Below are 115,343 nucleotides of genomic sequence, written 5' to 3' on the forward strand. Positions count from 1 at the left end.
CTGCCTGGACATCAACCCGTTCCTGCCGATGGGCATCGACCTTGCCGAGTCGCGCTTCCTCGATGCGTTCCTGCTGTACTGCGCGCTCAATGACAGCCCGCTGCTGACCAACACCAGTTGCGGCAACGCGACCTCGAACTTCCTCAGCGTGGTCAAGGAAGGTCGTCGTCCGGGCCTGCAACTGCAACGGGATGGCCAGCCGGTTGACCTGAAGGAATGGGCCGGCGAGCTACTGGAAAAAATCGCGCCTCTGGCGGCGATGCTCGACCAGAGCCATGGCGGTGATGCCCACAGCAAGGCGCTGGACGCCCAGATGGCCAAGGTCCAGGACCCGTCCCTGACGCCGTCGGCCCAGGTATTGGCAGCGATGGCCGAACACAAGGAAAGCTTCGCCCGGTTCTCCCTGCGCCAGAGCCAGGCCCATGCCGAGTTCTTCCGCAGCGAGCCGTTGGCGCCGGAGGAACAAGTGAAGTTTGAAGAGCGGGCGCGTTCGTCGCTGGCTGAGCAGGCTGAGCTGGAGCAGAACGAAGTCGGTGATTTCGATGTGTTCGTCGGGGCGTACCAGGCGAGCATTCTGGCTATCAGCAACTAAGCGTCAAATACAGGTTCCTGTGTGGGAGCGGGCTTGCTCGCGAATGCAGAGTGTCAGGCGACTTTACTGTGACTGACATACCGCTTTCGCGAGCAAGCCCGCTCCCACAAAGGGAATGATCGGCTGCGCTCCCCCAGAGTTTTCCTCTCATAAGCTAATTCTAAAAAGTTATTTATTTTCGAATTCTTAGATCATTTAGTCTCTTTCTCACGCCGACACTCGGTCGCCTGACAAGGAGCTTTCTGATGAAACTGACTTTCCCTCTACGCTTGCTGGCGGCCGCGTCCTTGGCTACCGCGAGCTTTTTTGCCCAGGCGGCCGACTTCACCGTCGCCTACCAGACCACCGTTGACCCGGCGAAAGTCGCCCAGGCTGACGGCGCTTACGAAAAGGCCACCAAGGCCGATATCAGCTGGCGTAAATTCGACAACGGTGCCGATATCATCGCCGCCATCGCCTCCGGCGACGTGCAGATCGGCTATCTCGGCTCCAGCCCCCTGACCGCCGCGATCACCCGCAAAGTCCCAGTGGAAACTTTCCTCATCGCCACCCAGATCGGTGCCGCCGAAGCCTTGGTCGCCCGGGACGGTTCCGGGATCAAGACCCCGCAAGACCTGATCGGCAAGAAAATCGCCGTGCCGTTTGTATCCACCGGCCACTACAGCCTGCTGGCCGCGCTGAAGCACTGGAACATCGATCCATCGAAAGTGACCGTCCTCAACCTGGCTCCGCCCGCGATCATTGCCGCCTGGAAGCGCGGTGACATCGACGCCACGTACGTGTGGGATCCGGCCCTGGGGGTCGCCAAGGAAAACGGCAAGGTACTGATCACCTCCGGCGAGCTGGCCAAGTTCGGCGCACCGACATTCGATGCCTGGATCGTGCGCAAGGATTTCGCCGAGAAGCACCCGGGGATCGTCACCGCGTTCGCCAAAGTGACCCTGGACGCCTACGCCGATTACCGCAAAGACCCGCAAGCCTGGCTCGCCAACCAGGGCAACGTCGACAAGCTTGTAAAACTGTCTGGCGCCAAGGCCGGCGACATTCCATTGCTGCTGCAAGGCAACGTCTACCCGCTGGCGGCTGACCAGGTGCTCACCCTCGGCGCGCCGACCACCAAAGCCATCACCGACACCGCGGCGTTCCTCAAGGAACAAGGCAAGGTCGAGGCGGTACTGCCGGACTACGCGCCGTACGTCAGCGCCAAGTTCATCACCAACTGATCGGGAGTCAATGCGATGGCTTTGCTTGAGCTGGAGCGCATCAGCGCACAGTACCCCGGCAACCCGGAATCGGTGTTGGCGGATATCTCCCTGAGCCTGGGGCCCCGGCAATTGCTGGTCGCCCTCGGCCCGTCCGGCAGTGGCAAGACTTCGCTGTTGAACCTGATTGCCGGTTTCGTCGAGCCCAGCGCCGGACGCATCACCCTCGACGGCGTGACCGTCAAAGGCCCGAGTGCCGAGCGCGGCGTGGTGTTCCAGGACGACGCGCTGCTGCCATGGCAAGACGTGCTGGCCAATGTCGGCTTCGGCCTTGAACTGGCCGGTATCGCCCGGAACAAGCGCGAAGCTCGCGCCCGGGAAATGCTTGCCCTGGTCGACCTTTCAGGCTTTGAACAACGCCGCATCTGGCAGCTTTCGGGCGGCCAGAAGCAGCGTGTCGGCCTGGCCCGCGCCCTCGCCGCCGATCCACGCGTGTTGCTAATGGACGAACCTTTCGGCGCCCTCGACGCCTTTACTCGCGAGCAGATGCAGGAACTGTTGCTGCAAGTCTGGCAACGCACCGCCAAACCGGTATTCCTGATTACCCACGACATCGAAGAAGCCGTGTTCCTCGCCACCGACCTGATTCTGTTGGCGCCCAACCCAGGGCAAATCGTCGAGCGTCTGAGCCTCGATTTCGGTCAGCGTTATGCCGCCGGCGAGTCGGCCCGCTCGATCAAGTCCGACCCGGGTTTTATCGAAACCCGCGAACACGTACTCGCCAAAGTGTTCTCCCAACGCAGCGCCGCCCAGCGGCAGGAGCGCGCATGAGCAGCTACGAAATTCCCGTCACAGCGATAACACCAGGCTCAGTCGTGATTCCGGCAAGTCGCCGTTTGAGCACTCGATGGATCAGTGTGCTGACACTGGTCGTTCTCGTTGCTGTTTGGTGGGCCGTGACGGCGACCGGCTTGATCGAGCCGCTGTTCCTGCCACCACCGTCCGCCGTGCTGCAAAAAGGCTGGCTGTTGGCGACCTCGGGTTACATGGATTCAACCCTGTGGCAGCACCTCGGCGCGAGCCTGAGCCGCATCGGCCTGGGCCTCGGCTTTGCGATTCTCACCGCCGTGCCGGTGGGAATCGCCATCGGCGCCAACCGTATCGCCCGTGGTGTGCTCGATCCGCTGATCGAGTTCTACCGGCCGATTCCGCCGTTGGCTTATCTGCCGCTGATCGTGATCTGGTGCGGCATCGGTGAGTTGTCAAAAGTGCTGCTGATCTACCTCGCGATCTTCGCTCCGATTGCCATCGCCACCGCCACCGGTGTGCGCACGGTCGACCCGGCCAAATTGCGCGCCGCGCAGTCGCTGGGCGCAACGCGCGTGCAGTTGATTCGCCACGTGATCTTGCCCAGTGCCTTGCCGGACATTCTGACCGGTGTGCGCATTGGCCTCGGCGTGGGTTGGTCGACGCTGGTCGCCGCCGAATTGATCGCCGCCACCAGCGGCCTGGGCTTCATGGTGCAATCGGCCGCGCAGTTTCTGGTCACCGATGTGGTGGTACTGGGGATTCTGGTGATTGCACTGATCGCTTTCGCGATGGAAATGGGCCTGCGCAAATTGCAGCGCAAACTGGTGCCGTGGCACGGCCAGGCCCACTGAAATCATAAATGTGGGAGCGGGCTTGCTCGCGAATGCAGAGTGTCAGGCGACTTTATTGAGACTGACACACCGCTTTCGCGAGCAAGCCCGCTCCCACAAAAAGCGCACCCGAATTGAAGAGAACAACCATGAGCGAGTTGACCATCACCCCTTTAAGCTCGGCCCTCGGTGCACAGATCAGCGGCATCGACATCAGCCAGCCGCTGAACCTGGAACAACGCGATGCCATCGAGCAGGCCCTGCTTCAGTATCAGGTCCTGTTCTTTCGCGACCAGCCGATCACACCACAGCAACAGGCGCGATTCGCCGCCAATTTCGGCGACCTGCACATTCACCCGATCTACCCGAATGTGCCGGAGCAACCCGAAGTGCTGATCCTCGACACCGCCGTCACCGACGTGCGCGACAACGCGATCTGGCACACCGACGTGACCTTCCTGCCGACCCCGGCCATGGGTGCGGTGCTCAGCGCCAAGTTGCTGCCGGAGTTTGGCGGCGACACGTTATGGGCCAGCGGGATTGCCGCGTACGAGGCCCTGTCTGCGCCGCTGAAAACCTTGCTCGAAGGCCTGACCGCCACCCACGATTTCACCCGTTCGTTTCCGCTGGAACGCTACGGCAACACGCCAGAGGCGCTGGCCCAATGGGAAGAAGCACGGCGCAAGAATCCGCCGCTGTCGCACCCGGTGATCCGCACGCACCCGGTCAGCGGGCGCCGCTCGCTGTTCGTCAACGAAGGCTTCACCTCGAAGATCAACGAACTGTCGGAAACCGAGAACGAGGCGATTCTGAAGTTCCTGTTTGCCCATTCGACGCGGCCGGAATTCACCATTCGTTGGCGTTGGCAGCAGGATGACATTGCATTCTGGGACAACCGCGTGACCCAGCATTACGCGGTGGACGATTACCGGCCGGCGCGGCGGGTGATGCAGCGGGCGACGGTGTTGGGGGATGTGCCGTTTTTTTCGGTGAGTCCCTGACATCTTCATTGCCTGTTCTGGCCTCTTCGCGGGCAAGCCCGCTCCCACAGGTTCAGCGGTGTTCACAGGATTTGTGTACGACACGGGTACTGTGGGAGCGGCGGTGCGGCGATCCGACTTGCCCGCGAAGAGACCAGAACAGGCATCAAAAATCCCGTGCCGATCACTTACTCCGCAGTCGAAGGCTTCTCCCAAAGATTGATCCCGCCCTCCTGGGCAAACCGGTCAATTTCCGCCAGCTCCTGCGCACTGAAGCTCAGGTTCTTCAACGCCCCGACATTCTCGATGATCTGCTCCGGCCGGCTCGCGCCAATCAATGCCGAAGTGACCCGAGGATCGCGCAGGGTCCACGCCAGCGCCAGTTGCGCCAGGCTCTGGCCACGACGCCTGGCGATTTCGTTGAGTGCCCGCACCTGGGCAATGTTGGCCTCGGACAAATGCGATGCCTGCAACGAACCACCGCCCGGACGGTTGACCCGTGCATCCGCCGGTACGCCGTTGAGGTATTTGTCGGTCAGCAAGCCCTGGGCCAGCGGGGTGAAGGCGATCACACCGGTGCCGAGTTCGTCGGTGGTGTCCAGCAGGTCTTTTTCCACCCAGCGATTGAGCAGGTTGTAGGCCGGCTGGTGAATCAGCAGAGGCACTTTCCACTCTTTGAGCAACGCCGCCATTTCGCGGGTTTTCACCCCGGAGTACGAAGAGATGCCGATGTACAACGCCTTGCCCTGCTGCACCGCAGTCGCGAGTGCGCTGGCGGTTTCTTCCAGCGGGGTATCCGGATCAAAACGGTGGGAGTAAAAGATGTCGACGTAGTCCACGCCCAGGCGTTGCAGGCTCTGGTCGAGGCTGGCCAGCACGTACTTGCGCGAACCGCCGCCCTGTCCGTAAGGGCCGGGCCACATGTCCCAACCGGCCTTGCTGGAAATGATCAGTTCGTCGCGGTACTGCTTGAAGTCTTCACGCAGTAAACGGCCGAAGTTGATCTCCGCGCTGCCGTACGGCGGGCCGTAGTTGTTGGCCAGGTCGAAGTGGTTGATGCCCAGGTCGAATGCCGTGCGCAACAACGCGCGCTGGGTATCGATCGGCGTGCTGTCGCCGAAGTTGTGCCACAGGCCCAGCGACAGTGCCGGCAGCACCAGGCCGCTGCGGCCCACGCGGCGGTAGGGTATGGAGTCGTAGCGGTTTTCCGCAGCGGTGTAAGTCATCGAATCCTCTCTTGTCGGTCTTGAATCTGGTATCGACTGCTTCGCCAGTCGCCCAGCATACGCCCGGACAAACGCCAGAAAACCCCGGATTCGACTAATGGCTGAAACGTTTCAGATATTTCCCTGCCAACAATCTACCGTGCCCCCGAAAACACCTCCCCCAACCAGTCCACAAACACCCGGACCCTGGGCGACATGTGTCGGTTGTGCGGGTACAGCACCGAAACCGGCATCGATGGCGGTGGTGTGTCGACGAGGACTTCCTGCACCAGGCCTTGGGAAATCTGCGTTTCCATCCGGTAGTGCGGGCACTGGATCAGGCCCAGCCCGGCAATCGCCGAGGCGGCGTAGATTTCTGCGCCGAACACCGAGACCGCACCGTCGATGGCCACCTCCTTGACTTCACCGTCCACCATGAATTCAAACGGGAACAACCTGGCCGTCGTGCGCGAAACGTAGTTCACCGCACGGTGCCGGCTCAGGTCGGCAAGGCTTTTCGGTTCGCCGTATTTGCGCAAATAGGCGGGGCTGGCGCAGGTGATCTGACGCAGGTTGGCAATACGCTTGCCGATCAGCGTGGAGTCGCCCAATGTTCCTGCGCGCAACACGCAATCGATACCTTCAGTGATCAGGTCGACCTGGCGGTCAGCCTCGCTGATCGACAGGTCGATGTCGGGATAACGCGCCATGAATTGCGGCAATGCCGGGATCACGAAGTGCTTGGCCAATGTCCCGTGCAAGTCCACCCGCAGCCGCCCCTTCGGTGCCACACCGCGAAACGCCAATTCCGCTTCTTCCAGCTCTGCCAGCAGTTGCACGCAACGCAGGTAGTAGGCCTCGCCATCCAGCGTCGGACGCACTTTACGCGTGCTGCGCTCCAACAAACGCGTACCGAGCCAGGCCTCGAACTGATTCAAGGTGTGGGTCAGTGTTGCGCGTGGCAGGTTCAGGTCATCGGCAGCCTGCGTGAAGCTGCTGCGCTCGTAGATCCGCACAAAAATCTTCATCGCTTTGACTTGGTCCACAGCTCACTCCAGGCACTCGATTGTTGGCGATTATTGAACAGTCAAGGCAACTCTCGTGCATTTATCGGCCTGAGTAAACATGTGAAATTGGCTTCACACCCCATCGACAGGAACACCAACATGACTCATCAAACTCCGAAAGTTGCCATAGTGACCGGCGCCTCCCGCGGCATCGGCGCGGTCATCGCCAAACAATTGGCCAGCGAAGGTTTCGCCGTTGCCATCAACTACGCCAGCAGCGCCACCGAAGCCTCCAGACTGGTGGTGGAGCTGCGTCAGGCCGGCCACCAGGCCATAGCGATCAAGGCCGATGTGGCCAATGCCGACGACGTGCGCCGGATGTTCGACGAGACAGAAACCCAACTGGGCAATGTCGATGTGTTGGTGAACAACGCCGGCATCCTCAAAGTGCTGCCACTGGCGCAACACAGCGACGAGCTGTTCGAGCAGAACTTCAACATCCACGCTCGCGGTACCTTCAATACCCTGCGTGAAGCGGCGACCCGCCTGAACAGCGGTGGCCGGATCATCAACTTCTCCAGCAGCACTGTCGGCATGAACCTGCCGGGCTATGCGGTGTACATCGCCAGCAAAGCGGCAGTGGAATCCCTGACCCGGGTATTCGCCAAGGAAATGCGCGGGCGCAACATCACCGTCAATGCGGTGGCACCCGGGCCGGTGGCGACTGAGTTGTTTTTGCACGGCAAGAGTGAGGAGCAGATTCAGAATTTCGCGAAGATGGCGCCGCTGGAGCGTCTCGGTCAGCCGCAGGATATTGCCCGAGTCGTGTCCTTCCTCGTCGGACCGGATTCGGCGTGGGTCAACGGGCAGGTTTTGCGGGTCAATGGTGGATTGGTTTAACTATGCTCAGACAGACACCGCGATAGCGGTTTGTCAGGCAAAAAAATCCAGCGGAAGCACACACCATGCACACCACCATCATCATCACCTTCGGCCTGATCCTCCTGGCGCTGATGCTCTACATCGGCGAGAAAATCGGCTTCACCCGCCAGACCCTGGCCTACGGTTTTATCCTGCTGTGGCTGGCGCTGACGCTGATCAACGGCGCAGTCGGCATTGTGCATGCCGGCCAGCCATTGAGCACCGAACTGGTGGTCGGCAGCGCCGTGTTCGGTGTCCCGGTGGCGGCGCTGGTGTTGTTCATGGTGCTGACCACCGAGACATGAAGGCCTTGATCAACGCACCAGATGCAGGAACTGCATGTGCCGTTCGTACTGGTCGAGGATGTCGTTGATGATCTGCTCCTTGGTGTAGCCGACCAGATCGTAGTCCTGACTGCCCTCGCTCAAATGCACTTCGGCCCGGTAATAGCGGCGATTGTTGAGTTGCTTGGAACCCATGCCGCCACGGGCAAACGATGGCGTGAAATAGCCGCGCATCTGCACCTGATAAACGAACGGATGCTGGTCGCCATGACCGATTTCCAGGCTGACGCTGTCATGGGCCGGGTCCGGGTGCATGACCACGTGCAAACCCTTTTCCCGGAACACCGCGGACACCTCTTCAATCGCCGGACGCACCGTGGTGTCGAGGAAGCGATAGACCTCATCCCGCGACGGGAAATGCACCGCCTGACTCAGGCGCTGACGCCAACCGCCCCGCCGTGAACCGGACACCGGTGCCAGTGAATGCATCTGCGCGATCTGCTTCTGCGACTCCAGATAAAACGCCTTGTGCAGCCCCCACATCATCAACAGCAGGATCAGCGAGAACGGCAGCGAGGTCAGGACCACCGCCGACTTCAGCGCATCGATGCTGCCGGAAAACAGCAGCGCACTGGTTACCAATGCGGTCATCGCACCCCAGAACACCCGCAGCCATTTCGGCCCGTCTTCATCCGGGTTGCCGCCCTTGGCGGACAGCGTCGACAGCACCACGGTGCCGGAGTCGGCGGAGGTGACGAAGAACACGAAGCTGATGAACACCGTCACCGCGATGACGGTTTTGCTCCACGGGTAGGTTTCCAGCAGCAGGTAGAGCGTCATCGACGGATTGTCGATGGCCGACATGCCGAGCGCACTCATGCCGTGGTTGAGCACTTGATCGATGGCGCTGTTGCCGAAAATCGACATCCACGCCAGGGTAAAGCCGAGCGGAATCAACAGCACGCCGAAGACGAACTCGCGAATGGTGCGGCCACGGGAAATCCGTGCGATGAACAAGCCCACGAACGGCGACCATGCAATCCACCAGGCCCAGTAGAACACAGTCCAGCCGCCCAGCCATTCGCTGGGTTTGTCGTAGGCGTAGAGGTCGAAACTCTTCATCGGCAAGGCGCCGAGGTAGTCGCCGAGGTTCTGGATCAGGGTGTTGAGCAAGTGCTGCGTGGGGCCGGCGAACAACACGAACAGCAACAGCGCACAGGCCAGCAGCATGTTGATGTCGGACATGACCCGCACGCCCTTGTCGACGCCGGAGACCGCAACGATGATCGCCGCGCCCATCATCAAGGTGATCAGGCCAACCTGAATCCATTGGGTGTGGGCGATGCCGAACAGGTAGTCCAGGCCCGAGTTGAGGTGCAACACACCGAAGCCCATATCGGCACCCAGGCCGAACACCGTGGCGATGATGCCGAAGCCATCCACCGCGTAGCCGATGGGGCCATTGATGCGCTTGCCGATCAGCGGATACAGCGCCGAGCGCAGGGCCAGTGGCAGGTTATGCCGGTAGGCGAAGTAGGCCAGCGCCATGCCGACAAAGGCGAACACGCCCCAGCCATGCAGACCCCAGTGCAGAAACAGAATCTGCATCGCCTGGCGCGCCGCATCCGCCGTACCGGCCTCGCCTTGGGGCGGTTGCAGCATGTGGGTCAGCGGCTCAGACACGCAGAAGAAAAACAGGGTGATGCTGATCCCGGCGGCGAACAGCATGCCAGCCCAGGACAAATAACTGAATTCGGGTTCGTCGTGGTCGGCACCGAGCTTGATCTTGCCGTAGCCGGACAAGGCGGTGACCACCACGAAGACCAGATACAGGGTCATCGCCAGCAGGTAATACCAGCCGACCGTGTTGGCCGCCCAGTTTTGCGCCGCCAGCAACCAGGCACCGGCCTGCTCGGGCATGGCGATGACAACGACACCAAACAACAGGATGAAACTCGCCGAGAACCAGAACACCGGCGGATTCATGCGGATCAGGCCGCTTGGAGGGATGGACGATGCACTCATGTTCGGTGCACCTCGAGGGGGTAAAACGTGGCTGTAGAAATCAGACTCAGCAAAGGCAAGCCTCCTGTTGTGAGCGGGCAGCGAACCGCCGGTTTAACTTGAATGAACGTTCAAGTTAAACATGGATAGGGGGCTAAGGACTAATCGCAGGGCTCGGCGGTAGTGTTAATACGCTAGCTCAAGGGAGGGTATTACGCGGGATTTACGGGGTTCTGTAGGAGCTGTCGAGTGCAACGAGGCTGCGATCTTTTGATCTTGATTTTGCGGTGCATTGGAAAAGATCGCAGCCTCGTTGCACTCGACAGCTCCTACAAGTCATACAGGTCCTACGACAGGGATCTTATTTTTGCGCCCCATCATCATGCTGCAGATTCGCCTGGGTCAGGTTGCTGCCCGCCGGTACGCTGCGGGTCAGCCAGACGTTACCGCCAATGGTTGAGCCCTGGCCGATGGTGATCCGCCCCAGAATCGTCGCCCCGGCATAAATCACCACGTCATCCTCGACAATCGGGTGCCGTGGCTGGCCTTTCTGCAGCTGACCGTCTTCGTCCGCCGGGAAGCGCTTGGCGCCCAAGGTCACCGCCTGATAGATCCGCACGCGCTCGCCGATGATTGCCGTCTCGCCAATCACCACGCCCGTCCCGTGGTCGATGAAGAAACTGCGGCCGATCTGCGCACCTGGGTGAATGTCGATGCCGGTGGCCGAATGAGCGATTTCCGCGCTGATCCGCGCCAGCAGCGGCAACCCGGCGCGATACAAATGGTGGGCCAGACGATGGTGAATCACCGCCAGAATCCCCGGGTAGCACAACAACACTTCATCGACGCTGCGCGCCGCCGGGTCACCGTGATAGGCCGCGAGCACGTCGCTGTCCAACAGGCTGCGCAACCCGGGCAAAGCGAGGGCGAAGTCCTGAATGATCTGGATGGTTTTGGCTTCGACTTCAGTCTCGGCCTGGGCACTGTGGCGCGCGGCGTAGCGCAATTCGAGTCGCGCCTGGGCCAACAGCGCATTCAGCGCCACATCGAGGGTGTGGCCGACGTAGAAATCTTCGCTCTCTTCGCGCAGGTCAACCGGCCCCAGTCGCATCGGGAACAGCGCACCGCACAGGGCTTCGAGAATGTCCGCCATGGCTGCGCGGGACGGCAATTCGCGACCGCCCTGCTCGCCGCTGGCCCGGCCGTTTTGTGCACGCCACTGTTCACGTGCCGTGCGCAGCTGGCTGACGATGGTCTGCAATTGCCAATGGCTGGAACGCTCACTCACGGTAAAAACTCCTCATGGGCGGGCGGCCGGACTGTCTGGCCGCACTGACGGGGATTACTTTACGGCAAGGGTCGCGAGGCAAATTAAGAACCAATAATGCTGTGCTCAGTTCGATTGGCTATAAGCGATTGGCGGTTGCCCCAACTTTTTGGCGTGCCTATAGTCCTGAGATCTTCAACCGCCAGTACGGACTCATGATCAAACAACAGCTCGCCCGCTTTAACCGCCTCGACCTGCTCGGTCAGCCCACCGCCCTGGAAAAACTCGAACGCCTGTCGACCTGGCTGGGCCGCGACCTGTACGTCAAGCGCGATGACCTGACGCCGCTGGCAATGGGCGGCAACAAGCTGCGCAAACTCGAATACCTGGCCGCCGATGCCTTGGCCCAGGGTGCCGACACCTTGATCACGGCGGGCGCGCTGCAATCGAACCACGTGCGCCAGACAGCCGCCATTGCCGCCAAGTTGGGACTGGGCTGCGTAGCCCTTCTGGAAAATCCTCTGGGTACTGACGACATCAATTACACCGGCAACGGCAACCGCCTGCTGCTCGACCTGTTCGATGCCAAAGTCGAACTGGTGGAAAACCTCGACAACGCCGACGAGCAACTGCAAGCCCTGGCCAACCGACTGCGCAGCAACGGCAAGAAGCCGTACCTGGTGCCGATCGGTGGCTCCAATGCGCTGGGCGCCCTGGGTTACGTGCGCGCCGGGCTGGAACTGGCCGGGCAGATCAAGGACACCGGTCTGAAGTTCGCCGCCGTGGTCCTGGCCTCGGGCAGCGCCGGTACCCACAGCGGCCTGGCATTGGCCCTGAGTGAAGCATTGCCGGATCTGCCAGTGATCGGCGTGACGGTTTCGCGCAGCGATGAAGATCAGCGGCCAAAGGTTCAAGGCCTGGCCGAACGCACCGCCGAGTTGCTGGGCGTGAATCTGCCGGAGGCTTTCAAGGTCGAGTTGTGGGATGAATATTTCGCCCCGCGTTATGGCGAACCGAATGCCGGCACACTGGCGGCGGTGAAGCTGCTGGCGAGTCAGGAAGGCTTGCTGCTGGACCCGGTCTACACTGGCAAGGCCATGGCGGGCTTGCTGGACGGGATCGGGCGTCAGCGTTTCGACGAAGGTCCGATTATCTTCCTGCACACCGGCGGGGCACCGGCGTTGTTTGCCTACAAAGACTTTCTCTGACTGATCGTTCCCGCGTTCGCGTGGGAACGTATTTGAATTAATATTCAAATAAAGAATAATAAATAGAATATTTATTATTTTCCTATCTAACGGCGTCACCTTATAGTCACGCCGCAGGCGAATTTGCAGCGAGACGCATAAGCTGCTTTAGGGCAGGATATCGCAGTCGTCCGAATCCCGAATTTGCCAACTTTCCTAAAGCGTCTTCCATAAGAAAACACAGGGGCTTGTCATGAATTTTTCCGCACTACGTCGCAATCTGCTGGTGGGTTCGCTGGGCCTGGCACTGAGCGCCGGCCTGATTGGCCAGGCGGTTGCCGGTGAGCAACTGCAACAAATCAAGGACAAAGGCGTGATCAACGTCGGCCTGGAAGGCACTTACCCACCGTTCAGTTTCGTCGATGCCGACGGCAAACTGACCGGCTTCGAAGTCGAGTTCTCCGAAGCCCTGGCCAAAGAGCTGGGCGTCAAGGTCAAACTGCAACCGACCAAATGGGACGGCATCCTCGCGGCCCTGGAATCCAAGCGCCTGGACGCAGTGATCAACCAGGTGACCATCTCCGAAGAACGCAAGAAGAAGTACGACTTCTCCGAGCCTTACACCGTTTCCGGTATCCAGGCGCTGGTGCTGACCAAGAAGGCCGCCGAGCTGAACATCAAGACCGCTGCCGACCTGGGTGGCAAGAAAGTCGGCGTAGGCCTGGGCACCAACTACGAAGAGTGGGTGAAAACCAATGTGCCGACCGCTGACGTCCGCACCTACGAAGATGATCCGACCAAGTTCCAGGACCTGCGTGTCGGCCGTATCGACGCCATTCTGATCGACCGTCTGGCTGCACTGGAATACGCCAAGAAAGCCAAGGACACCACCGCCGCCGGTGACGCGTTCTCCCGTCAGGAAGCCGGCATTGCCCTGCGCAAAGGCGAGCCTGAACTGCTGGCCGCGGTGAACAAGGCGATCGACAAGCTGCGCGCCGATGGCACCCTGAAAAAGCTCTCGGAAAAATACTTCAACGCTGACGTCACTCAATAATGGAAGAAGCTTTTCAACTCGCACTGGACTCCGTGCCCTTTCTGCTCAAGGGCGCGTACTACACAGTGATCTTGAGCCTGGGCGGGATGTTCTTCGGCCTGGTGATGGGGTTCGGCCTGGCGCTGATGCGTCTGTCGCGCTTCAAACTGGTGAGCTGGATCGCCCGCATCTACGTGTCGTTCTTTCGCGGCACGCCGTTGCTGGTGCAACTGTTCGTGATCTATTACGGCTTGCCGCAATTGGGTCTGGAACTTGATCCACTGCCGGCAGCCCTGATCGGCTTCTCGCTGAACATGGCCGCCTATGCCTGTGAAATCCTGCGTGCCGCGATCAGCTCCATCGAGCGCGGCCAGTGGGAAGCCGCTGCCAGTATCGGCATGACCCGCGCGCAGACCCTGCGCCGGGCCATCCTGCCGCAAGCGATGCGCACGGCTTTGCCGCCGCTGGGCAACAGCTTCATTTCGCTGGTCAAGGACACCGCGCTGGCCGCTACCATCCAGGTGCCGGAGCTGTTCCGCCAGGCACAACTGATCACTGCCCGTACCTTCGAAATCTTCACCATGTATCTTGCCGCTGCACTGATCTACTGGGTCCTGGCCACGGTGCTGTCGCACCTGCAGAACCAGTTGGAAGCGCGGGTCAATCGGCACGACCAGGAGTCCTGACCCAATGATTGTCGTGGAAAAACTGACAAAGCAGTTCAAGGGTCAAGTCGTGCTCAATGGCATCGATCTTGAGGTCAAGGAAGGCGAGGTGGTCGCGATCATCGGCCCCAGCGGTTCAGGCAAGACCACCTTCCTGCGCTGCCTGAATTTCCTGGAAGAACCCACCAGCGGCCGGATCAAGGTCGGCGATATCGAAGTCGATACCAGCCGCCCCCTGAACCAGCAGCAGAGCCTGGTGCGACGTTTGCGCCAGCATGTGGGCTTCGTGTTCCAGAACTTCAACCTGTTCCCCCATCGCACCGCCCTGGAAAACGTCATCGAAGGCCCGATCGTGGTCAAGAAGACACCGCGCGACGACGCTGTTGCCCTGGGTAAAAAACTGTTGGCCAAGGTCGGTCTGGCGGGCAAGGAGGACGCTTACCCGCGTCGCCTCTCCGGTGGCCAGCAACAGCGCGTGGCGATTGCCCGGGCACTGGCGATGGAGCCCGAAGTGATCCTGTTCGATGAGCCGACCTCGGCCCTCGACCCGGAACTGGTGGGCGAGGTGCTGGCGACCATCCGCGGTCTGGCCGAAGAGAAGCGCACCATGGTGATCGTTACCCACGAAATGGGCTTTGCCCGGGACGTGGCCAACCGAGTGGTGTTTTTCGACAAGGGTGTGATCGTCGAGCAAGGCGAAGCTAAGGCATTGTTTGCCAACCCGAAAGAAGAGCGGACGAAACAGTTCCTGAGCAAGTTCCTGAATAACGCTCACAACTAAAAAACCCGCTCAACAACAGTCACCTTCCATGGATGGAAGTGACACCCCACAAAAAATTCCTCATCAATACCAAACTAACCACCCTCTATTCGATATACATATTTTGTACGCGCGCGCGGTACATATATATGTACCGCAACAATTAAACGCCCTCTCCCCACCAAACTCCTTTCCCGGCACTTGGCCGACCACGAGCAAAAAGTCGCCATGATCTGGCCACTTTCAGCGGACAAATTCGACACACCAGCATGGTTTACTTACTTGGCTCCGTAGGAACTTTCTGAATAACACCACGCACCCTCCCACAACTAACAAATCTCATTGACACCAGTTCCCCGTGACTCTTATCTAGTCTCCGAACAACGTCACCCTTCCCGCCAGACTCATTATTTCAATTAAAAGTAATGAATGGTTTTGCTGTTCGATATTTAGTTTTTGATTTCCCAGAAACGGACTTCGTTGCAAGACTTCAAGGAGACTTCATGAAAAGCACCTCGAACAAATCCGGGCTTGCGGCCCCGACCCTGGCGCAATCCAACAAGACCGGCATTAACGTCACTTGCGCGGCGCACCTGCTGATCGATGTGGCGCCCTACCCCGCCATGGACGCAGGAGACCTGATCGAACTGTTCTGGGACAACTGCTACGTGGCCTCCCGCGTGCTGACGGCCAGCGATGTCGGCCGACCGGTGCAGTTGCGGGTGCCTGAGAGTTTTGTCACCAACGGTACCTCGCGCATTCACTACCGGGTCATGCAGATTGGCCGGGGCCCGGCGGTATCGGCCAGTCAACACGTGCAGATCAAACTCGACTGTCCAGGCGGCCAGCCCTCGGCGCTGTGCGGCGATGAAAACCAGTGCCTGGCACCGGTGAGCATTCCCGAGGCGATTCGCCGTCAGGGGGTCAATCCAAGCCAAGTCAAACGCGGTGTTCCCTTGACCATCGAGCCGTACCTGAACATGGCCGTCGACGACGAAATCACCCTGCGCTGGGGCGATGTGCGCATGGATCTGCCACGGCTCAAGTCCACCGATGTAGGTCAGCCGATCCAGGTGTGGATACCGCCGGCCATCATCCTCGAAGCCGGCGAAGATCTGCGGCTGGAAGTGACGTACTGCATTCTCGATCGGGTGGGCAACAACTCCCGTTGGGCGCCGGCCCGCACGCTGAAGATCGGTTGCGCCAATCCTTATCTGAAAGTCCCGAAGAAACAGCCCCTCAAGGCTGCTGAACCCCGTAGACGATAAAGAGACGTCTGCGACGGAATCATCCTTCTATCTATATTCCTAAAAGTTAGTTCATAAATTATTTATACGCGTTTAGGGTATATACACCGGACCACCGGACATCCTTGATTTCATGCGCTGCCACAAGCGGCGCTTCCATAAGATGTGAGGTAGATATGGTCCGGAACACAATCACCCCAGTGCAGATCGCCAGGGCATTGCGTGCAGCCAAGGAGCGGCACTGATGTCCAGTCTGGCAGATGCAAACGTCCAGAGTGACCTGGACATCGCCCCGCTGTTGTTGCCCGCAAAAGTCCTGCGCAACGATGCTCAAGCCATCAAGGCCGCCCACGAACTGGCGCAAGTCGCCCGCCTGCAAGCAGCCAAGCGTGACCAGTTGCGCAAGCTCCCATGGTCTGAAATAGAACAGTTCACCCGCAGCGGCCTGGGCAGTATTTCCGTCCCCCGCGAGTACGGTGGCCCGCAGGTTTCGTTCGTCACCCTGGCCGAGGTCTTCGCAATCATTTCCGCCGCCGACCCGGCGCTTGGGCAGATCCCGCAAAACCAGTTCGGCATTCTTAACCTGATCCTCGGCAGCGCCACCGAAGCGCAGAAAAGACAACTGTTCAAAAGCGTCCTGGATGGCTGGCGTATCGGCAATGCGGGGCCGGAACGCGGCACCAAAAATACCCTGGAACTGAAGGCGCGCATCACCGCTGACGGAGTCCTCAACGGCCAGAAGTTCTATTCCACTGGTGCGCTGTTCGCCCATTGGGTTGCGGTCAAGGCATTGAACGACGATGGCAAACAAGTGCTGGCGTTCATCCGGCGCGGTACACCGGGGTTGCGCATCGTCGATGACTGGTCCGGGTTTGGTCAGCGCACCACCGCCAGTGGCACGATTTTGCTCAACAACGTGCAGGCCGATCCCGAACTGGTTGTGGATAACTGGCGGATCAACGACACGCCGAACATCCAGGGCGCCGTCTCCCAACTGATTCAAGCGGCCATCGACGCCGGTATCGCCCGGGGCGCCATCGACGACGCCATCGATTTCGTGAAAACCCGCGCACGGCCGTGGATCGACGCCAAGGTCGAGCGCGCCAGTGATGACCTGTACGTGATCGCCGATATCGGCAGGTTGAAAATCGAATTGCACGCTGCCGAAGCGCTGCTGCGCAAGGCCGGGCAAGTGCTCGATGACGTCAGCGCCGCCCCCCTCACTGCCGAGTCTGCCGCCCGCGCCTCGATTGCCGTGGCCGAAGCCAAGGTGCTGACCACCGAGATTTCGTTGCTGACCAGCGAAAAGCTGCTCGAACTGGCCGGCAGCCGCGCGACCCTCGCCGAATTCAACCTCGACCGACACTGGCGCAACGCCCGGGTGCACACCCTGCACGATCCGGTGCGCTGGAAGTATCACGCGATCGGCGCCTATCGCCTCAACGGCACGCTGCCTAATCGCCATTCCTGGATCTGACGACCAGAACACTTTTTGCCAGAGCTCTGGAGAAACACATGACAAGTTCTCACCACGTCGCGGTCATCACCAGCGATGAACAAGCCCTGATCGTCGCCAGCGACCTTGCCGAAGACTTCAAACGCGACAGCGCCACACGCGATCGCGAGCGCCGCTTGCCACACCCGGAACTGGAAGTGTTTTCCCGCTCGGGCCTGTGGGGCATCAGCGTGCCAAAGGAATACGGCGGCGCCGGTGTTTCCAATGTCACCCTGGCCAAGGTCATCGCCTTGATCGCCCGGGCCGACGGCTCCCTGGGGCAGATTCCGCAGAACCATTTCTATGCCCTCGAAGTACTGCGGGTGAACGGCAACCACGAGCGGAAGCAACGCCTGTACGCCGAGGTTCTGGCCGGCCAGCGCTTCGGCAATGCGTTGGCCGAACTCGGCACCAAAACCGCCCACGATCGCATCACCAGCCTGACCCGCGATGGCAGCGGCTATCGCATCAATGGTCGCAAGTTCTACGCCACAGGCGCGATCTATGCCCAGCGCATTCCCACCTCGGTGGTGGATGAAAACGGCGTGCAGCAACTGGCGTTCGTCCCGCGCAACAGCAAGGGCCTCACCGTAATTGACGACTGGAGCGGCTTCGGTCAGCGCACCACCGGCAGCGGTTCGGTGGTGTTCGAAGATGTCTACGTCGCGGCCGAAGATGTCATCCCCTTTCAAAGCGCCTTCGAACGCCCGACCCCGGTCGGCCCGCTGGCGCAGATTCTCCATGCCGCCATCGACACCGGCATCGCCCGCGCCGCGTATGAAGATGCGCTGCACTTCGTGCGCACCAAAACCCGGCCGTGGATCGACGCCACCCACGAAAAAGCCACGGACGATCCACTGACCCTCAAGAGCTTCGGCCACCTGAGCATTCGCCTGCACGCCGCCGAGGCACTGCTGGAGCGGGCCGGTGAATACCTCGACCAGGCCCAGGCCGATGCGAACGCCGAGACCGTCGCGGCCGCGTCGATTGCCGTCGCCGAAGCCCGCGCCCTGAGCACCGAAATCTCCCTGGCCGCCGGCAGCACGCTGTTCGAATTGGCCGGCAGCCAGGCGACCCTGATCGAACACGGCCTCGACCGCCACTGGCGCAACGCCCGGGTGCACACCCTGCACGACCCGGTGCGCTGGAAGTACCACGCCGTCGGCAATTACTACCTCAACGATGAAAACCCGCCACTGCGGGGGACCATCTGAATGGCCAAGAAGAAGATCCTGCTCAACGCGTTCAACATGAACTGCATCGGGCACATCAACCATGGCTTGTGGACGCACCCGCGCGACACGTCCACCCGCTACAACACAATCGAATACTGGATCGAACTGGCGCAACTGCTGGAGCGCGGGTTGTTTGACGGCCTGTTCATCGCCGACATCGTCGGGGTCTACGACGTCTACCAGAACTCGGTGGACGTGCCGCTCAAAGAGTCGATCCAGTTGCCGGTCAACGACCCGTTGCTGCTGGTGTCGGCCATGGCCGCGGTGACGAAAAACCTCGGTTTCGGCCTGACTGCCAACCTCACCTACGAAGCGCCGTATCTGTTCGCCCGCCGCCTGTCGACACTGGATCACCTGAGCCGTGGGCGAGTCGGCTGGAACATCGTCACCGGCTATCTCGACAGCGCCGCCAAGGCCATGGGCCTGAGCGAACAGGTCGAGCATGACCGTCGTTATGACCAGGCCGACGAGTACCTGGAGGTGCTCTACAAACTCCTGGAAGGCAGTTGGGAAAACGGCGCTGTGCTCAACGATCCACGGCAGCGGATCTACGCGCAACCGGACAAAGTGCACAAGGTCGAGCACAAGGGCGAGTTCTATCAGGTCGAGGGTTATCACCTGTGCGAACCCTCGCCCCAGCGCACACCGGTGCTGTTCCAGGCCGGCAGTTCGGATCGCGGCTTGTTGTTCGCCGGGCGACATGCCGAGTGCGTGTTCATCAGTGGCCAGAACAAACCATCGACCAAGGCCCAGGTGGACAAGGTGCGCGCCAGCGCCGTCGAAGCCGGGCGCAATCCCGAGGACATCAAAGTGTTCATGGGCCTGAACGTGATCGTCGGCGCCACCGAAGAGCTGGCCTGGGTCAAGCACGCCGAGTACCTGAGCTACGCCAGTGCCGAGGCTGGCGTGGCGCACTTTTCGGCGTCCACCGGGATCGATTTTTCCCAATATGAAATCGACGAGCCGATCCAGTACGTGAAGAGCAACGCGATCCAGTCCGCCACCAAGCACCTGCAAAACAACGACTGGACCCGGCGCAAACTGCTGGAGCAACACGCCCTCGGCGGGCGTTACATCACCGTGGTCGGCTCACCGCAACAAGTGGCGGATGAACTGGAATCCTGGATCGCCGAAACCGGGCTGGATGGCTTCAACCTGACCCGCATCGTCACGCCGGAAAGCTATGAGGATTTCATCGAACTGGTGATCCCCGAGTTGCAGTGGCGGGGCTCGTACAAGACCGCTTATGACAGCGGGACCTTGCGTCAAAAGCTGTTTCGCGAAGGGGCGTTTTTGCCTGAGCAACACATCGGTTCGACTTTCCGACGCTAAAAGCTTCGCGAGCAAGCCCGCTCCCACAGGGGAATGCATTCCAAATGTGGGAGCGGGCTTGCTCGCGAAGAGGCCCCACCAGACACCAAAAAATTAATGCACTGACTGGATTACTCATCATGAAAAAGCACTACCTCTCTCACCCAGTCAAAGCACTGGCCCTGGCCCTCGGCCTGTTCAGCTCTGCGGTTTTCGCCGCCGACGCGCCGCTGAAAATCGGTACCACCGCTGCCTTCGCCATTCCCCTTGAAGCGGCCGTCGAAGAGGCCTCCAAACAAGGCCTGAAAGTCGAGCTGGTGGAGTTCACCGACTGGATCGCGCCGAACGTCAGCCTCGCCGCCGGCGACATCGACGTGAACTACTTCCAGCACATCCCCTTCCTGGAAAACGCCAAGGCCGCCTCGGGTTTCGACCTGGTACCGTTCGCGCCGGGGATCATCAACAACGTCGGCCTCTACTCGAAGAAATACAAAAGCTTCGACGAACTGCCGCAAGGCGCCAGCGTGGCCATCGCCAACGACCCGATCAACAGCGGTAGAGGCTTGCAGCTGCTGGCCAAGGCCGGACTGATCACCCTCAAGCCCGGCGTCGGCTACAAGGCCACCGAAGAAGACATCATCGCCAACCCGAAGCACATCAAGATCCTCCAGGTCGAAGCCGTGCAACTGGTACGCGCCTATGACGATGCCGATCTGGTGCAGGGCTACCCAGCCTACATTCGCTTGTCGAAAACCTTCGATGCGGGCTCAGCGCTGCTGTTCGACGGCCTCGATCACAAGGAGTACGTGATTCAGTTCGTGATCCAGCCCAAGAGCAAAACCGACCCGCGCCTGATCAAGTTCGTCGACATCTATCAGCACTCACCGGCTGTGCGCGCCGCGCTGGATAAGGCTCACGGCAAGCTCTATCAAGCCGGCTGGGAAAGCTGAACATGACCGCCGCCATCCAACGGCGACTGGAGCTTCCAGAGCCTCGACGCGCTGAACAAACCGAGCTGCATCCCGAGCTCAATCGTGCTCATGTGCGCTTCATCAACCTGGGTAAAACCTACAACGGCCAGCAAGGTCCGGTGGCCGCGTTGCACGGCATCGACCTGGCGATCCAGCGCAGCGAAGTGTTCGGCATCATCGGTCGCAGCGGCGCCGGCAAGTCGTCGCTGATCCGCACCATCAATCGCCTGGAACAGCCGAGCAGTGGTCGGGTACTGATCGATCAAGTGGACATCGGCGAGTTCGACGAAGACCGCCTGGTGGCGCTGCGTCGGCGCATCGGCATGATCTTCCAGCACTTCAACCTGATGTCGGCCAAGACCGTTTGGCAGAACGTCGAGCTACCGCTGAAAGTCGCCGGCGTGCCCAGGGAACAACGGGAGCAGAAGGTCCGTGAACTGCTGGAACTGGTGGGCTTGCAGGCCAAGCACAAGGCTTACCCGGCGCAGTTGTCCGGCGGGCAGAAACAGCGCGTGGGCATCGCCCGGGCGCTGGTGCATGACCCGGAAATTCTGCTGTGCGACGAAGCCACCTCGGCGCTCGACCCGGAAACCACGCAATCGATCCTCGGCCTGCTGCGCGAAATCAATCAGCGCCTGGGCCTGACCATTGTGCTGATCACCCACGAGATGGCGGTGATCCGTGAGATCTGTGATCGCGTGGTCGTGCTCGAACACGGGCGCATCGCCGAGCAAGGGCCGGTGTGGGAAGTGTTCGGCAATCCGCAACATGAGGTCAGCAAGACATTGCTGGCGCCGTTACAACACGCATTGCCGAAAGAGCTGCAGAGCCGTTTGCAGGCGCAGCCAGAATCCTTGGCCGATGCCGTGGTCCTGCGCCTGCAGTTCACCGGCAGCCAACGCGACGAACCGGATCTGGCGGCACTGTTCAGCGCCCTCGGAGGCCGTGTGCGATTGCTGCAAGGCGGCGTGGAACGAATTCAGGGCCATGCCCTCGGGCAACTGCTGCTGGCGGTGACCGGCTCGACTCTCGGTGCCGAGCAATTGCGTCAACGCGCCGGCCAATGGGCGCAACAGGTGGAGGTGCTGGGCTATGTGGTTTGATCGCTTGCTGCAGGGTTTCATCGACACGTTCCTGATGGTCGGCGTGTCGTCGTTGATCGCGCTGTTGGCGGGCATCCCGCTGGCGGTGATCCTGGTCACCAGCTCCAGGGGCGGCATCTACGAAGCCCCGGCGTTGAACCGCGCACTGGGCGCGTTCGTGAATTTGTTCCGCTCGATTCCGTTTCTGATTTTGATGGTGGCGCTGATTCCGTTCACCCGGCTCATCGTCGGCACCACCTACGGCGTGTGGGCGGCCGTGGTGCCGCTGACCATCGCGGCCACGCCGTTCTTTGCACGCATTGCCGAAGTCAGCTTGCGCGAGGTCGATCATGGATTGATCGAAGCGGCGCAAGCCATGGGCTGCCGGCGCTGGCACATCGTTTGGCATGTGTTGTTGCCTGAGGCGCTGCCGGGGATTGTGGGCGGGTTCACCATCACCTTGGTCACCATGATCAATTCGTCGGCCATGGCCGGGGCGATTGGCGCCGGTGGACTGGGGGACATTGCCTATCGGTATGGGTATCAGCGCTTTGATAGCCAGATCATGTTGACGGTGATTGTGTTGCTGGTGGCGGTGGTGGCTGTGATTCAGTTGGGTGGGGATCGGTTGGCGCGGGGGTTGAACAAGCGGTAAGTGAAGATCCCGGCGATATTTCGCACAGGAAAATCAGCGATTCCGAAGGCCCGTTCCCTTTCCTTTGCAGGACGTTTCCTAGATCATTTCGCTCGCTTGCGCCTGCCAAATCCGGTGGCTAGTCTCGGTCCGTCACTGCTCATCAGTGATCGGGTTTAGTAGCCCGGAACAATAGGCGCATAGCGATTCCATGCTCATGTCCGGCAAGTTTTGCCGCATGCAGAATATGGTGGCTGTGCGTGGGGCACCTTCGGGTGCACCGGTTTTCCTATTGACCGGCCTACTAACCTGCGTACAGCCGCCACCCAATCGTTTAGTGGGCGATAAGTGATGGCTCCCATGCAGCAATAGGAGCAACACTCATGAAAAAATCCGTTCCCGATCCACCTCCCGAAAATCCCGCCAACGAAACCGTCACCGACGATTCACTCAGGGATCGTTCCGCGCTGTACCGCGCCATTGATTTCTATCTCACCGGCAAGCAACCCGCACCACCCGATGAAATGCGCTTCTACAACGTCAGCAAGGACGTGAGCTTCGAAGACACCCAACTCTATGTCGCCGATCTGCTGCGTTGTGCCTCGGTCACGGCGTATCAATGTGGCGATCGGCTCAAGGGGGCCGACCGGGCGATGGTGTTTTCGATCTGGCATTTGCTGGAGATTGCCAAGGCGATGGTGGATCACTCCATTGAATGTTTGGGGATGAAAAAAAGTTGAGCCAGGCTTTAGTAATCCGTTGTCAGTGATGCAGCTTTCGCGAGCAAGCCCGCTCCCACACTTGGTCTCTGGCGAACACAAACCATTTGTTCGACGCGGTTAAGTGTGGGAGCGGGCTTGCTCGCGAATGGCTCGGGCCGCGGTCGGACGAAGCAGCCCCCAACTTGATGGCGTATATTGGCCAAATCTCAATTGCCCGCGCAGCCCGACGATGAAACAGACGCCCGACGACCTCGAACAGATCACCGCTACCACCCTGGGCCATTACAACGCAGTGGCCGAAGACTTCCGCGAAGGCACCCGCGATCACGACGTCAGCCAGAACATTGATGCCCTGTTGCGGCATATTCAGGGCGATGCGCCTTTCGACATTCTCGATTTCGGCTGCGGGCCGGGGCGTGATTTGCAGGCGTTCACCCGTATGGGCCACAAGGCTGTCGGCCTCGACGGTTCGGAAAAATTCGCGCAGATGGCCCGTGAGGACAGTGGTTGCGAGGTATGGCAGCAGGACTTCCTGAAGCTTGATCTGCCGGCCGAGCGCTTCGACGGAATCTTTGCCAACGCGGTGCTGTTTCATGTTCCGCGTCAGGAATTACCGCGGGTGTTGAAGCAGTTGTGGGGGGCGCTGAAACCGGGTGGAGTGTTGTTCAGTTCCAACCCCCGTGGCGAGAATCAGGAAGGCTGGAACGGGCCGCGTTATGGGTCGTATCACGACCTGGCGGCCTGGCAGCATTTGTTGATCGAGGCAGGGTTTGTGGAGCTGGAACATTACTACCGGCCGGCCGGGCTGCCGCGGGAGCAACAGCCTTGGTTGGCGAGTGTGTGGCGTAAGGTGTAATGCCGACAAATTTGCAGCGTTTGTTCTGACGCCTTCGCGGGCAAGCCCGCTCCCACAGGAGTACGCGGTCAACTGTGGGAGCGGGCTTGCCCGCGAATAGAGCGCGCAGCGCTCGCTTTCTAAACAGCCTCTTTCTTCGGCTCGCGAATCTTGTACCAGGCCACATACAGCGCCGGCAAAAACAGCAGCGTCAGCAAGGTGGCGATGACGATCCCGCCGATCATTGCGTAGGCCATCGGCCCCCAGAACACTTCCCGGGCAATCGGGATCATCCCCATGCTCGCCGCCGCAGCGGTCAGCAGGATCGGCCGACGTCGATGTTCGGTGGCCTGTACCACCGCATCCCACGGCGCGTAGCCCTTCTGCTCGTACTCTTCGATCTGGGTCACCAGGATCACCGAGTTACGGATGATGATACCGATCAGCGCCAGAATCCCGAGGATCGCCACGAAGCCCATCGGCGTGCCCGTCGGCACCAGCGCGATCACCACGCCGATCAGCCCCAGCGGCGCGACACTGGCCACCAGGAACAGCTTCTGCACGCTGTGCAGCTGGATCATCAGGAAGGTCGCCATCAGGAACAGCATCAGCGGCACAACCTTGGCAATCGGGCCCTGGGCCTTGCCGCTTTCCTCCACCGTACCACCGGTGGCGACCTTGTAGCCCGCCGGCAGTTTGGCAGCGAAAGCGTCGATGGACGGCTTGAGGATTTTCACCAGGTCCGTCGGCTGGATCTCGTCGCGTATCGCCGCCTTGATGGTGATGGTCGGCAGGCGATCGCGACGCCACACCAGCGGTTGCTCCAGTTCGTAGCGCACGGTGGCAAACGCCAGCAACGGAATCGACGTGCCGCTCGGCGTGACGATTTGCAGGTTCTGCAGGGTTTCCGGCGTACCGCGTTCGGAATCCACCGCGCGACCGACCACGTTGATCAGGTAGATATCGTCATCGACCTGAGTCACCGTCTGGCCGCTGACGATGCCGTTCATCAGGGCGGCAACGTCTTCGGAGGACAGCCCCAACTGCCGCGCCTTGTCCTGGGCGATGTCGATGCGCAGCACTTTGCCCGGCTCGTTCCAGTCGTAGATGATCTCGCCAATGTGCGGGTTCTTGTCCAGCTCCGTGGCCAGGTCAATGGCATGTCGGCGCACCTGGTCGATGTCCTTGCCGCTGACCCGGTACTGGATCGGACGCCCTACCGGCGGGCCCATTTCCAGTGCCTGGACATAACCGCCGATGCCGACGAAGTCGTTGCGCAAGCGATCGCGAAGCTTCTGCATCATGGCTTCACGGGTATGGCCTTTGCTGACGATCACCAACTGCGCGTAGAACGGGTTTTGCAGTTGCTGGTCCAGTGGCAGGTAGAAACGGATCGCGCCCTGGCCGACGTAGGTGCTCCAGCGCACGATGTCCGGATCGTCCTTGAGCGTGGCCTCAAGGCGATCGACCGCCCGGCGGGTTTCGTCGAGCGAGGCGTTTTGCGGCAGGTTCAGGTCCACCAGGATTTCCGGGCGATCCGACGACGGGAAGAACTGGTTCTGCACGTAGCGCATGCTGAACACCGCCAGTACAAAGCACAGCACGGTGATGCCGATGGCCCACCAGCGATTGCGCATGCACCACAGCAGCCCGCCGTTGAACGCCTTGCCGATGCGCCCCGGTTCGCCTTCATGGGGTTTCACGTTGGTACTGAGAATGTGCACGCCGATCACCGGCGCAAACAACACCGCCACTACCCATGACACCAGCATCGCGCAGGCGATCACCGCAAACAGGGTGTAGGTGTACTCACCGGCGGAGCTGGCGTTCAAGCCGATCGGCACGAAGCCCGCCACCGTCACCAGCGTACCGGTGAGCATCGGGAACGCCGTGGAGGTGTAGGCGAAGGTTGCCGCCTGCTCCTTGGTCTCGCCCATTTCCAGGCGCGTGACCATCATTTCCACGGTGATCATCGCATCGTCCACCAGCAGGCCGAGGGCGATGATCAGTGCACCGAGGGAAATCCGCTGCATGGTGATGCCGCTGTATTCCATGAACACGAACACCATCGCCAACACCAACGGGATCGAGCACGCCACCACCAGCCCGGCGCGCACGCCAAGGCTGACGAAGCTGACCAGCAGCACGATCACCACCGCCTCGAACAAGGCACTGGTAAAGCCGCCGACGGCCTCTTCCACCACCACGGCCTGGTCGGAGACGTTGTAAATGCCGACACCCACCGGCAGGTCGGCGGTCAACTGGTCCATACGAGCGTGCAAGGCCTTGCCGAATGCCTGGACGTTGCCACCCTTCTGCATGGCAATCGCCAGGCCGATGGCCTGTTTGCCGTTGTAGCGAAATTCCGGCGAGGCCGGATCGACATAACCGCGGCTGATTTCGGCAATGTCGGCCAGACGATAGTAGCGGTCGTTGAGCTTGAGGTTGACCTCGGCCAGGTCTTTCTCCGAAGCGAACTTCCCAGAAGTGCGCACCGAAATCCGCTCCGGCCCGGCCTCGATGACACCCGCCGGGGTCACGGCGTTCTGAGATTGCAGGCTCTGCACCACCTGTCGCTCATCGATGCCCAGCGCTGCGAGTTTGCGTGTGGAGAAGTTCAGGTACAGCACCTCGTCCTGCTGGCCGACCATTTCGATCTTGCCCAGCCCCGGCACGCCACGAATTTCCATGCGCGCCTGTTCCACGTAGTCGCGCAGCTGACGCAGGGTCAGGCCGTCGGCGGTGAAGGCGTAGATCGACCCGAAGACGTCACCGAATTCGTCGTTGAACGACGGCCCCTGGATGCCTTGCGGAAACTGGTACTTGATGTCGTTGATCTTCTTGCGCACCTGGTACCAGATTTCCGGGATGTCCTTGGCACTGGTGGTGTCGCGCAGGTACACATACACCGTGGACTCACCGGGGCGCGTGTAGCTTTTCACGTAGTCGAGGGAGTCGAGCTCTTCGAGCTTTTTCTCGATCCGGTCGGTGATCTGCTTGAGGGTTTCCTCCTGGGTCGCCCCCGGCCATTTGCTCTGGATCACCATGGTCTTGATGGTGAACGAAGGGTCTTCTTCGCGCCCCAGGTTGAAGTACGAGAACACACCCATCAACAACGCGACGAACATCAGATACCAGATGAACGACTGATGCTTGAGGGCCCATTCCGAGAGGTTGAAAGGCCCTTTCATTGACTGTCCTCGTCGAATTTCACTTTCTGCCCCGGCTTGAGGCTGTTCACACCGGCACTGACCACCCGCTCGCCGTTCTTCACGCCACCGGCCAGCACCACGGTGCTGTCGGTACGGCTGATCACGGTGATGTCACGGGGAGAGACGGTTTTACTCTGTGCATCGATCACCCAGATCCGTGGCTTGCCATCGACCTCCTGCAGCGCGGTGACAGGCAACTCGATGCGCGGCTTGATCGCCGTGCTCAGGGTGACGCTGATGGCCGTCCCCAGGCGAAAGCCATCTGGCGTTTCGGCCAGCGTCAGGCGGGCGCGACGGGTGCGTGTGGCGCTTTGAGCCTGAGGTTCGATCTCGCGGATGATGGCGGTGGTGTTGATGCTCGGATCCAGCTGCGCAGCGACCAGAAACACCACATCGCTGGGCAGTTGATCGACCAGGGTATCGGGCAGGTCGATCACCGCTTCCTTGATGTCCGGTTGCGCCAGGGTCACCACTTGCTGACCGGCCGACACCACTTGCCCGGCCTCGGCGCTCCACTGGGTGACCACGGCTTTATGGTCGGCACGCAGCTCGGTGTAGCCCAACTGGTCTTTGCTCTGGTTGACGGCTGCGCGAGCCTGATCGAGAGAGGCCTGGGTGGTTTTCAGGTCCGTGTTGGCCGCGTCGAGTTGCGCTTGGGCGCCAACCCCGCGGTCAAACAGGGCTTGCTGGCGCTGGGCAGTGGCCTTGGCGTTGATCAGTTGCGCCTGGATTTTCGCCAGGTCGCCCTGGGCCGAGCGTAATTGGTTCTGCTGATCCGAAGGATCGAGGGTGGCGAGCAATGTGCCCTTCTGCACTTCGGTGCCGACATCGACGTTACGGCTGGCGATTCGCCCGCCCACGCGGAACCCGGTATCGGTTTCATAGCGCGCCTGGATGCTGCCGGCGAAGCGGCCCAGGTCCTCTTCGTTCAAGGTCTGGACCTTGATCGACAGCACCGGCCGTACCGGCGCCGGCGGCGGTTCGTTTTTGGAACAGGCGCTCAGCACCAGCCCGATGGACAACGCCCATAAAGGCTTCATGGCTTGGCTCCCCACGTCAGATCCTTGTAAGTGTTTTCGGCAATTTCGACGTCCATGTCGGGGTGCAAGAGTTGTCCGCCCGCGATGATGACTTTGTCGCCGTCTTTCAACCCGCCGCTGATGATGACCTTGCCGGTCAGGTAGCGGCCGACAGTGACCGAATGCAACTGGGCCTTGCCCTTGTCATCGACAATCCAGACAGCGGGTTCACTGATGTTTTTGGTCAGCGCCGACCACGGCAACTCAACGACCGACTTGCCCGATCCCCTGGCCGTGGCACTCACCACCGAGCCCAATTGCATGCCGTCGGGCAGACTGTTGAGGCCGACCTTGACCTGCACGGTACCGGATTGCGCCGACACCGCCGGGGTGATTTCGCGCACGGTGCCGGTGGTTTTGATCGCCGGGTTGTCGAGCAGGCTCAGGACAATGGTTTCATCGCTCGGCTTCTCGGCCAGCAAGGATTCATAAACGTTGAACACCGCATCGCGGTCGCCGTCACGGGCCAGGCTGAAGATCGGCATCGTCGCCTGAACCACCTGGCCGACTTCCGCCTGACGCGCGGTAATGATCCCCGGCGCGTCGGCGATCAGCGCCGTATAACTCAACTGATCCCTGGCATTGGCCAACTGCGCCTGGGCGGCGCTCAAGGCGCTCTGGCTGCTGCGCAAGGCTGCCTGGGCCGAGTCGAATTCGCTCTGGCTGGTGTAGCCCTTGGGCAAGAGTTTTTGCTGGCGCACGAACGCCGCCGCGCTCTGCGTCACTCGCGCCTGTTCAGCCAACACTTGTGCCTGGGCCGAGTCGACGTTGGTCTGCAAATCCTTGGGGTCGAGCCGGGCCAGCACTTGCTTGGCTGTCACGCGATCACCGACGTCCACCGAGCGCTGGATGATCTTGCCGCCCACGCGAAAAGACAGCTCTGTCTGTACCCGTGCCTGGATATCTCCGGTGAGGGTAACCGGGGCCGCGTAATCCGCTGGCTTGACGACTTGCACGAACACCCGTGGCAGGTATTCCTGCACGGGCTTTTTCTCGTCGCATGCGGTCAGCAGGGTGACGACACTCAAGGCCATGACTACTTTGAATCCGGGAACCGCCATGCACACTCCTTGGCCTTTTTTATGGACAACTCGACAGAGAGCTTAGAACAGGATCCAGACCTTGCACGAGCGTCTTATGAAGAAAAAATTCACCCTTCCTTACGTCCAAAACACTTGCGCTAGACACCTGCCCGTACTGGACAATGGGCCTCGCTCGACCCCGCCACAGGAACCCACATGCTCAACACGCTCGCGGTAGCCAATTACCGCTCGATCAACAAGCTGGTAATCCCGCTGGGCCGACTGAATCTGATCACCGGCCCCAACGGCAGCGGCAAGTCCAATCTGTACCGTGCGCTGCGCCTGCTGGCGGAAACCGCCCACGGCGGCGTGGTCAATGCCCTGGCCCGTGAAGGCGGGCTGGATTCGACCTTCTGGGCCGGCCCGGAAACCCTCTCCCGGCGCATGCGCACCGGCGAAGTCGCCATCGAGCCCACCGTGCGCCAGGGCGTCAAACGCCTGCGCCTGGGGTTTGCGGGAGAGGATTTCGGCTACTCGATCAGCCTCGGCCTGCCCGATTCCAACGGCCATTTCATGCTGCCCGGGCGCAGCACGCCGATACCGTCTTACTTCAGTCTCGACCCGCAGATCAAACGCGAATGCCTGTGGGCCGGGGCGTTCTATCGCCCAGCCAGTCTGCTGGTCGATCGTGACGGCCCGATGATCCGCGCCCGCGCCGGTCGCAAGTGGGATGTATTGGCGCAGCACACGCCGACGTTCGACAGCCTGTTCGATCAGGTCGGCAGCCTGCGCGGTTCGCCGCAAGTGCTGGAGATGCGCGAGTTCATCCGCCGCTGGCGCTTTTACGATCATTTTCGCAGCGATGCCGACGCCCCGGCGCGCCAACCGCAACTGGGCACTCGCACGCCGGTGCTGCATCACGACGGACGCGACTTGGCGGCGGCCTTGCAGACGATCATCGAAATCGGCGATCCCGACGCCTTGCGGGCGGCGATCGGCGACGCCTTCCCCGGCGCACGACTGAACATCGACCCTCTGCCCGGTGGACGCTTCGCCATCGAATTCTTTCAGGAAGGTCTGTTGCGGCCGCTGTCTGCCGCCGAGCTGTCGGACGGAACCTTGCGTTACCTGCTGCTGGTCGCCGCGCTGCTGACGCCACGGCCGCCGACACTGATGGTGCTGAACGAGCCGGAAACCAGCCTGCATCCGGACCTGCTGCCGGCGTTGGCACGTTTGATCATCCGTGCCTCGGCGCAGTGCCAGGTGTGGGTGGTGTCCCATGCCCGGCGCTTGATTTCGGCGTTGCAGGAGGACCCGGGCTGCAACTGCATCGTGCTGGAGAAAAATCTTGGCCAGACCGGGATCGTGGGCCAGCGCATGCTGGATGAGCCGGCATGGTATTGGCCGGATTGAACGGCGCGTGATTTGCCGGGTTGAAGGCCAGGCCGGCCTGATCCATAAAACCAAAAAAGATCGCAGCCTTCGGCAGCTCCTACAGGGCCCATGCAAACCTTTGTGGGAGCTGCCGAAGGCTGCGATCATTTGATCTTCAGTCGTAAAAAAACGCCGACGCTAAATCAGCCGTCGGCGTTTGAAACCTTGAAGGGGTTTGCTTCGCGAATCAGAACGCTGGCAGTACCGCGCCGCTGTACTTCTTCTCGATGAAGGCTTTCACTTCCGGGCTGGTCAGGGCCTTGGCCAGTTTCTGGATGGCTACGCTGTCCTTGTTGTCCGGACGGGCCACCAGGTAGTTCACGTAAGGCGAATCGGCACCTTCAATGATCAGCGCGTCTTTCGCCGGGTTCAGGCCCGCTTCCAGCGCGTAGTTGGTGTTGATCATGTCCAGGTCGACCTGATCCAGCACACGCGGCAACATGGCTGATTCGAGTTCCTTGAACTTGAAGTTGTGCGGGTTCTTGGCAATGTCTTTCGGGGTCGACACGGCGTTTTTCGGGTCTTTCAACTCGATCAGGCCAGCCTTCTGCAGCAGGATCAGGGCACGACCGCTGTTGCTGCCTTCGTTCGGGATGGCAATGGTCGCGCCGTCTTTCAGTTCAGCCAGGGTTTTGACTTTCTTCGAGTAGCCACCGAAGGGTTCAACGTGAACACCGATCACGGTTTCCAGGTGAGTGCCTTTGCCTTCGTTGAAGCTCTTCAGGTACGGCAGGGTCTGGAAGTAGTTGGCGTCCAGACGCTTCTGGTCGACCTGCACGTTCGGCTGCACGTAGTCGGTGAAGACTTTGATTTCCAGGTCCACGCCTTCTTTGGCCAGGGTTGGCTTGATCAGCTCGAGAATCTCGGCGTGCGGCACCGGGGTCGCGGCAACCACCAGTTTTTCGCCTGCCTGGGCCAGGCCCGTGGTCAGGGCAGCCGCCAGTGCGGTGAACAACAGAACCTTTTTCATGCAGTGTCCTTATCGAAAATCACAGTCGCTTGTGGCGACGGCTTGAATATGAGAGTGCCAGTGAAGTGCTATCGCTGGCGTGAAGCGGACAATACCGGGATTTTTTATTCCCGAACAATAACGTTTATTCAGCTTCATATTCCATTTTGTTCATACAGAGCGTTAAAGCGTCTGCGTCAGGCTTTCCAGCAAGCGCTTGAGTGTCGAACGCTCGCCAGCAGTGCCGTTTTTGCTTGTATAAACAATGTGTTGCTCGATTTTTTCGAGTGAAATCGAGGGCTCCGCCAGGTTCAAATGTTCCGGCAAGATCTCGTCGCCCGTACTCACCAGCAGCGCAAAGTGAATGATGTTTTCCAGCTCCCGGGTATTGCCCGGCCAACTGTGGCGTTCCAGCACAAGCTGCGCCGCTTCGCTGATCAGCGGCACTGGCAAGTCGAGACGCTGGCTGTAGATGCCGAGGAAGTATTCGGCCAGCGACAGGATGTCCCCCGTGCGTTCGCGCAGTGCCGGCAGTTCGAGCTGGCCTTCGCTGAGGTAGTGATAGAGCCGTTCATGGAATTTTCCAGCGGCAACCGCCTGGGCCAGATCGATGCTGGTGGCCGCCACCAGCCGCACATCCACCGGGCTCGGCTGATGGGCACCGACACGGGTGACTTCGTGGTTTTCCAGCGCGGCGAGCAATTTGGTCTGGATCGGCAGCGGCAGGTCGCCGATCTCGTCCAGATACAGCGTGCCGCCGTTGGCCGAACCGAACCAACCGGCGCGGCTGCTCGCCGAGCCGCTGTAGCTGCCCGCCGCATAACCGAATAACTCGGCGTCGGCGTACGTCGGGCTGATAGCGCCGCAATTGACCGACACGAACAACCCGCCGCGATCACTGGCGCGGTGGATATGGCGGGCCAGCAATTCCTTGCCGGTGCCGGTTTCGCCACGGATCAGCACTGACACTGAACGCGTGGCCAGTTGCTCGAGGTCTTCACGTAATTGTCGTGAACGTGGATCGACAAACACCAGCGCCTTGGCGCGGATGCTCAGGGGACTTTTTTCAGCATCGGGAAAGGTCAGCAGTGGCTGGCCGAAGGTTTCAAAGCTCATGGCAGACTCCCGCCCAAAACCGCCGGGAGACGGGGGCGTTAAATAAGGAAAGTGTTCAAGCGCGGCGCAGGGCGTGGTGTTCCATGCGGTTTTGCAGGCGATAGAGGTAGGCAAAACCCTGCTCCCAACGCTGGTGACCGGACTTCACGTTGATATGCCCTGCCCCCGCCAGGATCCCCGCCTCGGCGCCCCAGTTACGCGCCAGCTCCAGGGCCCGCGGTGCACTGACGGCGCTGTCGTTGTCGGAGCTGACAACCTGGCTGGGGAATGGCAGCAGATCCGTCGGGATCGGCGCGAAGTTGCGCAGGGCCGGTGCGCAAGCAGGGCGCTCGACATCGGCCGGCGCGACGAGCAAGGCGCCACGCACTTGACGCAAAAACTGCACGGGGGCGCTCGCGGCCCAATGGGCGACGGTGATGCATCCCAGGCTGTGGGCAATGAGAATTACCGGCGTGCTGTCGGCGGCAATCGCCTCGGCCAGTGCCGCAACCCAGTCTTCACGACGCGGCGTCAGCCAGTCGGCCTGCTCCACCCGTGCGCTGTTCGGCAGGCTGTTCTGCCAGTGGCTTTGCCAATGATCTTCTGGCGATCCTTGCCAGCCCGGCACAATCAGGTAGCGAATTGATTCGTTGCGCATGGGGAGCTCTCCTGCTGTGTGTCTGTTCCCGGTCGAGTATAGGGAGATGATTTATATTCGTTAAGGAATAAGAAGCTATTTATTAAGACTAATATAGAATATACAACATCGATCTGATGTGGGAGCGGGCTTGCTCGCGAAGGGGCCATCAGATCCAGCATCCTTGCCGCCTGACACTCTGCATTCGCGAGCAAGCCCGCTCCCACAGGGGTTTGTGGTGTTACTGAAATCGAGGCAAAAAAAAGGGCCGCACCCTGCCAAGGAGACGGCCCCGGAAAACGAAAATCTGTTAACGCGCAGTGATCACCGACAGCTTGGTGATCCCTGCCCGTTCAATCGATGCCATGGCCCGCGCCACCTCGCCGTAATTCACACCGTCGTCCGCCTGCAACTGCACGCGCACCTCGGGGTCCTTGGCTTTCGCCGACTTGAGGTTGAACTCCAGCAAGTCCGGCTGTATTTCGTCCTTGTTGATAAACAGTTTGCCGGCACCGTCGATGCTCACCACCAAGGGGTCTTTCTGCTCCACCGGCGCCACCGCCTCGGTCTTGGGCAGGTTGATCGGTATCGCGTTGGTCAGCAGCGGTGCGGTGACGATGAACACCACCAGCAGCACCAGCATCACATCCACCAGCGGCGTCACGTTGATCTCGCTGAGCACCTCATCGGTGTCTTGCGTGGAGAAGGCCATATCAGGACGCCTCCTTCACTTTCTGCGCATTGCCCTGGGCTGCCGCCTTGTGCGCCGTCGGGTGGATCAGCACGCGGAACGAACTCTTCTGCGCCAGGCTGTAGAAGTCGTGGGCGAAGTCATCCAGGTCCGCCGCCGTCAGTTTCAAACGACGCAAAAAATAGTTGTAAACCAGCACCGCCGGCACCGCGACGGCGATCCCCACGCCAGTGGCGACCAGTGCCGCGCCAATCGGTCCGGCGACCGTTTCAAGGCTCGCCGAACCCGCAGCGCTGATGCCTTTCAACGCTTCCATGATTCCCCATACCGTGCCGAACAAACCAATGAACGGCGAGGTGCTGCCAATACTCGCGAGCACGGCCAACCCGGTTTCCAGCGACCGGCGCTCGCGCACGATCTGCTGGCGCAAGGCTCGCTCCAGACGATCCTGATGGTTGATCGCCTGGCTCAAGTCCGCCGCCTGCGGCGCCTCACCCACCTGGATTGCCGCATAACCGGCCTGCGCCACCCGGGCGGCCGCGCCGGGCCGGGTTTCGCTCAGTTCGGCCGCCGAGTCGAGACTCGAAGCGGCCCAGAACTGTCGGTGAAACTTTCGATCCTGTGCCTTGAGGCGACCGAACTGCAGGCCCTTGAGCAATGCCAGCCCCCAGGTCGCGATGGAGAAAACCACCAGCAGCCAGATCACCGCGCTTTCGATGGATTCAAGTGGAGATGCCAGTAACGTCATGGTGTATCCCTCGTGTAAACGTTTCGCGCGAAATTGGTTTCTGTTTAATGAATCTTGAAATCGATGGGCACGCTGACCCAGCCGTCCCGGGCGACATCGCCTTGCTTGGCCGGCACGAAACTCCAGCGTTTCACCGCGTTCAGCGCTGCTTCGTCCAGTGCATCGCGACCGCTGCTTTTCTGGATCTGGATTTCGCCTGGCTTACCGCTGGTCAGCACATGCACGCGCAACAACACCGTGCCCTCCCAGCCGCGACGCTGGGCGAGGGACGGGTATTGCGGCGCCGGGTTTTTCAAGTAGCCAGCAGTGGCCGAGGCCGGTGTCACAGGCGCGGGTGCCGGGGGTGCAGGTGGTGCCGGGGCCGCGACAGGCGCTGCCGGTTGTGGCGGCGCAGGTGGTTGTTCAACGGCTTTTGGCGCCGGTTTCGGTACTGGTTTGGCCACCGGCCTGGGTTTGGGAATCGGCTTCGGTGGAGGTGGCTTCACCGCCAGTTGGTCTTCCACGGGCGCAGGCGGCTCCACCACAGGCTGCACCGGTTGCGGTGGCGGCGGCTCGACCACCGGTGGCGCCGGACGCGAGAACTCGATGGTCATCGGCGGAATCTGCGGTGGCACGACGGGCAGCACGGTGGTCGGTTGCTGATTGACCCAATAGATCACCGCGCCATGCACCAGCAGCGCCAGCACGCCCAGCACGATCGCTTCCCGTCGGCGAAGGACGCCTTTGGGCGCGCGCTGCAAACGTAACTGGCCCAAGGGCACCCGGTGCGGTCGGCCGAGGTCGACCAACTCACCACCGGGTGCCTGGCGCCACAGCACTTCATGTGCACCGGCGGCGGTCTGGACATTGCCCATTGTTTAACTCCCTACGGTCTCTTTGCGGATCACCGGAACGTCGTACTGAACATCCCCCGACGACGTCCTGGTAGAGCAATCATTGGCTTGAACGCTTAGTTCTGAAAGCAATGTTTGAACTTATATTTAGACTTAAATAGAATATGTAAAACCTTCAACCCACCGCCAGAGCCCGCCGTTCAAGGGCTCCGGCGTAGTGGAAATAAACCGATGCCTTGCCCGCATTGAAAGTATTCATCCAAGGCATGGTTTTTCGCCGTCAGAAGTCGTATCGACCGGTCACGCCCAGCGTTCGCGGTGTGCCGAGCAGGCCTTCGTAGCCGCCATTGGCGGCCGTCCACAGCGTCGTGTAATAGGTTTTGTCGAAGGCGTTTTTCAGCCACAACGAAACGTCCCACTGCCCCTGGTTGAAGTCGCCACGAAGGCCGGTGGACAGGTTGACCAGCGCATAACTCGGGATCTGCCCGAAGTCGGAATCTTCCACCGTGCCCACCGCTTTGGAGCGGAACGCATAGCTGGCGGTGACGTACTCTTCGAAGCCGTTGCTCAGGTTCCATTTGTATTCGCCGTTGGCGTTGCCGATCCATTTCGAAGCACCCACCACTTGATGGCCGCTGAGGTCGCAGGATGCTGGAGCACCCGGCGCCAGGCTGACTTCCGGCGGGCACGGCGCATCCTTGTAGGAGAGGTAGCTGACGTCGTTGTACGAGCCGTTGATGTTCAGCGTCAGGCCACGCAGCGGGATCAGGGTGCTTTCGAACTCCACGCCGCGGGAGCGCACGGAGCCGGCGTTGGTCAGATATTGCACGCGATTGACGTCGTCGTAGGCGTTGGTCTGGTAGCCGTTGACCTGGGTCCAGAACAGGTTGGCGTTGAGTTGCAGGCGACGGTCCCACAGGGTGCTCTTGAAACCGAGCTCGGCGTTGTTGGCGCGCTCGGTGCCGATCAGCAGCGAATCGGCGCCGGCAACCGGTGCGGTGCCCACCGCCAAATTGACCCCGCCGGATTTTTCGCCATGGGACAAGGTGGCATAAGTGAGCAGGTCGTCGGTGAGGCGGTAACTGAGGTTCAACAAACCCGAGGGACTGGAGCTGTACTGATTCAAATCGCCGGAGTCGAAGACGCCGGCGCGAGCACGTCGTGCCGCAGCCGCCGCACCGGTGACCGCGGCACCACCGACCGGTGCATCACGGGTCACCCTGGCGTTTTTCTCTTCATAGGTGCCGCGCAGGCCGGCGGTGAAATCCAGGCGCTCGGTCAGGTGCCAGGTGCCTTGGGCGAACAACGCGAAGCTGTTGGTTTCGATATGACCATTGCCGACACTGTCGACGTTGTTCAGCGCACCGTTGGGTGTGCCGTTCCAGATGTCCGCTTGCGGGCCGTAAAAGGTGAACGACTTGTTGTCCAGGTTGGAGCCGAAGTAATAGGCGCCGAGCACGTAATCGAAGAATCCGCCGGAGGGCGATGCCAGGCGAAACTCCTGGGAGTACTGCTTATCCTCCACCGAAACGCCGGCATTGAAGAAGGTGGAGACGTTCAGGCCGTCATCATTGCGCGGGGTGAAATTCCACCAGCGATAGGAGCTGATAGAAGTCAGGGTGAAGTCACTCGGCAGCGTCCAGTTGGCTTCGACCGAAGTACCGCCCTGATGCACGGTGACGTGCTGTTCGTTGTTCAGGTTGACCTTGCGGTGCGTGCCGTCGACCAGGGTCGCGCCCGCCGCATTGGCCCGGCGCTGGTAAAGGTTAGTGCCATTGATGGTCGGCCCGGTGTTGAACAATACACGGGTGCCGGCGCTGGAATCTTCTTCGTTATAGTCGCCGATCCAGCGCAGGCTGAATGACTCGTTCGGCTTGAAGAGCAGCTGCCCGCGAAAGCCGTCGCGGGAGCCACCGTTCAAATCGTGGCCGTCGAATTCGTTCTTGATGTCACCGTCGCTGCGGGTGCGGTACGCGGAAAAACGTCCGGCCAGTTCGTCATTCAACGGGCCGGAAATCGTGCCCTTGGTCTGGAAATAACCGTCCTCGCCCACCGAAGATTCGATGCTGCGCTCCGGGGTGAAGGTGGGCGCGCGAGTGCTGATGTTGATCACGCCCGCCGTGGTGTTTTTGCCGAACAAGGTGCCTTGTGGGCCGCGCAGCACTTCGAGCTGCTCGATGTCCATCAGGTCGAATACGGCCATGCCGGGGCGGCCAAGGTAAACGTTGTCGAGGTACAGGCCGACACTGCCTTCCAGGCCATCGCTGGCCGGGTTGTTGCCCAGGCCACGGATCGACACACTGGACTGACGCGCATGCATGTAGGCGACGTTGACGCTGGGCACCAGCTGCTGCAGATCCTGGATGCGATAGACCCGCTGGGTTTCCAGGGTCTGGCCGCTGACCACACTCATCGGCGTCGGTACGTCCTGCGAGCTTTCTTCGCGGCGGCGAGTGGTGACCGTCACGGTTTCCAGTTGCGCGCTGTCGGCCGTGGCGGATTTTTTTGGGGCGGTTTCAGGGGTGGCGCTATCGGCCGCATAGCCTTGGGTCCAGCTGGCACTGCCTGCCAGTAGCAGAGCCAGGGGCAGGCGTTTGAGCCGTTGGGGTGAGGAGGTTTGAGCAAAGTGCAACGGACTCATAAGGCGGGGTTCCCGATCAAAAAAAGTTCTTTGTTGCTTGCCAGGCCGCCTTCGCGAGCAAGCCCGCTCCCACAGGGATCGTGGAGACATTGAGATCCCTGTGGGAGCGGGCTTGCCCGCGAAGGCGTCAGTTCAGACGCCTTCGATATCCGGCCCTTTCACCGTCTGGCTGACCAGCCCGTTCACACCCACCGGCACTTCGCCCTTGAGCGTCACTCGCCGCACGATGCGGTCCTGGGTCCCGTAGTCATCCACCGCGTAATGCTGGGTGGAGCGGTTGTCCCAGATCGCCACATCACCGGCCTTCCAGCGCCAGCGCACGATGTTTTCCTGGCGGATCACATGGCTTTGCAGCAAGCCGAACAGGTGCGCGGAATCGGCTTGGGAATAGCCCTTGATGCGTTTGACGAAATGCCCCAGCAACAGGCTCTTCTCACCGCTGACCGGGTGCACGCGGACCACCGGGTGCTCGGTCTCGTAGACCGTCGAGGTGAAGACCTTGCGATAGCGCTCCAGCTTCTCCGCCGAGACGTCCGGCCGGGTGCCGGCGTAGTCGTATTCGTTGCTGTGCACGGCGACCAGTTTGTCGGCCAGTTCACGCAGCTCCTCCGACAACCCGGTGTAGGCAGTGGCGGTGTTGGCCCACAGGGTGTCGCCACCGAAAGCCGGGGCCACCACCGAGCGCAGGATCGAGGCTTTGGGATAGGCCTCGACGAAGGTCACGTCGGTGTGCCATGAGCTGGCTCGCTGGCCCTCGGCACCATCCAGCTCCAGCAGAAAACGCGTGCCTTCGCGCACCGGTACCGTGGGGTGCGCCACAGGTTCACCGAGCAGGTGGGCGAACGCCTCCTGGCGCTGATCGTCGAGCTGGGCCTGCTCGCGGAAGAAGATCACTTTGTATTGCAGCAGCGCCTGTTGAATGGCTTCAACAGTGGCGGCATCCAACTCGCCGGAAAGCTCTACGCCACGGATTTCGGCACCGATGCGACCGGCCACCGGATGGATTTCAAGCGCGTGAACAGCGGGTTGTACTGCGAGTGCGGCATTGCTCATGGGTAGACCCTCTTCAGACTGCTTGCGGTTGAACCGGCCGCGAAACACTGCTCTATCTATATGCTATTTAGGTCTAATAGATATCAACATGCTTCGTTGACGGAATAAGAGGTTGCATTTAAAACCTCAGTCAACCTTCGTCGCAAATGCCTTCGAGCTATTTTTAGGATGCCGGAAAAGCATATGGATCTTCGCCAGTTGCGTTACTTCATCGCCCTCGACGAACACCGCAGTTTCGTGCGCGCGGCCGAGGCCATGGGCATTACCCAGCCTGCCTTCAGCCGCAGCATTCAGGGGCTCGAACATGAGTTCGGCTGCGTCCTGGTGGACCGTGGCAACAAGGATTTGCGCCCCACTCCCGAAGGCCTGGTGGTGCTGCAACATGCCCGCAGCCTGGTGCAGGGTGCGGCGTTGCTCAGCTCGGAAGTGACGCAGATGACCAAGCTCGATGCCGGTGAACTGCGCTTCGGTTGCGGCCCGGCACCGGCGGTGAAACTGGTGCCGGATGCTGTGGCGCAATTCATCAACGCGCACCCGAAAGTGCGCACCTGCTTCGAGGTGGATAATTGGGAAAAACTCAGCCGCGCCCTGAGCCGTGAGGAGATCGAATTCTTCATTGCCGACATCCGTCATTTCGAGTCCGACCCTAACTTCCAGACCCAGGCCCTGACGCCCAAGCGCGGTGTATTTTTCTGCCGCCCCGGGCACCCGCTGTTGGCCAAGGAGAGCCTGTCGACCAACGACATGTTCGATTACCCGCTGGCGACCACTATGATCCCGCCGGGCATTCGCAAACTGCTGGCGAACCTCAGTGGGCGCGTGGATTTTTCACCGACCATCGAAACCGAGCATTTTCCGGCGCTGGTGAAAGTGGTGCTGCAATCGAATGCGATTGGTGTAGGGACTGAAGAAGCGTTTGTCGAAGACATCGCCCAGGGTTCACTGGTGTTGCTGCACTGGCGCAATCTGCCGCAGAACATCGAGAGCATGAATGCACGGTGCGGGATCGTCAGTCGCACCGGGTTCCGCTTGTCGCCAGCGGCGCGGGCGATGATCGAGACACTGGTGGCGGTGGACAGGCAGCAAGTCAGCGTCGCGGTTTAGGGCCTCTTCGCGAGCAAGCCCGCTCCCACAGGTTTTTCTGGTGTTCACAAGATCTGTGTTCACTGGAGACCCCTGTGGGAGCTGGCTTGCCAGCGAAAGCGCCCTCAAGAACGCAAAAGATTCAAAGTTTTGCCGCAGCCAACTCCGGCGCCACCCAATCCGTCACCTTGAACGACTTGCGAATCAGCTTCTGCTGCGAAGCCAGGTCCACCGCATCCTGCAATTTGCCAAGGAACACCGGATCAAGTGTCGACGGGAACACCTCGCTCAGTTTCTGATCCTTCAGATCCTGCGTGAGGATCACCGCCGGATAATTCGCCAGCCCCGACACCAACTGAATGTAGGCGTCCTTGTTGCTGTCCTGGGTCAGCCACGCCACGGCTTGCTGTTGAGCCTTGAGCAGTGTGGCGACTGCCTCGGGGTGCTCGTCGACGAACTTCCCGGTCCCCACCAACACGGCCTGCACACTGCCGGCGCCGCCCAGGTCCTTGGTGGTCAGAGGCAACTCCGCCAGCCCCTTGGCCTGTAATGCGGTAAGCCCGGAACCACCCCACGAAGCATCGATCTGCTTCGCCGCCAGTGCCGCGACCGCCGCGTTGAAGTCGAGGTTGATGACTTTCACGTCTTTCTCGCTCAACCCCTGGCTAGCCAGCGCCGCATCGAAAGACAGCTGGCTGGCGGTGCCACGGAAGATCGCCACGCGTTTGCCCTTGAGGTCCTGCAGGGTCTTGATCCCCGAACCCGGCACCACGCCCAGGTAATGCTTCACCCCGCGCGCCGAGGCGCTGAGCAGTCGCGTATCCAGACCATTGGACTTGCCGATGATGGCCGCCAGATCGCCGAGGTAGGCCAGGTCCACCTGACCGTTGGCGAACGCCTCGTTGATCACCGGGCCTGCGCCCTTGAAGAAGCTCCACTGAATCTTGATGCCTTGATCGGCGAAAGCCTTTTCGAAGATCTGTTGATCGCGCAGTACGTCCACGACACCGCCACCACTGTGCTGGGTACCGGCACTCAGGTCCGGCACCGCGATGCGGATTTCCTTGAGCTCACCGGCGTTGGCCGTGAAGGCCAGCAGGCCCGCCAGGGCCGGTGCGGCGAACAGACTGATGACACGTTTGAAGGGAAGGTTCATGGGTGCGGCTCCTTGGGGCAACGGGCGTTGATGAGCCGAAAGTAGGCCGAAGTGGAACCAACACTTAAATACTATAAATTCACATTTTTAGATCATGTAGTTCTATACCAACACCGGCGGAGCTCTCCGCCAGCTATGCCTTGGCAGCATCGAAAATATTCTTCGAATGCATTGGATGCGTGCGCGCTCTCAAGCCTTAAATGGCCTTGCTTATCCCTAAATAGAATTAATTTTTATTTTTATAGATCAATTTTGCATACACCTTAAACCCTGTGGGAGCGGGCTTGCTCGCGAAAGCGGTGTGTCAGACAACAATGGAGTGACTGACACACCGCTTTCGCGAGCAAACCCGCTCCCACAGGAAGACAACGGAGGTCACCCATGGCCCGTGTTTCCCTTCTCAGCCTGCCACTGCCCGCCCCATCGCTTGAACACAAGCGAACATGGCCAAGCCTGGGCCAACGCTTGTTGCCGTGGTTGTTGCCCACTGCCCTTTTCGCCCTCTGGTGGCTCGCCAGCCGCAATCACTGGATGAGTGAGCAAATCCTGCCAGCGCCGACCCTGGTCTGGAGCAGCGCCGTTGAATTGTCCCAAGGCGAGCTGTGGAGCCATTTGTGGATCAGCCTGCAACGCTTGTTCTGGGGCTTGCTGGCCGGGGTCAGCGCTGGTGCTGTTTTAGGTGCGGCATTGGGTTTCAGTCGTCGACTGGAGCGTCTGGTATTTCCAACCTTCGCCGGCTTGGCCCAAGTCCCGACTCTGGCCTGGATTCCATTGTTCATGGTGTTTTTCGGCATTGGCGAAATGCTGAAACTGGTGGTGCTGATCAAGGCCATCGTGGTGCCGGTAACCCTGCATACGCTGGTCGGTGTGCGCGATGCTCAACCAAAGCTGCGCGAGGCCGCCGCCGTGTTGCGCCTGCCCAGGCACCTGTTGATCCGGCGCCTGGTGCTGCCGGCAGCGCTGCCGGCATTCATGGCCGGTGTGCGCCTCGCGCTGGCCGCCGGCTGGACTTCACTGCTCGCTGTCGAACTGCTCGCCTCCAGTGAAGGCATCGGATACCTGATGGTCTGGGCGCGGCAGTTGTTCATGCTCGACATCGTGTTCGTGTGCATCGTCGTGATCGGCCTGATCGGCGTGGCGATGGATCGCGGCATCGGCCTGCTGGACAGGAAGCTGGTGCACTGGCCGCACCCGGCCACCGCCGAAATCCGTCGCGGGCCGCGTTATCAAGGCTGGCAGCGATTGCAACCGTGGCTGCTGCCGCTGACGCTCCTGGCGTTGTGGCAACTGACCTCGGATCAGCAGTGGATTGACGCGAACATTCTGGTCAGCCCGCTGGCCGTCTTGCAGACCACAAAAAACGGGTTGCTCGACGGCACACTGCTTGGCGGCATGGCCCTGAGCCTGGGCCGAACCCTTGGCGGATTGCTGCTCGGTGGGGGGCTCGGGTTTGCCTTGGGGTTGCTGCTGGGGTTGTCGCGCACCAGTGAACGCCTGCTCGGCCCAGCCCTCGCCGCCATCCGCCAGATCGCCATTTTCGCCTGGGTGCCGCTGCTCACCGCGTGGTTCGGTCTGGGGGAATTGGCCAAGTGGGTGTTCGTTGCCCTCGCCGCCTTTTTCCCGCTGTTCATCGCCACCCAACGCAGCGTCGCCCACCTGTCGCCGCAACTGAACGAGGCCGCGCAGGTGTTGCGCCTGAATCTGCGCCAGCGCCTCGGTCGGCTGGTACTGCCTGGCGCGGCGCCGGGGATTTTTGCAGGGCTTCGGCTGAGCCTGATCTACGCCTGGCTCGGCACCATCGGCGCCGAATATTTCATGCCGTCCAACGGCGGCATCGGCAGCCAGATGATCGGCGCCCAGCAACTGCTGCGCATGGACCTGATCATGGCCGGCATGCTGCTGGTGGGCCTGACCGGTGCCCTGCTCAACCTCATAGGCCAACGCCTGGAAATCCGCGCCACTCGCTGGAGACACGCATGAACGCACCGATTGTCAGCTTCAATCACGTGGGCAAAACCTTCGACGTCGACGGCTTCACACTTGAGGCCATTCGCGAGTTCAACCTGGACATCGCCGAGGGTGAGTTCGTCGCCATCGTCGGCTCCAGCGGTTGCGGCAAATCCACCTTGCTGCGGCTGCTGGTGGGCCTCGATACGCAGTTTCGCGGGCAGATCAGCGTGGACGGAAAAGCCGTCACCGGCATCGGTGGCGAGCGCGGCATCGTCTTTCAGGAACACCGCTTGTTCCCGTGGCTGAGCGTGGCCGACAACATCGGCCTGGGACTGGTCAACGAACCACTCAGCGTTGCGCAAAAGCACAAGCGCATCCATGACTTCATCGAATTGGTGGGCCTGGGCGACTTCGCTCGCGCCTATCCACACCAGCTCTCTGGCGGCATGGCGCAGCGCGTGGCCATCGCTCGTGGCCTGGTGGCCAGCCCGCGGATTCTGCTGCTGGACGAGCCCTTCGGCGCCCTCGATGCGCTGACCCGCCAGCAGATGCAGGACGAACTGTTGGCGATCCGCTCCCGGGCAAAAATCACCACCGTGCTGGTCACCCACGATGTCGAGGAAGCGATCTTCCTCGCCGACCGCGTGGTGGTGATGGAGCCGCGTCCTGGGCGAATCAAGCAAGTGGTCGAGATTGCCCTGCCCCATCCGCGCCAGCGCAGCAGTTTCGACTTCCACCAATTGCGCGAAGAACTGCTTCACGAACTCACCAGCGACGATCACTACCAGCCCCCCGTGCCGGTGCAGGTCCGCGATCTGCCGCTGTCCTTCATTGCCTACTGAAAAAGGAAATGCTTGATGCCGCAACGTCCCAACTTTCTAGTGATCCTGGCCGATGACCTGGGCTTTTCCGACCTCGGCGCCTTCGGTGGCGAAATCAACACGCCGAACCTCGATACATTGGCCAACAATGGCCTGCGCCTGACCGATTTTCACACCGCACCGACCTGCTCGCCGACCCGTTCGATGCTGCTCACCGGCACTGATCACCACATCGCCGGCATCGGCACCATGGCCGAAGCATTGACCCCGGACCTGATCGGTAAACCGGGTTACGAAGGACACCTGAACGACCGCGTGGTCGCCCTGCCCGAGTTGCTGCGCGAGGCGGGTTACCAGACCTTGATGAGCGGCAAATGGCACCTGGGCCTGACCGCAGAACTGGCGCCCCACGCCCGGGGTTTCGAGCGTTCGTTTTCGCTGCTGCCCGGCGCGGCCAACCATTATGGCTTCGAGCCGACCTACGATGAAACGACGCCACGGCTGCTGAAATCCACCCCGGCGCTGTACATCGAAGACGACCAATTCATCGATGAACTGCCCAAGGATTTCTATTCCTCCGATGCCTTTGGCGACAAGCTGCTGCAATACCTCAAGGAGCGCGACCAGACCCGGCCGTTCTTCGCCTACCTGCCGTTTTCCGCGCCACACTGGCCGTTGCAGGCACCGGCCGAGGTGGTGGAAAAATACCGCGGGCGCTATGACGCCGGCCCTGAAGTACTGCGACTTGAGCGCCTGGAAAAACTCAAGAAACTGGGGCTGATCGAGACCGATGTCGAGCCGCATCCGTTGATCCGGTTGACTGCACAATGGGATGCCCTGAGCGACGAGCAACGACAGATCTCCGCGCGGGCCATGGAGGTTTATGCCGCGATGGTCGAGCGCATGGACTGGAACATCGGGCGGGTCGTCGATTACTTGCGCCAGCAAGGGCAACTGGACAACACCTTCATCCTGTTCATGTCCGATAACGGTGCCGAAGGGGCGTTGCTGGAGGCCTTTCCGAAATTCGGCCCGCAGTTGCTGACCTATCTCAACCAGCATTACGACAACAGCCTGGACAACATCGGCCGCGCCAACTCCTACGTCTGGTACGGGCCGAACTGGGCGCAAGTGGCGACCGCGCCGTCGCGGCTGTTCAAGGCCTTCACCACCGAAGGCGGGATCCGCGTTCCGGCGCTGGTGCACTACCCGCAGCTGCCGCTCAAGGGCCAGATCAGCCACGGTTTCGGCACGGTGATGGACATCACGCCGACCATTCTGGATCTCGCCGGCGTGCGCCACCCGGGCAAGCAATGGCACGGCAAACCCGTGGCGCAAGTTCGCGGGAAGTCGTGGCTTGGGTTCCTGTCGGGCGAGACGGCACAAGTGCATGACGAACACACCGTCACCGGGTGGGAATTGTTCGGACGACGGGCAATTCGGCAAGGACAATGGAAGGCGGTGTACATCCCGGGACCGGTAGGGCCGGCGACCTGGCAGTTGTATGACCTGGGCAATGATCCGGGGGAGATTCATGACCTGGCGTCGAGCCAGCCACACAAGCTCGGTGCCTTGATCGAGCATTGGCAGCGGTATGTGGATGAGACTGGGGTGATATTGAGTGAGTCGCCGTTTCAGCCTGATTGATGCTGCCTGAACCGGCCCCTTCGCGGGCAAGCCCGCTCCCACATTTGATCTTCAGTGAACACATTACTGGTGAACACCCGAGATCCCTTGTGGAGCGGGCTTGCCCGCGAAGGGGCCCTTTCAAACGACGACTAGACTTGAGCCGTACGCACCTTTTCCACAGCCACTTCTTCTCTGCGCTCAAACCGGTTAGCCCGAGCAAACGTGCCGAGATCATTGAACCGCACACCCATCTCGCGCATTACCTTGTGCCCCACCGGCACGGTCAACTGGCGGATGTAGAAGGGTTCCTTCACCACAAAGTGATGGATCCCGTGGCTGCTGCCGAAGTTGAAGCAGAACGCCTGCAGCGGCCACAACCACCAGGCATTCAGTACCTGACACTGCTGCATCACGTTGCCCGGTTCCACGTCACCGTAGTAGTGCATGTTCGAGCTGATGAAGTGCAGGCAGAACGTGCGCAACACGTTCGGGCCGATGATTACGACTGCCGCGATGTCGATCACCTGCATCACCGACAACGTGGTCGCCGACCACTCGATAGGTGCGCCCATCAGATACGCAACGCCATTCGCTGCATGGAAACCGAGAAACACGTACCAGGCGCCCCAATGCATCAATGCCAATGGTGCGTAGACCTTCAGCGTGCGCTGGACGATGCTGATCTTTTGCGCCCAGGTCTTGGCCCGCAGCATGCGGATGAACGACGACATCATGTTGTCGCCAATCATCAAGAATCGCGCGATACCCCATGGTTCTCCGTTGGTAATGGCGCGTTCTTCCATATCGGTTTCAGAGCCCGAGACCTTATGGTGATTGAGATGCAGATGGCGGCGAATCCAGGGATTGATGGTGCTCGGCCGCGCCAGCCACACCAACCCCATCATCAGGTTGTGCGGCACCTTCTGCTTGCGAAAGTACATGCTGTGGATCAGGTCGTGTTCCAGCTCATGGGTCAACGAGGCAAAAAATGCGTTGAGCAACAGGCACGCCCACCAAGCCATATGCCCGGTCATATAGAGCGCAGCAGAACCGACCATACCGGCGATGGCGAAGGTCAGAATGCCCGCGCCGAGGGCGTCCTGATGCTTGAGAATCGGGTATTGCTCGCGCAGCTCGACGCCTCTGGCCAGCACCACTTCGCGGATATGGGCCGATCGTTGAGCTGCATTCAGTCGTTGGGGGCTTGCAGAAGTACGGTCCATGCTTCCATCCTCTGGTTATTGATGGTTGCATCCTGCCTTGCGATCCTTCGCAACGCGGTAGCCGAGAACGCCAACCTGTTGACCGGAAGCGCCAATCAGCATGACTGAACCGACCTCCCTCGCCAGCTGGACCCGCGCCCTGCGCAAGCAACTCGATGCCCTGGGCATCGACAGCACCGCCCTGTGCCAGCAATCGGGGCTCGATCCACAGCTGATGGACGACCCGAACGCGCGCTATCCACTGTCGGGCACCACACACCTGTGGAATCTGGCGGTGCAGGCCAGCGGCGACCCGGCGATCGGATTGCGGGTTTCGCGTTTCGTCAGCCCGACCACCTTCCATGCGCTGGGTTATGCACTGGTCGCCAGCGGCAGCCTGCGGGAAGTGTTCGAGCGCATCGTGCGCTATCACCAGGTGGTCAGCGATGCCCTGGAACTGGAGCTGACCCGCGCCGAGGATCGCTACCGCTTCAGTCTTAAAATCCCTTCCGGCAACCCGGCCCCGGCCTTCGAAGCCATCGATGCGTTCATGGCGATCTACGTGCGCACCTGCCGCAATCGCCTGGGCCGCGACTACGCGCCGCTGGCGACCTACCTGCGCCGCCCGGAACCGGCAGACGCGCATCAATGGCATAAAGTCTTTCGCTCGCCCTTGCACTTCGGCGCCGATGAGGATCGGCTTGAATTCGCCCTCATTGACTTCGACAGCCACCTGGACGACGCCAACCCGGAACTGGCCGAACACAATGAAACCGTACTCAAGCGAACCCTGGCGCAACTCAAGCCAATGACGTGGGAGCGCAAAGTCCGCGACGCGATTGAAGAACAACTGCCCGAAGGCGAACCCAGCGCCGAACACATCGCCAAGGCCCTGCACCTGAGCCTGCGCAGCCTGCAACGGCACCTGGCCGACGAAGGCTGCCGGTTCGACACGCTGCTCAACGAAAGCCGCGAAAATCTCGCCCTGCTGCACCTGCGCGACCCGCAAGTGTCATTGAGCGAGATCAGTTATCTGCTCGGGTTTGCCGACACCAGCAGCTTCAGCCGCGCCTTCAAGCGCTGGACGGGAATGACGCCTGGGCAGTTTCGGGATGGGTTGCGCTGATCCAGCCTGAAAATGGGTTGCCTGGGCTGGCCTCTTCGCGGGCAAGCCCGCTCCCACAGTTTTTTCGGTGACCACAAATTTCTGATTCACCCAGATCCCCTGTGGGAGCGGGCTTGCTCGCGAAAGCGGTGTGTCAGGTGAAATTGATGTACCTGACCTGACGCTTTCGCGAGCAAGCCCGCTCCCACAATGGTTCGGTGTTCGCCGTCAGATCGTGGCCAGCTCCCGCAACCGCTCGGCATCGAGGATTTCGATTTCGCCGTAACTCAGTCCGATAACCCCCTGCCCCTGCAATTCCTTGAGAATCTGGTTGGTGGTCTGGCGCGACAGCGACAACATGGCGGCAAGCTGCTCCTGGGGCAGTTGCAGGACGCGGCGCGGTGGTGTGGTCTCGCCATAGCCTTCGGCGATCATCAACAAGCGGTGCGCCAACCGTGCCGGGGCCGGCAACAGGCTCAGTTGTTCGAGGTTGATGAAGGTCATGCGCAGTTTCTGGCTCATCAGCAAGGCCAGTTGCCGCCAGTGCTGCGGATGCTCGTCGAGCAGCGCCAGCAAGGTGTTCTGGGGAATGTGCAGCAGCGTGCACTGGCCCACGCCGTAGGCATCGTGGGTGCGTGGCTGGCCATCGAACAGGCAGATTTCGCCGAACCAGTGCGGCGGCTCCACCAGGCTCAGCAATGCTTCCTTGCCCTGCTCGCTGACGGCACCGACGCGCACCGCGCCTTCAAGCACCGCGTACAGGCCACAGGGCGGATCGCCACGCTTGAACAGCCGCTGGCCCGACGACAGGCGCCGCGGCCTGGCCGCCGACAGCAGGCTATCCTGTAGGGAAACAGGCAAATGGCTGAACCACTGACCGCTCATCAGGCGTGGACGCCAGACCTGCATATCCATGAAAACTCCTAGAGATTGTCGCCTGGCTGACAGAGCGGGAAGTGGCCCCGGGGCATGATCAATCACCCCCACAGGAGAACAACAATGAAAAGCCTCGTCGACCACCTCAGTCAATACGCCGCCTACCACCGTGACCCGCGCAACATCGCCTCGCACTTTATCGGCATTCCGTTGATCGTGGTGGCCGTCGCGGTGTTGCTGTCGCGGCCGGAATGGTCGCTGGTCGGCGTGTGGCTGTCACCGGCAGTGCTCGTCTCGCTGGCATCAGCGTGGTTTTACCTGCGCCTGGAGTTGCGCCTGGGCATGTTGATGACCGTGTTGCTCGGGCTGTCGGTGTGGGCAGGTCATGCGCTGGCGCAGCAAAGCACGCTGGTCTGGCTGGGCAGCGGCGTGGCGATGTTCGTGATCGGCTGGGCGATCCAGTTTGTCGGCCATCACTACGAAGGGCGCAAACCGGCATTTGTCGATGACGTGACCGGCTTGATTGTCGGGCCGCTGTTTGTGGTGGCTGAATTGGCGTTCATGCTGGGGATGCGGCGTGAACTCAAAGAGCAGGTCGAGGCGCGGGCGGGTGTTGTGCGGGTCAATCCGAAGCGTGCTGCTGTCTAGATCGCATTCGCGGGCAAGCCCGCTCCCACAGGGTTTCGGGTTAACCACAGGTTTTGTGGTCAACACCGATTCAATGTGGGAGCGGGCTTGCTCCGGGCGGCGATCCGACGAAGCTTTTGATTTTAAATGTTCGCGACCTTCTGCCAGACCTTCGGCTTGAAGAACAACGTCTCGCCTTTTGCCAAACCAACCAGGCTGTCATGATCCTTGACCACTTCGGCCTCGATCAGATCGCTCTGCCCTTCGACCTTCAACGTCACCCGCGTCGTCGCGCCCAGCGGACGAATATCGCGCACCTCCGCTGCGTGGTGATCTTCCAGCTCATGGCGCGACAGCGACACCTCGTGCGGGCGGAACAGCACGTGCCTGTCTTCGCCCAGGTGCAGACGGTTCGAATCACCGAGGAAGTGATAGACGAAATCGCTGGCCGGGTTTTCGTAGACGTCGCCCGGTGAGCCGATCTGCTCGATCACACCCTTGTTCATCACCACGATGCGGTCGGCCACTTCCATGGCTTCTTCCTGATCGTGGGTCACGAACACCGAGGTCAGGTTGATGTCTTCGTGCAGACGCGCCAGCCAGCGGCGCAGCTCTTTGCGGACCTTGGCGTCGAGGGCGCCGAAAGGCTCGTCGAGCAGCAGCACTTTCGGTTCCACCGCCAGTGCCCGGGCCAGGGCAATGCGCTGGCGCTGACCGCCGGAGAGTTGTTCCGGGTAGCGATCCGACAACCAGTCCAGTTGCACCATGTTCAGCAGTTCGTGGACCTTGGTTGCGATCTGGCTTTCGTTCGGGCGCTGGTTTTTCGGCTTCATGCGCAGGCCGAACGCGACGTTGTCGAACACCGTCATGTGGCGGAACAAGGCGTAGTGCTGGAACACGAAACCGACGTTGCGATCTCGCACGTCGTGACCGGAAACGTCTTCACCGTGGAACACGATGTTGCCCTGGTCCGGAGTTTCCAGGCCGGCGATGATCCGCAGCAGCGTGGTCTTGCCGCAGCCCGACGGACCGAGCAACGCGACGAGTTCGCCGCTCTGGATGTCCAGGCTGATGTTGTCCAGCGCCTTGAAGGCATGGAAGTTCTTGCTGACGTTACGCACTTCGATCGACATGAATTATTCCTCCGCGGCGCTGGCGCGCAGGCGGTTAATACGGTTTTCGCTCCACTGCTTGAGCAGCAGGATGAAGAGCGCCAGGATCAGCAACAGGCTCGCCACGGCGAACGCGGCCACGTGGTTGTATTCGTTGTAGAGGATCTCGACGTGCAACGGCAGGGTGTTGGTCACCCCGCGAATGTGCCCGGACACCACCGACACCGCACCGAACTCCCCCATGGCCCGCGCGGTACACAACACCACGCCGTAGATCAGGCCCCATTTGATGTTGGGCACGGTGACGTGCCAGAACATCTGCCAGCCGTTGGCCCCGAGCAGGCGCGCGGCCTCCTCTTCCTGGGTACCTTGTTCCTGCATCAGCGGGATCAGTTCACGGGCCACGAACGGCACGGTGACAAAAATCGTCGCCAGCACGATGCCCGGCAGGGCAAAGACGATCTGGATGTCGTGGTCCTGCAGCCATGGGCCGAACAGGCCCTGGGCGCCGAACATCAGCACGTAGACCAGACCGGCGATCACCGGCGATACCGAGAACGGCAGGTCGATCAGTGTCACCAGCATGCTCTTGCCGCGAAACGAGTACTTGCTCACGCACCAGGCGGCGCTGACACCGAACACCAGGTTCAGCGGCACTGAAATAAGTACGGCGATGACCGTGAGTTTCAGTGCCGACAGCGCGTCCGGCTCAAAGATCGCGGTGAAAAACGCCCCGAGGCCGAGCTTCAGGCCCTGGGACACCACGATGAACAGCGGCAGCAACAGGAACAGCGCAAAAATCAGCCAGCCAAGGCCGATCAGGATTCGCCGCGAAGTCGCACTGCCACGGCGGGCAGCGTTCGAGGAAGCGGCAGCAATAGACGATTGAGACATGGGTGCGCCTCCTTATGGGGTTTCGATGCGCCGCTGCAACAAGTTGATCAGCAGCAACAGGACAAAGGAAACCACCAGCATCAGTACACCAATGGAGGTAGCGCCGGTGTAATCGTATTGGTCGAGCTTGACCATGATCAGCAGCGGCAGGATCTCGGTTTTCATCGGCATGTTACCGGCAATGAAAATCACCGAACCGTACTCGCCGACCCCACGGGCAAAGGCCAACGCGAACCCGGTCAGCCATGCAGGCAAGAGTGCCGGCAGCAGGATATGGCGGAAAACCTGCAACGGTTTTGCACCCAGGCACGCTGCCGCTTCTTCCACTTCGCGGGGAATATCCGCCAATACTGGCTGTACGGTACGTACTACGAATGGAAGTGTCACAAAAGTGAGGGCAAGGGTGATGCCCAGAGGGGTGTAGGCGATCTTGAAACCCAGATCCGCCGCAAATTGACCCACCAGGCCGGTAGGTGTGTACAACGCCGTGAGCGCAATACCAGCCACCGCCGTGGGCAATGCGAACGGCAAGTCGATCATTGCATCGATCACTTTTCGTCCAGGGAAGGTATAGCGCACTAATACCCAGGCCAGCAGCGTGCCGATAATGCCGTTGATGATCGCGGCACACAGGGCTGTGCCGAAGCTGAGCTTCAACGCAGCCAGCACCCGTGGCGCCGAGATGATTGCCCAGAACTGATCCCAGGTAAGTTGAGCGGCATGCACAAACATCGCCGCCAGTGGTATGAGCACAATCAGGCTGAGGTACACCAAGGTGTAGCCCAGCGTCAGCCCGAAGCCGGGTATGACGGGGGAGATACGACGCGACATAAAAGTCCTTGGTTAAAAAGCGATCAACTAAACCCATCCTTGTGGGAGCGGGCTTGCTCGCGAAGAGGGAGCATCAGTCAACAATGATGTCGTCTGATACACCGCCTTCGCGAGCAAGCCCGCTCCCACATGTTATGCAGCTTAAGCCAGGTTATTGCGCCTGGTAGATCTGGTCGAACACGCCCCCGTCATTGAAGAATTTCGGCTGTGCGGTTTTCCACCCGCCGAAGTCCTTGTCGATGCTCACCAGTTCCAGTTTCGGGAACTGCTGGGCGTACTTGGCGGCCACGTCCTTGTCACGTGGACGATAGAAGTTCTTCGCCGCGATTTCCTGGCCGGCCGGGCTGTACAGGTGCTTGAGGTAGGCTTCGGCGATCTGCTCGTTGCCCTTTTTCTCGGCGTTCTTGTCGACCACCGCCACCGGCGGCTCGGCGAGAATCGACAGCGAAGGCACGACGATGTCGAACTTGTCGGCGCCGCCCTCTTCTTTCAGGGCCAGGAAGGCTTCGTTTTCCCAGGCCAGCAATACGTCACCCTGACCGTTGTTGACGAAAGTAATGGTCGAGCCGCGGGCGCCGGTGTCCAGCACTGGCACGTGCTTGAACAGGGTTTGTACGTATTCCTTGGCCTTGGCTTCGTCGCCACCATTGGCTTTCAGGCCATAAGCCCACGCCGCGAGGAAGTTCCAGCGCGCACCGCCAGAGGTTTTCGGGTTCGGCGTGATCACCGAGACGTCATTCTTGACCAGGTCGCCCCAGTCCTTGATGCCTTTAGGGTTGCCCTTGCGCACCAGGAACACGATGGTCGAGGTGTAAGGGGTGCTGGCGTCCGGCAGGCGTTTTTGCCAGTCAGCCGGCAGGGATTTGCCGAGCTTGGCGATTTCGTCGATATCACCGGCCAGGGCCAGGGTCACGACGTCGGCACGCAGGCCATCGATCACCGCCCGCCCCTGCTTGCCCGAGCCGCCGTGGGATTGCTGGACCTTCACGGTGTCGCCCGCGTGTTCTTTCTGCCAGAACTTGATGAATTCGGCGTTGTAGTCCTGGTACAGCTCGCGGGTCGGGTCATACGACACGTTGAGCAGCTCGTAGTCCTTGGCAACGGCGGAACCGGCAAAAAGGGCACTGGCCAGGGCGGCCAAAGCAAAATGACGAATCGACGACATGGTGAAAGCTCCTGGAATTCTTGGTTTGTTGGCTTTTTCTTATGGGATATCGCGTTGCCTGATTCACCTCAGCCCGGCTTGTTGCCCGGCTGCTGCAAACGGAATTTTTCTTTGCGCTCGATCTGCACCACCTGGGCGTTGTGCACGGTGATTTCCACGGCACCAAAGCGCAAATCGCGCAGGGCACTCTGGATTTCACGCAAGATGGTGGCTTCGTCTTGACCGTCGACGCTACGCAGGGATGCGCTCATATTGCTGCTCCTTCAACTGAGAGGTTGCCTCGCAGTGTCGGCACTGCTTGCGGCTTGAGAGCAATAGTAGAGAGGCACAGATATTCTTAAAAAGACTATTTAAGAATGTTTATATAACCAGAAAACATTATCTGACGGGACAAGGCTTTGCGAGGGATTGCACCCTTCAGACGCACGCAACCCCCCTGTAGGAGCGAGCTTGCTCGCGATGGTGGCAGGAGGCACTGCGTTCATTCAGGCAGCCCTTGTCATCGTTGACGTTCATCGCGAGCAAGCTCGCTCCTACGCGATCACCGGCGCATGTGCCCAGTTCAACTGCCCTGCCGGCACCGGTCGCCCAAACCAGTAGCCCTGCCCCAGATCACAGCCTTGCTCGAGGAGGAAAGTCGCCTGTTCGACCTGCTCGATCCCTTCGGCATGCACCTGCATGCCCATGCTTTGGGCCAAGGCAATGATCACCCGCGAAATCGCCGCATCGTCCTCATCCCACGGCAATCCGGCCACGAAGCCCTGGTCGATTTTCAACTTTTGCACCGGCAAACGCTTGAGCCGCAACAGCGATGAATAACCCGTGCCGAAGTCGTCGATGGCCAGGCGCACTCCCAACTCGCGCAGGCGATGCATCTGCTCCAGCGCGACTTCCGGATCGTCCATCACCGCGCTTTCGGTCACTTCCAGCTCCAGACAGGCCGGCTCCAGCCCGGTTTGGCGCAGTACCTGCGCTACCTGCTGATACAACTCACGACGGGCGAACAGTCGCGAAGAAACGTTGACCGCGACGAACGACAGCACCACCCCGCCCTGCTGCCACTGGCACATCTGGCGACATGCCTGCGCCATGACCCAGGCATCGATGTCAGCAATCAGGCCGGTTCGTTCGGCGACCGGAATGAATTCCGCAGGCGACACCAGTCCCCGTTGCGGATGCTGCCAACGCACCAACGCCTCGACGCCAATCAGGCGACAGGTCTCGAGGTCGTGAACCGGCTGGTAATGGACCCGCAGCTCCTGCTGGTCCAGGGCGCGGCGCAATTCGAAGGCGATCTCCACCCGTTGCTGGGCGTGGGCCGTCAGCTCTTCGGTGTACAGGGCATAATCATTACGCCCCGTGCTCTTGGCCTTGAACAGCGCAGAGTCGGCATTGCGCAGCAGTTGCTCGACGCTCAACGCATCGCTGGGGAACAGGCTGATGCCGATGCTGGTGTTGATGGACATCTGGTGTCCATCGATAAGGAACGGCTCTTTAAGGCCATCGATGATCCGCTGGGCCAACGCAGCAGCCTGAACCAGTTGCGGACAACTTTCGGCGAGTACGGCGAATTCATCTCCGCCCAGCCTGGCCAGGGTGATGCCCGGGCCGAACATGGCACCCAGGCGCTCGGCCACAGCCTTGAGCAACTGGTCGCCAATGGTATGCCCGAGGCTGTCGTTGATCATCTTGAAGTGATCGAGATCGATCATCAGCAGCGCGCAGCCACGCTTGTGGACTTGTGCAGAGGCCAGGGCCTGTTCGGCGCGATCGGTGAACAACAGGCGGTTCGGCAGGTCGGTCAGCGGATCGTGGTGCGCCAGGTGCATCAGCTCGTGTTCGGAGTTCTTGATTGCACTGATGTCGGAAAACACCGCCACATATTGGCTCGGCCGGCCGTAGTCGTCATGGATCAGGCGGATCGTCTGCCATTGCGGGTAAATCTCGCCGCTTTTGCGCCGGTTCCAGATTTCCCCACTCCACTCCCCGACACTGGCGAGCGCGGCAAACATCACCTGATAGAACTCAGGGGAATGTCGCCCGGACTTGAACAGATTGGGCCGCTGCCCCAGCACGTCCTCATACCCGTAACCGGTGATTTCCATGAACGCCCGGTTCACATGGACGATCACGCCTTCCCGATTGGTGACCAGCACGCCTTCGCGGGTGCAGTCGAACACGGCTGCCGCCTGACACAAGCGCATGCGGTCGGCATCGCGCTCACGCAGTTTGGCGCCGATACCCAGACACCGCAGCAACCGCGCCCGGGCAATGAAGATCAACCCGGCGCTGAACAGCACCCAGACATAACCGTTGATCAGTTGCCATCGCAGTCGCTCGGCGGAGCTATCGAAGAAACTGTTTAATAAATAGCCACTGATCTGCAGCCAAACCACAGAAAGCAACAGATAGAGCAGCGCTGCGCGCAAGGCATCGCGATAGGTGGCAGACATCCGGCAATCCATGTCCCTACAAAAAGGTTGGAATTATAGTTTAAAGACACATCCAGCCACTCTTATCTGAAAGGGCGACTGGTTTTCTGTGTGGGCTTAGTGATAATGCAACGGCTGTTTTTTCTTTATCGAGGGCCCTACAGCCTATGTGGTACGAAGGTTTTCTTGGCTTGTCGCCCTGGTCGCTGGTAGCAGTCACCCTGCTGATGACCCACGTCACGATCATTGCCGTCACGGTCTATCTGCATCGTTACTCGGCCCATCGCTCCCTGGAGCTCAATGGGGGCCTTAAACATTTCTTCCGTTTCTGGCTGTGGCTGACCACGGCGCAGAACACCCGCGAGTGGACCGCCATCCACCGCAAGCATCACGCCAAATGCGAAACCGTCGATGATCCGCACAGCCCGGTTATCAAGGGTTTGTCCACAGTGCTGCGCAAAGGCGCCGAGCTGTACCGCGCCGAAGCGGAAAACCCCGAGACGCTGCGCATCTATGGCAAGAACTGCCCCGAAGACTGGATCGAGCGCAATCTCTACAGCCGCTTCCCGCTGCTGGGCATTGCGATCATGGGTGTTATCGACCTGTTGCTGTTCGGCACCATCGGCATCACCATCTGGGCCATCCAGATGATGTGGATCCCGGTGTGGGCCGCCGGCGTGGTCAATGGCCTGGGCCATGCCGTTGGCTATCGCAACTTCGAATGCCGCGACGCCGCGACCAACCTGGTGCCTTGGGGCATCCTGATTGGCGGTGAAGAACTGCATAACAACCATCACACCTACCCTAACTCGGCAAAACTGTCGGTGAAGAAGTGGGAATTCGACCTGGGCTGGGCGTGGATTCAAGTCTTCAGCTTCCTGCGCCTGGCCAAGGTTCAGCGGGTTGCGCCGATTGCCCATCGCGTCGAAGGCAAGGGCAACCTGGACATGGACACCGCCATGGCGATCCTCAACAACCGCTTCCAGATCATGGCCCAGTACCGCAAACTCGTGATCGGCCCGCTGGTCAAGCAAGAGCTGGAAAAGGTCGATCACTCGGTACGTCACCAGTTCCACCGGGCCAAACGCCTGCTTTCGCGGGAGACCAGCCTGCTGGATGACAAACACCATGTACGCATCCAGAACATGCTCGAGCACAGTCAGGCGCTGAAGGTAATTTACGAGAAACGCCTGGCCCTGCAGCAGATCTGGGTCAAGACCAGCTCAAATGGTCACGACATGCTGGCAGCCATCAAGGACTGGGTACACGAAGCCGAAGCCAGCGGGATTCAATCCCTGCGCGAATTCGCCGATCAGTTGAAAACCTACTCCCTGCGCCCTGCCGCCGTTTGAGCCACAAAACCTGTGGGAGCGGGCTTGCTCGCGAAAGCGGTGCGTCAGTCGACATCTTCATTGACTGACCCACTGCATTCGCGAGCAAGTCGGATCGCCGCACCGCCGCTCCCACATTGTTATGTGGCGTGACTGCAATATCGCGCCATCAGTACCGCCCGGCGGGAGCCAGCTCCCTCGCCACAAAAGGCGGGAACTTCATCTAAAAAGCCCTATCTCAAAGACACTTCGCCATCCCCGGCGGGCTTGATGTTGGCCGCATGCCCTTTGAGATTTGTGTCGATGGCCCAGAAAAACCTGCAAGACTCATCTTCGCCCCATTGGCCCGAGGCCGCGCAGACCCTGATGGCGCTGATGCGCGCCCAAGGCGAAGTGGCACGCCTGAGCGAACGCGAACAGTTGTTCAGCACCTTGCTGGGGAGCGTCAACGCGGTGCTGTGGGCATTCGATTGGGAATCCCGCCGGGTGCTTTACGTCAGCCCCGCCTATGAACGGATCTTCGGCCGCTCGGCCGATCTGCTGCTGGCCGACTGCAATCAATGGCGCGACAGCATCTACCCCGACGACCTGGACTATGCCGAACGCAGCCTGGCCGAAGTGCTGGACAAGGGCGCCGTCGAAGACCGCGAGTATCGAATCATTGCCGCCGACGGGCAGGTGCGCTGGCTCAGCGACAAATGCTACGTAAACCGCCAGGCCGAACCGGGGCAACCGGTGATCATCGTCGGTATCGCAGAAGACATCACCGACAAGAAGCGGATGGAAAGTGAACTGCACCGCCTGGCCACCACCGACGCCCTGACCCAGAGCAGCAACCGCCGGCATTTCTTCGAATGCGCCCACCGCGAGTTCACACACGCCCGGCAAAAGGGCGAACCGCTGTCGTTTCTGATGCTGGACATCGATGACTTCAAAATCATCAACGACACCTACGGTCACCAGGAAGGCGACAATGTGTTGCAACGTATCGCCGATAGCGGCCGCGCAGCGTTGCGCCGTGGCGACCTGTTCGGGCGCATTGGCGGTGAGGAATTCGCAGCGGTGTTTCCCGGCTGCACGCCGAAGATGGCCCTGCAAGTGGCTGAGCGCTTGCAACAGCAGATTCAGCAATTGCGTTTCACCCATGAAGGCCAGACGTTCGGCATCACCGTCAGCCAGGGCCTGACCAGCCTGACCGCCGCGGACGGAAACGTGGAAAACCTGTTTTCCCGCGCGGATGCCGCGATGTACCAGGCCAAGCGCGAGGGCAAGAACCGGATTGTCACGGCCTGACCGGCCTTGCACTCAAACCTGTGGGAGCGGGCTTGCCCGCGAAGGGGCCGCGTCAGTCACCTTTTATGTCGACTGACACTCCGCTTTCGCGGGCAAGCCCGCTCCCACAGGGGTAAGTGGCGAGCTTACTTCTTGCGCAAGCGCATCAACTCCGGCAAGCCGATCTTGAGCAACCGCGCCGTCCGGCTCTTCGCCAGCTCTTCGATGCCCTCATGCTCGGTCAGGCGGGCCATCTGCGCGGCCATGTTCATTACCAGCGCTTCGCGGGAGTAAACCCCGCCACCGAGCTGGTAGGCCGCCGCAATCAACTCCCGCAACTCCAGCGGTAGACGCCAGCGCGTGCGCAGGGCTGAACCATAGGCCGCACCAAATTCAACCAGCGCTTCGCCCACTTCCTCCTGCTCGTCCAGTTCGCCTCCGGCCTGTTGCCATTCCTGCAAACAGCGCAGCAACGCCAGATCGCCGAGACGATGCAACATGCCGGCGCAATAGCAGCGCTCCTGATCCAGATCGAGCAGCCGCGCCAGGGTTCGCGCGTATTCGGCGGTGTGCAGCGACAGATCCCAGTAGCGCTCGGCATAGTCGGCCAATTGCGGATCGCTGAGCCGGGCACTGCGCTTGAGCGCCAGGCCGAGAATCAGGTTCATGCTTTGCCCCGTGCCCAGCCGATGCAGCGCCTGGGACAGGGTTTGCACACCGGCACCGTGGTGCTGGGCCGCGCTGTTGGCAGCGGCGATCAGCACGGCCGTGACCTGCGGATCGGTGCGGATTTCGTCTTCCAGCACCGTCAGGTCGAGGCCATTGGGATTGAGGCTGCGCTTGACCGCCACTTGCACGTCGGTCATCAGTGGCGCGCCGTCGGCCAATTCCCGTCGACGCTCCAGAAACACCGACAACGTCATGCCCGGTGCCAGCGCCGGCACCTCGCACGAGACTTCTTCGCCAGCGTTCAGCAGCAGCCCCTGCAACCGCTGAGTCAGGCTTTCCATATTCAGGGGTTTGGTCAGGTACGCAGCCGGCACCAACGGCAAGGCCTCGCGCACACTGGCACTGTCGTTGCGACTGCTCATCAGAATGAAGGGCAGCGGCGGATTGCGTTTGCGCTGACGGACATTGCGCAGGACATTCAGGCCATCGACGCCCGGCAACTCCCAGTCGGCGATCACCAGGTCATAAGGGTTGGCAGCCAATAGCTCCAGCGCTTGCTGACCATCGGCACACAAATCCAGCCGCGCATCGCAGCGTACGTTCAACAACACTTCCTTGAGCAAATCCCGGGACCAGGGGTCGGCCTCGGCGATCAGGACTCTTGGAACGGCGGGTAAAATGACAGTTGTCATACAGCTCTCCCTGGCAATGCAGGAACCTTAGCCAATGCTGGCCACTCGATACAGCGCTAATGCGCGGGATGTGTTTCCAGGGGCATGAAAAAACCCGCCGAAGCGGGTTTTTTGTGGATCAGGTCACACTGGGGATCAGAGCTCGGAGAAGCACTCTTCGATGATCGCCAGGCCTTTGTCCAGTTGCTCGTCCGGCGAGGTCAGCGGTACCAGGACGCGCAGAACGTTGCCGTAGGTGCCGCAGGACAGCAGGATCAGACCCTTGTCGCGAGCCTTGGCCACAACGGACGCCACGGCTGCGGCGTTCGGCTTGTGGCTGTCGCCGTTTTCGAACAGCTCGACAGCGATCATCGCGCCCAGGGCACGGACTTCGCCGATCACCGGGTACTTGGCCTGGATGGCCTTCAGGCCGGTTACCAGACGCTCGCCAACAGCCTTGCAACGATCCAGCAGGTGCTCTTCTTCGAACACTTCCATCACGGCCAGGGCCGCGGCGCAAGCGATCGGGCTACCGGCGTAGGTGCCGCCTAGGCCGCCTGGAGCAATGGCGTCCATGTATTCGGCCTTGCCGCACACACCGGCCAACGGGAAGCCGCCAGCGATGGATTTGGCGAAGGTGGTCAGGTCGGCGGCAACGCCCATCTGTTCCATGGCAAAGAAAGTACCGGTACGGCCAGCGCCAGTCTGTACTTCGTCAGCGATCAGCAGGATGCCGTGCTGGTCGCACAGGGCACGCAGACGCTTCATGAACTCTTTAGGCGCGACGTAGAAACCACCTTCGCCCTGAACTGGCTCGATGATGATCGCGGCGATGTCTTTCGGCTCGGCGTCGTTCTTGAAGATGCGTTCGATGGAAGCGATCGAGTCGTCGATGCTCACGCCGTGCAGTTCGTTCGGGTACAGCGCGCGGAAGATGCCGCCTGGCATCAGGCCCATGCCGGCCGAGTAAGGCACGACTTTACCGGTCAGGCCCAGGGTCATCATGGTGCGACCGTGGTAAGCGCCGGTGAAGGCGATCACGCCGGCACGGCCAGTGGCGGCACGGGCGATCTTGATGGAGTTTTCCACGGCTTCGGAGCCGGTGGTCACCAGCAGGGTTTTCTTGTCGAAATCACCTGGCACCTTGGCGTTGATTTTTTCGCACACTTCTACGTACGGCTCGTAGGCCAGCACCTGGAAGCAAGTGTGGGTCAGCTTGTTCAGCTGCTCGGTCACGGCGGCAATGACTTTCGGGTGCACGTGGCCGGTGTTCAGTACGGCGATACCGCCGGCGAAGTCGATGAACTCACGACCTTCAACGTCGGTTACGGTCGCGTTCTTCGCGGAATCGGCGAAGATCGGGTGAATCTGGCCAACACCACGTGGTACAGCAGCGGTACGGCGGGCCATCAAAGAAGCGTTAGTCTTGCTCATACATTCCTCATTCACCGCTCATCGGGCGGCGTGGTTCAAGGATAAAGCGACGGGGAGCAACGGCGGCAGCATGCGATGATCGACTGCCACGGCGTTCCCGGTCACCGAGAATATTCCGGTTTGAAGCGGCGCAAAGGGACAGCGCTCTCGTGCCCTTTGCGCTTGAAGCAATGCTCTTGCGAGGTTAGATGCCCAGGCAGAGGTATTTGATTTCCAGGTAATCTTCGATGCCGTACTTGGAGCCTTCACGGCCCAGGCCCGAAGCCTTGATGCCGCCGAACGGCGCGACTTCGTTGGAGATCAACCCGGTGTTGACGCCGACCATGCCGTATTCCAGGGCCTCAGCCACACGGAACACACGACCCAGGTCGCGGGCATAGAAGTACGAGGCCAGACCGAACTCGGTGTCGTTGGACATCGCGATCACGTCGGCTTCGTCTTTGAAGCGGAACAGTGGCGCCAATGGACCGAAGGTTTCTTCCTTGGCCACGGCCGCATTGTTCGGCACGTTGGTCAGGATGGTCGGCTCGAAGAAGTTGCCTTCCATCGGCTTGCCGCCGGACAGCACGGTGGCGCCTTTGGAAACGGCGTCGGCAATGTGCTCTTGCACCTTGGCCACGGCTTTTTCGTCGATCAGCGGGCCAGTGGTGGTGCCGGCTTCCAGACCGTTACCGATCTTGAGCTTGGCCACAGCCACTTTCAGCTTCTCGGCGAACGCGTCGTAAACCGAATCCTGAATGTACAGGCGGTTGGCACAGACGCAGGTCTGGCCGTTGTTGCGATACTTGGAAATGATCGCGCCTTCGACGGCCTTATCCAGGTCCGCATCGTCGAACACGATGAACGGCGCGTTGCCGCCCAGTTCCAGAGACACTTTCTTGATGTCCTTGGCGCATTCCGACATCAGTTGACGGCCGATTTCGGTCGAACCGGTGAAGGACAGCTTGCGCACGATCGGGTTGCTGGTCAGCTCGCTGCCGATGTCGCCGGCGCTGCCGGAAACAACGCTGAACACGCCAGCCGGGATGCCGGCACGCTGGGCCAGTTCGGCCAGGGCGAAGGCGGAGAAAGGGGTTTGCGAAGCAGGCTTGAGCACCATGGTGCAACCGGCGGCCAGGGCCGGACCAGCTTTACGGGTGATCATTGCAGCCGGGAAGTTCCACGGGGTGATTGCAGCGGTCACGCCGATTGGCTGCTTGATCACGATCAGGCGCTTGTCTGGCTGGTGACCCGGAATCACGTCACCGTAGATGCGCTTGGCTTCTTCGGCGAACCATTCGATGAAGGAAGCGGCGTAAACGATCTCGCCCTTGGCTTCGGCCAATGGTTTGCCTTGCTCCAGGGTCATCAGGTGAGCCAGGTCTTCCTGGTTCTCGATGATCAGCTCGAACCAGCGACGCAGCTTGGTCGCACGTTCTTTGGCGGTCAGTGCACGCCAGGCCGGCAGCGCTTTGTCAGCGGCTTCGATCGCACGGCGGGTTTCGGCAGCGCCCATTTTCGGCACGGTGCCCAGAATTTCGCCCGTTGCCGGGTTGTTGACCTTGATCGTCTGACCATTGTCCGCATCAACCCACGCGCCATCAATGAAGGCTTGCTGGCGGAACAACTGGGTGTCTTTAAGCTGCATGTCGGCTTTCCTTAACAGCACCGCGCACGCGCGGAGCAAATTATGATTGTAGAAAGGCGCCTCGATAGGCTGCCGTCAGGGAAATCATTCACCGGGCTGAAGCACATAAATAGCGCACTGATTCAAATCGTGCGGTTCAGCACCCAGACAAGAGCGTTTGAAATCTCAAACGAATCCTAGGATCAAAGGGGGTAAAGGACAATAGGCTGTTCGAAAAAAAGAACGAAAACGACGCTTTTGCCTATTTTTTCTGATCAACGTAGCAAACGCGCGTTACAGCTTTAAAAAAACGCAGGCGATTCAGCAGCATGGACGCCCGCAGTGCATATGAGTATCATGGCGCCCGCTGCACCAGTAGCTCAGCTGGATAGAGTACTGCCCTCCGAAGGCAGGGGTCGTGGGTTCGAATCCCGCCTGGTGCACCATACGTTGTAACGAGAAAGCCTCAGGCCTTATGGGTCTGGGGCTTTTTTTGTTTCTGCGTTGCCCCCTTCGCTGACAACGACCCTGTCCTCCGGCCTGATCGGACGGCATACGGTCTTAACAAGCCGCCATTAACTGTGGCGTACCGCACGCCGAGATGGGTACCACCATCTAGCGAAGGGGGAGACTCTTAGGGGCTCAATTCGTGGAACAATTTCTCCGCCGCCTCGTCGAGAGCATCAATCTCTGAACGACTGAAATGGACCCAGTTTTCTTCCCGTGACAGTCGGTTCTCGACAATCACATAGGAGCCTGGGTCCCTCTCCAGCACCCGCATTATGTCTTGCCTGTGAAACCACCGCATATTTGCGACAAGAACGCTCTCCAGCGTCCTACGCCACCCAACAACCTCGTAAAAGCGCGGGTGCTCCGTAAGTCGCGTAAAACCACACCATAGTTCGATATTTTCACACTGCAGGTCAGATGACCTCACGTCGAAGCGACACGCCCATCGTCCAAGCAGTCCCGAAAGAACTGGTACTGCTGCGGAAGACGAAATTCGCTTTACTAAGTTGCACAGGCACTCAAAAAAGGTATCGTCGCCGAGCAAGAGGTAGCGGTGAAGAATCGGTGTTAGTCGCTCGTCGAGAAGTTGATCTGTTGCCTTAAGCCCCTCGTATCTTCCGAGAAAGGGCAACAAGAGGTCACCGTCAGACTCAAGCGCTTGGTAGAGGCGTTCCGCATCCCCCTGCGCGCCGAGACTAGCGATGAATTGAGCCCCATAGGTGCTAATCCAGGGCCATCGAAGCCGTTCGCTATGCCAGTTCATCGGCAATTCAAATCGGTTGGCAGCGGCAATGGCGGGGCGGAGCCGCTCGTGAATGGACGTGCCGCAGTTCAATGTCGAACTCTCTCTACCCACAACGTGCCCTTCGAGGGTAAACGTCATTGTTGGTGTAAAGCGGACGACGGCTGTCCGAGGGTCGTTGGCCGGATCCGCTAGAGAGATGAGTCTTTGCACCTCCTCCCGATCCAACCGCGAAAGCGCGACAGGCTGGCTTGCCTCGATCCCCACGTTGGAGGCACCGCGAAGAGCGCGCACCACCGTAGAATAGTCGAGCAGCGAGTTAGGCGCGGGCACCGAAGGCTTGCAGTCCGGCGATGCGATCACCATGCTCCCGGATTGCCGACGGCCCGCTTCGAATTCGTCGACAATCCGACCTAGTAGCGCTGCACCGCCGCAGAATGAACTGGCTAGGATGCGGCGCAGTCGCGGGCACAGATCGAGATCATTGTCCCCAACCCTGCGTCGTTCCTGCAGGCATTTGACCGCCAGCCAAGTAGAAGTCGTACTAGCCAGCACGTCTTCGATATCCTGGGCACGACCACAATGGCGAAACGCTTTAACGACTGCCGCTTGCAGAAGGGGCGTGTGAACCCTATTCAGCAATCGCTGAATACCTGCTGGCGATGGATCACTCACCAAACTCGTGTGGAGCCATTGGGCCACCTCGGATGGCGACGGCAAGTCACCGTTTTTCAGCTGTTGGCTCCACTGCTGCTCGAGAACCGAAGCGATGAACGCAATAAAGTTCGCTGTCCCGTCGGACAGTAACCCTGACACCCCAACCTGTAGCAGATGACTGATAGAAGCGTGGACTTGCAAGCTTTCGTTATGGTCGATTGTCAGGGGCGTGCTCTCCGCCAAAACCGATGGGGCGATCATTTGGAGAGCGGCGCTGAAGGGTAAGCGTCCCGCCGCCCAAATAGCCGCGCGGCGAATTACCCAATGAACCGATGAGTCCGTTGCAAGCTTAACGAGTTGCGGCGCGAAGCCTTCGTCCCTTGTCCGCATCGCGACAATGCATTGCCATAGAGCGAGTTCTGACGAGACTGACCCGCTCGCCAGATCGCTGGCTGAAGACGGGCCGCAAGCGGTGAGCGCCTGCGCGAGAAGCGCAACGTCTTTGGGGTTCTGTTCGATGACAATCTGGCGTCGGAGAATCTCCACAGCGCGCAGGGAACGTCGGCGAGCAAGCCCAAAAATCGAGACACTCCGAACCGAAGAATCTCGGTGCTCAACGCCTTGCATGAGAAGATCAGTGACAGCGGGCCATGCGGTTTCGCTAACCGCGTCTAGGCAAGACGCCAAGAACTGAGGCGGCAGCGGATCCGCCGCCGGCGACACAAGCTCGGCTTGCAGTATCGGGACACCGGCAGCAAAGGGCTGTTTTACAAATAGCAGTACAAAAAGCCTGTCCCAAAGGCTGGCCAGCGGATCTTTCGGCAAAGCTGCCAGTCGGCTCCGTAGCCCCCCAAGATCCACGTCCAAGAAAGAAAGGACTGCAAGAGCGGCGTGACGACGAGAGGGTGGCGCCAATGGGTCGAACAGAGTCCCTTCATATCGCTGAGCATCATAAGCTGTGGGCGCGAAGGCTGGCCCCAGGAGAGCGTAATCGTGAGAGACCGGACCTGGCACGAGGGGATCCACCAAAGTCTCAAACGCCGGGTGACCGATAAAGAGCAGGATCCGCCAGGCATTAGCCTTTATTTCCGATTCATCGCCAACGCTCCCGAGAATTTCGACACAAAACGGGCGCAACTGTTGACGCGCCGACCAGATGAGTGATCCCTCTGGGCCAAATGAAAGCGATCGGGTTGCGATCATCGCCGATGCCGACACTTTTCTGGGTAAAGCGGCCAGAATTTCCACCACGTCCTCGCGTCGCTCGACCGCCAACTCCACACTGTTCCAGTGAGCGTCACGACGAGTTTCGTCGTCCGTAGGACGAGCGAAGATTTCAAAGGCCAGCGCAAGCGCAGCGCGCCCACCATCGCGTAGCAAGAACGGCAACAATAGACGCTGAACGTCCGCTGGTTGCGACTTCGCGAAGCCGACAATTTCGGTTGAGGGAGATCGGCATCCTTGGCGAGAGGCGATCAAAAGCCATGTCAGGCCTTCCCGACGCTCCTTAACATTTCTCGCTTTGGCAACTGTAAACACAATAAGGTCTTTAAAACGCGAGGGGTTGAGCGTGAGTATTGCTTCAACCATCGGTCGCGCCCAATCATGGTCGCTAAAATAGCGAGAACGCTGCTGGGCCAGCAGGTCAATGAGAAGACCATCCACAGTATCTGAGGCAAGTTCCAGCAGGATAGATCGGAGGAGATAGAAATTATCGATTCGCTCGGTTCGCGCAGCGACAGCGACTACCTCTTGCGCGCTGACCAGCGCCCAGCGGGTCACATAGCTGGCAAGACTACTCCATGCTTCTCCTCGCAGGAAAGTCTCTCGGCCAAGGGAATGTGCTTCAGCAGAACGACCTGCCTTGCCGAGATGGAATATCTGCGCGGGGATATCGCCCAATCGCCCATACCAGTCTGCCAAAGCGCCGTGGGAGCTCAGGCGCACGGCTGACGCAATGCCAGACTCCAGCCCCGCACGAACGGTTTCGTGCATCTCCAGAAAGCCTTCGGCATCAGTTCGAAGGAGGCCAATTGCGACAAGCGCCTTAATGGCAGCACCGACATTTTCATCCGAAAAGGCAGCCTCCGCATCATGTCGTCGAAATGGCAGAGCGAAGCAAACAAGGCATTCCGCCGCAGACCTGACACCGGATGCGAGCTGATTAAAACGGCTCTGCTCAGCAGCTGAAACCATATCCTCAGGCGGTCTACTCGCGATGGAGAGCATTGCCTCCAAAGAGGGCTGGCGGGCCAAGGACTCAGCAAGTTGAGCATAAAGTCCGGTTGGCCGGCCAACGGTGATGCGATTGAAGATATCCCACAGCACACTGCGGTCGGCGTCGAGGTGGTAACGAACCACGAGGCTTGCGAACTCCTCCCAACGGAAGCCACGCATATTCATCACGAGGATGCCTGAACTGTCGGTCTCAACGGGGCTTAGCGCACTGAAGATACTTTGCTGACCAAACACGACGAGGCGGCAAGAGCCCGGTGTCAAGGCGCGAACAAATCGCCCCAGGTCGCGCCCGAATTGCGCATTACACGCTCCCTCGACCAGATCGAACAACAACTGTACCGGGCGGGAGAGGCCACTGCAGACCTCTGCCAAGCGGGCGATCACCGTCTCGTCGGCGGATTTGCTCTCAACAGCGAGACTGAACAGATCAGGTATTCCCCGCCGCAGAAGATGGAAGGCGACTCCGGACATCACGTCGCGAAATGCCACGTCAGCACGCACTCGGACATAAATCGGAAGGCGGCCTGGATCGTGGTCCTCCAGCGCGGCAGCCGCCTGAGCAGCTAGCGTCGTCTTGCCTGACCCGGATATCCCAATGACCTCGACCACCGTGCCTGCTCCAGGCTTGACTAGGCCATCTGTCAGATCCGGTCTCAAAATTCCAGCTACTGGAGGAATAGGTGGCTCTGTCGCAGCACTCATCTGCGGCCAAGCGCTGCGGAGCTGGACCTCGAAACCCTGCCGATCGATCGTCTCTCCCGGTCGTTTGGCAACATCGTTGATGAATGAGCGGAAATTTCCAAACAGGTTGTGTTCCACCGTCTCCGCTGATAGCCGGTATTCACGTTGTAACCGGATTTTGAAGCGCTGACCTACCTCAGCCTCAGACCCGTAGTCATCCAGAATTTCGATCCGTGTGAGAGCCTCTGGAAGATGCTGGTGAATCCAGGAAACCCGTTCTTGATAGCGACTTACGACCTCGGCGTCGGCATTTGCCGCGCTCAACCTCTGGCCGTACTCGGTAAGCAGAAGATCGCGCGCATCATTGGCGATGCTGGGCGGGTTTTTGAAACGCCATCTGAGAAGGGATTGACGCTGCTGGCGGGGAAGATCGCCCAATACCGCGGCGCGAGCCATTAGGTGGACTACCAACCAATATAATTCCGCCTCCCTATCCGCCGCCGCGCTTCCTGCTGCGACTAGACGCCGAACCTGCGGCTGCACAGCATCCCCCAAAATCCAAGCCTGCTGACTGTCCAAGGTCTTGAGTTGATTCAGGGTGTTTGGGAGGAGTTCATCCGCAACTTCAGAAAGCCGCCAAGGCTGATTTTTGGGAACACCTTGATCCGTCTCGCGCGGCTTTTTAACTTGAACGTGACGGTGACGGTCACGACCGTTCTCGATCCAAATTAAATCTAAATCGTCAGAACCTTCCGGTCGCGCCTTGGCGCCGAAGCCATGAAAGTCAAAATGATCAAACAATTGATCTAAAATGACGATCGCTTGGTAATCGAAGCCGCTAATTGCGATCCGTCCGCCTGACACGTGCTTCTCCTTTAAGTTCCGCGCGAACTATTCAGAACGTATCTTATAGCTAATCCGTTTGAGCGCGAAGAGAGTACCTAATTCTTGAGGTCCCGACCCTGCCACTTGCCCTCTTCCCTACCGGACCACGCGTCTAAAAAAATTGCTTGGGAAGTGGACTGAGTCGACAAAAAACTTAAGCGAATTCAGGGCAACTACTGGTTAGTCCGTTGCAACCGTAAAGGAAAATTTGGCGTTTCGATTTGAGTGCGCGCGCCAGCGTTAGACACTTGCTAGCTGGCCGTCGTAGATTTCTTGGATAGATCTTAAGTCTCTCTTGGCTAGTTTCTCGGATAGCAAACGACAGTGAGGGCTCTGACAATCGCTGGAACCAATCACCCAATATCCAAGGTTGCAGGAGATCAGCCTGCACGATACCCTTCCGCCGTCGCTGCCAATTCAGCGACCGGGCTTGGTAACCCGAGAGTTAAGCGCAACAGCGCCCCATTCGAATTGCAGGCGTTTTTTTTCGCCCGTAATTTTGAGTTATGGCGGCTGTGCGTGGGACGTCTTCGGGCGTGCCGGATTCCTTGACTCCCGGTTTACCAACCTGCGCACAGCTGCCACCCATTCGCTTGGTAACGAAAAAGTGGCAGTTCCTCGTCAAGGAGCAAGACCATGCGCAAGATAAATCCATACGAAAATCGGCTGATCCCTCAACGCAATTTCGAATCGCCGTTCCCCCGCACCTCCATCAGTGGAGGTGGCAAATGACTGTTTATACAGAAGCAAAAACCATCGGTTTGACTCCCTGCATCTATTGCCCGGACGAGCCGCTGTTCCATGTCAGCGGTGGCGTGCCTATTAGTAAAGCACTTGCACAAGCATCCGACCTGCTGTTCTTGGCCAAGTCGTTCGCCGAGGATGCGGCCTACTCAAAAGACACCGACCGCCACGCGTGGGCCGCACACTATCTGACTGCGATGAGTAAGGCTGTGATCGATGATGTGGTGAAAGTGCTGACGCGACCGACACAGGTTCGCCAGCAACAAGCTGCAGAATAGTGGCAACCCACCCTTGAAATGTGCCCCGAATTTTCGGGGCCTCCAAAACTGCCCGAATTAAACTGAAAGTGATTGATCGATTCGTACGTACATGGGAGATGCTGCAAATCACTTTTTTCACGCACAACCTTATGGTGTGAATGCAAATCGGGTGTTTTCCCAAGTCAGTACACATCAATGCCGGTAGCAAAGCTTGGCAAGTATTAGAACTGGCGACATTGCACGAGGCCCCCCGAAAACTGGAAAAAGCACCAGTGACCCAATTCCCACCCCACATCGATTACCCGTGCTCACCCGGATTCGTTTGATCCTGACGCATGCAGATGTCTCCCCACCACACCTGCGGTCTAAATAGTCTGGTATCCCTGCACTCCCTGCAGATGCTAAAGCGAAACGCCACAAGCGTTGCGCTGCCCCTATGATTCATTGCCTACCCTGCAAATCCCTGCCCCCCCCCCCCCCCCAGTAGGCTAGGCAGTCGATTGCGTAGGAAGACAGATGGTAAACCTGCCAGAGGTTTGTCTTTGCCGTTCTTACTGGGTCTATACGAGTCTTTTTCCGTTCCATCCATCCTACTGGGCTGCTGGGAAACTCTATGCCACTATTAGGCCACTCACTTTCCAAAGCAGCAACCTGATGGATTGAGATCAAGCGCTGTCACGCGAAAAATCCAGTTCCCCAAGGGCTAGGAGGCCAAATGTACGATCAGAGTTTCAATGCAAACTCTCTTGATCGAGAGATTCGTAAATCGGATTTTCGAAAGTATCGAGCGCTACATAATGATAGCGAGCGACAAAAGCACGTCCTCGATGCTTGCGGAAGGGGGACAACAGGATTCACCGACTTGAGCGCTTTTGCAATCAGCTCTATCCGAGGAAAAAATGTAGTTAAGATCCCAAAGTTTTCAGACGAGCTCACATTAAGAAAAATCAACGAAAACATTACAAAAATAGCAAAAATCAGGAAGGCTGATAGAGACTCAATAATTGCAAATATCGAAGTCTTACTCACCGAAGGCGTTCAATATCGTATTTATCGTTTGGACATAAAAAGCTTTTATGAGTCAGTTTCATTTTCGGAGGTTTCAAAACGAATTGAATCTGTAAAACTACTATCACTTCCAACAAAACGACACGTACTAGATATATTGCGCTGCTACCAAGCCGCCGGAAACCCTGGAATACCTCGAGGCCTATCTGTAAGTGCGACTATATCAGAACTAGTATTATCGGACTTTGATAAAAGCGTATCGAGCCATACCGAGGTATTTTTCTTTTCTCGGTATGTAGACGATATGATTTTGATCACTAGTGGGGAGGAAAATAAGCGGAAATTTGTAAAATGGATAAAATCGATCCTTCCTCAAGGACTAATCCTGAATGATAAAAAGCAATTAATTCGGGAGAGAGCTCGAGTTAAATCAGAAAAAGGGGCCGCTCCACCCGCAATTACAACTGCTGAGCCATCGATTGACTTTGAATTTCTTGGGTATCATTTTAAAGTAACCGACCACGCTCAGAATGATGGAAAAAAGCCTAGAGTGGTCGACTTGGACATTGCGCCAACAAAGGTCACAAAAATTAAAACCAGGATAATCAAAAGCCTCCTTTCATACGCCAAAAATAAAGACTTTGAACTGCTTGAGGATAGAATTTCTTTTCTATGCTCTAACTTTAGTGTAATTGACGCTGATCGAGATAGGAAAAGGCTTTCGGGCATATATCACAACTACCATCGTGTTACATTCGAAAAATCTGAGGCATTACCGCTTCTTGATAAGTACCTTACAAAAGTAATTACCTCCGGGCAAGGTAGAGCGTGTCATATATTTTTTTGCAACACGCGGGAATCACAGAGGCGAAAACTATTGCAGTGGAGTTTTCGTCGCGGGCATGAGAAAAAAATCTACGTTCACTTCTCAGACAAACGTCTCTCTGAAATCCAGCGGTGTTGGAAATATGTCTAACGCAATTACAAGGGAAAAAATCAGGAAGGATGACTTTCTCCGAATTTTGGCGACAGAAACCCTACCTTATGAAACTCCACTTATTCATTCGAATGATGGATTCCATAAAATTCTAAAAAACGATGACAAAAATGAAATACTCGTTTTTTTGGTAACCAGTATAATAAAACAGCAAAACTTAAAACCAACAATACCTTACAAATATAAAATTAGAAAAAGCACCACGGAATTACGCACTCTCGCAATAATACACCCTGCATCACAGCTAAAGTTTGTTGAGTTTTATAAAAAATATGGAAAACTAATATGCCACTTTTGCAGCGAAAGTGCGTTCTCCATCCGAGCTCCTTACAAAGTAGCCAGTACTTTTTTCTATAAAAACTCTTGGGAAAACATCAGTGAATTCAAACGCGGCGACGTCAGCACTTTAAAAACCGATCAAGTGGCCAAACACAGCAGCTCATACTTTGCATATAGAGGACATGACCGCCTATTTAAATTTTACAACTCCAGGGATTTTCTAAATATAGAAAAAGATTATGGGATATTTCTAAGCCTGGACGTCTCGAAATGCTTTGATAGCATCTACACGCACTCAATAGGATGGGCGACAAAATCCAAGGAAAACGCAAAGGAAAATTTACGCATAACAAGTACATTTGGCCAGATTTTCGACTCCCTAATGCAACAGGCCAATCATAATGAAACTAATGGAATACTGATCGGCCCAGAGGTTAGCCGGATTTTTTCAGAGATTATTTTTCAGCGCATTGACTCAACAGTTGAACAGCGACTCACAAAGCTGAAGCCACCGGCGCACAATAAAAAAGACTACACAATTAGAAGATACGTAGACGACATATTTATATTCGCAAAAACAAATGAACATGCACGACTAATAGCCGAGATTTATACAGAAGAGCTCAACAATTACAACTTACATGTTAACCGCAACAAAGTCATTCAATACTCTCGCCCGTTCTTCTCTACGAAGTCCAGGGTGATAACAGAAGCTAACGCTGCAATAAATACATTCAGCGACAACTTTCTAGATTCGCGAGACAACAATGAAAAGCTTATTCCAAAGCGAATATTTAACCCTCGCAAACTAACAAAAAGCTTCATTGACAGTATAAAAGCAATTTGCTCTAGCAATCAGGTGGACTACGATGCCGTCTCGTCTTACCTCATCTCCGCTATTACAAACCGTATTAAAAAAATAATCAACATAAAAAGCCCCGAAGAAATTGAAAACATAAGCCACTACTCAAACGCTTTAGATACATTAATTGAAGTACTATTTTTTTTCTATACAACCGCGCCATCCGTCAGTGCTTCTTACAAACTATCGACGTCGATAATATTAATTTCTCGCTTTACAAAAAAATACCTACCCACACACAACACAACTATAAACCAGCGAATCTACGAGTTAACCCTTCAACTTCTGACCGGTGATTTAATTTACTTCAAGTCCACTACGAAAAATTTCGTTTATTTGGAAGCCCTCAACATTGTTCTAGCCAGCTCAGAACTCGGTGCAGACTACATGCTGCCGCCTGCTGTTCTTAATGAATTACTTGCAAATCAGAGCTCATACTACGACCTCATGAGCTGCTTGTATTATATAAAGAGCCTCGAAATTTACGCCGAAACAAAAACCATCATAGAAAGAAAAATAGATTTCGCACTCCGTGACCTTTCAGACATATCAATCAATGCCGAAAAAGCGTGCATTTTGTTAGACTCACTTTCTTGCCCTCACTTAGATGACGAAAGAAAAGCTAAGTATATAAAACGCTTTTATAGAACCTTAGAAAAAAACGCACCTACAGACCAGCAGATTGCCGGTTTTCTAAAGAAATCCTCGTCCATGCATTGGTTTATCAACTGGACAGAAATTGATCTACTCAACATGCTTGAGAAAAAAGAGTTGAAAGAAGTTTACTAGTACCGCTTAATGGCTGCCGTGGGAGATGGTCGATATACCCTCCGCGTTCGATTTTTGAACGATTACTCGGATAAGAGGTGCTGAACACCTCCATGCTAGGTGCCTGTCCGGGAGCTCCAGTCAACACGATGGGGCACACACTAAGGGGTGAGGCCATCTTTCACTATTTCACCCGGATGCTGAAGACCACGTCTCAGTGCCCTACTCAGCAGACCATCGCCTGTATCCCTTCTTGTATCCCCCAAAAGCAAAAATATCCTTAAAAAAATACATATGAGCATGGTTAGAAGCTCGTCTGGCCAAACGTTGTAGCGAGAAAGCCTCAGGCCTTATGGGCCTGGTGCTTTTTTTGTGGGCGTATGTTCGCCGTCATGGCTGCGGTCACCCCTCTGCCCCCCGAACGTTGCACATAACGACGCGCTACCCGGCTCCTGCCTGGTACCCCCGATCCTCCCTCGCTCCAAAGTTTTCTTGGCCTTACCTTCTTGAGTTTGATTAGAATGATGGCACATTGCCTCAAATCACAATGGATTGTCCCATTCGGGATTTCTTACGCTCATAGAGATATTGGAAATGATGATGTTAAAACGCTGCCTGGTGCTTTCGATTGCTGCTGTTCTTGCTGGCTGCCAAACGTCCGGTGAGGAGTATCAAGCAGATGTATTCGACGCCAGTCAGGTAAACAGCCAGCAGGAAGCTAAAACCGTCAAAATCCTTACGATCTCGCCGAGCAAGATTAAAGTCAGCAACGAAAAGAACAAAAAAGCCGCCATGATGGCGGGCGGGGTACTGGGTCTGATCGGTGGTGCCGCACTGGGCAACACTAAAAACACTGACACGGCCATTGTTGGCGGTGTAGCCGGTGGCGCTGCAGGCGCCATGGCGGGTTCGTTGGTCAATGACACCACCCTGGTACCGGGCGTGCTGATCGGTTATTCCGAAAGCGGCAAGATCTACACGTCCGCCCAGGTGGGTCGCCCTTGTGAGTTCAAGGTTGGCGAAATCTCCCTGATGGTGATGACCACCTCCAACGAAACACGCATTCAGCCGAATGCGACCTGTCCAGAACCCAAGAAAAGCTAAGGGGTCGGACATGAAACATATAGTTCTGGGCTCCGTCCTCGCACTGCTCGCCATGCCGACATTGGCAGGCCAATTCGACAATCTGTATCAAATCGAACAGCAAACCAAACAGGCTCAAGCAAACGCTGAGGCCGAACGCCTCCGCCAGGCTGCAGCCGACCGGGCACGCGAGGAAGCTCGTAGCGCTGCTGATCGTCGGCAACGGGCAGTGGCACAGCAAGCTGCGCAGCAAAGGGCCCTTGAGCAGCGCAAGACACAAGAACTTGAACATAAGCGTGTTCAAACCCGTGAAGAAGGCTTCGAAGACGAGTTGCGCGCACTGGAGCTGGAAGAGCGCCGCCTGGCACTACAGGCCAAGCGCGCGCGCACCGCACGCGCCAACGACTACATTGATGCGGAGTTGCGTGATAGCGCGGCACGCACCGATGTGATCCAGTCTGAAGCCGACTCCGCGCGCAATGTGACCTCCGGTGCCAAGTCTCTGCTGGAAGATACCGGCAAGGCTGACGTCAACCGCTCCAGCCGCTTGTTCGGCGAGTAATCTTCCTATCGATCTTCCCCGGACCCTGGTCCGGGGCATCAGTTATCAGAGATGAATTCATATGCTGCGTTTATGCACGCTGATTGCTGCGGGACTGCTCCTGAGCGCCTGCTCCAAAGAAGACCCCAAAACCCAGGTTCCAGCTGTCGACCTGCACGGACGCCTGGTGGTGGATCAGGAGATGACGACCAGTCGTCAAGCCCAAGGCATCAATGGTGAGTATTACAAGCGCGTGCTCACCGTTAATGGCCAAGAGATGGTCTTTACCGATTTCATCAAGCAGTTTTGCACTGACGCCAACACCCGCGACGAAACCTGTCTGAAAGCCTTTCGCATCAAGAAAATCGACGATGTCAGCGGCGCAACCAAATTTCTCCCCAATGGGCTCTGATACTGGTAAGTACGGCTGACACAGCACATCAGGACTGTTGTCTGGCCCCACAAAAAAACCGCCGAAGCGGTTTTTTTCATTCTGTCGTCCAGTCGAACTCGTCGTACTCATCGTCGTCCTCGTCGTCCTCGAAAAGTTCCTCTTCAAGGTCGTCTTCAACAACGTCTTCTTCCGGCTGGTTCAGCAGAAAATCCTTGCGACTCTCGGTAATCGCTCGCCGCAGTTCTTCACCCTTTTGCGGGCAGTTGAGCATTTGGGCGATGCGGTCGATTTTTTTTGCCACGGCATCCTCCAACGCATCGGCTATGGCACTGATAGTGCGCGCTTTCGGGGGTGGATGCCAAATCCCCGGAATGCCGCGCACCTCAGTTTTCTGCAAATCCGCCGGGGCGATCAGCCTTCAGCGGTGATAGCGCCGCACCACGCTGCTGTTTTTCAGGACGTGGCCTTTGATTTTTTCCAGCAGTTGCGCACGGGTCAGGCCGGCGGGCAAGGCGTCCGGGGCGAGGTCCAGGGCGTAGATCTGGATGATGTAGTGGTGCGCGCTGTCGCCGACGGGCGGGCAAGGGCCGATGTAGCCGGTGGTTGCCTTGCTGTTGGTACCGCCGACGCCCTCGAGGCCTGGTTTGCTCCCGGCGCCGGCTGGAATCTGGTGGGTGCCGGCCTTGATGCCGTAATGCACCCAGTTATCGACGCCCTGGCCTTTCTGGCCGTCAGGGTCGTGCATGACGATGGCGTAGCTTTGGGTGGCTGCCGGGCCGGCGTTCCAGTTCAATGCCGGGGAAATGTTATGTCCGCCACAGCCCGCGGAATCGCCGGCGGCGGCGGACGTGAACAAACGGTCATCGGAGACACCCGGAATGTTCAGGGTGAAGCGCTCCTGGGCCTGCGCCGGGAACTGCACGCAAAGGGCGACTGCCAAGGACGCGAGCCAAGGGTTAATTGAGGTCAATCGGGGCATACCGGAGCACCTTGTGCGTGTTGGGCCGTCGTCGGCGTGCAAACTATAGCCGGACCGTTCACGCCGTGGCAGGGGCAATTGGCTGAACCTCGCGATAAGTACCAGACTCATAAGTGAAACGTCTGACTGGAGAGCGATCATGACTCTGCATCGCGTTGCGCGTGTCGCCAATGTGCCCGAAGACCGGGGTCTGGAAGTGCAGGTCCAGGACAGCAAGATTCTGCTGTTGCGGGCCGGCGAACAACTGCGCGCTTATCAGGCCGAATGCCCGCACGCCGGAGCCCCGCTGGCGGATGGGGCGATTTGTCATGGACGCCTGACCTGTCCGTGGCACAAGGCGCAGTTTCGAGTCGAGGATGGCGGGCTGTGTGAACCGCCGGCCCTGGACAGTCTCAAGCGCTATCCCCTTGAAGTCCGTGACGGCGATATCTGGGTCGGCGATCTGCCGATGCCGGGTGCCCACCCGCCACCGGCCGACGATCCACGAACCTTCATTATTGTCGGCGCTGGCGCGGCAGGCACGGCGGCAGCGGCGTGTTTGCGCGAGAAAGGTTTCGGCGGCCGGTTACTGTTGATCGACCGCGAAGCCGATGCCGGATACGACCGCACCGCGCTGAGCAAATACGTGATCGCCGGGGAGATGCCACTGGACGAGATCCCGCCGTTGCGTGACGAGGATTTTTACCGCGAGCAGCGGATCGAGCGCCTGCAAGGCGAAGTGGCAAGCCTGGATGCACCAAACCGGACGCTGCGCCTGACTGACGGCCAATCACTGACATACGACGCCGCGCTGCTGGCCACCGGCGGCGTGCCCAACCCGCTGACGCTGCCCGGCGCCGATCTGCCGCAAGTATTCGTCCTGCGCTCCAAAGCCCATGCGCAACAGATTCTGGACAGCGCCAGCGCCGGTCAGCGGGTGGTGATCATCGGCGACAGTTTCATTGCCATGGAGTCCGCCTCGTCCCTGCGCCAGCTTGGCCTGCACGTGACCGTGCTGGCCCGCCATGAGGTGCCGTTTGCCAAACAGTTCGGCGACACGGTCGGCAAGGCCATTCGCGCGCGGCATGAAGCCAATGGCGTCGTGTTTCATACCCGGGGCAATGCGGTACAGATCGAAGGGACGGACAAGGTCGAAGCCGTGCGCCTGGACAACGGCCAACGCTTGCCGGCCGATCTGGTGCTGGTCGGCATCGGCGTCATGCCAGCCACTGCGGCCTTTACCGGGTTGCCGAAGGAGCAGGATCACTCGCTGCGTGTCGACGGCGCAATGCGCGTGGCCGACGGCCTCTGGGCGGCTGGCGATATCGCAACGTTCCCGCTGAACAGCCAACACCTGCGCATCGAACACTGGCGGCTGGCCCAACAGCAGGCGCGGATCGCAGCGGCCAATATGCTGGGTGGTGACGAACATTACCTCGACGTGCCGTTTTTCTGGACCTGGCATTTCGGTAAAACCTACGACTACCTCGGGCACGCCGAGGCCTGGGACGAAGTGGAGTTCAAGGGCGACCCTTACGATCCGCCGTTCATCGGCCTGTTCGGAAAAAACGGCGTGGTATCGGCGGCGGTAGCCTGCGAGATGGACCGGGCCATGGCGATGCTCGCCGAGCGGATGAAACAACCCTTACCCTGGGAAGAGGCATGGCGCCTGATCCGTGACGTTCTTTAGCGATGCCGTACAGCAAAACGCCCGGCGCCTGCGCGATGCAGAGGCCGGGCGTTACCGGGTAAACGGCCGCCGTTATTCGGTGGCGCCAGTTTCCGCAAACTTGCTCATGACAAAACCGGCAAACTCTTCGACGGTCATTTTCTGGCCGTTGAAGTCCACCTGATTGTTGGCGTAATGCAAGTTGGTGACGATGTTGTTGCCGTCCAGTTTTGCCAGTTGGCTGCCGACCGCCATGCTGCTGAACATGTCCGCGGTGGCGGTGGCCTGGTCGGCAATCAGCTTGGCGTCGGTCTGACCGTCGATTTGCGACTGCACGGTGAGCACATCGACCAGCATGGGTTTGGACACTTTCAGTTTGAAGTCCAGCAACGCGATCAACTGCCTGACCAACTGATCGGTCGGCAGATCGATGGCTTGTGGCTTGGTCAGGTCGAGCACCATGTTGGCACGGCTCTCGCCGTTGGCGGTGTTGAACGACAGGTTTTCCAGGGCCACCTGCGGACCGGCCGCCAGCAGTTTTTCCAGGCTGGATTTGAGCAATGCCTCTTCGGCTTCGGTCAGTTTCAGCTCCGGTGCCGGCAGGCCCGCTGCTGTCGCTTCGGCCGCCGCACGCTCATACGGCTGCAGTTTGCTCTGGTAGACCTGCATCAACGACATCGTGGCCGGAATGTCGAGGTTCTTCACGCTCATGGCCAGCGCACCGGAACCGATGGTCTTGCCGTTCAGGGACACTTCGCCGACTTTGTAATCGGCACGCCCGGAGGCGTTGCTGCCCTTTTCTTCCGTCAGGTTTTTCATCTCGAATTTCTTGAAGTCCAGCACCGACTGCTTGACGCCAAAAGTCGATTTGCCGCTGGCCAGCTCAAGGACGTTCTCGCCGATATAGAAACCGTAGGTACTTTTGGTCAGGTTGCTGGCCAGGGTCAGGCCGTTCAGCTCAACCTGCACCGGTGCCTGGTCTTCAGAAACGGTGGTCACTTTCAGGCTGTCCATGTAGCCGCTGGCCTTGACCTTCTGCGCCTTGGCGCTGGCGTCGACGTCCATGCTCAAGCCGGAGAACTTCATGCTCGACTTGTCATCCAGCGCCATTTCCAGTGGCTGCAACTCGAAGGTGCCATTGGTAGCGTTGTCATAGCCGATGTTGACCACGCCGGTCAGTGGGGATTTGTCCTTGGCGGCGGCAAACCACTTCTCGGTAAACGGGGTCTTTTCCAGTTCGTAGTGACTGGTCGCCAGGACCGGCAGCCATTTGAGCGACATCAAGCGCGAGAACGGCAACGGACCGTGTTCGATGTGATCGACAAACAGCAACTCGACCGGCGCTTCGCCAAACATTTCGCCTTCGCCCTTGAGGCGGTAGTGCGCGGTGCTGCTGAATACATGACGCTCCAGCGACACCAGTTCCAGCGACGCGGTGCCGTTGGAACCGACCATGGCCGCTTGCAGCTCCTTGTTGGCATCGGCAATCGAGGAGTTCAACACACCTTCAAGCCTGGTGCCGGTGAACCAGGCACCGCCTGCGCTGATGGCACCGATTGCGACAACAATTCCCAGTAGCACGCCTGCTGATTTATTCATGTATGACCCGTTCAATGTCCGTTGTTGAAAGTGAGGTCGTCTTCCCTGAACCCATGGCGGGTTGCGGCTCGACTGTGCTGAAAGTGGAATGCAGATTAGCACCGGGCGCGACGAACGGCCCAATGATTAAAGGTGAAAGAGTGTCTTGGGGGGCGCAGGGTTCGAAATTTTCGCTGTGCATTCAATCGCCTTCGCGAGCAAGCCCGCTCCCACATTGGAATGCGTACTCCTGTGGGAGCGGGCTTGCCCGCGAAGGCGGCATAACAGCCACCACAAAATCAGGAATACTGGACCTCGATCTCATCCAGCTGATGATCAAAGCTTTTGAGCCGCGCAGTCCAGGTGTACACCAGCACTTCGAAGTCGCGGTTGATCACCGCTCCGCCCGTCACCTCCGCGCGCGGGTCGCAGACGTCCAGTTGATAACGTTCGCGGGCCATGGCCGTGGCGACATCGGCCAGCTCCCGGGCATTGCTGAGCCAGTGCCGACCGTCGTCAGCCACTTGTCGGTCAAGCGCCAGGCATTGTTTTTTCAGGTTTTCGAGGCTTTTTTCCAGCGGCGTGCCGGTCAATTCGCCCATGACTTCCTGAAAGGTGCGCCCCGGTTGCCAGTAACTGCCCCAGAAATAACGGTCGAACACCGTTTCGACACGACGCAGCGCCACCTTGGTGTCCCAGATCAGGACCAGGGTCTTGCCTTGTTCGAGTTGTCTTTTCTTGATGCGTTGGTTCTGGACCGAGGCCCAGGCCACCACTGCAATGGACATCACGGCAATCAGCGCGGCGGCACTGTCGAGGAACGCCAGAGCCTTGTCGATCTGGTGGGCCAGCATGATGCCGTAGAAATAGGTAGCCGACAGCAGCACCAACGCCACGATGGCGCACCAGAAGCCAAGAGCATAAGGGTTTTTCATTATTGGTTTCCCCCTGAACTGCGCGAGCCTTGTGCGAAGAAAAGGCGCTTTGCACGAGGCGCCCCTCCAACACTTCAAAGCATAGCAACGGCCTCAGGGTTTGCCGGAGTTCGACGCTTGCGTTCGTCCGCTTTCCCATCCGCCGCCCAAAGCGAGGAACAAATCGATCTGACTGGCGGCAACCTGGGTGTTCGCGGCGGCCAGTTGCGCCGTGACGTCGATGTAGGTGCGGGTGGCTTGCAGGTCGGCCAGGAACGAGGCGCGGCCGGCCTGGAAGAAGCGATGGGTCTGGTCGGCCGCCAGTTTTGCCGATTGTTCGGCATCGGCCAGTGCGTCGCGCCGCTGCAGCAATGCCGTGTACTGGGCCAGGCCGGTCTGGGTCTCGCGAATGGCGTTGAGCACCACCCCATCGAAATGCGCCAGGGTCGCCTGGGTCACCGCTTCGGCTTCGCGGATGCGCGCCCGGGCGCCGTTGGTCGGCACCTTCCAGGTCAGCGACGGGCCGAAGCCCCAGCGGTTGGTAGACGGATCGCCCAGATCATCCAGGATACCGACTGTACCGATGGTCGCGCCGATGCTGATGTTCGGGTACAGCTCACCCGTGGCGACGCCAATGCCGGCCGTCGCGGCCGCCAGCCGACGCTCGGCCTGCCGTACATCGGGACGACGCTTGAGCAACGCGGCGCCATCGCCCACCGGGACCAATTGCGCGATTTTTGGCAGCTCGTCGCAGGTGGCGGTGCCGGCCGGCAGTTGGTCCACCGGCTTGGCCAGCAACATCGACAAGCGATACAGCCCGGCCTGACGTGCGGCCTCATAGCGCGGCATGTCGGCGCGCAGGGATTTGAATTGGGTCTGCGAGCGGGTGACCTGGGTTTCGTCGCCACGCCCGGCATCGCGCAGACGCTGGATCAGCGTAGTGCTCTGGGCTTGCAGGTCGAGGGAATGCTGGGCGATTTCCCGCTCTTCATTGGCCGCGCACACCTGGGTGTAGGCCCGAACCACGTCGGCCACCACGGTGATGCGTGCCGTATCGGCGGCGGCCTGCGTCGCATCGGCATTGGCCTTGGCCGCTTCGATACCGCGTTGCAAGGTACCGAACAGGTCGAACTGGTAGGACGCGCTGATGCCGATGTCGCCAATGTTGGCCACCGGTACTTTTTCCGGTATCAGGAACGCCTGGCCGGACTCCTGCAAACGCTGGGCGCCCATCTGCACGCCGCCGCTCCAGCCGCCCGCCGCTTCCGCCTCGTCGACCTGAGCGCGAGACCGCGACAGGCTGGCCGCCGCCACGCGCAAATCGGTGTTGGAGGCCATGGCCTGCTGCACCAATTGGTCGAGTCGCGGATCCTTGTACAGGCGCCACCAATCGGCCGGCACTGGCGCGGAGACCACCGTTTTACCGTCGACCGCCAGATCGCCCTGCAAGTCTGGACGATGGACAGCCGCCTCTTCAGGCAAGTGATAATCCGGCCCGACCATTTGACACGCCGACAGCAGCAAGCCTAACCCGGCGACCGCCAAACCCGAGGCCTTGCTCATTGCGCCGGCTCCCGTTGCTGATCGTCGATGATCGATACCGTGGCGGTGCGCCCGGCGATCATGCGGAAATCTTCCGGCACGTCATCGAAGGCGATGCGCACCGGAATCCGTTGGGCCAGCCGCACCCAGCTGAAGGCCGGGTTGACGTTGGGCAGCAGGTTGTTGCCGCTGGTGCGGTCGCGGTCTTCGATACCGGCGACGATGCTTTCCACATGCCCGCGCAGACGCGCATTGTCGCCGATCACCCGGATGTCGACGCTCTGGCCGATATGAATGCCGTTCAGTTTGGTTTCTTCAAAATAGCCATCGATATGAAACGAGTTGCTGTCGACCACCGACAACACCGGACGCCCGGCGCTGACGAACTCCTGGGCCCGTGGTGCGCGGTCGTTGATGTAGCCGTCCACCGGGCTGCGGATCACCGAGCGGTCGAGGTTGAGCTGCGCGCTGTCCACCGCTACCTGGGCTTCCATCAAGGCCACTTGGGCGCGGGCCACTTTCGACTGGCTTTCTTCCAGTTGCTCACCCGGCACCAGGTTGCCCAGGCCCTTGTTCCGCTTGGCTTCACGCTGGGCCTGGGCCAGGGTTTCTTCGCGGTCGGCGACTGCCGCTTTCGCCTGGCGCAGGGCCAGCCTGAAGCGGTCAGGATCGATGCTGAACAGCACCTGGCCGCGCTTGACCAACTGGTTGTCGCGCACTTCCACTTGCTGGATCAGCCCGGACACGTCCGGCGCGATTTGCACGATGTCGGCACGGATGTGCCCATCGCGGGTCCAGGGCGCGAACATGTAATACATCACCATGCGCCAGACCACGACAACGGCGAAGCTCACGATCAGCAGGGTCAACACCACGCGACCCAGGGTTAGAAACGGTTTTTTCATGTCATCAGGTATCGACTGAGTGAGTCCACGGCGCCAAGCAACAAGGCGTAGAGGGCCACGTTGAACAATGCCCGGTGCCAGACCAGACGGTAAAAGTGCAGGCGCGTCAGCACCCCGTGCACCAACAGGTACAACACATACGTAATGCCCATCAGCACCAGCAGCGTGGGCAGGAACACCCCGCTCAGATCCAGGTCACCGATCATAAAGGCGCTCCATCAATGCCATGGGGAATCGGTTCTTCGGGCTCGGCAGCACCGACGAACTCTACGCCGGGCAAGAGTGCCAGGCGCAGGCCGCTCAGGGCGTGCAGCAGATGCCGACGGGTTTCATCATCGCCGGCACCGCTGAGGGCGCGACGCGTGCGGTCGAGGGTCATCAGCAACGGGCTCGGTGCCTGTAAGCGCTCACCGGCCTTGAGACAGGCCGTGAAGTACTCGCCAACCTCGGCCACCACCTGGCGCAGCAGCACCTGCGGCACCCCAAGGACCCGCGGCGTATAGGCGAGCAGGTCCAACAGATTCAGCGCTACCCGCACTTCCCGCAGCGCCACGCCGGAGTCCTGGCCGGTCATGGCCAGGCGCGGCAGATGCTGCATCAGCCGATCGAGCATCCGTATGCCCAGAAGCCGATGCTCAGACAACGTGGCCGGCTCGGAGAGGCCGACAATGTCACGCCAGCTGAAACGGGTCAGGCGCTTGGCTGCCAGTTCGGCACCGAACGGCCGGGCGATCAGGGTCCAGATGAACGCGAACAGCAGCCCCATGGGACCGGCCAGGTTGGAGTTGGCGAAACTGAGGAAGTCCGCGTCGTAAGCACCCTGAATGCTGATGAAGGACGAGGTGTTGACCAGGGTCAGCAGCATGCCCAGGTAAAACTGCGGTTTGACCGTCAGAGTGCCGACGCAAATGAACGGCACGGCAAACGCCAGCACCAGCATCGGGAAGTCATGCAAGTTGGGCAGCACCAGAAACAGATAAAGGCTGGCGAACACCACCGACATCGCCGTCCAGAAAAAGAACCGGTAAATCTGCGGCGCCGGATCATCCATCGAGGCGAAGAAACTGCACGCCACCGCTGCCAGGATCACGGCGCTGCCGCCATCGGTCCAGCCCAGCAGAATCCACAGCACCGAAGCAACGATTATCGCGGTGACGGTAGAGGCCGCGGAGTAAAACATCAGGCCGCGATCCAGGAACGGCGATAGCCGCCCCAGCCGCCAGTGCCGATACACCGCGCGCCAACTGTCCTGGCTCTCGCACTGGATGGCGTATTGCAGGCTGCGGCAGTCCTGCCACAAATCGATCCACTCGCCGAGACGGTAAATGGCGTTGGAGAACAGCAGTTGCTTGCGGTCATCCAGCGCTTCGGGGGTGGGTTGCAGGGCTTCCAGTTGATCCTTCAGTGCTTGCCAGCGGTCGAGGTCGGCATCCTTGTGCCCCAGCCATTCGGTGGTGGCCGTCAGCAACGGCGCGAACTTATCCACAAGCTCGGGCGTACGTCGTTCCAATGCGTAAAGCGCGTCGTCGAGGGCATCGATCACTGGCAACAGGTGAATCATCCGTCCGCGCAATTCCTTGGTGTTGCGCACTGTCTGCGGACGCGAGCCTTCGTGGGGCAACTGACCGATCATCAACTCCAGGGAATTGAACGTGGCGACCATTGACGCGCGCAACCCGCTGACTTCTTCAGGCTGCACGTTGCGGCTGAGGAAGCGCAGGCTGTAGGTCGATGCATCGGTAAACCATTTGCTCACCGAATCATTGAACACCGGCGCCAGGCGCCGGGGCCAGAACATGGCACCGACCACCGCCGCCACGGCGATGCCAAGAAAGATTTCTTCGGTCCGCGCTTCGGCCACGTCCCACACCCCCAGCGGGTTGTTCACCACCGGCAGGGCGATCAACGGCAAGGTGTATCCGGCGAGCATCAAGGCGTAGTTGTTCGCGGTGCGCAAATGCAGGGACAGAAACAGCAGCGTCCCGGTCCACAGCGCAATCACCACCACCAGCACGTAGGGGCTCTGCACGAACATCGGCACGAACAGAACCGCCGCCGCAGCGCCGACAAAGGTGCCGACCGCCCGGTACAGCGCCTTGGAACTGGTAGGGCCGAGAAACGGGCTGGAAACGATGTACACCGTGGCCATCGCCCAGTACGGACGCGGCATTTGCATGAGCAGGGCGATGTACAGCGCGATCATCGATGCGGCGAAGGTACGGACCCCGTAGAACCAGTCCCGCGCCGGGGGCATGCCTGCGAAAAATCCGTTCAAGAGTTGGCCACCGATGGCGGCGTGGCCGCTTCAAAAGCTCTCAGTACCCGCAGCGTAGCTTCCAGATCACTCTGGTCAATGCCTTCCAGGACTTCATGGCGCAAGCGCACCAGCTCCACTTCGACCGCCTGCACCAGCTCCCGGCCGGTTTCGGTCAGGCTCAGGCATTTGGCGCGACGATCCTGTGCATCTTCGGTGCGGCAGACGTAGCCGCCATGGCACAACTGATCGAGCAGGCGCACCAGCGACGGGCTCTCCATCCCTGCTGCCTGGGCCACTGTCACCTGACGCACACCCTCGCCCAGACGCCCGATCATCAACAGCGGAACGGCGCAGGCTTCGGAGATTCCATAGTTGGCCAGCGTGGTCTGGCAGATTTTGCGCCAATGCCTGGCGGCCACCACCATGGCGCTGCTGATGTTCATCTGGAGAACGTCGAGATTGTTCGGCACGAGGGACAATACACACAGTTAGTTTGCTAACTATCAATATTGCATTGGAGGGGATTTTCCGTCAAGTTTTGAAACAAATACGTAACAGCGACCTGCCGAGAGCCCTCAACGTTTCCTGGCGCGCTCATACACCACACTGCGTTCGCGCTTTCCTACTGCAACGACAGAAACAACGATGCGCTCATCTATCAACTCGTAGACGAGTCGATATCCCGATGACCTCAGCTTGATCTTGTAGCAGTCAGGCATGCCATGCAGCGCGTCAGACTGGATTCGAGGCACCTCAAGCCGCTCTGACAGTTTCTTTTTGAATTGCTCACGTACTGTGTGCCCCAGCTTGTCCCATTCTTTGCGTGCAGACGGGAGAAATTCGAGCTTATAAGTCATCCAGCGTTACCGGGATCGGCGTTTCATGACGACGAGAACGCACGAGTTCCGCCAACTCCAAATCATCCAGGCGCTCCATCATGGCTTCGAACACATCGGCAGGAACCATGTAGCCCATGACGCGATTGTGATTGAGCACCGCGACGGGCCCTCCATGGGCGCCATTCAAAACGGCAGAGGGGTTTTTCTTTAGTTCAGACACGCTGACAGCCATATCGGCCAAAACATTTTGCATAATTAAGACCTCAAATAAGGTCTTAATTTTGGTCAATTAGTTCGATCAGAGCAACCTCTGTGAACCGCCGCCTATCCGTTATTTACACCCCCCGCCCCTTCCTCAACATCACATCCAGTTGATCCACCACCTCCGCCCAATCCGCGTCATCGAGAATCTCGTCCCGCAGGAAGTCCGCCTGGCACTTACTCCAGAAGAACGCATCGGCCAGTTGCAGATCCGGCTTTAGTGGTGAATGGGTAGCAATGAATTTATCGATGCTTTCGGCGTCGTCCGGCAGGCCGAGTTGTTTGAACAGGGATGGCAGGTTGTGGGTCGGGCTTTCCATGTTGAACTCCGGTGAATTTATCGAGGGACCGCTGCGCGGTCATTCGCGGGCAAGCCCGCTCCCACAGGTTGATCGCAGCCCATGTGGGAGCGGGCTTGCCCGCGAATGACGTCAGTATTGACGAAACAAAACTCAATGACTCAACTCCCGCACCTCGGCATGCGGCACCATTTTCAGAAACTCGAGCATGTCCATGCGCACCAGGTTGACGTGGTTGCCGGCCTCCAGATAGATGTCTTTCTGCCGGGTCAGCAGCGGATCGATCACCACCTCCAACCCATAGGACTCACCCAGCGCCGGTACGGCACCGCGTTCGCAATCGTCGAACAGGTGCGCCAGGTTGCTTTCGCGGGAAACCTGCCACTCACCGCTGCTGCGAACTTTGCTCAGGTCCAGGTGACGGCTGGCGGGCAGCACGGCCATCAGGTAATGCCCATGGTGATCGTCGAGGATCACCGATTTGGCCACCCGTTCGGCAGGAATACCTGCGACCCGCGCCGTTTCAAGGCTACTGGCCGAGTGTGGGTGGCTGACGATGTCATATTCGCATTGAGCCTTTTCCAGGCTTCGCTGCACGGTTCTTGCCATACGCATGATGCACCTCGGTGTCCGCCGTGATTGCTGGCAGACGATGGTTAAAGCTTTGCTTGCGTAGTAAAAGTCTAGGCCCGCTGGCGCGATCCGGCGGGAAATCCGCCCATCGGATATCGACGGGAATTGAGCAAAAATCATACAGGCCAAGGCTCAACTAAACTGTATGCAGAGCCACTCCACGACTCTCCCGGAGGGTCAAGTGAACACGCGTTGTTGTGCAGTTGCATTGCTGTTGGCGTTGAGCGGATCGGCCTGCGCCGCCGACACGGTTGTGGTGCTGGTGCCCAACCCCATCGGGATCTGGCTGATCACCTTCGGCATCGCGTTTCTGATCGCCGAGGCGGCCCTGCCCAATTACGGTGTGATCGGCCTGGGCGGCATCGTGATGTTCGTGATCGGTGCGGTGATCCTGTCCAATACCGAAGTGCCCGTGCCGCTGATGATCGGCCTGGGACTGATCAGCGCGCTGTTGCTGACCTACCTGGTGTTTCACGCCCTGAAGACCCGACCGCGCCACATTGTCAGCGGTGATGCCGGGCTGGTCGGCAGCGTGACGGCGGTGACGTCATTGCAGGCCGGCAACGCCTGTGGCGGCTGGGTGCATCTGCAAGGAGAACGATGGCAAGTGCTCAGCGCAACGCCGCTGCAACCCGGGCAACAGGTGCGGGTGGTGGGGCGCAAGGGTTTGCTGCTGCAAGTGGCCGCGGCTGACGCGGCGCCGGGCGGAGAATAGTCATGGGTTTGCAATTGGGTCTTGTCGCGCTGCTATTGTTGCTCATCGCACTGGCGGGGGCGACGTTTCGCATCCTGCGCGAGTACGAGCGCGGGGTGGTGTTCCAGCTCGGGCGCTTCTGGCAGGTCAAGGGGCCCGGCCTGATCCTGCTGATTCCGGTGGTCCAGCAAATGGTTCGCGTCGATTTGCGCACGGTGGTCCTCGACGTACCGGCGCAAGACGTGATCACCCGCGACAACGTTTCTGTGAAGGTCAATGCGGTGCTGTATTTCCGCGTCCTCGATCCGCAAAAGGCGATCATCCAGGTCGAAGACTTTCTGATGGCCACCAGCCAATTGGCTCAAACCACCTTGCGGGCGGTGCTCGGCAAACATGAACTGGATGAACTGCTCGCCGAGCGTGAACGGTTGAACATCGACATCCAGCAAGTACTCGACGCCCAGACAGACGCCTGGGGCATCAAGGTCGCCAACGTCGAGATCAAGCACGTGGACCTCAACGAATCGATGATCCGCGCCATCGCCAAGCAGGCCGAAGCCGAACGGGAGCGGCGAGCCAAGGTGATCCACGCCGAAGGCGAATTGCAAGCCTCGGAAAAACTCATGCAGGCCGCCGAAATGCTTGGCCGCCAACCGGGGGCCATGCAGTTGCGCTACATGCAGACCCTGAGTTCGATTGCCGGCGACAAGAGCTCGACCATCGTCTTTCCGCTGCCGATCGAGTTGCTCAAGGGCATGGCGGACTTGTCATCAAAACCCTGAGCGCCGACCGGTTCAAGGCCTGGGCAGCACCGCGGACTCACCGAGTCAGGTCAACAGACGATCAAGGCAGGCCTCCACCGTTTGTATCCTCACATCAACGTGCCGGGGCATGGGCCACCGGGACCGTAATATCACCAGCCGCCCAAGCCGCTTCGCGGTTGGCCAGGGCCGTGGCGATGGACTGGACTTGCGTCGACTGCAACTGATCCGGCAGCGGATCGAGGCCGGCGCTGGCGAAAATTTGCCCATAGGCATTGCGCAGGTCGGCGTAGGACAGGTCACGACGCAGATCGGCCTGCAAGGTGTTGAGTTCGCCCTGGATCAGATCCAGCTCGCCGATGCCGTCCGCCTGGTGACGATTACGCAACTGACCGACGATTTGCCCGTCGATGTCCGACAATTGCTGATTGGTCTTGAACTGGCGCAAAGCCTCGCGGTAGTTGGCATTGGCCACATACAGCTGCGCCAGCACCGCAATCGACATCGCCTGACGGCGCGCGGTGGCGACTTCTTCACCGGCCTTGGCCACGTCGATCGCCGCAGGAGCCGAGATCACGTTGAACAGGTTCCAGGTGACTTTGACGCCGTAATCGGCCCAGCCTTGCTCTACCAGGAACGAGTTGCTGTCGTAATGTCCGCCAGCGGAGAACTCCAGGCCCGGCAGCAGGCGCAACATGGCTTTGCGGGTCTCGGCAGCGCTGATGCGGGTCTGATAATCCTGTTCGCGCAGTTCCGGGCGGCTGGTCAGGGCTTCCTGTTCGAGGCTGGCCAGATCGACCTTGAGCTCGGGAATCTCATAACCGTTATCGGTCGCCAGGGTCAGCTCAGTCCCCATCGGCAGGTTGATCAGGGTCGCCAGTTCGGTCTTCGCCAGAGACAACGCACGACGCTGCTCTTCCAGTTGGCGTGTCGCTTCGATCAGCGAACGCTGATAACCGAGGGCCTGCACCGGATCGCCAATGCGTTGCTGGCTCATGCTCTGGCTGTCGTTGCGCGCGGTTTCAACCCGCGCCATCAGGCTGTCGATCTGCGTGAGCAGGCGTTCAGCGGCCATCGCCCGCCAATACGCCGAGCGCACGTCCTGGACGATGGTGTTGATCACCTTGCGCCGACGCTCCTGAACGATCAGGCGCTGGTCGCCTTGCTGCTTGGCGCTGATGTAACTGACACCAAAATCGAGCACGTTCCAGACCATGGTCAGGTCCGCTACATCACGGTCGCGGTCCTGGGAAGTCGAAGGCTCCAGGGACTGTGTGCCGGTGCGCACACTCTGGCTGCTGGAGGCGTTGACGTTGTTTCGGCCCACGTATCCGGCGTCCAGCGCCATGCGCGGCAGCATGTCGAAACTGGCGAGGTCGAGCTGACGCTTGGCCAGGGCCTCCTCCATGATTTTCAACCGGCCTTCGAGGTTGTACTTCACCGCGCGGGCCATGGCCTGGTGCAGGGTCAACGGGCCGCCAAGAGGCTCCTGCCCCTTGTACATGTTTTGCAGGTCACTTTTGGCCCGCTGCTCACTGACACTGCGTTCGATCGGTTCACTGGTGACCGCGCATCCGCTGATTGCCAGTGCCAGAAGACTGGCTCCAAACAACTTATGACTTCTATTCATCCTTGCATCGCCCCTGGGTGCCGCATCAAAAGTGAAAGTTCTCTTCAGGCCTGCATTTCGCTGATGCCGGCCAGTTTCAAAGCGGCGGCCAGGTTGACGACCTGCTGCTGCTCGTTGTCTTTGAGCTGTTGCAATTGCTGACCCAGGGTCGGTGCGCCAAACACCCCGCGCAGGCCCTGGGAAACATCGCCGGACTTGATCGACTGACTGCCGAAGGCGTTCAACGAATCGCGCTCGCTACTGCTGTCCTGATTGAACAGGCTCGATAGCGTGCTGGTGCTGAACACACCGCCATCGCCGCCGCCGAAACCGAGGAAACCATTCCCCGAGCCATCGCCTCCGCTGTCATTGCTGGTGAAAACCTGTGCAATGAAACTCGGGGTCAATGCGCCGTGGTTCATGAAAATGTCGCCCAACGGCCGGATACCGTTGCCGATCACTCGTTGTTCGAACAACGGCTGGAAGGTCAATGGTGAAGTGAGGTTGCCCGTCGGAGGCGTGAAAATGGTCGGTTGCAGCGGCACGTCAGGCACATCGGACAGCGTCACCGGGGTGCTGCTTTGGAACTCGGGGTCTACCGTTACGACGACAACCGATGAGGTCGGCACCGTGTTGATGACAATGTTGTCGGACTGGCTCACGCCGCTGCCACTGTTGCCGGCCATGTCACTGATACCGGCGCGGTTGATGCTGATCGCATTGCTGGCGATATTGACGTTGGCGGTCGGCGTCAGCATCGCGGTCCAGGTCTTGCCGCCATCGCTGCTGCGCAGGTCAGACAAGGTGCCGTTGGCAATACTGATGTCGGACAAATCAAAACCGCTGACCGCTTCGCTGAAGGTGATGGTCACCTGCGAGGTCTGGCCCACGCCCAGGTTCGGATTGGCAACCACGACGGTGGCGGTCGGCAGTTCGCTGTCGAGGGTGTAATTGTTCGACACCGCCACGGTGTTGCCCGTGTTGCCCACCAGATCGGTGACGTTGCGGGTGTCCAAGGCGATGAAGTTGCTTGGGTCGGTGACATTGGCTGTCGGCGTGAACGTCGCCGTCCAGGTCTTGCCGCCATCGCTGCTGCCGAGGTTGCTCAGGTCGCCGTTGGTCACGCTCAGGTCGGACAGATCGAAGTTGCTGACGGCCTCGCTGAAGGTGAAGGTCACCGTAGTGGTCTGACCGATGCCCAGGTTCGGGTTGGCAACCACGATGTTCACCGTCGGCCGGGTCGCATCGAGCGCGTAGTTGTTGGAGATGGCGATACTTGCGCCGAGGTTGCCGGCGGCGTCCTGCACGCGACCGGTGTCGAGCACGATCAGGTTGGTTGTATCGCTGACATTGGCAGTCGGCGTCAGGGTCGCGGTCCATGTCACGCCGCCATCGCTGCTGCTCAGGTTCGACAGCACGCCATTGGCAACACTGATATCCGACAGATCGAAACCGCTCACCGCTTCGCTGAAGGTGATGGTCACGGTGCTGGTTTCGCCGATGCCCAGTTGCGTGTCGGCAACCACGATGGTGGCGGTCGGGCGCTGGGTGTCGATGGCGTAGGTGTTGGAATCGGTGGTGCCCGACCCGATGTTGCCCGACCCATTGGCCACGCCGCTATTGTCGAGCGTAATCAGGTTGCTGGCGTCGGTAACGTTCGAGGTTGGCGTAAAGACCGCTGTCCAGGTGATGCCGCCGTCGCTGCTGCTGACGTTGCTCAATGTACCGTTGACGATGGCCAGGTCGGCGTTGCTGAAACCGCTCACCGCCTCGCTGAAGGTGATGGTCACCATGGTTGTTTCGCCAGCCTTGAGCGCCGTGTCGGCGATCACGATGCTGGCGGTCGGCACACTGGTTTGCACCAGGTAATTCGCCGAGTTTGTCACCCCGCTCCCGGCGTTGCCTGCCGCGTCGGTGACACCGGTGTTGTCCAGAGTGATGAGGTTGGTGGTGTCGGTGATGCTGGCGGTCGGCGTGAAAGTCGCCGTCCAGGTGACGCCGCCGTCGCTGCTGCTCAACCCGCTCAAGCTGCCGTTGGCGACGCTCAGATCGGAACTGTCCAGACCACTGACCGCTTCGCTGAAGGTGATGGTCACCAGGGTCGTTTCGCCGGGACGCAGGTCGGTGTCGGCCATGACAATGGTCGCGGTCGGGCGTTGGCTGTCGATCGTGTAGTTGTTCGAGTCCGTGGTGCCGCTGCCGGCGTTGCCCGCCGCATCCTGAACACCGCTGTTATCGAGCTGAAGGAGGTTGCTGGTGTCGGCGATACCCATCAACGGTGTCAGGATGGCCGTCCAGGTGATACCACCGTCGCTGCTGCTCACCGCGCTCAGGGTGCCATTGTCGATGGTCAGGTCGGCGTTACTGAAACCACTCACCGCTTCGCTGAAGGTGATGGTCACCAGCGAGGTTTCGCCGATGCTCAACGCCGTGTCGGCGACCACGATGGTGGCGGTCGGGCGCTGGGTGTCGATGGCGTAGGTGTTGGAATCGGTGCTGCCGCTGCCGGCGTTGCCGGAGGCGTTTTGCACACCGCTGTTGTCCAGGGTGATGACGTTGCTGGTGTCAGTGATGGCGCTGGTCGGGGTGAAGGTCGCGGTCCAGGTGATGCCGCCGTCGCTGCTGCTGACGGAGGTCAAGGTGCCGTTGGCGATGGTCAGGTCGGCATTGGAGAAGCCGCTGACGGCTTCGCTGAAAGTGATGGTCACCAACGACGTTTCACCGATTTTCAACGCATTGTCGGCCACCACGATGGTCGCCGTCGGCAGCACGGTGTCGATGGTGAAATTGGCGGAGTTGGTCGTACTGGTACCCGTGTTGCCCGCCAGATCGGTGACGCCGCTGTTGTCCAGGATGATCAGGTTGGTCGTGTCGTTGATCGCAACGTTCGGCGTGAACGTCGCCGTCCAGGTAATGCCGCCGTCGCTGCTGCTCACCGCGCTCAACGTGCCGTTGGGAACCGACAGGTCGGCGTTGTCGAAACCGCTCACCGCCTCGGAGAAGGTGATGGTGACCAACGAGGTTTCACCGGCACTCAGCGTCGGGTCGGCCAGCACAATCGTGGCGGTCGGGCGGACCAAGTCGATGGCATAGTTGTTGGAGTCGGTAGTGCCGCTGCCGGCGTTGCCCGACAGGTCGCTGACCCCGGTATTGTCCAGGGTGATCAGGTTGGTCGTGTCGTTGATGCTCGCCGAAGGCGTGAAGGTTGCAGTCCAGGTAATGCCGCCGTCGCTGCTGCTCACCGAGGTCAAGGTGCCGTTGGCAATGGTCAGGTCGGCGTTGGTGAAACCGCTGACCGCCTCACTGAAGGTGATCGTCACCAATGAGGTTTCGCCGATGCTCAACGCCGTGTCCGTCACCACGATGGTCGCCGTCGGGCGCACGGTGTCGATGGCATAGTTGTTGGAATCGGTGGTGCCGCTGCCGGCGTTGCCGGAGGCGTTTTGCACGCCACTGTTGTCCAGGGTGATGACGTTGCTGGTGTCGGTGATGGCGCTGCTCGGGGTGAAGGTCGCGGTCCAGGTGATGCCGCCGTCGCTGCTGCTGACGGAGGTCAAGGTGCCGTTGGCGATGGTCAGGTCGGCGTTGGAGAAACCGCTGACGGCTTCGCTGAAGGTGATGGTCACCAGCGACGTTTCACCGATTTTCAGGGCAGTGTCGGCGACCACGATGGTGGCGGTCGGCAACACGGTGTCGATGGTGAAATTGGCGGAGTTGGTCGTACTGGTACCCGTGTTGCCCGCCAGATCGGTGACGCCGCTGTTGTCCAGGATGATCAGGTTGGTCGTGTCGTTGATCGCAACGTTCGGCGTGAACGTCGCCGTCCAGGTAATGCCGCCGTCGCTGCTGCTCACCGCGCTCAACGTGCCGTTGGGAACCGACAGGTCGGCGTTGTCGAAACCGCTCACCGCCTCGGAGAAGGTGATGGTTACCAACGAGGTTTCACCGGCACTCAGCGTCGGGTCGGCCAGCACAATCGTGGCGGTCGGGCGGACCAAGTCGATGGCATAGTTGTTGGAGTCGGTAGTGCCGCTGCCGGCGTTGCCCGACAGGTCGCTGACCCCGGTATTGTCCAGGGTGATCAGGTTGGTCGTGTCGTTGATGCTCGCCGAAGGCGTGAAGGTTGCAGTCCAGGTAATGCCTCCGTCGCTGCTGCTCACCGAGGTCAAGGTGCCGTTGGCAATGGTCAGGTCGGCGTTGGTGAAACCGCTGACCGCCTCACTGAAGGTGATCGTCACCAATGAGGTTTCGCCGATGCTCAACGCCGTGTCCGTCACCACGATGGTCGCCGTCGGGCGCACGGTGTCGATGGCGTAGTTGTTGGAATCGGTGCTGCCGCTGCCAGCATTGCCCGAGGCGTTTTGCACACCGCTGTTGTCCAGGGTGATGACGTTGCTGGTGTCGGTGATGGCGCTGGTCGGGGTGAAGATCGCGGTCCAGGTGATGCCGCCGTCGCTGCTGCTGACGGAGGTCAAGGTGCCGTTGGCGATGGTCAGGTCGGCATTGGAGAAACCGCTGACGGCTTCGCTGAAAGTGATGGTCACCAACGACGTTTCACCGATTTTCAACGCATTGTCGGCCACCACGATGGTCGCCGTCGGCAGCACGGTATCGATGGTGTAGTTGCCGGAACTGGTGGTGCCGCTGCCGGTGTTGCCAGCTATGTCGGTCACGCCGGTATTGGCCAGGGTGATGATATTGCTGGCGTCACTTATGCCTGCTGTCGGGGTAAACGTCGCGGTCCAGGTAATCCCGCCGTCGCTGCTGCTGACTGCGCTGAGCGTGCCGTTGGCGATGCTCAAGTCACTGTTGTCAAAACCGGTCACCGCCTCGCTGAAGGTGATCGTCACCAGTGAAGTTTCGCCGGCACTCAGGGTCGCGTCCGCCAGGACGATAGTGGCCGTCGGGCGCTGGCTGTCGATGGCGTAGTTGTTGGAGTCGGTGGTGCCGCTGCCGGTGTTACCCGCTGCATCCTGCACACCGCTGTTGTCCAGTGTGACCAGGTTGGTTGCATCAGTGATGCCCGCCGTCGGCGTCAGGGTCGCGGTATAAGTGATGTTATCGCTGGTGCTGAGACTGCTCAGAGTACCGTTGCTCACCGTCAGATCGGCCGTGGTAAAGCCAGCCACCGCCTCGGAGAAGGTGATGGTCACCACCGATGTCTGACCCACCGCCAGTGCCGAGTCAGTCACCACGATGGTCGCCGTCGGGCGCTGGGTGTCGATGGCGTAGTTGTTGGAATCGGTGGTGCCGCTGCCGGCATTGCCCGAGGCGTTTTGCACACCGCTGTTGTCCAGGGTGATGACGTTGCTGGTGTCAGTGATGGCGCTGGTCGGGGTGAAGGTCGCGGTCCAGGTGATGCCGCCGTCGCTGCTGCTGACGGAGGTCAAGGTGCCGTTGGCGATGGTCAGGTCGGCATTGGAAAAACCGCTGACGGCTTCGCTGAAAGTGATGGTCACCAACGACGTTTCACCGATTTTCAACGCATTGTCGGCGACCACGATGGTGGCTGTCGGCAGCACCGTATCGATGGTGTAGTTGCCGGAACTGGTGGTGCCGCTGCCGGTGTTGCCGGCGATGTCGGCCACACCGGTATTGGCCAGGGTGATGACATTGCTGGCGTCACTTATGCCTGCGGTTGGCGTAAACGTCGCGGTCCAGGTGATGCCGCCGTCACTGCTGCTCACCGCAGTCAGGGTGCCGTTGGCAATGGTCAGGTCGGCGTTGGTGAATCCGCTCACCGCCTCGGAGAACGTGATGGTCACCAGCGAGGTTTCGCCCGCTGCCAGTGTTGTATCCGCCAGCACAATCGTGGCGGTCGGGCGCACGGTGTCGATGGCGTAGTTGTTGGAATCAGTGGTGCCGCTGCCGGCGTTGCCCGCCAGATCCGCGATGCCGGTGTTGTCCAGGGTGATCAGGTTGGTCGTGTCATTGATACTCGCGGAAGGTGTGAAGGTCGCCGTCCAGGTGATGCCGCCGTCGCTGCTGCTCACCGCAGTCAACGTGCCGTTGGCGATGGTCAGGTCGGCGTTGGTGAAACCGCTGACCGCTTCACTGAAGGTGATCGTCACCAGCGAGGTTTCGCCGATTCTCAGCGAGGTGTCCGTCACTACGATGGTGGCCGTTGGCCGCACGGTGTCGATCGCATAGTTGTTGGAATCGGTGGTGCCGCTGCCTACGTTACCGGTGCCGGCAGCCTGCACACCGGTGTTGTCCAATGTGATCAGGTTGGTAGCGTCGGTAATGCTGACGGTCGGGGTGAAGGTGGCAGTCCAGGTGATGCCGCCATCGCTGCTGCTCACCGCGCTCAACGTGCCGTTGGCGATGGTCAGGTCGGCATTGGAGAAACCGCTGACGGCTTCGCTGAAAGTGATGGTCACCAGTGACGTTTCACCGATTTTCAACGCATTGTCGGCGACCACGATGGTGGCTGTCGGCAGCACCGTATCGATGGTGTAGTTGCCGGAACTGGTGGTGCCGCTCCCGGTGTTGCCGGCGATGTCGGCCACACCGGTATTGTTCAGGGTGATGACGTTGCTCGGGTCACTCACGCCGACGGTTGGCGTGAAGGTCGCGGTCCAGGTGATACCGCCGTCACTGCTGCTCACCGCAGTCAGGGTGCCGTTGGCAATGCTCAGGTCGGCGTTGGTGAATCCGCTCACCGCCTCGGAGAACGTGATGGTCACCAGCGAGGTTTCGCCCGCTGTCAGTGTTGTATCCGCCAGCACAATCGTGGCGGTCGGGCGCACGGTGTCGATGGCGTAGTTGTTGGAATCAGTGGTGCCGCTGCCGGCGTTGCCCGCCAGATCCGCGATGCCGGTGTTGTCCAGGGTGATCAGGTTGGTCGTGTCATTGATACTCGCGGAAGGTGTGAAGGTCGCCGTCCAGGTGATGCCGCCGTCGCTGCTGCTCACCGCAGTCAGGGTGCCGTTGGCGATGGTCAGGTCGGCGTTGGTGAAACCGCTGACCGCTTCACTGAAGGTGATGGTCACCAGCGAGGTTTCGCCGATTCTCAGCGCCGTGTCGGTAAACACGATGCTGGCGGTCGGGCGTACGGTGTCGATCGCATAGTTGTTCGAATCAGTGGTGCCGCTGCCGGCGTTGCCCGCCAGGTCGCTGACCCCGGTGTTGTCCAGGGTGATCAGGTTGGTCGTGTCGGTGATGCTCGCAGTCGGGGTAAACGTCGCCGTCCAAGTGATACCGCCATCGCTGCTGCTCACCGCGCTCAAGGTGCCGTTGGCAATCGTCAGGTCGGCGTTGGTGAAACCGCTGACCGCTTCACTGAAGGTGATCGTCACCAGCGAGGTTTCGCCGATTTTCAGCGCATTGTCCGTCACCACGATGGTTGCCGTTGGCCGCACGGTATCGATGGCGTAATTGTTCGAATCGGTGGTGCCGCTGCCAGCGTTACCCGCCAGATCGCTGACCCCGGTGTTGTTCAGGGTGATCAGGTTAGTCGCGTCGTTGGTGCTCGCGGAAGGTGTGAAGGTCGCAGTCCAGGTGATGCCGCCGTCGCTGCTGCTGACCGCGCTCAAGGTGCCGTTGGCGATGGTCAGGTCGGCGTTGGTGAAACCGCTGACCGCTTCACTGAAGGTAATGGTCACCAGCGAGGTTTCGCCGATTTTCAGCGCATTGTCTGTCACCACGAGGGTGGCCGTTGGCCGAACGGTATCGATGGCGTAATTGTTCGAATCGGTGGTGCCACTGCCGGCGTTGCCCGCCAGGTCACTGACCCCGGTGTTGTCCAGGGTGATCAGGTTGGTCGTGTCGGTGATGCTCGCGCTTGGCGTGAAAGTCCCCGTCCAGGTGATGCCGCCATCGCCGCTGCTCACCGAGGTCAAGGTGCCGTTGGCAATGGTCAGGTCGGCATTGGTGAGACCGGTGACGGCCCCGTCGAACGTGATAGTCACCAGCGACGTTTCGCCAATTTTGAGGGCCGTATCGGTGAACACGATGCTGGCGGTCGGGCGTACGGTGTCGACGATGTAGTTGTTGGAGTTGGTGACACCGACGCCGGCGGTGCCCAGAAGGTTAGTCACTCCGGTATTGTTCAGGGTGATGACGTTGGTCGTATCGGAAATACTGGCGGACGGCGAAAACGTTCCCGTCCAGGTGAGGCCGCCATCGCCGCTGCTCACCGCAGTCAAGGTGCCGTTGGCGATGGTCAGATCCGCATTGGTGAAACCGGTCACGAACTCGGAGAAGGTGATCGTCACCAGGGACGTTTCGCCGATGCTCAGTGTGGTGTCAGCGACCACAATGGTCGCGGTCGGTGGCGGTGCATACGCGGTGTTGAGTATGCCGCCGTCGTTGTAGATGGTCGCGACAGAGGTCGGCGAGGTACCGGTTGTACCTCCGCCCTGCGCGGTACCGCCTGTACCACTGGCCGCAGCATTACCGGCCAGGGCGGCGAAGTTGGCGGCCGTGATCAGCAGCGTACCTTTGTTCCAGACCGCACCGACGCCCCGGCCACCAATGCCGCCATTGCTGGCATTGCTGCCTTGGCCACCACCGCCGCCGCCACCGCCGCCGGCACCAATGTTGTTGCTGATGGTCGACGTGCCGACGATGGTGATGGTGCCGCTGCTGGCGTTGTAGATCCCACCCACTGCGTTCCCGCCGGCGCCACCGACCTTGTCCCAACCGGCGCCGCCGCCACCGCCGCCAATGGAAATCGTGCCATTGGTGGCCGTCGAACCGTTACCGCCGTTGCTGTAATAGGAAACGCCTACGCCACCAGCCCCGCCAGTGGTGGTACCGCCGCGACCGCCCATGTGGGTGGCGTCATAACCGCCGCCGTAACCACCAACACCGCCGCCGCCCGCCTGGCCGCCCAATGTGCCGGTGCCCGGCCCTGCCGAACCGCCATGCCCGCCGCCCTGGCCGCCCAAACCGCCGCCGCCACCACCGCCACCGCCGTAAAAAGCGCCGGTGACACCGCCGCCACCACCGCCACCGGAAGCGGCGTTGGAGGTCACGGTAACGTTGTTCAGGGTCAGAATCCCTGCGTTGAAAATCCCCCCGGCCATCGAACCCGTGGCACCATAGCCACCATTGCCGCCCGTGCCCGACACCAGGCCACGGGTGATCACCAGGCCATCGAGTTTCACGGTACTGCCAGCCGTCACTTCAATCACTCGGGTCCTGTACTGACCGTCGAGAATCACGTCAGCCGCGCCGTCGTTGTTCAAGTCGCCATCAACGGTGATGTTCTTGTTGATCAACAGTTCGGAGGTCAGCTGCACCGTCATGCTGCCGTTAAAGGTAACGATATCGCCGTTCTGCGCCGAGGCGATCGCCGCGCGCAACGAACCGACGCCGGTGTTGGCGTTGGTGGTGGCGGTCCAGGTGGCCAGGCCCCACTGATAGTCGCTCATGGCCGTGGTCGAGAGGGCATTGGCGCTCTCGATGTTGCCGGTGGCAATTTCCAGATCCCAGTCACCGCCAATACCCGTGCGGTTGTTCGAAGCCGCTACATCGCGGCCGGTCATTTGCGCCAGCGAATCGACGAAGCTCAGGCCACGCTCGCCATCGGCGGTGTAGCAACCGTAGATCAGGATGTCGCCGCCGGCGTTGATGTCCTTGCCGATTTCCGCCAGCACCGCGCTGCGGGCGGCGACGTTGTCGGCCGACAGATAGCTGTCGCCCAGCCACAGGTCGCCGGCGTTGCCGTGGGCGATGATCTGCACCGAGCTGATGCCCTGATGCTGATCCAGGTATTGGGCAATCTGTTGTAGCCCATCCGTGCCTGCGTCCAGTTTCACGACCTGGGTCCCGGGGGCGACGCCTGTGAGCAGGCTGTCGGCATCTTTCACCCGGGAGTCGACGAACACCACGCTCTGCCCGGGCACCGCAACGGGGCTGGCTGTCGGTGTGGCATCGGCCTGGCCATGGGTATCCTTGCTCGCCGTCGGGTGATCGGCAGTCGGCGCCTTGGCGGCATCGGCTGTGGAATGGCTGTCCGCCTGGGCGGCGGTATCGGCCACCGTGGCGGCGACGGCGCCGTCGAACAGCATGCGTGGTTCAAGGGACATAATCATGGGCGCCGCTGGCGTCCGTTGGCCTTCGGTTGCCCGTGATTTTGCCTTTGCCCCGCCAGAAATGGTCCACCACATGCTGCTCACCCGAACTCGAACGAATATACGTAAGGCATCAATGAAAAACGCCGCGATCAAATGTTCGCGGCGTCGGACTTCATACGAATGACATTGGCGGCGCTGGCAGAGCCATCGAGCCAAAAGGACAAGTCTGAGTATTGCTTGAACAGATCCGGCGGCAGAATGGTTCGCCGGGCCTGTACCGCAATCTTGGGTCTGACCTTGTGCAGGCCGGTCACCCCGAGGGCTTGATCGAATTCCGGGGCGTCGTAAGCCAGATGTTCGAAGTCGTGCTCGAACCAAGGCTCGCCGATAAAGTCATAGACCAGCCGCAGCACCCGCTCCGGAGCCTGGGTCAGCAAGTCATAGTCGATGATCAGCAAGGAGTCGGCATGTTCGCCGTAATAGGCTTCCTTGAGCGCCGCCCAGGCAAAACCCACCAGGCGATTGCGCTGGGCCAGGGTTTCGCAACGGCTGTAGACGGTGTTGCGTTCGACGGCATCGCCGAAAAGCTTGGTGTTTTCATAGGGATTGGCGCGGTAAAGCCGCTCGATGCTGTCCATGATCCAGGCGACGTTGCGCACACAGGCAATCACCCTGGCCTTGGGAAACAGGTCGTTGATGGCCGGCAGCCGGGCGCTCCAAAGGCGGTTGGTGTCGAACACCACCGATTTGTCGGCTTTGTCGGCATAGAAGGAATCAAACAGGCCGTGCAAGAGGCGGCGGCGCATGTCGGTGTCGATCACCGCGCCGAACTCGCTGCCAGCGCTGCACTGCTCCAGAACACCGGAAAACAGGGAACCCACAGGGCTGGTCATTCCGGCATGGAAACGCGGGTTCTGCAACAGGATTGCAGAAAGCAGGGTCGAGCCCGAGCGCGGCAAACCGGAAATGAAATGAAAATGGTGCAAGTCCCTTCACCGTTTTTGATAGTCCTTTGTAGGACAAAGCGTAGTCGATCGATAACGCCTCGACTAGTGGTGTTTTGATATCAAATTGAAGCTAAACCGACTTGATACCAAGCTTTCCGCAACCAGTGGAGGACTTTAACGACGACAGCCTTGGGGAGCGCGTCCATCGGACAAACACCGCCTCGCCACAACTCCCAAAATCTACGTCTACGCTGTGGCGTGGCGTGACCAAGCCACGTAAAGGAACAGGAGTCGACACCCCCAGGTGTCTGGCAGCCGCGTGGCGCGCCAACCACCAACCTGAAGGATGAGGATTCATGGAAGTATTTATCGGCACTATCCAGCCTTTCGCCTTTAATTTCGCCCCCCAGAACTGGGCCCTTTGCAATGGCCAGACGTTAAGCATTTCGCAATGGAGTGCATTGTTCTCGCTGCTTGGCGTGAACTACGGCGGCAATGGCCAGACCACCTTCATGCTACCTGACCTGCAGGGTCGATTACCGATGGCCCAAGGCACCGGTGCCAATCTCAGCACGCGCACCATTGGCGAGATTTCCGGTACCGAAAACGTCACCGCGACCATCGGCAACATGCCCAACCACACCCACCAGATGTCCGGACTGACCGCCACCACTACCCTGCAACTGGCCAATCCCTCGAGCAATCCCGTAAACGTGCCAACGGCAACCAACTCCTTCATCGGCGCTTCGAGCGGCGGACCGGGGACGGCGAATATCTACTCCGATCAACAAGGGGCAACGGCGGTGGCGCTCCAGGGCGTAACCACCACCGTCACCGGAGAGATTGCCTCCACTGGCGGGACCCAGCCCATGAGCGTGATGAACCCGTTCCTGGTCATCAACTTCAGCATCGCCCTGCAAGGGTATTTTCCATCGCGCGGCTGAAGGTTCGCCGGGGGCCGCGCGCCCCCGGCACTGTTCACTTTTCGGAGCCTGATCATGTTGCAAGCGGTTCAAAGCCATCATTTCCAGCCCCTGCTGGGCCAGACCGTCGCCCTTCGTCTGCCCGACGGCAGCGAATTGCCGGTGCAGATCGAACACCTTGAGGACTCACCCCGCGCCCGCATGCGCAACAGTGAGCGCATGCCATTCAGCGTAGAGCTCAACAGCCTGGTCCCGACCGATTTTGTCGACGGGTTATGCATGCTGCAATTGCCGGAACTGGGCGAAGTGGAAAACATTTTCGTTTCCCGGGTACCGTCGATGGGACGTGATCCGCAGCGAGGCTACTTCTACATCGCCTTCAACTGACCCTTTTCTGGCTCGCAGTGCCTTCAGCCTTGCGGATACCACACCAGCCGTTGTGCCGCGACGTTGAATTCCTGCACTGCAAAGCCCAGGGCCAGGTAATGCCCAAGCGCATGAGGATTGCTGGCCCAGACCACCGTCGCCACCGGGCAACGAATCTGTTGGGCGGCTTTCTGCACCCCCTGCAGTACCGCCCGCCCATACCCCTGCCCCCGCGCCGCCGGGATAAAGGCCAGATACAGCACGCGGATCTCGTTCGCCCCGAAATCAGTGCTCAACGCGCCGATCGCAGTGCCAAGCTTCTCAACCACGTAATGCATGGCATTGGGGAAGTTTTCACCCAGACCTTGCTCCTGCACCTGGAACTGCTGGGCCACAACCTGCTCGACCACCTCCACGCTGTCGTCGATCCATTGCAGGTCCGGTCGGGCCGATTGATACAGGCGCTGCAAAAAAGGCCCGTCACTGGCGAGCGAAGGCCGTACCACCAAACCTTCGGCTGCCACAGCATTGTTGTTCGCCATCGTCGCTCTCCTTAAAAACCGCTTTCCCTGACCCCCAGCGCCGCCATGCGCCGCCAGGCGACCCCCAATAACGACTCGCCGCTGCCCTGCAACACTGCCACGCCACGCAATGGCTGCACCGGCGTCGGCGCCGGTTCGAGGGTCATCAACCGCGCACCGTACTGCGCCTGTACCGGCTCGGCCCGCTGAGACTGATCGCGGCGCACGGCAATCGGCCCGTGGTGATCGGAAGTCAGCGCCTCCTGATCGACAAACGCCGCACCATTGGTATCGATTTCGCTCAGTTGCACGGCAATCGCCGGGTGCATCGGATCGTCCGCGATAAACCGTCCGGTGGCGCCCGGTGCCACGCGCCAGAGCTCCGCCTCGGCCAGATAGCCGCGCAAGCGCACACCCCGCTCGACAACCCGGGCCAGCGGCTCCCGGGTCGACAGCCAGCGCCCCACCGCCCATTGCGGCAGCAGATCGCGCACGGTGCCGGCATGGGGGGCGCGCAATAGCAAACGCTCGCGCTGAGCCGCCAGCCCCCGGTATTCCGCGACCGCTTCGGCCAGGCGCTGCTCGACGATCCCGGCATCGGAAGCCGTTTCGCTGCGGCTGGCCTGACGACGCATCTGCAACTGCTGAATCTCGATCTCCCGGCGCGCGATGGTCTGGCGCGAATCGAGATCCGGGGACTCCAGTTCGATCAGGACATCGCCCTGCGCCACCGCCTGCCCGTCCTGCACATTCACCGCTTTGATCCGTGCCGCCACTGGCGCATGCAAGGTACTGACCCGGCCCGCTTCGAGCATGGCCGGCACCTCGACGGCACTGCGCCACGGCAGGATGAGCAGCAGCAACAGCCCGAACAACGCCAGGCTGCTGAGCAGCACCCGTGGCCCATGCGCCTGCTCGCGACGGCCCCACCACTGGCGCCATTCACTCATGATGGGCAGAAAGATGAACCACACCAGTTCCACCAGCATCAGGAAGATCCCCAACACCTTGAAGAACAGGTGGTAGACCGCCAGAGCGATCCCGAAAAACAATGCCGCGCGCCATAACCACGAGCCATACCCCCAGATCAGCAAACGCCGTTGCATTGTCGGCGACCAAGGCTCCGGCGCCGCGGCACCGTAACCGAACAAAAACTCGCGCAGGCGCCAGCGGCACAAGGCAAACGCCCGACCTTGCAGGTTATCGACCTGCCAGAAATCGCTGAGCAAAAAATAACCGTCAAAGCGCATGAACGGGTTGAGGTTGACCACCAACGTCGTAATCCACGTAGCACTGGCGAGCATGAACGCCGCGGTGCGAGCGGGCCCGTCGGGCAGTAACGACCACGCCAGCAAGGCCATGCACGCCAACAGCAACTCGGCCAGCACACCGCCCGCGCCAATCAGCAGCCGGGCCTTGCGATCATTGACCCGCCAGGCATCGCTGACATCGGTATAGAACATCGGCAGCAGCACCATGAACGCCACGCCCATGCTCTGTACCCGGCATCCGGCGCGCTTGGCCATGAACGCATGACCGAATTCGTGGCAGAGCTTGGCGAAGAACAGGGCCACACCAAACGCCAATGCACCGCCAAGGCTGAACAAATGCGGAAAGGTCGCGATAAACCGCTGCCAGTCCCGCGACACCAGAAACACCCCCAACCCCAGCACAGCTGGCAATCCGTAGCGCAGCGCCCGCGGGCCAAAGCGCTCCAGCCATGGCCAGGCACGGTTTAGAAAACGCTCGGGACGCCACAGCGGAATACGAAAAAACAGGTATTGATGCAGCAGCTGCTGCCACAGGCTCTGGCGCTGCGCAGCCGCTTTAAGGCTGTAACTGGCCCGCTGCTGGGGATCGAGGGCGGTAATCAGGTCGTGGCTGCGCAAGAACACCAGCAACTGCTCAAGATCCGCAGCGTCCAGTGCCAGTCCCGGCTCACGATTGGCCGCTTGCAGGACTTGCTCGGGCTCACCCAGCGACCAGTGGCGCAACAATCGCATGGCCGTGGTACCGAGCTTGAAGTAACGTCCCCGCACCGGGTCGGCCAGCGTCCAGCAGGGCGCACCGTCCAGTGCCGGCGCTGCCGGGGACAATTGCAGGTCGGCACGCAGACCAGGCAGGCTCACTTACAAGCCCACGCTCTGACGCAAACCGGCCAGCGGTCGACGCAGCAGGTACAACGCCAGCGGCGCCCGGTCACCGAAGATTTTCGCCGTGCCGCGCAAACCGATGCGCGGGGGTGCCGCGTCGAAATTCGCATCCAGGCGATAGGCCAACTGCCCGCCCGCCGTGGGCTGCGCTTCATAAGCCGAACGTTCGAGCCTGGCCAGATGCCGTTGCAGCGGGTCACTGTCGAGGAACAAGGCGACCTCGGCGCCGGGCTCCAGGGAAATTGCATCGCCCACGGCCAGTTCGATACGCAATTGCGCCTGCGCCGGATCGGCGATTTCCATCAGCCGTTCGCCCGTCTGCACGGGCTTGCCGGTCCAGCGGTCGGCATCGGCAAATACCGCAATGCCATCGCGCTCGGCGCGCACTTCGCTGCGCTTGAGCAGTTCACGGGCGTAGTCGCGCTCGGCGCGTTTCTGTTCGACCCGGGCGGCCAGCAAATCCAGTTTCGAGCTGGACTCGGCATCGGCGAACGAGCGCTGAGAGTTGGCCTTGAGTTCCGCCTCGGCAACCCCGAGGGCGCGTTCGGCGACATCGGCCTGAGCCTTGAGCGTGGTGCTTTCGAAGCGCAGCAGCAGATCGCCGGTCTTCACCGTCTGGTTGGGTTTGACCAGGAATTCGGCAATCACACCGTCCAGCGGTGCCGCCACCACCCGACCGCCCAGCGGCACCACTTCGGCCGGCGCCAAAACGGATTGGCGCACCGGGATCAACAGCCCGAGCACCAGCATTGCCACCAGCAATGCCTGGCGTTTGCGCGTCCAGCGCAGGCGCCATGGCTTGCGCGGTTGCAACGCCTGCCAGGCGTGGCTGTAGGTATCGCCCAGTTGCGACAGCAGTACTTGTTCGGCAGGGTTCCACGAAACATCCCGGGCCAGCCACAACCCGCCGAACACTTCGCCCTGGCGATCGATCAGCGGCAACCAGAACACCTGCGCAGCCGACAGGCTTTGCCATTCATCCTGCAGCGATTCGCTTAAGACATCAGCGGCAACCACCCGCGCCTGCTGCAACTGTTCGCGCTTGAACAACTGCGCCACCGCCTGCTCGACGAACGCTACAAAGGGTGAATTCGGCTCCACCACGCTGACACCGGTCACGGCCTGCACCTTCCCGGTGATCAACAGTGCCGCATGGCGAAAGCCAAACAGCGCCTGGCCATCATTGACCAGGCTGTAGGCCAATTGGGCGGGTGTTTGGGCTGCGCGGGTCTGGCGCTCCAGATCAAGAAAACGTGCGAACACCTGCTCGGCACCGCCGCTCACCGGCGCGTTCACTTGAACTCCGCGAAATGCGCCGTGCCGCTCATGCCCGCCAGCAACCCGCTGGCATCGGGCACGCTGGCCACCAGCAGCAAGGTCTGACTGCCTTCATCGATTCGCGCGCCCAGGCGCTTGACCGTCGCGTCCAACGGCGTGCCGGTTTCATCGGGAACAAAACTGAAGGTCTGCCCGGGCTTGAGTCGGGCCATCCAGCGCGAGGGCACCAGCAAATGGATTTCCAGGGTGCGATTATCGACTACGTCCAGCAATGGCGCGCCGGCAGGAACGCTTTCATAGCGCTGTACCTTGCGCTCGACGACCTGGCCATCGAACGGCGCCAGCACGCTGCAACGCTTGACCTGCACTTGATACACCTGGGACTGCGCCTGGGTTTCGCTGACCTTGGCCTCGGCACGTGCTACTTCGAAACGCCCGACCGAATTCAGCGCGGCCAGTTGCCGGTTGTGCGCCAGTTCTTCACCTGCGCCACGGCTGGCCGCTTGAGCGGCATTGAGCTGCGCCTGATAGGCCGAGCAATCGAACCGCGCCAGGGTATCGCCCTTCTTGAACGATTCCCCCTCGCTGAACGGCAACTCGACAATCCGCCCGGGCACCTCACTGGCCAGTACGGCCTGATCCCGGGCCCGCAATACACCGCGGGCCTCGGCGCTGGTCGCAGCACTGGCGCCTGCGTCCATTTGCGCAAGCGGGTCGTCTGCCCCAGGCGTTTGCGCCTGGACAGCGCTCGCGACGAGGACCGATCCCAACCCCAACACACAGAAAATCCGCATGACCGCACTCCCTTTCGGATCAACGGAGTCTACGACAGCGGTGACTAGCGTCAAGCAGATGGCCATCATTACCTGTGTATTAGCGCTGCGCCGTCTCGCTCAACGGATACACCGACTCCCAACCTCCACCCAACGCCTTGTACAACCCGACGGCCGCCAGTGACACGCCGGTCGAGCTCTCGACCCACTGCTCCTGCGTGGCCAGCAACGCCCCTTGCACCGTGAGTACGGTGACGAAATCCACCACGCCCTCCACGTACTGCTGTTGCGCGGTGTCCAGCGCAATTCGGTTCTGGCGTACGGCTTCGGCCAGACTGTCGCGGCGCAGCTGGCTGGCGTTGTAGGTGGTCAGTTGGTCATCGATTTCATGCCAGGCACGCAACACGGTTTGCTGATAGACGATAGCGGCTTCCTGTTGTTGTGCTTCGCGCAACTCGAGCACGCCACGCAAGCGGCCGCCGTCGAACAACGGCAAAGAGAATTGCGGGCCGATACCGAACGAACGCGAACCCCAGGAGCCGAAATCGCTCAGTTGCATGGCCTGGGAACCGATGTTCCCCGACAGGGTGATGCGCGGATAGAAATCGCCCTTGGCCACGCCAATGCTGGCCGTGGCGGCATGTAGCCGTGCTTCGGCCTGGCGAATGTCCGGTCGGCGTTCAGCCAGTTGTGAGGGCAAGCCAATGGCGACCTGACGCGGCGTCTGGGGCACCGGTGCGTCTGTGGATAACTCCGCCGCCAATGCCTGGGGCGGTTCACCCATCAACAGGCTCAAGGCATTGATCAGTTGCCACTGGCGCTGCTCCAGTGCGGGCAGGCGCGATTCGATGGCCGCCACTTGTGCGGCGGCTTCGGCGACATCCAGGTCCGTCGCGACGCCGTCGGCCAGGCGCAGTTGCGAAAGCTTCAGGCTATGACGGGCGACGTCGAGGTTCTGCTCGGTGACGAGCCGGGTGTTCTGCACACCGCGCAATTGAATGTAGTCCTGGGCGGTTTCGGCCAGCACCGACAGCAGCACACCACGCCGATCGTTCTCGGCGACCTCCAAAGTGGCGTCGGCCGCTTCGGTTTCCCGACGCACGCGGCCCCAGAAGTCCAGCTCCCAGGAAGCGGAAAAGCCGGCATTCCACAGGTTGAAGGCGGATTGGCCGTTGTGTCCTGACGGGTCGTTCAAGCCTTCACCGCTGTTGCGATTGCGCCCGTAACTGCCACTGACGGCCGTGTTGGGGTAGCGGTTGGCAGTGATGACCTGGCGCACCGCACGACTTTGCTGCAGACGGCTCCCGGCCAGCTTCAGGTCGAGGTTGTCGGTCAGGGCGCGCTGGCTCAAGGCCGAGAGTTTCGGGTCGTGGAACACCTCCCACCAGCGCTCGGCCATTGTTTCGGCGATGGCCTGGCTGGTGGCTGCCTTTGATGGTTTTGCCCATTCGGCGATCTGCTGTGCATCAGGCTTCTGGAAGTCCGGGCCGACGGTGCAGGCTGACAGGCTCAGCACAAGCAAGGCAGAAAAAATCTTCATCGCTGAACAACCTCTTTCGCCTTGGCGGTGGCCGTATCAATACTCGCCTCCACCGACATCCCCACCCGCAAGCGCTCGGCCAGCGACTGTCCCGGCTCCAGCACGATCTTCACCGGTATGCGCTGCACCACCTTGGTGAAGTTGCCGGTGGCGTTGTCCGGTTTGATTGCAGCGAACGTCACCCCGGTGGCCGGTGCAATGCTTTCGACACGACCGTTGAGTGCCGCACCGCCCAGGCTGTCAACGCGCACTTGCACAGCCTGCCCCGGTTGCACATCGGTCAGTTGGGTCTCCTGGAAATTGGCCATCACATAAGCCTGCGCCAGCGGCACCACCGCGAGGATTTTGCTGCCCGGAGTGACGTAGGCACCGACCCGCACCGCGCGTTCGCCGACCATGCCGTCCTGTGGCGCGACGATCCTCGTATAAGACAACTCGTAGCTGGCCATTTCCAGCTTCGCTTGCGCCCGTTTCAACCCTCCTTCGGCGGCATCGCGCTGGGCCGTGAGGATCTCCACCTGCTTGCGTTCCGCCGCCAGTACCGCCGTGGCATTGGCCTGCCGCGCGGAGGCCTGGTCGATGCGAGTTTGGGCTTGTTGTGCGTTTTGCACCGTGCCGGCGCCCACCCCGGCGAGGTGGTTGTAGCGGTTCAATTCATGCTCGGCAAACGCCATTTCCGCCTTGGCCGAAACCACCGAGGATTGCGCCTGGGCAATCACCGACGCCTGGCGTTCGAGGGTCGCCCGGGCGTTTTGCAGTTGCGCCCTGGCCACCAGTGTTTCGGCATCGGCGGCCTCGGCGGCTGCGCGCAGATCCCGGTCATCGATCAGTGCCAGTAGCTGCCCGGCCTTGACCTGCTGGTTGTCCTCCACCAGCACCTGCTTGATAAACCCGGCAACGCGCGGCACGACCAGGGTGAAATCCGCCGAGACATAAGCATCGTTGGTGTTCTGCCGGGTACGCTTGCCGAACAGGCCGGGCATCGCCAGGTACAGCAACACACCGACGGCCAACGTGACGACCACGGCAACCGCGACTTTCTGCTTTGCTTGAGTGTTCATAAAAACCTTCTGTATCAGTGGAGCATTCAGGTCGGTGCGCGCGGCGGATAGATCCGCGTCGGCAGCCAGAAAATCAGCAGGATCAAGGTCACGGCGCTACCGGCCATGCACAGGTAAAGATCAGAGGAAGTGAGCACCACCGCTTGCTCATGCAGACGATGAGCGAGACCTGCGCTGTCTTGTTCGGCCATTGGCGAGTTGCCGAGGCGATCGACCAGCATGGTCGAGTGAAAATGCAGTCGTGCCGTGGTCAACGCCTCGATCACCCCGGTGGCGATGACCGCCGACAGGCCTTTGACGGTGTTGAACCAGGCCGATGCGAACGGCCCTTGCATCGGGTTGATGCTGCCGGTGGACAGCATCAGCAGCGGCAATACCGCCATGGGCTGACCGAAAATCTGCAGCCATTGCAGCACGTAGAAATCGTCGCGAATCCACACGGATGTCAATTGCGAGCCGCCGACGCACGACAGCGCCAGCATGCTCAGGCCGATGCCCAACACCCAGCGGCAATCGACCCAGCGAAAGTTGCACAGCGCCGCCACCAACGGCAGCGCAACCAATTGCGGCAGCGCCGCCAGCAGCATGATCGGCGCGGTCTGCACCGGGCGATAACCCTGGACCTGCGCCAGGTAGCCGGACGGAATGATGATCACCGCCTGCAACACCACCAGCACGCCCGCCAGGGTCAGCAGGGCGAAGGACAGGTTGCGGATACCGAGCATCTGCATCTTGAAAAACGGAATTGGCTGCGACCACTCGCCGGTCAAAAACAGCACCAGCAGCAACAGCCCGCCGCCGAGCAATCCGCAGATCAGGCTGGACTCGAACCAGTCCAGGCGGTTGCCCTGCAGGATGCCGATCACCAGCATGCAGATGGCGGGAAAACCCAGCAGCACACCGCGCCAGTTGAAGGATTTGAAGCGCTCCAGACGCAGCGGGTCCTGAGGCAAGCCGTACGCCACTGCGGCCATGGCAATCAGGCACGGCGCGATGATTTGCCAGAAGGTCCATTGCCAGCCGACATACTCGGTCCACAACCCGGCCAACGGCGTGCCCAGACCCGGACCGAACGTTGCCGTCAGGGCATAACCGGCCAGGCCATACAACTTCACGTTGGCGGGCAGAAACCGCAGGGCCACGGTCATCAGCATGGGTGGCAATGCACCGCCCGCCAAGCCTTGCAAAGTGCGCAGCAACAACAGGCTTTCGTAATTCGGGGCGAAGGGGCACAACACGCCCAACAGGGTGAACAGGCCGATGGCCCACAGGGTGAAGCGCCGCAATGAGAACGTCACCGCACACCACGGCGCGAACGCCATGGCCGCCACCGACGTCGCGGCGTAACAGGCCACCAGCCAGGTGCCTTCGTCGTAGCCGATGGCCAACGCACCACGGATATCGGCCAGGGCGACTTTGGTCACCATCTCGTTCAGGCCAGACACCAGCACCGCCAGCAATACGCCCACCAGGCCGATGATGATTCGCGGGCCAAAGACAGGTGGAGCGGCTGCCGCGCTGGCCGCAGCAACAGGTGCCGTGACCGTAAGGGAAGTCATGTACTGCAAGCTCCGGCGTGGAAGGACCGAAGCATTTTAGGAAGCGTAATGCCTGACGAAAATCAACTTATTGGCAGGTTATAAGTGCGCTGGACGCAACGATACAAACCCTTGTGGGAGCGGGCTTGCTCGCGAAGGCGTTGGGTCAGCCAGTATCAATGTTGAATGATGAACCGCATTCGCGAGCAAGCCCGCTCCCACAGGGGTTCAGCGGTGACTTTCAGGCTGCGCAGCCAACCACGTTTCATCGCAGCAGGCTTTCAGCGTTTCACGCAGCCAGCGGTGCGCCGGGTCCTTGTCGAAGCGCGGGTGCCAGGCCTGGGTCAGCATCAGGGTCGGCAGCGGGATCGGCAGGTCGAACGAGCGCAGCTTCAGCCCGAGCCGCCGCACACTCAGCAGCGCCTCTTTGGGCACCGGCAGGATCAGGTCGGAATCGGGCAAGGCGAACATCGCCGCATGGAAGCTCGGCGCGATTACCGCCACCCGTCGCTCCAGCCCCAAGGCATTGAGCGCGGTATCGATCGGACCCCGGGCAATGCCACGCCGGGACATGCTGATATGCGAGAACCCCGCGTAACGCTCCGCCGTGATTTCATCGTCCAGCAACGGATGATCCTCGCGCACCAGACCAACGAAGTGGGTGGAAAACAGGTTCTGGACCTTCACTTCCGGCGTCAGCGGCCGGGTGTTACTGATGCTCAAGTCGATCCGCCCTTCGCGCAACGCCTCATCATCGCCATCGCCTTCCGGGACGAAGCGTAATTCGCAGTGCGGCGCCTGCCGGTCGAGGGTGTCGAACAGCTTGCCGCCGTAGACGCCGACAAAGAAGTCGTTGGCCCGAATACTGAACCGCCGCCGCAGCGAACTCAGTTCCACAGCATCGGCCGAACGAAACAGCAGCCCGGCCTGCTCCACCACACTGCGCACCTGCTCGCGCAATTCCAGCGCCTTGGGGGTAGGTACCAGGCCACGGCCGGCGCGCACCAGGATCGGATCGCCAATGGCCTCGCGGATGCGCGTCAATGTCCGGCTCATCGCCGCCGGGCTCAGGTTCATCCGCCGCGCGGCGCCCACCACACTGCCCTCGTCGAGCAAGGCGTCGAGGGCGACCAACAGGTTCATGTCCGGGAGTTGCATTGTGAGCACTCGTGCCTGATCTTTATTGAGTCAGGTGCAATGCTAGCAAACTCAACTCAGCCATTGCGCAAGCGGACTTCACACAAACAGTCAGTCAACGTTGCATCCCCCAGCGTTTCACCGTCACCCGCTCCAACGAATCAAACACCAGGTTCTCCACCAGCAACCCAATCAGAATCACCACCGCCAAGCCGGCAAACACCTTGTCCGTGTACAGTTCATTGCGATTCTGAAAGATGTACCACCCCAGCCCGCCCTTCCCACTGCTTGCACCAAACACCAGCTCAGCAGCAATCAACGTGCGCCAGGCAAACGCCCAGCCGATCTTCAGGCCGGCAAGGATCGACGGCAATGCTGCCGGGATCAGGATGAACAGCACAAAGCGCATGCCCTTGAGGCCGTAGTTACGCCCGGCCATACGCAGGGTTTCCGAGACGCCGAGGAAGCCGGCGTAGGTGTTCAGCGCCAGTGCCCAGAGCACCGAATGCACCAGCACGAAAATCAGGCTGTTCTGGCCCAGTCCAAACCACAGTAGCGCCAACGGCAGCAGGGCGATGGCTGGCAAGGGGTTGAACATCGAGGTCAGGGTACTGAGCAAATCGCGACCGAATTGCGTCGACACCGCCAGCGTGGTCAGGGCAAACGCCAGGGCGATGCCGATCAGATAGCCCTTGAGCAACACCACCAGGGAAATCCACACCTTGCCCAGCAATTCACCGCTGAGCAGGCCGTCGTACAAGGCGTGTGCGGTTTGCACAAAACTCGGCAGTAGCAGGTCGTTGTTTTGATACCGGGCAACAGCTTCCCACAGCACGGCGAGCAAAATCAGGATCAGGCTTTTACGCAACCAGCCCTGTTGCCACAGGCGTTGGCCCAGGGGTAATTCCCGCTCCAGCGGCACGCTGGTCAGTGGCTGCAAAACCGTTTCGAACTCTTCACGCGGGGATGATAAATGGCTCATCGGGCCCTCCTCTCAACTGGCTCAATAAGCGATGCGGATGTCGGCGAAATCCAGTTCATGTTCGGCTTGCAGTGATTGACCTTCGTCGAACAACAGCCGGTGAATACGTCGCGCCGACTCCTGAAACGCCACACCGCCGAGGCTGTGCAAATCGTATTGGTGGCTGTGGACTTCCGCCCTCACCCGGCCCGGATGGGGTGACAGCAACAGAATGCGATTGCCCACCACCTGCGCCTCTTCGATAGAGTGCGTGACGAACAGAAGCGTGAACCGTACTTCCTCCCAGAGCAGCAGCAATTCTTCCTGCATCTTGCGCCGGGTCAGGGCATCGAGCGCGGCAAAGGGTTCGTCCATCAACAGGATTTTCGGCTGCATCGCCAGCGCCCGAGCGATGGCGACCCGAGCCTTCATCCCACCTGACAGGGTGTGTGGATAAGCCTCGGCAAACGCCGCCAGGCCGACCTTTTCCAGATAGTGCAGCGCTCGCTCTTCGGCCTCCCTGCGCTTGAGGGTTTTCGAGGCCAGAAGCGGAAACATCACGTTCTGTTTGACGGTTTTCCATGGCGGCAGTTGATCGAACTCCTGGAACACCACGATCCGGTCCGGCCCCGGCGCATCGACGCGCCGGCCTTGCAGACGGATCTCGCCTTCCACTGGCTGGATGAAGCCGGCGACGGCCTTGAGCAACGTCGACTTGCCGCAGCCGGACGGCCCGAGCAGGACAAAGCGGTCCGCCGGATCGATCTCGAAACTGACTTGATGGGTCGCCCGCACCACCCTCTGTGGCGTGCGGTACTCGAGGCTGACGTTATCGACCGACAGCAGCGCCTGGGCTGCCGCGATCGGATTGCTGACCGTGTGGCCTTGCAAGGGGGCGTTCATTTCGGTCAGCTCCCTTGCAGCGGCTTGGCGTCCTGGAAGAAGTAATCCTTCCACGAGTCCGGTTTGTTTTTGATCGCACCGACGCGGTAGAGGAACTCCGCCAGCGGGTAGGT

At 60.1% G+C, this 115,343-nt stretch carries 95 protein-coding genes and 1 tRNA gene (2 of these 96 running past the window's edge); 41 read left to right on the forward strand and 55 right to left on the reverse strand.

The window, feature by feature from the left end; translation table 11 throughout:
* The 5 genes from gshA to tauD all read left to right on the forward strand — a co-directional run.
* On the forward strand, positions 1 to 592 hold the 3' end of the coding sequence (gene gshA / locus AC07W4_RS09110; RefSeq protein ID WP_495032208.1) for a glutamate--cysteine ligase. 992 nt of this gene lie to the left of the window's left edge; only the last 592 of its 1,584 coding nucleotides appear in the window; the start codon falls outside the window, past its left edge; it ends in the stop codon at positions 590 to 592.
* A gap of 245 nt (positions 593 to 837) precedes the next feature.
* Positions 838 to 1,815, forward strand: a complete 978-nt coding sequence (gene tauA, locus AC07W4_RS09115) for a taurine ABC transporter substrate-binding protein (protein ID WP_495032209.1) — start codon at positions 838 to 840, stop codon at positions 1,813 to 1,815.
* A 15-nt stretch (positions 1,816 to 1,830) separates the two neighbouring features.
* Positions 1,831 to 2,625 carry a taurine ABC transporter ATP-binding subunit gene (gene tauB, locus AC07W4_RS09120; protein ID WP_495032210.1) on the forward strand — a complete coding sequence of 265 codons (795 nt, stop codon included), beginning with the start codon at positions 1,831 to 1,833 and terminating at the stop codon, positions 2,623 to 2,625.
* Complete coding sequence (tauC, locus tag AC07W4_RS09125; RefSeq protein ID WP_495032211.1) at positions 2,622 to 3,455, forward strand: taurine ABC transporter permease TauC; 834 nt, start codon at positions 2,622 to 2,624, stop codon at positions 3,453 to 3,455. Before tauB ends, tauC begins: the two co-directional genes overlap by 4 nt.
* A 128-nt stretch (positions 3,456 to 3,583) precedes the next feature.
* Complete coding sequence (gene tauD, locus AC07W4_RS09130; RefSeq protein WP_495032212.1) at positions 3,584 to 4,435, forward strand: taurine dioxygenase; 852 nt, start codon at positions 3,584 to 3,586, stop codon at positions 4,433 to 4,435.
* Positions 4,436 to 4,602: 167 nt separating this feature from the next.
* Here the strand turns inward: tauD and mgrA are convergent, their stop codons facing one another.
* On the reverse strand, positions 4,603 to 5,640 hold the full coding sequence (mgrA, locus tag AC07W4_RS09135) for an L-glyceraldehyde 3-phosphate reductase (protein WP_495032213.1): 1,038 nt from the start codon (positions 5,638 to 5,640) through the stop codon (positions 4,603 to 4,605).
* 134 nt (positions 5,641 to 5,774) lie between these two features.
* Positions 5,775 to 6,665, reverse strand: coding sequence for a LysR family transcriptional regulator (locus AC07W4_RS09140; protein WP_008045352.1), 891 nt, complete (start codon positions 6,663 to 6,665; stop codon positions 5,775 to 5,777).
* A gap of 120 nt (positions 6,666 to 6,785) precedes the next feature.
* Between AC07W4_RS09140 and AC07W4_RS09145 the strand changes: the two genes are divergently transcribed.
* Together AC07W4_RS09145 and AC07W4_RS09150 are read left to right on the forward strand one after the other, a co-directional pair.
* A complete protein-coding gene (locus AC07W4_RS09145) occupies positions 6,786 to 7,526 on the forward strand; it encodes an SDR family oxidoreductase (protein ID WP_495032214.1) in 741 nt (246 codons plus the stop codon).
* A gap of 65 nt (positions 7,527 to 7,591) precedes the next feature.
* The gene (locus AC07W4_RS09150; protein ID WP_008045355.1) at positions 7,592 to 7,852 is read left to right on the forward strand and encodes a hypothetical protein; all 261 of its coding nucleotides are present in this window, start codon (positions 7,592 to 7,594) and stop codon (positions 7,850 to 7,852) included.
* Between the two features lie 9 nt (positions 7,853 to 7,861).
* Here the strand turns inward: AC07W4_RS09150 and betT are convergent, their stop codons facing one another.
* Together betT and epsC are read right to left on the reverse strand one after the other, a co-directional pair.
* On the reverse strand, positions 7,862 to 9,817 hold the full coding sequence (gene betT, locus AC07W4_RS09155; RefSeq protein WP_495032272.1) for a choline transporter BetT: 1,956 nt from the start codon (positions 9,815 to 9,817) through the stop codon (positions 7,862 to 7,864).
* Positions 9,818 to 10,196: 379 nt separating this feature from the next.
* Positions 10,197 to 11,123, reverse strand: coding sequence for a serine O-acetyltransferase EpsC (gene epsC / locus AC07W4_RS09160; protein ID WP_008045359.1), 927 nt, complete (start codon positions 11,121 to 11,123; stop codon positions 10,197 to 10,199).
* A gap of 194 nt (positions 11,124 to 11,317) precedes the next feature.
* Between epsC and AC07W4_RS09165 the strand changes: the two genes are divergently transcribed.
* The 13 genes from AC07W4_RS09165 to AC07W4_RS09225 all read left to right on the forward strand — a co-directional run bounded on the left by AC07W4_RS09165 (position 11,318) and on the right by AC07W4_RS09225 (position 24,300).
* Positions 11,318 to 12,310, forward strand: a complete 993-nt coding sequence (locus tag AC07W4_RS09165) for a D-cysteine desulfhydrase (RefSeq protein ID WP_495032215.1) — start codon at positions 11,318 to 11,320, stop codon at positions 12,308 to 12,310.
* Positions 12,311 to 12,542: 232 nt separating this feature from the next.
* Positions 12,543 to 13,343, forward strand: a complete 801-nt coding sequence (tcyJ, locus tag AC07W4_RS09170; RefSeq protein WP_008045363.1) for a cystine ABC transporter substrate-binding protein — start codon at positions 12,543 to 12,545, stop codon at positions 13,341 to 13,343.
* Positions 13,343 to 14,008 carry a cystine ABC transporter permease gene (gene tcyL, locus AC07W4_RS09175; RefSeq protein WP_007972897.1) on the forward strand — a complete coding sequence of 222 codons (666 nt, stop codon included), beginning with the start codon at positions 13,343 to 13,345 and terminating at the stop codon, positions 14,006 to 14,008. Before tcyJ ends, tcyL begins: the two co-directional genes overlap by 1 nt.
* A gap of 4 nt (positions 14,009 to 14,012) precedes the next feature.
* Complete coding sequence (tcyN, locus tag AC07W4_RS09180) at positions 14,013 to 14,768, forward strand: L-cystine ABC transporter ATP-binding protein TcyN (RefSeq protein WP_495032216.1); 756 nt, start codon at positions 14,013 to 14,015, stop codon at positions 14,766 to 14,768.
* A 482-nt stretch (positions 14,769 to 15,250) separates the two neighbouring features.
* On the forward strand, positions 15,251 to 16,015 hold the full coding sequence (locus AC07W4_RS09185) for a hypothetical protein (RefSeq protein ID WP_008045367.1): 765 nt from the start codon (positions 15,251 to 15,253) through the stop codon (positions 16,013 to 16,015).
* Positions 16,016 to 16,238: 223 nt separating this feature from the next.
* Entirely contained in the window at positions 16,239 to 17,471 is a 1,233-nt protein-coding gene (locus AC07W4_RS09190) for an SfnB family sulfur acquisition oxidoreductase (RefSeq protein WP_495032217.1), read from the forward strand.
* 38 nt (positions 17,472 to 17,509) lie between these two features.
* Positions 17,510 to 18,703, forward strand: a complete 1,194-nt coding sequence (locus tag AC07W4_RS09195; protein WP_495032218.1) for an SfnB family sulfur acquisition oxidoreductase — start codon at positions 17,510 to 17,512, stop codon at positions 18,701 to 18,703.
* Entirely contained in the window at positions 18,704 to 20,056 is a 1,353-nt protein-coding gene (locus AC07W4_RS09200) for an LLM class flavin-dependent oxidoreductase (RefSeq protein ID WP_495032219.1), read from the forward strand.
* Between the two features lie 119 nt (positions 20,057 to 20,175).
* Complete coding sequence (locus tag AC07W4_RS09205; RefSeq protein WP_008045386.1) at positions 20,176 to 20,985, forward strand: MetQ/NlpA family ABC transporter substrate-binding protein; 810 nt, start codon at positions 20,176 to 20,178, stop codon at positions 20,983 to 20,985.
* 2 nt (positions 20,986 to 20,987) lie between these two features.
* Positions 20,988 to 22,109, forward strand: a complete 1,122-nt coding sequence (locus AC07W4_RS09210) for a methionine ABC transporter ATP-binding protein (RefSeq protein ID WP_495032220.1) — start codon at positions 20,988 to 20,990, stop codon at positions 22,107 to 22,109.
* A complete protein-coding gene (locus tag AC07W4_RS09215) occupies positions 22,099 to 22,743 on the forward strand; it encodes a methionine ABC transporter permease (RefSeq protein WP_056726941.1) in 645 nt (214 codons plus the stop codon). Before AC07W4_RS09210 ends, AC07W4_RS09215 begins: the two co-directional genes overlap by 11 nt.
* A gap of 362 nt (positions 22,744 to 23,105) precedes the next feature.
* On the forward strand, positions 23,106 to 23,462 hold the full coding sequence (locus AC07W4_RS09220; RefSeq protein WP_495032221.1) for a DUF6124 family protein: 357 nt from the start codon (positions 23,106 to 23,108) through the stop codon (positions 23,460 to 23,462).
* A 211-nt stretch (positions 23,463 to 23,673) separates the two neighbouring features.
* Positions 23,674 to 24,300 (forward strand): class I SAM-dependent methyltransferase, encoded by a 627-nt coding sequence (locus AC07W4_RS09225; protein WP_008045390.1) that lies wholly within the window; start codon positions 23,674 to 23,676, stop codon positions 24,298 to 24,300.
* 119 nt (positions 24,301 to 24,419) lie between these two features.
* Here the strand turns inward: AC07W4_RS09225 and AC07W4_RS09230 are convergent, their stop codons facing one another.
* Genes AC07W4_RS09230 through AC07W4_RS09240 form a run of 3 tightly spaced genes read right to left on the reverse strand, consistent with a single transcriptional unit; the run spans position 24,420 to position 29,631 of the window.
* The gene (locus tag AC07W4_RS09230) at positions 24,420 to 27,470 is read right to left on the reverse strand and encodes an efflux RND transporter permease subunit (protein ID WP_495032222.1); all 3,051 of its coding nucleotides are present in this window, start codon (positions 27,468 to 27,470) and stop codon (positions 24,420 to 24,422) included.
* On the reverse strand, positions 27,467 to 28,531 hold the full coding sequence (locus AC07W4_RS09235; protein ID WP_495032223.1) for an efflux RND transporter periplasmic adaptor subunit: 1,065 nt from the start codon (positions 28,529 to 28,531) through the stop codon (positions 27,467 to 27,469). Before AC07W4_RS09235 ends, AC07W4_RS09230 begins: the two co-directional genes overlap by 4 nt.
* Positions 28,528 to 29,631: an efflux RND transporter periplasmic adaptor subunit gene (locus AC07W4_RS09240; RefSeq protein ID WP_495032224.1), complete on the reverse strand. Its 1,104-nt coding sequence runs from the start codon at positions 29,629 to 29,631 to the stop codon at positions 28,528 to 28,530. The genes AC07W4_RS09235 and AC07W4_RS09240 overlap by 4 nt, the downstream gene beginning before the upstream one ends.
* A 177-nt stretch (positions 29,632 to 29,808) precedes the next feature.
* On the opposite strand from AC07W4_RS09240, the gene AC07W4_RS09245 reads away from it, so the two are divergent.
* The gene (locus AC07W4_RS09245; protein ID WP_495032225.1) at positions 29,809 to 31,005 is read left to right on the forward strand and encodes an AAA family ATPase; all 1,197 of its coding nucleotides are present in this window, start codon (positions 29,809 to 29,811) and stop codon (positions 31,003 to 31,005) included.
* Positions 31,006 to 31,213: 208 nt separating this feature from the next.
* Here the strand turns inward: AC07W4_RS09245 and AC07W4_RS09250 are convergent, their stop codons facing one another.
* From AC07W4_RS09250 to AC07W4_RS09285, 8 genes are all read right to left on the reverse strand, one after another.
* Positions 31,214 to 31,996: a MetQ/NlpA family ABC transporter substrate-binding protein gene (locus AC07W4_RS09250; RefSeq protein ID WP_008045406.1), complete on the reverse strand. Its 783-nt coding sequence runs from the start codon at positions 31,994 to 31,996 to the stop codon at positions 31,214 to 31,216.
* Between the two features lie 162 nt (positions 31,997 to 32,158).
* Positions 32,159 to 33,091 carry a sigma 54-interacting transcriptional regulator gene (locus AC07W4_RS09255; RefSeq protein ID WP_008045408.1) on the reverse strand — a complete coding sequence of 311 codons (933 nt, stop codon included), beginning with the start codon at positions 33,089 to 33,091 and terminating at the stop codon, positions 32,159 to 32,161.
* Between the two features lie 55 nt (positions 33,092 to 33,146).
* Positions 33,147 to 33,728, reverse strand: a complete 582-nt coding sequence (locus AC07W4_RS09260; RefSeq protein WP_008045411.1) for an alpha/beta hydrolase — start codon at positions 33,726 to 33,728, stop codon at positions 33,147 to 33,149.
* A 289-nt stretch (positions 33,729 to 34,017) separates the two neighbouring features.
* Positions 34,018 to 34,419, reverse strand: a complete 402-nt coding sequence (locus tag AC07W4_RS09265; RefSeq protein WP_007972930.1) for an ExbD/TolR family protein — start codon at positions 34,417 to 34,419, stop codon at positions 34,018 to 34,020.
* 1 nt (position 34,420) lies between these two features.
* A complete protein-coding gene (locus tag AC07W4_RS09270; RefSeq protein WP_008045414.1) occupies positions 34,421 to 35,146 on the reverse strand; it encodes a MotA/TolQ/ExbB proton channel family protein in 726 nt (241 codons plus the stop codon).
* 44 nt (positions 35,147 to 35,190) lie between these two features.
* A complete protein-coding gene (locus tag AC07W4_RS09275) occupies positions 35,191 to 36,000 on the reverse strand; it encodes an energy transducer TonB (protein ID WP_495032226.1) in 810 nt (269 codons plus the stop codon).
* A gap of 259 nt (positions 36,001 to 36,259) precedes the next feature.
* Complete coding sequence (locus AC07W4_RS09280) at positions 36,260 to 38,620, reverse strand: TonB-dependent receptor (RefSeq protein WP_495032227.1); 2,361 nt, start codon at positions 38,618 to 38,620, stop codon at positions 36,260 to 36,262.
* Positions 38,621 to 38,752: 132 nt separating this feature from the next.
* Positions 38,753 to 39,673: a TauD/TfdA dioxygenase family protein gene (locus AC07W4_RS09285; RefSeq protein WP_495032228.1), complete on the reverse strand. Its 921-nt coding sequence runs from the start codon at positions 39,671 to 39,673 to the stop codon at positions 38,753 to 38,755.
* 183 nt (positions 39,674 to 39,856) lie between these two features.
* Between AC07W4_RS09285 and AC07W4_RS09290 the strand changes: the two genes are divergently transcribed.
* A complete protein-coding gene (locus AC07W4_RS09290) occupies positions 39,857 to 40,777 on the forward strand; it encodes a LysR family transcriptional regulator (protein WP_495032229.1) in 921 nt (306 codons plus the stop codon).
* 121 nt (positions 40,778 to 40,898) lie between these two features.
* Here AC07W4_RS09290 and AC07W4_RS09295 read toward each other — a convergent pair whose 3' ends face one another.
* Positions 40,899 to 41,912 (reverse strand): ABC transporter substrate-binding protein, encoded by a 1,014-nt coding sequence (locus AC07W4_RS09295; RefSeq protein WP_008045424.1) that lies wholly within the window; start codon positions 41,910 to 41,912, stop codon positions 40,899 to 40,901.
* A 381-nt stretch (positions 41,913 to 42,293) separates the two neighbouring features.
* On the opposite strand from AC07W4_RS09295, the gene AC07W4_RS09300 reads away from it, so the two are divergent.
* Genes AC07W4_RS09300 through AC07W4_RS09310 form a run of 3 tightly spaced genes read left to right on the forward strand, consistent with a single transcriptional unit; the run spans position 42,294 to position 46,330 of the window.
* On the forward strand, positions 42,294 to 43,892 hold the full coding sequence (locus AC07W4_RS09300; protein WP_495032230.1) for an ABC transporter permease: 1,599 nt from the start codon (positions 42,294 to 42,296) through the stop codon (positions 43,890 to 43,892).
* A complete protein-coding gene (locus AC07W4_RS09305; protein ID WP_008045427.1) occupies positions 43,889 to 44,704 on the forward strand; it encodes an ABC transporter ATP-binding protein in 816 nt (271 codons plus the stop codon). Before AC07W4_RS09300 ends, AC07W4_RS09305 begins: the two co-directional genes overlap by 4 nt.
* 15 nt (positions 44,705 to 44,719) lie before the next feature.
* Positions 44,720 to 46,330, forward strand: a complete 1,611-nt coding sequence (locus AC07W4_RS09310) for an arylsulfatase (RefSeq protein WP_495032231.1) — start codon at positions 44,720 to 44,722, stop codon at positions 46,328 to 46,330.
* Between the two features lie 131 nt (positions 46,331 to 46,461).
* Here the strand turns inward: AC07W4_RS09310 and AC07W4_RS09315 are convergent, their stop codons facing one another.
* Entirely contained in the window at positions 46,462 to 47,535 is a 1,074-nt protein-coding gene (locus AC07W4_RS09315) for a fatty acid desaturase (RefSeq protein ID WP_495032232.1), read from the reverse strand.
* A 100-nt stretch (positions 47,536 to 47,635) separates the two neighbouring features.
* On the opposite strand from AC07W4_RS09315, the gene AC07W4_RS09320 reads away from it, so the two are divergent.
* A complete protein-coding gene (locus AC07W4_RS09320; RefSeq protein WP_495032233.1) occupies positions 47,636 to 48,640 on the forward strand; it encodes an AraC family transcriptional regulator in 1,005 nt (334 codons plus the stop codon).
* A gap of 207 nt (positions 48,641 to 48,847) precedes the next feature.
* On the opposite strand, the gene AC07W4_RS09325 is transcribed toward AC07W4_RS09320, so the two are convergent.
* Complete coding sequence (locus AC07W4_RS09325; RefSeq protein WP_495032234.1) at positions 48,848 to 49,534, reverse strand: Crp/Fnr family transcriptional regulator; 687 nt, start codon at positions 49,532 to 49,534, stop codon at positions 48,848 to 48,850.
* Positions 49,535 to 49,618: 84 nt separating this feature from the next.
* On the opposite strand from AC07W4_RS09325, the gene AC07W4_RS09330 reads away from it, so the two are divergent.
* Positions 49,619 to 50,143 (forward strand): Mpo1 family 2-hydroxy fatty acid dioxygenase, encoded by a 525-nt coding sequence (locus AC07W4_RS09330; protein ID WP_495032235.1) that lies wholly within the window; start codon positions 49,619 to 49,621, stop codon positions 50,141 to 50,143.
* A gap of 122 nt (positions 50,144 to 50,265) precedes the next feature.
* On the opposite strand, the gene AC07W4_RS09335 is transcribed toward AC07W4_RS09330, so the two are convergent.
* The 6 genes from AC07W4_RS09335 to dibA form a co-directional block, all read right to left on the reverse strand.
* Positions 50,266 to 51,255, reverse strand: a complete 990-nt coding sequence (locus AC07W4_RS09335) for a sulfate/molybdate ABC transporter ATP-binding protein (protein ID WP_008045437.1) — start codon at positions 51,253 to 51,255, stop codon at positions 50,266 to 50,268.
* Positions 51,256 to 51,258: 3 nt separating this feature from the next.
* Complete coding sequence (cysW, locus tag AC07W4_RS09340) at positions 51,259 to 52,128, reverse strand: sulfate ABC transporter permease subunit CysW (protein WP_007972954.1); 870 nt, start codon at positions 52,126 to 52,128, stop codon at positions 51,259 to 51,261.
* 12 nt (positions 52,129 to 52,140) lie between these two features.
* On the reverse strand, positions 52,141 to 52,959 hold the full coding sequence (gene cysT / locus AC07W4_RS09345) for a sulfate ABC transporter permease subunit CysT (protein ID WP_007972956.1): 819 nt from the start codon (positions 52,957 to 52,959) through the stop codon (positions 52,141 to 52,143).
* 151 nt (positions 52,960 to 53,110) lie between these two features.
* Complete coding sequence (locus AC07W4_RS09350) at positions 53,111 to 54,124, reverse strand: sulfate ABC transporter substrate-binding protein (protein WP_495032236.1); 1,014 nt, start codon at positions 54,122 to 54,124, stop codon at positions 53,111 to 53,113.
* Between the two features lie 68 nt (positions 54,125 to 54,192).
* Complete coding sequence (gene oscA, locus AC07W4_RS09355; RefSeq protein WP_007975618.1) at positions 54,193 to 54,375, reverse strand: sulfur starvation response protein OscA; 183 nt, start codon at positions 54,373 to 54,375, stop codon at positions 54,193 to 54,195.
* Between the two features lie 282 nt (positions 54,376 to 54,657).
* Positions 54,658 to 56,577 carry a phosphodiesterase DibA gene (dibA, locus tag AC07W4_RS09360; RefSeq protein WP_495032237.1) on the reverse strand — a complete coding sequence of 640 codons (1,920 nt, stop codon included), beginning with the start codon at positions 56,575 to 56,577 and terminating at the stop codon, positions 54,658 to 54,660.
* 146 nt (positions 56,578 to 56,723) lie between these two features.
* On the opposite strand from dibA, the gene desA reads away from it, so the two are divergent.
* Together desA and AC07W4_RS09370 are read left to right on the forward strand one after the other, a co-directional pair.
* Positions 56,724 to 57,908: a delta-9 fatty acid desaturase DesA gene (gene desA / locus AC07W4_RS09365; protein ID WP_008045448.1), complete on the forward strand. Its 1,185-nt coding sequence runs from the start codon at positions 56,724 to 56,726 to the stop codon at positions 57,906 to 57,908.
* A 282-nt stretch (positions 57,909 to 58,190) separates the two neighbouring features.
* A complete protein-coding gene (locus AC07W4_RS09370) occupies positions 58,191 to 59,180 on the forward strand; it encodes a GGDEF domain-containing protein (RefSeq protein WP_495032238.1) in 990 nt (329 codons plus the stop codon).
* Positions 59,181 to 59,305: 125 nt separating this feature from the next.
* Here the strand turns inward: AC07W4_RS09370 and AC07W4_RS09375 are convergent, their stop codons facing one another.
* The 3 genes from AC07W4_RS09375 to gabD form a co-directional block, all read right to left on the reverse strand.
* Complete coding sequence (locus AC07W4_RS09375; RefSeq protein WP_008045451.1) at positions 59,306 to 60,520, reverse strand: response regulator; 1,215 nt, start codon at positions 60,518 to 60,520, stop codon at positions 59,306 to 59,308.
* A 135-nt stretch (positions 60,521 to 60,655) separates the two neighbouring features.
* Entirely contained in the window at positions 60,656 to 61,933 is a 1,278-nt protein-coding gene (gabT, locus tag AC07W4_RS09380; protein ID WP_007994487.1) for a 4-aminobutyrate--2-oxoglutarate transaminase, read from the reverse strand.
* A gap of 184 nt (positions 61,934 to 62,117) precedes the next feature.
* Complete coding sequence (gene gabD, locus AC07W4_RS09385) at positions 62,118 to 63,560, reverse strand: NADP-dependent succinate-semialdehyde dehydrogenase (RefSeq protein WP_495032239.1); 1,443 nt, start codon at positions 63,558 to 63,560, stop codon at positions 62,118 to 62,120.
* A gap of 348 nt (positions 63,561 to 63,908) precedes the next feature.
* On the opposite strand from gabD, the gene AC07W4_RS09390 reads away from it, so the two are divergent.
* Positions 63,909 to 63,985: transfer RNA gene (locus AC07W4_RS09390), tRNA-Arg, on the forward strand.
* A gap of 188 nt (positions 63,986 to 64,173) precedes the next feature.
* On the opposite strand, the gene AC07W4_RS09395 is transcribed toward AC07W4_RS09390, so the two are convergent.
* Complete coding sequence (locus AC07W4_RS09395; protein ID WP_495032240.1) at positions 64,174 to 69,231, reverse strand: HEAT repeat domain-containing protein; 5,058 nt, start codon at positions 69,229 to 69,231, stop codon at positions 64,174 to 64,176.
* Between the two features lie 749 nt (positions 69,232 to 69,980).
* Between AC07W4_RS09395 and AC07W4_RS09400 the strand changes: the two genes are divergently transcribed.
* The 6 genes from AC07W4_RS09400 (at position 69,981) to AC07W4_RS09425 (ending at position 76,206) form a co-directional block, all read left to right on the forward strand.
* A complete protein-coding gene (locus AC07W4_RS09400; RefSeq protein ID WP_495032241.1) occupies positions 69,981 to 70,274 on the forward strand; it encodes a DUF3077 domain-containing protein in 294 nt (97 codons plus the stop codon).
* A gap of 697 nt (positions 70,275 to 70,971) precedes the next feature.
* Positions 70,972 to 72,240, forward strand: a complete 1,269-nt coding sequence (drt3a, locus tag AC07W4_RS09405; protein WP_495032242.1) for an antiviral reverse transcriptase Drt3a — start codon at positions 70,972 to 70,974, stop codon at positions 72,238 to 72,240.
* Complete coding sequence (drt3b, locus tag AC07W4_RS09410) at positions 72,233 to 74,191, forward strand: antiviral reverse transcriptase Drt3b (protein ID WP_495032243.1); 1,959 nt, start codon at positions 72,233 to 72,235, stop codon at positions 74,189 to 74,191. The genes drt3a and drt3b overlap by 8 nt, the downstream gene beginning before the upstream one ends.
* A 573-nt stretch (positions 74,192 to 74,764) precedes the next feature.
* Complete coding sequence (locus AC07W4_RS09415) at positions 74,765 to 75,274, forward strand: hypothetical protein (RefSeq protein ID WP_008049916.1); 510 nt, start codon at positions 74,765 to 74,767, stop codon at positions 75,272 to 75,274.
* A 10-nt stretch (positions 75,275 to 75,284) separates the two neighbouring features.
* Entirely contained in the window at positions 75,285 to 75,815 is a 531-nt protein-coding gene (locus AC07W4_RS09420) for a DUF5384 family protein (protein ID WP_495032244.1), read from the forward strand.
* A gap of 61 nt (positions 75,816 to 75,876) precedes the next feature.
* The gene (locus AC07W4_RS09425) at positions 75,877 to 76,206 is read left to right on the forward strand and encodes a hypothetical protein (RefSeq protein WP_495032245.1); all 330 of its coding nucleotides are present in this window, start codon (positions 75,877 to 75,879) and stop codon (positions 76,204 to 76,206) included.
* Between the two features lie 76 nt (positions 76,207 to 76,282).
* Here the strand turns inward: AC07W4_RS09425 and AC07W4_RS09430 are convergent, their stop codons facing one another.
* Both AC07W4_RS09430 and AC07W4_RS09435 read right to left on the reverse strand, forming a co-directional pair.
* Positions 76,283 to 76,570, reverse strand: coding sequence for a hypothetical protein (locus tag AC07W4_RS09430; protein WP_495032246.1), 288 nt, complete (start codon positions 76,568 to 76,570; stop codon positions 76,283 to 76,285).
* Between the two features lie 36 nt (positions 76,571 to 76,606).
* Complete coding sequence (locus tag AC07W4_RS09435; protein WP_495032247.1) at positions 76,607 to 77,167, reverse strand: YbhB/YbcL family Raf kinase inhibitor-like protein; 561 nt, start codon at positions 77,165 to 77,167, stop codon at positions 76,607 to 76,609.
* A gap of 139 nt (positions 77,168 to 77,306) precedes the next feature.
* Between AC07W4_RS09435 and AC07W4_RS09440 the strand changes: the two genes are divergently transcribed.
* Positions 77,307 to 78,836, forward strand: a complete 1,530-nt coding sequence (locus AC07W4_RS09440; RefSeq protein ID WP_495032248.1) for an FAD-dependent oxidoreductase — start codon at positions 77,307 to 77,309, stop codon at positions 78,834 to 78,836.
* A 72-nt stretch (positions 78,837 to 78,908) separates the two neighbouring features.
* Here the strand turns inward: AC07W4_RS09440 and AC07W4_RS09445 are convergent, their stop codons facing one another.
* From AC07W4_RS09445 to AC07W4_RS09495, 11 genes are all read right to left on the reverse strand, one after another.
* Positions 78,909 to 80,414 carry a YdgA family protein gene (locus AC07W4_RS09445; RefSeq protein WP_495032249.1) on the reverse strand — a complete coding sequence of 502 codons (1,506 nt, stop codon included), beginning with the start codon at positions 80,412 to 80,414 and terminating at the stop codon, positions 78,909 to 78,911.
* A gap of 278 nt (positions 80,415 to 80,692) precedes the next feature.
* Positions 80,693 to 81,328, reverse strand: coding sequence for an NADH:ubiquinone oxidoreductase subunit N (locus tag AC07W4_RS09450; protein ID WP_495032250.1), 636 nt, complete (start codon positions 81,326 to 81,328; stop codon positions 80,693 to 80,695).
* Positions 81,329 to 81,421: 93 nt separating this feature from the next.
* Entirely contained in the window at positions 81,422 to 82,870 is a 1,449-nt protein-coding gene (locus tag AC07W4_RS09455; protein ID WP_495032251.1) for an efflux transporter outer membrane subunit, read from the reverse strand.
* Positions 82,867 to 83,754, reverse strand: coding sequence for an efflux RND transporter periplasmic adaptor subunit (locus tag AC07W4_RS09460; protein ID WP_495032252.1), 888 nt, complete (start codon positions 83,752 to 83,754; stop codon positions 82,867 to 82,869). The genes AC07W4_RS09455 and AC07W4_RS09460 overlap by 4 nt, the downstream gene beginning before the upstream one ends.
* Complete coding sequence (locus AC07W4_RS09465) at positions 83,751 to 83,960, reverse strand: DUF1656 domain-containing protein (protein ID WP_007987399.1); 210 nt, start codon at positions 83,958 to 83,960, stop codon at positions 83,751 to 83,753. Before AC07W4_RS09465 ends, AC07W4_RS09460 begins: the two co-directional genes overlap by 4 nt.
* Positions 83,957 to 86,029 (reverse strand): FUSC family protein, encoded by a 2,073-nt coding sequence (locus tag AC07W4_RS09470; RefSeq protein ID WP_495032253.1) that lies wholly within the window; start codon positions 86,027 to 86,029, stop codon positions 83,957 to 83,959. Before AC07W4_RS09470 ends, AC07W4_RS09465 begins: the two co-directional genes overlap by 4 nt.
* Positions 86,026 to 86,454 carry a MarR family winged helix-turn-helix transcriptional regulator gene (locus AC07W4_RS09475; RefSeq protein WP_046040691.1) on the reverse strand — a complete coding sequence of 143 codons (429 nt, stop codon included), beginning with the start codon at positions 86,452 to 86,454 and terminating at the stop codon, positions 86,026 to 86,028. Before AC07W4_RS09475 ends, AC07W4_RS09470 begins: the two co-directional genes overlap by 4 nt.
* A gap of 132 nt (positions 86,455 to 86,586) precedes the next feature.
* Positions 86,587 to 86,868 (reverse strand): type II toxin-antitoxin system RelE family toxin, encoded by a 282-nt coding sequence (locus AC07W4_RS09480; protein WP_495032254.1) that lies wholly within the window; start codon positions 86,866 to 86,868, stop codon positions 86,587 to 86,589.
* A complete protein-coding gene (locus AC07W4_RS09485) occupies positions 86,858 to 87,103 on the reverse strand; it encodes a type II toxin-antitoxin system prevent-host-death family antitoxin (RefSeq protein ID WP_007975643.1) in 246 nt (81 codons plus the stop codon). The genes AC07W4_RS09480 and AC07W4_RS09485 overlap by 11 nt, the downstream gene beginning before the upstream one ends.
* A gap of 82 nt (positions 87,104 to 87,185) precedes the next feature.
* Entirely contained in the window at positions 87,186 to 87,431 is a 246-nt protein-coding gene (locus tag AC07W4_RS09490) for a DUF2789 domain-containing protein (protein WP_116264418.1), read from the reverse strand.
* A 132-nt stretch (positions 87,432 to 87,563) separates the two neighbouring features.
* Positions 87,564 to 88,025 (reverse strand): aminoacyl-tRNA deacylase, encoded by a 462-nt coding sequence (locus AC07W4_RS09495; protein ID WP_008049939.1) that lies wholly within the window; start codon positions 88,023 to 88,025, stop codon positions 87,564 to 87,566.
* Positions 88,026 to 88,224: 199 nt separating this feature from the next.
* Here AC07W4_RS09495 and AC07W4_RS09500 point away from each other — a divergent pair, with 199 nt between their 5' ends.
* Both AC07W4_RS09500 and AC07W4_RS09505 read left to right on the forward strand, forming a co-directional pair.
* On the forward strand, positions 88,225 to 88,758 hold the full coding sequence (locus AC07W4_RS09500) for an NfeD family protein (protein WP_495032255.1): 534 nt from the start codon (positions 88,225 to 88,227) through the stop codon (positions 88,756 to 88,758).
* 2 nt (positions 88,759 to 88,760) lie between these two features.
* On the forward strand, positions 88,761 to 89,519 hold the full coding sequence (locus AC07W4_RS09505) for a slipin family protein (protein WP_442097752.1): 759 nt from the start codon (positions 88,761 to 88,763) through the stop codon (positions 89,517 to 89,519).
* Between the two features lie 94 nt (positions 89,520 to 89,613).
* Here AC07W4_RS09505 and AC07W4_RS09510 read toward each other — a convergent pair whose 3' ends face one another.
* From AC07W4_RS09510 to AC07W4_RS09520, 3 genes are all read right to left on the reverse strand, one after another.
* Positions 89,614 to 91,128 carry a TolC family protein gene (locus AC07W4_RS09510; protein WP_495032256.1) on the reverse strand — a complete coding sequence of 505 codons (1,515 nt, stop codon included), beginning with the start codon at positions 91,126 to 91,128 and terminating at the stop codon, positions 89,614 to 89,616.
* A 44-nt stretch (positions 91,129 to 91,172) separates the two neighbouring features.
* Positions 91,173 to 101,123 carry an Ig-like domain-containing protein gene (locus AC07W4_RS09515; RefSeq protein WP_495032273.1) on the reverse strand — a complete coding sequence of 3,317 codons (9,951 nt, stop codon included), beginning with the start codon at positions 101,121 to 101,123 and terminating at the stop codon, positions 91,173 to 91,175.
* A 155-nt stretch (positions 101,124 to 101,278) separates the two neighbouring features.
* On the reverse strand, positions 101,279 to 102,115 hold the full coding sequence (locus tag AC07W4_RS09520) for a sulfotransferase family protein (protein WP_495032257.1): 837 nt from the start codon (positions 102,113 to 102,115) through the stop codon (positions 101,279 to 101,281).
* Positions 102,116 to 102,432: 317 nt separating this feature from the next.
* Here AC07W4_RS09520 and AC07W4_RS09525 point away from each other — a divergent pair, with 317 nt between their 5' ends.
* Positions 102,433 to 103,020, forward strand: a complete 588-nt coding sequence (locus tag AC07W4_RS09525) for a phage tail protein (RefSeq protein ID WP_495032258.1) — start codon at positions 102,433 to 102,435, stop codon at positions 103,018 to 103,020.
* 54 nt (positions 103,021 to 103,074) lie between these two features.
* Complete coding sequence (locus AC07W4_RS09530; protein WP_008049431.1) at positions 103,075 to 103,386, forward strand: DUF6916 family protein; 312 nt, start codon at positions 103,075 to 103,077, stop codon at positions 103,384 to 103,386.
* A 23-nt stretch (positions 103,387 to 103,409) separates the two neighbouring features.
* Here the strand turns inward: AC07W4_RS09530 and AC07W4_RS09535 are convergent, their stop codons facing one another.
* The 11 genes from AC07W4_RS09535 to AC07W4_RS09585 all read right to left on the reverse strand — a co-directional run.
* Complete coding sequence (locus AC07W4_RS09535; RefSeq protein WP_495032259.1) at positions 103,410 to 103,907, reverse strand: GNAT family N-acetyltransferase; 498 nt, start codon at positions 103,905 to 103,907, stop codon at positions 103,410 to 103,412.
* 11 nt (positions 103,908 to 103,918) lie between these two features.
* Positions 103,919 to 106,015, reverse strand: coding sequence for an efflux RND transporter periplasmic adaptor subunit (locus AC07W4_RS09540; protein WP_495032260.1), 2,097 nt, complete (start codon positions 106,013 to 106,015; stop codon positions 103,919 to 103,921).
* Complete coding sequence (locus tag AC07W4_RS09545; protein WP_495032261.1) at positions 106,016 to 107,335, reverse strand: efflux RND transporter periplasmic adaptor subunit; 1,320 nt, start codon at positions 107,333 to 107,335, stop codon at positions 106,016 to 106,018.
* Positions 107,332 to 108,111 carry an efflux RND transporter periplasmic adaptor subunit gene (locus AC07W4_RS09550; RefSeq protein ID WP_008049423.1) on the reverse strand — a complete coding sequence of 260 codons (780 nt, stop codon included), beginning with the start codon at positions 108,109 to 108,111 and terminating at the stop codon, positions 107,332 to 107,334. Before AC07W4_RS09550 ends, AC07W4_RS09545 begins: the two co-directional genes overlap by 4 nt.
* Positions 108,112 to 108,190: 79 nt before the next feature.
* Entirely contained in the window at positions 108,191 to 109,630 is a 1,440-nt protein-coding gene (locus AC07W4_RS09555; protein WP_495032262.1) for an efflux transporter outer membrane subunit, read from the reverse strand.
* A complete protein-coding gene (locus AC07W4_RS09560; protein WP_495032263.1) occupies positions 109,627 to 110,691 on the reverse strand; it encodes an HlyD family secretion protein in 1,065 nt (354 codons plus the stop codon). Before AC07W4_RS09560 ends, AC07W4_RS09555 begins: the two co-directional genes overlap by 4 nt.
* 26 nt (positions 110,692 to 110,717) lie before the next feature.
* Complete coding sequence (locus AC07W4_RS09565) at positions 110,718 to 112,250, reverse strand: MFS transporter (protein WP_495032264.1); 1,533 nt, start codon at positions 112,248 to 112,250, stop codon at positions 110,718 to 110,720.
* A 207-nt stretch (positions 112,251 to 112,457) separates the two neighbouring features.
* Positions 112,458 to 113,387, reverse strand: a complete 930-nt coding sequence (locus tag AC07W4_RS09570) for a LysR family transcriptional regulator (protein ID WP_008049414.1) — start codon at positions 113,385 to 113,387, stop codon at positions 112,458 to 112,460.
* 94 nt (positions 113,388 to 113,481) lie between these two features.
* Positions 113,482 to 114,348 (reverse strand): ABC transporter permease, encoded by an 867-nt coding sequence (locus AC07W4_RS09575; RefSeq protein ID WP_008049413.1) that lies wholly within the window; start codon positions 114,346 to 114,348, stop codon positions 113,482 to 113,484.
* A gap of 21 nt (positions 114,349 to 114,369) precedes the next feature.
* Positions 114,370 to 115,230, reverse strand: a complete 861-nt coding sequence (locus AC07W4_RS09580) for an ABC transporter ATP-binding protein (protein WP_495032265.1) — start codon at positions 115,228 to 115,230, stop codon at positions 114,370 to 114,372.
* A 5-nt stretch (positions 115,231 to 115,235) separates the two neighbouring features.
* Positions 115,236 to 115,343 carry the 3' end of an ABC transporter substrate-binding protein gene (locus tag AC07W4_RS09585; protein ID WP_008049411.1) on the reverse strand. It continues 918 nt past the right edge of the window, so the window shows 108 of its 1,026 coding nt (coding positions 919-1,026); its start codon lies beyond the right edge, outside the window; it ends in the stop codon at positions 115,236 to 115,238.

The organism is Pseudomonas sp. GW821-FHT02A08, from assembly GCF_059422045.1.

Excerpts from the sequence above, each read along its gene's own strand:
- tauA (WP_495032209.1), top strand. The coding sequence starts at position 838 with ATGAAACTGACTTTCCCTCTACGCTTGCTGGCGGCCGCGTCCTTGGCT.
- tauB (WP_495032210.1), top strand. The coding sequence starts at position 1,831 with ATGGCTTTGCTTGAGCTGGAGCGCATCAGCGCACAGTACCCCGGCAAC.
- tauC (WP_495032211.1), top strand. The coding sequence starts at position 2,622 with ATGAGCAGCTACGAAATTCCCGTCACAGCGATAACACCAGGCTCAGTC.
- tauD (WP_495032212.1), top strand. The coding sequence starts at position 3,584 with ATGAGCGAGTTGACCATCACCCCTTTAAGCTCGGCCCTCGGTGCACAG.
- mgrA (WP_495032213.1), bottom strand. The coding sequence starts at position 5,640 with ATGACTTACACCGCTGCGGAAAACCGCTACGACTCCATACCCTACCGC.
- AC07W4_RS09145 (WP_495032214.1), top strand. The coding sequence starts at position 6,786 with ATGACTCATCAAACTCCGAAAGTTGCCATAGTGACCGGCGCCTCCCGC.
- AC07W4_RS09150 (WP_008045355.1), top strand. The coding sequence starts at position 7,592 with ATGCACACCACCATCATCATCACCTTCGGCCTGATCCTCCTGGCGCTG.
- betT (WP_495032272.1), bottom strand. The coding sequence starts at position 9,817 with ATGAATCCGCCGGTGTTCTGGTTCTCGGCGAGTTTCATCCTGTTGTTT.
- AC07W4_RS09165 (WP_495032215.1), top strand. The coding sequence starts at position 11,318 with ATGATCAAACAACAGCTCGCCCGCTTTAACCGCCTCGACCTGCTCGGT.
- tcyJ (WP_008045363.1), top strand. The coding sequence starts at position 12,543 with ATGAATTTTTCCGCACTACGTCGCAATCTGCTGGTGGGTTCGCTGGGC.
- tcyL (WP_007972897.1), top strand. The coding sequence starts at position 13,343 with ATGGAAGAAGCTTTTCAACTCGCACTGGACTCCGTGCCCTTTCTGCTC.
- tcyN (WP_495032216.1), top strand. The coding sequence starts at position 14,013 with ATGATTGTCGTGGAAAAACTGACAAAGCAGTTCAAGGGTCAAGTCGTG.
- AC07W4_RS09185 (WP_008045367.1), top strand. The coding sequence starts at position 15,251 with ATGAAAAGCACCTCGAACAAATCCGGGCTTGCGGCCCCGACCCTGGCG.
- AC07W4_RS09190 (WP_495032217.1), top strand. The coding sequence starts at position 16,239 with ATGTCCAGTCTGGCAGATGCAAACGTCCAGAGTGACCTGGACATCGCC.
- AC07W4_RS09195 (WP_495032218.1), top strand. The coding sequence starts at position 17,510 with ATGACAAGTTCTCACCACGTCGCGGTCATCACCAGCGATGAACAAGCC.
- AC07W4_RS09200 (WP_495032219.1), top strand. The coding sequence starts at position 18,704 with ATGGCCAAGAAGAAGATCCTGCTCAACGCGTTCAACATGAACTGCATC.
- AC07W4_RS09205 (WP_008045386.1), top strand. The coding sequence starts at position 20,176 with ATGAAAAAGCACTACCTCTCTCACCCAGTCAAAGCACTGGCCCTGGCC.
- AC07W4_RS09210 (WP_495032220.1), top strand. The coding sequence starts at position 20,988 with ATGACCGCCGCCATCCAACGGCGACTGGAGCTTCCAGAGCCTCGACGC.
- AC07W4_RS09215 (WP_056726941.1), top strand. The coding sequence starts at position 22,099 with ATGTGGTTTGATCGCTTGCTGCAGGGTTTCATCGACACGTTCCTGATG.
- AC07W4_RS09220 (WP_495032221.1), top strand. The coding sequence starts at position 23,106 with ATGAAAAAATCCGTTCCCGATCCACCTCCCGAAAATCCCGCCAACGAA.
- AC07W4_RS09225 (WP_008045390.1), top strand. The coding sequence starts at position 23,674 with ATGAAACAGACGCCCGACGACCTCGAACAGATCACCGCTACCACCCTG.
- AC07W4_RS09230 (WP_495032222.1), bottom strand. The coding sequence starts at position 27,470 with ATGAAAGGGCCTTTCAACCTCTCGGAATGGGCCCTCAAGCATCAGTCG.
- AC07W4_RS09235 (WP_495032223.1), bottom strand. The coding sequence starts at position 28,531 with ATGAAGCCTTTATGGGCGTTGTCCATCGGGCTGGTGCTGAGCGCCTGT.
- AC07W4_RS09240 (WP_495032224.1), bottom strand. The coding sequence starts at position 29,631 with ATGGCGGTTCCCGGATTCAAAGTAGTCATGGCCTTGAGTGTCGTCACC.
- AC07W4_RS09245 (WP_495032225.1), top strand. The coding sequence starts at position 29,809 with ATGCTCAACACGCTCGCGGTAGCCAATTACCGCTCGATCAACAAGCTG.
- AC07W4_RS09250 (WP_008045406.1), bottom strand. The coding sequence starts at position 31,996 with ATGAAAAAGGTTCTGTTGTTCACCGCACTGGCGGCTGCCCTGACCACG.
- AC07W4_RS09255 (WP_008045408.1), bottom strand. The coding sequence starts at position 33,091 with ATGAGCTTTGAAACCTTCGGCCAGCCACTGCTGACCTTTCCCGATGCT.
- AC07W4_RS09260 (WP_008045411.1), bottom strand. The coding sequence starts at position 33,728 with ATGCGCAACGAATCAATTCGCTACCTGATTGTGCCGGGCTGGCAAGGA.
- AC07W4_RS09265 (WP_007972930.1), bottom strand. The coding sequence starts at position 34,419 with ATGGCCTTCTCCACGCAAGACACCGATGAGGTGCTCAGCGAGATCAAC.
- AC07W4_RS09270 (WP_008045414.1), bottom strand. The coding sequence starts at position 35,146 with ATGACGTTACTGGCATCTCCACTTGAATCCATCGAAAGCGCGGTGATC.
- AC07W4_RS09275 (WP_495032226.1), bottom strand. The coding sequence starts at position 36,000 with ATGGGCAATGTCCAGACCGCCGCCGGTGCACATGAAGTGCTGTGGCGC.
- AC07W4_RS09280 (WP_495032227.1), bottom strand. The coding sequence starts at position 38,620 with ATGAGTCCGTTGCACTTTGCTCAAACCTCCTCACCCCAACGGCTCAAA.
- AC07W4_RS09285 (WP_495032228.1), bottom strand. The coding sequence starts at position 39,673 with ATGAGCAATGCCGCACTCGCAGTACAACCCGCTGTTCACGCGCTTGAA.
- AC07W4_RS09290 (WP_495032229.1), top strand. The coding sequence starts at position 39,857 with ATGGATCTTCGCCAGTTGCGTTACTTCATCGCCCTCGACGAACACCGC.
- AC07W4_RS09295 (WP_008045424.1), bottom strand. The coding sequence starts at position 41,912 with ATGAACCTTCCCTTCAAACGTGTCATCAGTCTGTTCGCCGCACCGGCC.
- AC07W4_RS09300 (WP_495032230.1), top strand. The coding sequence starts at position 42,294 with ATGGCCCGTGTTTCCCTTCTCAGCCTGCCACTGCCCGCCCCATCGCTT.
- AC07W4_RS09305 (WP_008045427.1), top strand. The coding sequence starts at position 43,889 with ATGAACGCACCGATTGTCAGCTTCAATCACGTGGGCAAAACCTTCGAC.
- AC07W4_RS09310 (WP_495032231.1), top strand. The coding sequence starts at position 44,720 with ATGCCGCAACGTCCCAACTTTCTAGTGATCCTGGCCGATGACCTGGGC.
- AC07W4_RS09315 (WP_495032232.1), bottom strand. The coding sequence starts at position 47,535 with ATGGACCGTACTTCTGCAAGCCCCCAACGACTGAATGCAGCTCAACGA.
- AC07W4_RS09320 (WP_495032233.1), top strand. The coding sequence starts at position 47,636 with ATGACTGAACCGACCTCCCTCGCCAGCTGGACCCGCGCCCTGCGCAAG.
- AC07W4_RS09325 (WP_495032234.1), bottom strand. The coding sequence starts at position 49,534 with ATGGATATGCAGGTCTGGCGTCCACGCCTGATGAGCGGTCAGTGGTTC.
- AC07W4_RS09330 (WP_495032235.1), top strand. The coding sequence starts at position 49,619 with ATGAAAAGCCTCGTCGACCACCTCAGTCAATACGCCGCCTACCACCGT.
- AC07W4_RS09335 (WP_008045437.1), bottom strand. The coding sequence starts at position 51,255 with ATGTCGATCGAAGTGCGTAACGTCAGCAAGAACTTCCATGCCTTCAAG.
- cysW (WP_007972954.1), bottom strand. The coding sequence starts at position 52,128 with ATGTCTCAATCGTCTATTGCTGCCGCTTCCTCGAACGCTGCCCGCCGT.
- cysT (WP_007972956.1), bottom strand. The coding sequence starts at position 52,959 with ATGTCGCGTCGTATCTCCCCCGTCATACCCGGCTTCGGGCTGACGCTG.
- AC07W4_RS09350 (WP_495032236.1), bottom strand. The coding sequence starts at position 54,124 with ATGTCGTCGATTCGTCATTTTGCTTTGGCCGCCCTGGCCAGTGCCCTT.
- oscA (WP_007975618.1), bottom strand. The coding sequence starts at position 54,375 with ATGAGCGCATCCCTGCGTAGCGTCGACGGTCAAGACGAAGCCACCATC.
- dibA (WP_495032237.1), bottom strand. The coding sequence starts at position 56,577 with ATGTCTGCCACCTATCGCGATGCCTTGCGCGCAGCGCTGCTCTATCTG.
- desA (WP_008045448.1), top strand. The coding sequence starts at position 56,724 with ATGTGGTACGAAGGTTTTCTTGGCTTGTCGCCCTGGTCGCTGGTAGCA.
- AC07W4_RS09370 (WP_495032238.1), top strand. The coding sequence starts at position 58,191 with ATGGCCCAGAAAAACCTGCAAGACTCATCTTCGCCCCATTGGCCCGAG.
- AC07W4_RS09375 (WP_008045451.1), bottom strand. The coding sequence starts at position 60,520 with ATGACAACTGTCATTTTACCCGCCGTTCCAAGAGTCCTGATCGCCGAG.
- gabT (WP_007994487.1), bottom strand. The coding sequence starts at position 61,933 with ATGAGCAAGACTAACGCTTCTTTGATGGCCCGCCGTACCGCTGCTGTA.
- gabD (WP_495032239.1), bottom strand. The coding sequence starts at position 63,560 with ATGCAGCTTAAAGACACCCAGTTGTTCCGCCAGCAAGCCTTCATTGAT.
- AC07W4_RS09400 (WP_495032241.1), top strand. The coding sequence starts at position 69,981 with ATGACTGTTTATACAGAAGCAAAAACCATCGGTTTGACTCCCTGCATC.
- drt3a (WP_495032242.1), top strand. The coding sequence starts at position 70,972 with ATGTACGATCAGAGTTTCAATGCAAACTCTCTTGATCGAGAGATTCGT.
- drt3b (WP_495032243.1), top strand. The coding sequence starts at position 72,233 with ATGTCTAACGCAATTACAAGGGAAAAAATCAGGAAGGATGACTTTCTC.
- AC07W4_RS09415 (WP_008049916.1), top strand. The coding sequence starts at position 74,765 with ATGATGATGTTAAAACGCTGCCTGGTGCTTTCGATTGCTGCTGTTCTT.
- AC07W4_RS09420 (WP_495032244.1), top strand. The coding sequence starts at position 75,285 with ATGAAACATATAGTTCTGGGCTCCGTCCTCGCACTGCTCGCCATGCCG.
- AC07W4_RS09425 (WP_495032245.1), top strand. The coding sequence starts at position 75,877 with ATGCTGCGTTTATGCACGCTGATTGCTGCGGGACTGCTCCTGAGCGCC.
- AC07W4_RS09435 (WP_495032247.1), bottom strand. The coding sequence starts at position 77,167 with ATGCCCCGATTGACCTCAATTAACCCTTGGCTCGCGTCCTTGGCAGTC.
- AC07W4_RS09440 (WP_495032248.1), top strand. The coding sequence starts at position 77,307 with ATGACTCTGCATCGCGTTGCGCGTGTCGCCAATGTGCCCGAAGACCGG.
- AC07W4_RS09445 (WP_495032249.1), bottom strand. The coding sequence starts at position 80,414 with ATGAATAAATCAGCAGGCGTGCTACTGGGAATTGTTGTCGCAATCGGT.
- AC07W4_RS09450 (WP_495032250.1), bottom strand. The coding sequence starts at position 81,328 with ATGAAAAACCCTTATGCTCTTGGCTTCTGGTGCGCCATCGTGGCGTTG.
- AC07W4_RS09455 (WP_495032251.1), bottom strand. The coding sequence starts at position 82,870 with ATGAGCAAGGCCTCGGGTTTGGCGGTCGCCGGGTTAGGCTTGCTGCTG.
- AC07W4_RS09460 (WP_495032252.1), bottom strand. The coding sequence starts at position 83,754 with ATGAAAAAACCGTTTCTAACCCTGGGTCGCGTGGTGTTGACCCTGCTG.
- AC07W4_RS09465 (WP_007987399.1), bottom strand. The coding sequence starts at position 83,960 with ATGATCGGTGACCTGGATCTGAGCGGGGTGTTCCTGCCCACGCTGCTG.
- AC07W4_RS09475 (WP_046040691.1), bottom strand. The coding sequence starts at position 86,454 with ATGAACATCAGCAGCGCCATGGTGGTGGCCGCCAGGCATTGGCGCAAA.
- AC07W4_RS09480 (WP_495032254.1), bottom strand. The coding sequence starts at position 86,868 with ATGACTTATAAGCTCGAATTTCTCCCGTCTGCACGCAAAGAATGGGAC.
- AC07W4_RS09485 (WP_007975643.1), bottom strand. The coding sequence starts at position 87,103 with ATGCAAAATGTTTTGGCCGATATGGCTGTCAGCGTGTCTGAACTAAAG.
- AC07W4_RS09490 (WP_116264418.1), bottom strand. The coding sequence starts at position 87,431 with ATGGAAAGCCCGACCCACAACCTGCCATCCCTGTTCAAACAACTCGGC.
- AC07W4_RS09495 (WP_008049939.1), bottom strand. The coding sequence starts at position 88,025 with ATGCGTATGGCAAGAACCGTGCAGCGAAGCCTGGAAAAGGCTCAATGC.
- AC07W4_RS09505 (WP_442097752.1), top strand. The coding sequence starts at position 88,761 with ATGGGTTTGCAATTGGGTCTTGTCGCGCTGCTATTGTTGCTCATCGCA.
- AC07W4_RS09510 (WP_495032256.1), bottom strand. The coding sequence starts at position 91,128 with ATGAATAGAAGTCATAAGTTGTTTGGAGCCAGTCTTCTGGCACTGGCA.
- AC07W4_RS09515 (WP_495032273.1), bottom strand. The coding sequence starts at position 101,123 with ATGCTGTTCGACGGCGCCGTCGCCGCCACGGTGGCCGATACCGCCGCC.
- AC07W4_RS09525 (WP_495032258.1), top strand. The coding sequence starts at position 102,433 with ATGGAAGTATTTATCGGCACTATCCAGCCTTTCGCCTTTAATTTCGCC.
- AC07W4_RS09530 (WP_008049431.1), top strand. The coding sequence starts at position 103,075 with ATGTTGCAAGCGGTTCAAAGCCATCATTTCCAGCCCCTGCTGGGCCAG.
- AC07W4_RS09535 (WP_495032259.1), bottom strand. The coding sequence starts at position 103,907 with ATGGCGAACAACAATGCTGTGGCAGCCGAAGGTTTGGTGGTACGGCCT.
- AC07W4_RS09550 (WP_008049423.1), bottom strand. The coding sequence starts at position 108,111 with ATGCGGATTTTCTGTGTGTTGGGGTTGGGATCGGTCCTCGTCGCGAGC.
- AC07W4_RS09555 (WP_495032262.1), bottom strand. The coding sequence starts at position 109,630 with ATGAAGATTTTTTCTGCCTTGCTTGTGCTGAGCCTGTCAGCCTGCACC.
- AC07W4_RS09560 (WP_495032263.1), bottom strand. The coding sequence starts at position 110,691 with ATGAACACTCAAGCAAAGCAGAAAGTCGCGGTTGCCGTGGTCGTCACG.
- AC07W4_RS09565 (WP_495032264.1), bottom strand. The coding sequence starts at position 112,250 with ATGACTTCCCTTACGGTCACGGCACCTGTTGCTGCGGCCAGCGCGGCA.
- AC07W4_RS09570 (WP_008049414.1), bottom strand. The coding sequence starts at position 113,387 with ATGCAACTCCCGGACATGAACCTGTTGGTCGCCCTCGACGCCTTGCTC.
- AC07W4_RS09575 (WP_008049413.1), bottom strand. The coding sequence starts at position 114,348 with ATGAGCCATTTATCATCCCCGCGTGAAGAGTTCGAAACGGTTTTGCAG.
- AC07W4_RS09580 (WP_495032265.1), bottom strand. The coding sequence starts at position 115,230 with ATGAACGCCCCCTTGCAAGGCCACACGGTCAGCAATCCGATCGCGGCA.